Consider the following 95760-nt stretch of genomic DNA (forward strand, 5'->3'; position numbering starts at 1 on the left):
TTCGTCGAGCGCGACACCGGCGCCCGCCATTACTTCGAGGTTCCGCTCGCGCGCGCCTGGGAGATCTACCAGCAGGCCATCCAGCAGGTCTCCGGCCTCGCCCGCACCGCCCGCGGCCCGAGCATGAGTGCCAGCCCCGGCAAGGTCGAGATCCAGGGCGTCACCGAGATCGCCGGCGAGAAGGTCTTCGTGCTGCGCTTCATCCAGGGCCGCAACCCCGACTGGGTGCAACGCCCGTTCTTCGCCCGGTTCGACGAAAAGGCCACCTGGCTCGACCAGCTCGCGCCCGCCTTCGGCGAGGCGAAATGGTTCTGGCAGGACGAATACGAGGCGATCCGCGCGGAAAGGCTCGTCGGCTGAGGGCGGGGCGGCGCTTCGTCAGCGTCCGACTCGCGACTCGCTTGGCTCCAGGCGCTCCCGGAAGCGCGGTGGTTTTGCAGGAACGACGTGCGTGCGAGGGTGGCGCTGGAACGGGCGCGCGCGCCGCATGGCTCACTCCGCGCGCAAGGCCTCGACCGCGTCGAGCCGTGCCGCCCTGCGTGCGGGCAGGACCCCGGCGGCGAGCCCGACCACGATGGCGACCCCCTCGGCGGCGAGCGCGTATCGCCAGGGCGTGGCCACCGGCATCGCCGGCACCAGCAGCCCGACCAGCTGGGCAAGGCCTGCGCCGACGAGCAGGCCGAGCAGGCCGCCGATGCCCGCCAGCACCACCGCCTCGCCGAGGAAGAGCGCGAGGATGGTGCGCCGACGTGCGCCCAGGGCCACCAGCAGGCCGATCTCTCCGGTGCGCTCGGTGACCGCGATGCTCATGATGGTGACGATGCCCACTCCGCCCACCAGCAGCGAGATCGCCCCGAGCGCACCCACCGCCGCGGTGAGCAGATCGAGGATGTTCGACAGCGTCGCCAGCATGTCCTCCTGCGTCAGCACGGTGAAGTCCTCGCGTCCGTGGCGCGCGATCATCCGCTTCTTCACCGCCTCCGCCACGCGCGCGGCGGGGGCCTCGGGGTCGTAGGTCAACGCGATCTCCATGAGGCCGTCGCGCTGGTACAGCGCCATGCCGCGCACCACCGGGATGTAGGCGGCGTCGTCCAGATCGATACCGAGGAACTGCCCCTTCTCTTCCATGACGCCGACCACGCGGAAGCGCTCGGCACCGATCTCGACGTGCTCGCCGAGCGCGATGGTGCTGCCGAAGAGCTCGCGTGCGAGCTTGGGGCCCAGCACCACGAAGGCGCGCGCGCTCGCCGCCTCGTCGGGCGGCAGGAACTGCCCCACGCGCACCCGCATCGAGTACACCTCCTGCATCTGCGGTCCCACGCCGAGCACGGTGCTGCGCCGCACCCGGCCTTGCGCGCGCACCTCGGCGTTGCCGCTCACCGAACCGGTGACGTGGCGCACATGGGGCAGGCGGGCGAGCGCGTCCGCGTCGTCCAGGGTGAGGTCGCGCGCGGTGGACGGCAGGCCGGGCGGGCCGCCGCGTGCGCCCTGGCGGCCCGGGTGGAGGTTGATCACGTTGGTGCCGAACTGGCCGAACTCGGCGAGCACGAAGCGGTGCAGACCCTCGCCGATCGAGGTGAGCAGGATCACCGCGGCGATGCCCACGCCGATGCCGAGCAGGGTCAGGAGGCTGCGCAGCCGATGCGCGGTGATCGCACGCAGGGCGAGGTGGAGGGCGTCACGCCAGCGCATCGCCGCTACCGCTTCGACAAGGCCTGCACCGCATCGAGCCGGGCGGCGCGGCGCGCGGGCAGCACGCCGAACAGCACCCCGGTGCCGAGCGCGGTGGCGAGCGCGGCGATCACCGCCCAGTCGGGCGGCCACGCCGGCAGCTGCGGGAAAGCCAGGCGCACGCCCCAGGCGCCGGCGTGGCCGAGCGCGAAGCCGGCGAGCGCGCCGGCGACGGAGAGCAGCGCGGCCTCGGCGAGGAAGGCGGCGCGGATGGTGCCGGCGCGCGCGCCGAGCGCCTTGAGCAGGCCGATTTCGGCGGTGCGCTGGGTGACCGCGACCAGCATCACGTTCATCACCAGGATGCCCGCGACTGCCAGGCTGATCGCGGCGATGCCGGCCACGCCCAGGGTGAGCGCGCCGAGGATGCGGTCGAAGGTGCCGAGAACGGCGTCCTGGGTGATCACGGTGAAGTCGAGCTCGTCGTCGCGGCGCGCGCGCAGGCGCTCCTCGATCTGGCGCTGCGTCGCGGGCAAGGCCTCGCGCCCGCGCGCCTCGACGAAGATGCGGAACAGCCCGCTGGTGTCGAACATCGCCTGCGCGGTCGCCACCGGCACCAGCACCAGCTCGTCGGTGGTCATGCCCAGCCCGCGCCCGGACGGCGTGAGCACGCCGATCACGCGCAGCCGGGTGTCGCCGACACGGATCATGCGGCCCACCGCGCTCTGTCCGGGGAAGAGTTCGCTGCGCAGTGCGTCGCCGATCACCGCCACCGCCGAGGCGCGGTTGAAGTCCTCGCGCGGCAGGAAGCCGCCGTGGCCGATCTTCAGACCGCGCAGCTCGAGGAAGTCGGCGCTGGTGCCGACGACCGTGACCTCGCGCAGCCGGCCGCCGACGGCGATCTCGGAGTTGCCCACCGCGAGCGGCGCCACGCGCTGCACCAGCGGCAAGCGCAACAGCGCGGCGGCGTCGGCGTTGGTGAGCTCGCGCGGCGTGCTGCTGACGAAGCTGCCCGCGTTGACGCCACCGGTCTCGGTGCGTCCGGGCAGCACGATCAGCAGGCTGGCACCGAGCGCGGAGAACTCGTTCACCACGTAGCGCCGCGCGCCGTCGCCGAGCGCGGTGAGTACCACCACCGCGGCGACGCCGATCGACATCGCCAGCATCATCAACGCGGCGCGCAGCGGCCACGCGGTGGCGGCGCGGGTGGCGAAGCGCAGGGTGTCGGCGGGGCTCATGGGGGCGGTGCGGCGGTGCGCAGGTCCTGACGGATCGCGCCGTCCTCCATCAGGATGCGGCGGTGTGCGCGCTCGCCCATCGAAGGGTCGTGGGTGACGACGATCAGCGTGGTGCCGGCGGCGTTGAGCGCCTCGAGCAGCGCGGTGACCTCGTGGCCGGTGGCGCGGTCGAGGTTGCCGGTGGGCTCGTCGGCGAGCAGCATCGCCGGCCGCATGATGGTGGCACGCGCGATCGCGACGCGCTGGCGCTGGCCGCCGGAGAGTTCGTCGGGGCGGTGCCGGGCGCGCCCCTCGAGGCCGAAGTCCTGCAAGGCCTGCGCGATGCGAGCAGCGCGCTCGGCGACGGGGATGCCGGCGAGCACCAGCGGCAGGCCGATGTTCTCGGCCGCGCTGAGGCGGGGGACGAGGTGGAAGCTCTGGAACACGAAGCCGATGCGTGCGCTGCGCACCGCGGCCTGCTCGTCGGCCGAGAGTGTGGTGACGTCGCGGCCTTCGAGCCGGTAATGGCCGGCGTCGGGGCGGTCGAGCAGACCGAGCAGGTTGAGCAGCGTCGATTTGCCGGAACCCGACGGTCCCATGACCGCGACGTACTCGCCGGGCTCGATGCGCAGCGTGATGTCGCGCAAGGCGTGCACCTCGCTGTCGCCGAGCTTGAAGATGCGGTCGATGTGCTCGAGTTCGATCTGGGCCATGGTGTTCTGTTGCAGCTTCAATTCAGGCCGGTGTGGCTTCCGTGAGGTGGCATGAGGCACCTTTCAGCGCCCTGCATGGGGTGTCGGGCGAGCGGACAATGAAAAAAGACCTTGCCCGCTCGGCGGCGGCAATCGCGACTTGCGTCGCTCCCACAGGCGAGACGCGGCGCCTGGCGAGGCTGGCGCCGATTGGACCGGAAGCGGCGACGCTGCGACGCCCGGGAATGCGTGCGCCGACTGGCGTGCACGCGGCGACACCGCGGCGCTCGGGGAGGGATGTGGGAGCGACGCAAGTCGCGATCCGGGAGCCGGGGCGCCCACTTCGATCCAGCGCCTACCGCGCCTCTTCCGGCCGCAGCGCCACCTTCGCCCCCGCCATCACCCCCTCCCGCTCGAGCGACGTCACAATCCTCTCCCCCGCAGCCAGTCCCGACACCACCTCGGTGAACTCCCAGTTCGCCACGCCCGTCCGCAGCGTGCGTTCGACCAGCGTGTCGCCCTCGACCACCAGCACCTTGCCGCCCTCCCGCAAGGCCCCGGTCGGGACGCGCAGCACCTCCGCACGTGTCGCGAGCACGATCTCCACGTCCGTGCTGTAGCCCACCAGCATCCCGTGCGCCTCGGCCGGGTCCGCGAAATCCACATCCACCGCCACCGTGCGCGCCTGCTTCTCCACCGCGGTGATATACGGCGCGACACGGCGCACGCGGCCTTCGAAGACCTTGCCGGGGATGGCCTCGAGCGTGATGCGCACCGGCAGCCCGGGCCGGATCTTCGGTGCGTCGATTTCGTCCATCGGCGCCTTCACGTACAGGCAGGAGTCGTCGATCAGGTCGATCGCCGGCGGCATCGGCACGCCGGGCGGGGAGGGCGTCGCGTATTCGCCCAGCTCGCCGCTGATCTTGGCCACGGTGCCGGCGAAGGGCGCAACCAACACCAGGCGCTGGCGCTCGGTTTCGGTCGCGACGAGCTGGGCCTGGGCGGTGGCGATGTCGGCCTGCGCGGTGTCGCAGGCGGCGCGGCGGGCACGCGCCTCGGTGCGGGCCCTCTCCTCGGCGCTGGCGGACACGAAGCCGCGCTTCACCAGCTGCGCCTGGCGCGCGGCCTCGCGCTCGGCGTTGGCCGCCACGGCGCACGCCTCCTGCACGCGCTGGCGGGCGGTGGCGAGCTGGGCGCGCACGACCGCCGCGCGCGCGTCGAGGTCACCATGCCACAGCCGCATCAGCACCTGTCCGGCCTCGACGCGGTCGCCTTCCTCCACGCCCAGCCACTCGATCCGCCCGCCCGCGATCGTCGCCATCTTCGCGCGCTGGCAGGCCTCGACCTCGCCGGCGCGGGTGTTGGTCAGCGTGGCCTCGACCGTACCGCGGGCCACCTCGTGCACCGCCACCTCGATCGGCTGCGGGCGGGTCATCCACCAGATCCCCGCGCCCACCAGCGCCGCGACGAGTGCGAGAACGAAGAGGCGGCGGAGGGTCTTCATGAGTGGAGTGCCGGAGCGGTCAAGGTCTGGTCGCCGCGCGCGAAGGATGCGATCTCACTTCCCGCCCTTGGCCCACGAATCCTTCAGCGTCACCGTGCGGTTGAACACCGGCGCGCCGGGCTTCGAGTCCACGCGGTCGGCGACGAAGTAGCCGTGGCGCTCGAACTGGAAGCGGTCTTCGGGCCGGGCGTCCTTCAGTGCCGGCTCCAGGTAGGCGGTGATGACGCGCTTGCTGTCGGGGTTGATGTCGTCGAGGAAGTCGCGCTCGAAGTCGGGCGCGTCGCCTTCGCGGCGCTGGCCGGGATGGGGGTGGGCGAAGAGGCGGTCGTAGATGCGCACCTCGGTTTCAAAACCGTGCGCCACCGACACCCAGTGCAGGTTGCCCTTGACCTTGTAGTCGTCGGCGCCCGGCGTGCCGGACTTCGAGTCGGGCATGTACTCGGCGAGCACCGCGGTGACCTTGCCGTCGGCGTCCTTCTCGCAGCCGGTGCACTTGACGACGAAGCCGTAGCGCAGGCGCACCATGTTGCCCGGATAGAGGCGGTGGAAGCCCTTGACGGGCTCTTCCATGAAGTCCTCGCGCTCGATCCACAGCTCGCGCGAGAAGGGCATGTCGCGCTTGCCGAGCTCGGGCTCGAGCGGGTGGTTGGGTGCCTGGCACAGCTCGGAGGCGCCTTCGGCGTAGTTGGTAAGGACGAGCTTCAGCGGGTCGAGCACCGCCACGCGGCGCTGGGCGGCCTCGTTGAGATCGTCGCGCATGCACTCTTCCAGCACGCTCATGTCGATCCACGACTCGGCCTTGGACACGCCGATGCGCTCGGCGAAGCGGCGGAAGCCGGCGGCGGTGAAGCCGCGGCGGCGGGCGCCGACCAGCGTGGGCAGGCGCGGGTCGTCCCAGCCGTCGACATGGCCTTCGTTCACCAGCTGGATCAGCTTGCGCTTGGACAGCACCACGTAGGTCAGGTTGAGGCGGGCGAACTCGATCTGCTGCGGCAGCGGGCGCGGGAAGTGGCCTTCGGTGGCGAGCGCGTCGAGCAGCCAGTCGTAGAACGGGCGCTGGTCCTCGAACTCGAGCGTGCATACCGAGTGGGTGATGTTCTCGATCGCGTCCTCGATCGGATGCGCGAAGGTGTACATCGGGTACAGGTGCCAAGCGTCGCCGGTGCGATGGTGGGTGGCGTGGCGGATGCGGTAGATCGCCGGGTCGCGCAGGTTGATGTTGGGGCTCGCCATGTCGACCTTGGCGCGCAGGATGTGCGTGCCCTCGGCGAATTCGCCGGCGCGCATGCGCGCGAAGAGCTCGAGGTTCTCGTCGACGCTGCGCTCGCGGTACGGGCTGTTCTTGCCCGCCTCGGTCAGGGTGCCGCGGTTGACGCGCATCTCCTCGGCCGACTGCGAATCGACATAGGCCTTGCCGGCCTTGATCAGGCTGATGGCGCAGGCGTACATCTTGTCGAAGTAGTCCGACGCAAAGTACAGGTGCTCGCCCCACTCGAAGCCGAGCCATTGCACCGCCTCGAGGATGGCGTCGACATATTCCTGCTCTTCCTTCTCGGGGTTGGTGTCGTCGAAGCGCATGTGGCAGACGCCGCCGTAGGACTCGGCCAGGCCGAAGTTCAGGCAGATCGACTTGGCGTGGCCGTAGTGCAGGTAGCCGTTGGGCTCGGGCGGGAAGCGTGTCTCGACGCGGCCGCCCCATTTGCCGTTGCGGTTGTCCTCGTCGATGATGCTGCGGATGAAGTTGGAGACGACGGGCGCTTCGGCGGCGGGTGCGGCGGGTTTCTTTTCGGGTTTCATCGGGAAGGCAGGGGTCGGAAAGTTCGGCGGGATGGTGGGGGTTCGTGTGCAGCTGGGGCCGGACCCCGAGGCGGGCGGCGCAATGGACCGATTGTAGCCGATCGGGCGTGCGGGCTCGCCGGAGCGGGCCGGTCACGGGGTGCGGCGTTCGGGGCGCGATGCCCGCGGAGGGGTAGAATCGTGCGGCCGGTGGGCGGCAGCAGGGAGGCGGGATGGAGCACGGGCGATGAATCTGGCGGCATTCGCAGCGGTTGGGGCGGGGGCGGCGTGCGGTGCGTGGCTGCGCTGGGGATTGGGGCTGTGGCTCAACCCGGTGTTCGCGCTCGTCCCGCTCGGCACCCTGATGGCGAACCTGCTGGGCGGTTTCCTCATGGGCGTAGTGCTCGCGGCGGTGCAGGCCTGGCCGACGATGTCGCCGGCGCTCAAGCTCCTGCTCACCACCGGCCTGCTCGGCGGGCTGACGACCTTTTCCACCTTTTCCGCCGAGTCCTTCCACCTGTTGCAGCGCGGCGCGATCGGCTGGCTGGGTGCCCACCTGGTCGTGCATGTGGCTGGATCCGTGCTGATGACCTGGGCGGGATACGTGCTTTTCAATGCCCTGCGTGCGTGACCTGCGCCGCAAGGCGGGCGGCCGCGTCATTTTCTGTTTCACTCCGATGGGCTAGAGTGGATGAGCGTTACATCGATAATTCACGCCGTTCTGCATCCCCAGTGGCACCCCCTCAACGCAACGGAGCCCATCCAATGAAAAAAATCATCGTCACCCTTTCCGCGGTCGCGCTCGCCGTGAGCGGTCTTTCCGGCTGCGCGAACATGAACGAGACCCAGCGCGACACGGGCATGGGAGCCGCCATCGGCGCCGTGGCCGGCGGCCTCATCGGTGCCGCCACCGCGGGCGGCAACAAGGGCAAGAGCGCCGCAACCGGTGCTGCGATCGGCGCTGCACTCGGGGCGGGCGGCGGCTACCTGTGGTCGCAGAACATGCAGAAGCAGCGCGCCGAGATGGAGCAGGCGACCGCGGGCACCGGCATCGGCATCAGCCAGACGACCGACAACCAGCTCAAGGTCGACATTCCCGCGGACGTTTCCTTCGACGTGGGCCGCCACGCGATCAAGCCCAACATGCGTCCGGTGCTCGACCGTCTGGCCAGCACGCTGAACCAGCATCCGGTGACCACGGTGACCATCATCGGCCATACCGACAGCACCGGCTCGGATGCGGTGAACGATCCGCTATCGATCAACCGCGCCGCCGCCACCCGCGATTATCTGGTGCAGCGTGGCGTGTCCGCGCAGCGCATCGCGGTCGATGGGCGCGGCTCGCGCCAGCCGGTCGCCGACAACTCGACGGCCTCCGGCCGTGCGATGAACCGCCGCGTGGAGATCTTCATCGCGGAGCCGGCACAGCGCTGACCCCGGACGGGTCGGGTGAGCGCTTGCGGCGGGATTTCGCGCCGCGCCATCTCGACCGCTTCGATCGCGACTCGCGTCGCTCCCACGGGGCTCCTGGAGCCCCGTGCTCATTGCGGGGGCGGCGCAAGTGGCGACTTGTGCGTTCGATCGCTTCGGCGCGGAGGCGCGCCGAGACCGAGGCTTGCGCCGCTCCTGCAGGACACCTTTGCCCGGCTTCCGCTCCCGCTCAGCGCGCGTCCGCGGGGAGCGGCGCGAGGAGGGCGGCGATGTCGGCCTCGCCGAACTTGGCGAGCGCGTCCGCGTCCTCCGACAGCACGCTCTCGGCGAGGGCGGCCTTGCGCTCCTGCAGGGCGAGGATCTTCTCTTCGATGCTGCCCGCGCACACCAGCTTGAACACGAACACCGGCTTGTCCTGGCCGATGCGGTGGGCGCGGTCGGTGGCCTGGTTCTCGGCCGCGGGGTTCCACCACGGGTCGTAGTGGATCACGGTGTCGGCGGCGGTGAGGTTGAGGCCCACGCCGCCCGCCTTTAGGCTGATCAGGAATACCGGCACGCGCCCCTTCTGGAAGTCTTCCACCGGCACCCGGCGATCGCGGGTGTCGCCGGTCAGCGCGACCCAGCCGATCTTCGCCTTGTCGAGTTCGCCAGCGATCAGGCCGAGCATGGTGGTGAACTGCGAGAACACCAGGATGCGCCGGCCCTCGTCGATCAGCTCGGGGAGCATGTCCATGAGCAGGTGGAGCTTGGCGCGCTCCTTCACCCGCAAGGCGGCGGGCGACTTCAGCAGGCGCGGATCGCAGCACACCTGGCGCAGCTTGAGCAGCGCATCCAGGATCACGATCTGGCTGCGCGCGAAGCCCTTGCCGGCGATCTCGGCGCGCACCTTCTCGTCCATCGCCGCGCGCACCGTCTCGTAGAGGTCGCGCTGGCCGCCCTCCAGGCCGACGCTGCGCACGATGATGGTCTTGGGCGGCAGCTCGGTGGCGACGTCTTCCTTGCGCCGGCGCAGGATGAAGGGGCGCAGGCGGGCCGCGAGCAGGTCGCGGCGCACCGTGTCGCCGTGCTTCTCGATCGGCGTGCGCCAGGTCGCGGTGAAGTCCTTGTGGCTGCCGAGGAAGCCCGGCAGCAGGAAGTCGAACTGCGCCCACAGCTCGCCGAGGTGGTTCTCCAGTGGCGTCCCGGTGAGGCCCAAGCGGTGGCGGGCCTTCAGCTGGCGGATCACCTGCGCGCCCTTGCTGGCGGCGTTCTTCACCGTCTGCGCCTCGTCGAGGATCAGCAGGCTCCATTCGCGCGCCTGCAGCAGCTCGGCGTCGCGCCACAGCAGGGGGTAGGTGGTGAGGGCGATGTCGACCTTCCCGGCGCCGGCGTCGCCGGCCTCCAGCTCCTCGAAGCGCGCGTGGCGGTCGGCGCCGTGCAGGTTGAGTACCTTCAGGTCCGGGGCGAAGCGCTCGGCCTCGGCCTGCCAGTTGAACACCAGCGAGGTCGGCAGCACCACCAGCGCGGGGAGGTCGAGCCGGCCGGCCTGCTTCTCGGCGAGCAGGTGGGCGAGCGTCTGCGCGGTCTTGCCCAGACCCATGTCGTCGGCCAGGATGCCGGCGAGGTCGTGGCGTACGAGATGCTGCAGCCAGGCCAGGCCCTCGAGCTGGTAGGGGCGCAGCTCGGCGCGGAAGCCCGCCGGTGCGGCGACGGCGCGGATGCCCTCGGCGTCGCGCAGGCGCGCGGCGATCGCGGCGACCTGCTCGCGTCCGCGGCCGGGCAGGTCGAGGTCGGCCAGGCGGGTGGCGTCGAGCTTCGACAGCCGCCAGTCGTGGTCGGGGCGGTCGAAGAGGTCGACCAGCGCGCGCACCAGCGGCTTGATGCGCGCCGCGCCGATGCGCAGGCGGCCGAGGGTCTCGTCCTCCAGGATCACCGCCTCGTGGTCGTCGATGTCGTCCAGGCGGCCGGACAGCCAGCGCGGATCGTGCGCGAACAGGCCGGCGAGCAGCGGCGCCAGCGGCAGCGCCTTGCCCTCGATCTCGACGCCTGGCGACAGGCCCAGCCAGCCGTCCTCATGCTCGTCGATGTCGAGCATGAGGTGGTCGATGTCGATCGCGTGGTGGCGGAAGTCGCTCGGGAAGGCCACCTCCCAGCCCTCCGCGCGCAGCGCCGGCACGGTCTCCGCCATGAAGTCGGGCCAGGCCGCCTCGCTCGCCAGCCCGAGCGCATCGGTCGGGAGGCTGCCGAAGCTCGTCTGCACCGCGCCGGGCGGGATGCGCGCGAAGCCGGCCGCGGCGAGGCGCTGTGCGGCGGCGCGCTCGGCCTCCTGGTCCCGCGTCAGGCGCGCGCTGCGTCCGTCGGGCAGGGGGTGGAAGAGGCGGGCGTCGCCGGCCTCGATGGTGACCGTGCCGTAGCGGAAGGCGAGCAGGGCGAAGTCGAACTGGTAGGTGCCGTGGGGTGCGTACTGGCGAAAGCGCGCGTGGTAGGCGGGGCGCGTTTCCAGGCGCAGCACCGGCACCGGCGAGCCGCCGAGCTCGATCGGTGGCTCGCCGCGCAGCGTGGGCGCGGGGAGGGCGGGGGCCACCTCGGCCAGGGTCTCGGCGACCAGCTCGGATTCGGCCTGGGTGAGCGGCGGCAGCCAGAGCAGGCGCTGCACCAGCTCTGCGGGCACCTGCAGCGTGAGCGGGCCACCCTCGGCCCGGGCGGTGTCGATGTACCAGGGTGGCAGCAGCGGCAGCACGCGGTCGGCGGCCGGTTCCACCCGCAGCGCCGGGGCGCGCAGGCCGTCGGGGGTGATCGTCCAGTCGGGGGTGCCGGCGCGCGCCTCGCCCAGGCCCAGCACCGGGCCGGCGAGACTGCCGAAATGCGCGCGGCCGCTGGCGAGCAGCCGGCTCATCAGTTCGTCGCTGTGGCGCCCCTCGAGCGGCAGGCCGTCGCTCGCGTCGATGTGGCCGCGCGGGCGGTGCGCCCACAGCAGGCGCAGCAGGTCGAGGTCGGTGTCGTCGACGAAGGCGGGCGGCGCCTGCAGCGCGCGCTCGATGTTGCTCCAGCGCTCGTGCTGGCGGATCTCGCCGTGCTGGTCGAGGCGCACCTTGTGGCAGCTGACGCTGAAGTCGCCGCCGTACAGGCTGGGCTCGACGACATAGCGCAGCGCGTAGCTGACCGAAGCCGGCTTGCGCTTGCGCGCGCCGCCCTTCGCCAGGCTGTCCGCGGCCTCGCGAAAACCCTTCACCCAGGCCAGCACCTGCTCGCGCGGGCGGTCGGGGCGGCGGCGCTGGTGCAGCCACACCAGCATCATCGCCGCCACGTGCTTGCAGCCGTAGCCCATCGGGCAGGTGCATGAGCTGGTCAGGATCGAGGCGCCGTCTTCAAGGCCGAACGCATCTTCCACCTCGGCCTCGACGGTGTAGGGCGTGCGCTGGCGACCCTTGACCAGGGCCGAGACCGTGTCGCCCTCGACGGACAGCGCGCTGACCCGGCTCACGTAGCCCAGGCCCTTGGCCACGGTCTCCACGCCGAGCGCGGCGATCAGGTCGTCCTGGGTGAAGTGGTCGAGCGGGGTCATGGGCGGATCGGCGCGCGGACAAAACCTAAAAGTCTACACGTTCCTGCGCACGCAAGGTGCAGGCGGGAAATTCCATGGCTTCTCTGAGGAGCGTTATCGAACGTTCGGAAATCGAACGCCCATATCGATTCCGGTCGGCATGACGCCGCACTCCATTGTGCTGCGATGCGGCAAGTTGCGGCCTTGTGTGCTCGAAGAACCTGGGTTGGGTGCGTGTTGCACTGCATGGTTCTCAATGTGGCATGGCGGTTGCAAAGGGAGCTTCGGTGCCCGTTGCACCAGACGTTCATCCAACCAGAAGGAACGGAGACAACCATGCAAGTACAGACCGCAGCACGCGTACAGGTGATGGGCATCGATGCCGGCGGCACGATGACCGACACCTTCTTCGTGCGCGACGACGGCCGCTTCGTCGTCGGCAAGGCGCAGAGCAATCCGGCGGACGAATCGCTCGCCATCTTCAACTCCTCGCAGGACGCGCTCGCCCACTGGGGGCGCGACGTCGACGAGGTCTACCCTGAGCTGGCGACCTGCGTCTATTCCGGCACCGCGATGCTCAACCGCATCCTGAGCCGCAAGGGCCTCGACGTCGGCCTGATCTGCAACCGCGGCTTCGAGCAGATCCACTCCATGGGCCGCGCGCTGCAGAGCTACCTGGGCTACGCGCTGGAGGACCGCATCCACCTCAACACCCACCGCTACGACGAGCCGCTGGTGCCGGTGTCGCGCACCCGCGGCGTCACCGAGCGCACCGACGTGCAGGGCAAGGTCGTCATCCCGCTGCGCGAGGACGAGGTGCGCACGGCCACCCGCGAGCTGGTGGAGGCCGGCTCCCAGGCCATCGTGATCTGCCTGCTGCAGTCCCACAAGAACGAGGCCAGCGAGCAGCGCGCCCGCGACGTGGTCCGCGAGGAGCTCGACCAGCTCGGGGTGGATATCCCGATCTTCGCGTCGGTGGATTACTACCCCTCGCGCAAGGAAAGCCACCGGATGAACACCACCATCCTCGAGGCCTACGGCGCCGAGCCGTCCCGCGAGACCCTGAAGAAGGTCAGCGACCGCTTCAAGAAGCACGGCGCCAAGTTCGACCTGCGGGTGATGGCCACCCACGGCGGCACCATCAGCTGGAAGGCCAAGGAGCTCGCCCGCACCATCGTCTCCGGCCCGATCGGCGGCGTGATCGGCTCCAAGCTGCTGGGCGAGGCCCTGGGCGACGAGAACATCGCCTGCTCCGACATCGGCGGCACCAGCTTCGACGTGGCGCTCATCACCAAGGGCAACTTCGCGATCAAGTCCGACCCGGACATGGCCCGCCTGGTACTGTCGCTGCCGCTGGTGGCGATGGACTCGGTGGGCGCCGGCGCCGGCAGTTTCGTGCGCCTCGATCCGTACAGCAAGTCGATCAAGCTCGGCCCCGACTCGGCCGGCTACCGCGTGGGCACCTGCTGGCCGGAGAGCGGGCTGGACACCGTCACGGTGTCCGACTGCCACGTGGTGCTCGGCTACCTCAACCCGGACAACTTCCTGGGCGGCGCCATCAAGCTCGACGTGGAGCGCGCCCGCCAGCACATCAAGGCCCAGATCGCCGACCCGCTGCACCTGTCGGTGGAAGATGCCGCCGCCGGCGTGATCGAACTGCTCGACCTGACCCTCTCCGAATACCTGCGCGCCAACATCAGCGCCAAGGGCTACAACCCCGCCGAGTTCACCTGTTTCTCCTACGGCGGCGCCGGCCCGGTGCACACCTACGGCTACACCGAGGGCGTCGGCTTCAAGGACGTGGTGGTGCCGGCCTGGGCGGCGGGCTTCTCGGCCTTCGGCTGCGCCTGCGCCGATTTCGAGTACCGCTACGACAAGTCGGTGGACCTGGGCGTCGCCCAGCACGCGCCGGACGAAGCCAAGGCCGCAGCCTGCGCGACCCTGCAGGATGCGTGGTCGGAGTTGGCGGTAAAGGTGATCGACGAGTTCGTGCTCAACGGCTACAAGCCCGAGGACGTGATCCTGATCCCCGGCTACAAGATGCAGTACATGGGCCAGCTCAACGACCTGGAGATCGTCTCGCCGGTGGGCACCGCCGCCACCGCCGCCGACTGGAACCAGATCGTCGATGCCTTCGAGACCACCTACGGCCGGGTCTACGCGAGCTCCGCCCGCTCGCCCGAGCTGGGCTTCTCGATCACCGGCGCGATCCTGCGCGGCATGGTCGTCACCCAGAAGCCGGTGCTGCCGGAAGACCCGGACGCCGGCCCCACCCCGCCGAAGGAAGCCTACCTGGGCACCCGCCCCTTCTACCGCCACAAGCAGTGGGTCGATGCGGCGCTCTGGAAGATGGAAGGCCTGAAGGCCGGCAACCACATCGTCGGCCCCGCGATCATCGAATCCGACGCCACCACCTTCGTCGTCCCGGACGGCTTCGAGACCACGGTGGACAAGCACCGCCTGTTCCACCTGAAAGAAGTTCGCTAAGCCGACCCCGCACAAGGAGACATCACCATGAACATGATGAACAACAAGGAACTCGGCTTTGCCGACCTGCTGAAAAACGGCCAGACGCTGAAGCAATTCCGCGACGGCATCATCGAGCGCACCCAGGCCAGCGGCCACTACAACGGGCTCGAGAAGCTCGCCTTCCGCGACAGCGACCCGATCGGCTACGAGAAGCTCTTCTCCAAGCTGCGCGGCGGCCTGGTGCATGCCCGCGAGACGGCCAAGAAGATCGCCGCCAGCCCCATCGTCGAGCAGGAAGGCGAGCTGTGCTTCACGCTCTACAACGCGGTCGGCGACTGCGTGCTCACCTCCACCGGCATCATCATCCACGTGGGCACGATGGGCGCGGCGATCAAGTACATGATCGAGAACAACTGGGAAGCCAACCCCGGCATCAACCCGGGTGACATGTTCACCAACAACGACTGCTCGATCGGCAACGTGCATCCGTGCGACATCGCCACCATCGTGCCGATCTTCTGGGAAGGCCGGCTGATCGGCTGGGTCGGCGGCGTGACCCACGTGATCGACACCGGCGCGGTGACGCCGGGCTCCATGTCCACCGGCCAGACCCAGCGCTTCGGCGACGGCTACATGATCACCTGCCGCAAGACCGGCATCAACGACGAGCCGCTGCGCGACTGGCTGCACGAATCCCAACGCTCGGTGCGCACGCCCAAGTACTGGATCCTCGACGAAAAGACCCGAATCGCCGGCTGCCACATGATCCGCGACCTCGTGGAGGAAGTGATCCGCGCCGACGGCATCGAGGCCTACGAGAAGTTCGCCTACGAAGTCATCGAGGAAGGCCGTCGCGGCCTGATGAACCGCATCAAGGCGATGACGCTGCCGGGCAAGTACCGCAAGGTGTCGTTCGTCGATGTGCCGTACAAGCACGAAGACGTGCAAGTGTCTTCCGCCTTCGCCAAGCTCGACTCGATCATGCACTCGCCGTGCGAAATGACGATCAAGCCGGACGGCAAGTGGCGCCTCGACTTCGAAGGCGCGAGCCGCTGGGGCTGGCATACCTTCAACGCGCACCAGGTGGCCTTCACGTCGGGCATCTGGGTGATGATGTGCCAGACCCTGGTGCCGACCCAGCGCATCAACGACGGTGCCTACTACGCGACCGAGTTCCGCCTGCCCAAGGGCACGTGGTGCAACCCGGACGACCGTCGCACCGGTCACGCCTACGCGTGGCACTTCCTCGTGTCCGGGTGGGCGGCGCTGTGGCGCGGTCTCTCGCAGTCCTACTTCAGCCGCGGCTATCTGGAGGAGGTGAACGCCGGCAACGCCAACACCTCGAACTGGCTGCAGGGTGGCGGCATCAACCAGGACGGCGAGATCCACGCGGTGAACAGCTTCGAAGCCTCGAGCTGCGGCACCGGAGCGTGCGCGGTGAAGGACGGCCTGAACCACGCCGCGGCGATCTGGAACCCGGAAGGCGACATGGGCGACATTGAGATCTGGGAGATGGCCGAGCCGCTCCTGTATCTGGGCCGCAACGTCAAGGCCAACTCCGGGGGCTACGGCAAGTACCGCGGTGGCTGCGGCTTCGAGACGCTGCGCATGGTGTGGAACGCCCAGGACTGGACGATGTTCTTCATGGGCAACGGCTTCATGAACAGCGACTGGGGAATGATGGGTGGCTATCCGTCGGCGACCGGCTATCGCTTCGAGGCGCACAAGACGGGTCTGGAGCAACGCATTGCGATCGGCGACTCGCTGCCGCTGGGCGGTGACCTCGATCCGACGCGTCCGGACTACGAGCGCCACATCGACGCGACGGCCGTGGTCAAGCGCGACAAGCAGTGCATGACCACCGAGGACTGCTACGACAACCACGACCTGTACCTGAACTACCTGCGCGGCGGCCCGGGCTTCGGGGATCCGATCGATCGCGAGCCGAAGGCGATCGAGAACGACCTGAACCAGAAGTTCCTGCTGCCGGAGTACGCGCAGAAGGTCTATGGCGCGGTGTTCACGCAGGACGCGAAGGGCGTGTTCGCGGTGGATGTCGCGAAGACCGCCGCACGCCGTGCCGAGATGCGCAAGGAGCGGCTCGCCCGCGCGCTGCCGACGCGCGAGTGGATGAAGGAGGAGCGCGAACGCATCATCAACAAGCACGCGGCGGTGCAGGTGCAGCACATGTTCGCGACGAGCTTCGCGTTGTCGGAGAAGTTCACGAAGGAGTTCAAGGCCTTCTGGAGCCTGCCGGCCGACTGGCAGCTGCTGGAGACCGAACTCAACGTCCCGACCTACGGCTCCAAGCACCGCATGGACCTGTCGCTGCTGCCCGACGTCACGACCGTCGTCCAGGTCGAAGAGTAATCACCGAATCGAGGAGTTGGAAAATGTCTACCTACACCAATGAACAGGTCGCCCACCTCGTCGAAGGCTCGCTCGACTGGGAAACCACCTTCCGCATGCTGTCGATGCCCAAGGACAACAGCCGCTTCGAGCAGTACCTGAAGGCGCTGCAGGCCAAGGTCAGCTTCAAGGACAAGATCGTTCTGCCGCTCGGGCCGCATCTCTACATCGTGCAATCGGCCAAGACCAAGCAGTGGGTCACCCAGTGCGACTGCGGCCACGTGTTCGGCGACTATCGCGAAAACTGGAAGCTGCACGCCGCCATCTACGTGCGCGACACCGAGGAAGCGATGACTGAGGTGTACCCGAAGCTGATGGCGCCGGACACGCAGTGGCAGGTTTATCGCGAGTACTACTGCCCCAGCTGCGGCACGATGCACGACGTCGAGGCGCCCACGCCGTGGTACCCGGTGATCCATGACTTCGAGCCCGACATCGAGGCCTTCTACAAGGACTGGGTCGGTCTGCCGGTGCCGGAGCGCGCCGACTGAGGCGGGCTTCTCCCCCGGGCCGTGGGGTGCCACGGCCCGCTGTTCAACCCCCGGCTCCGGTCCGGGGGCCTTTTTGCGGAGACGACAAGATGATGAAGGCGCTCGTCCATCAGGGACCTGGCCGCATGGCATGGAAAGGCAGGGCCGGCGCCGCGCGCGCGCAGGCGATCGAGTTCATTGTGGAGGCGGCCTGAGCCGCAGGAGGGGACAGACATGTCGGAACACGTCCTCGCCAGCGGCTGCCGCTGGGAAGACACCGGGCTCGCCCGCTTCATCCGTGATTACGGCCACGTCGATCTCGCCGGCCTGCAGGCCTGCGCCACCGAGGAGCCGGAGCGCTTCTGGGCCGAGGTCGCCGAGGCGCTCGCGCTGCGCTGGACGCGGCCCTACCGCCGGGTGCTCGAGCGCAGCGCCGGGCCGGCGTGGCCGCGCTGGTTCGTCGGCGGTGAGCTCGATCTGTACGACAACCTGATCGGTCGCGTCGCGCGCGAAGACCCCGAGCGCCTGGCGCTGTCGTGGGAGGGTGACGACGGAAGCACGCGGCGCTACCGCTACGTCGAACTCGATGAGGAGGCGCGCCGGCTCGCCACCGGGCTCGCCGAGCTGGGTATCGGGCGCGGCGACCGGGTCGCGATCTACCTGCCGATGGTGCCGGAGACGGCGGTCGTGCTGCTCGCCTGCGCCCGCCTCGGCGCCATCGCCATGCCGCTGTTCTCGGGATACGGGGCCGACGCGGTGGCGAGCCGGTTGCAGGATGCGGGCGCGAAGCTGCTCGTATGCGCCGACGCCTACCTGCGTCGCGGCCGGCGCGTCGACATGCTCGCCGAGGCGCGGCTTGCGGCCGCGCGCAGTGCCGCGGTCGCGCAGGTGCTGGTAGTGGCACGCGACGGCGGTGTGCAGCCCGCCTCGGCGGACGGTGGCGCCCGCGGCAACGAGATCGATTACCGGCAACTCGTGGCGCGCAGCGCGCCCCAGGCCGGCGCCGCGCCGCATGCAGCCGATGCACCGCTGATGATCCTGTACACCTCGGGCACCACCGGGCGACCGAAGGGCGTGCTCCACACCCACGCCGGCTTTCCGCTGAAGGCGGCGCAGGACATGATGATGGCCTTCGACGTGAGGGCCGGCGAGCGCATCGGCTGGATCACCGACATGGGCTGGATGATGGGGCCCTGGCTGGTCTTTGGCGCGCTGCTGCGCGGGGCGGCACTGATGCTGTTCGAGGGCACGCCCGACCATCCGCGGCCCGATCGCCTGTGGCAACTCGTCGCGCGCCACCGCCTCACCCACCTCGGGCTGTCGCCGACGCTCGCCCGCCTGCTGATGGGCGAGGGCGAGGCGGGGCTGCCGGCAGCAGGCGCGCTCGCCAGCCTGCGCGTGTTCGGCTCCACCGGCGAGCCGTGGAACGAGGCGCCCTGGCGCTGGCTGTTCGAGCGCGTCGGCGAGGGGCGCCGGCCGATCATCAACTACTCGGGCGGCACCGAGATCGGCGGCGGCATCCTCGCCTGCTTCCCCGGCCTGCCGCAGAAGCCTTGCGGCTTTGCCGGGCCGATTCCGGGCATGGCGGCCGACGTGGTCGACGCCGGCGGGCGCAGCCTGCGCGCCGGCCCGGCTGCTGACCGCGGCGCGGGCACGCAGGTCGGCGAGCTCGTGCTGCGGGCGCCGTGGCCGGGCATGGCCGCAGGCTTCTGGCAGGACGACGCACGCTACCTCGACACCTACTGGTCGCGCTTTGCGGGCATCTGGGTGCATGGCGACTGGGTGCGGGTGGATGCCGACGGCCACTGGTTCATCGAGGGGCGCAGCGACGACACGCTCAAGATCGCCGGCAAGCGCGTCGGTCCGGCCGAGTACGAGTCGGTACTGGTCGGCCATCCGCTGGTCAGGGAGGCGGTCGCGATCGGCGTGCCCGACGCGGTGAAGGGGGAGGCGGCGGTGTGCTTCGTGACGCTGGCCGCCGCCGCTGGAGACCTGACCCCCGAGGCCTGGGCGGAGCGCGAGCGCGTGTTGCGCGCGCATGTCGCCGAGCGCCTCGGCAAGGCGCTGGCGCCGGCACGGGTGCATTGCACGGCGGCGCTGCCGCGCACGCGCAACGGCAAGATCCTGCGCCGCCTGGTGCGCGCCGCCTACCTCGGCGGCCCCCTGGGCGACCTCAGCGCGCTGGAGGATCCCGCCGCGCTGGAAGCCATCCGCGCCTGCGCGGAGCCGGCTGGGGCCGTCGCCTGAATCATCGGCTGAACCGTCCGCTTTTCGTACGCCGTCCGTACGGCGGCCGTACGAAAACCGGACGGTCGTCGGCTGGGCGCTCGTCCGTCCGTGCGCATGCGCCGGCTCGGGCAGACCGCGATGCCCCCGCAGGGCCCGAGACTGCCGGCTGCGGCGATCGTCTTGCCGACCCGCTGAGGGCAGTGGGGTTTTTGGCATTCCCTTTGCTATGCTTCAAGTCGAGGTGCGATGAGGCCGCCGCGGTCGGGCAAGGTCTCGCGCCGGATTGTCGCCTCATCCGTGGCGACAGCAGCACACCGGAACCGATGCGGCAGAACTGACAGGGGCTCGACCCTCCGGTCGCACACAGCGACCCGCCGTGTCGCGTTTCGCGAGGAGGAGACACTTGAACGCATCCCACACGCCCGACGGGCAGATGTTTTCCGATCCCGGCAATGATGCTGCGGTCATGGCCGCATGGGAGCGCTTCCTCGATGGCGGAGGAGGTGCGTCCGATGCGCTGCGCGGCCTGATCGACGGCTCATGGCAGCGCTGCCAGGAGCTCAATGTCGACCCCGACAAGCGCCGCGCACCGCCGCCGGTGGCCGAGGCCACGCTGGCGTCAATGAAGCTGCGCCATAGCGAACTGTTGGAGGCGAGCGCGCCCGTCATGGCCTGTGCGCGCGATTTTCTCGCCGAAACCGGCACGGTGATGGCGCTGGCCGATACCAGCTCGACGATCCTGACGATGGAAGGCGATAACCCCACGCTGGGCTCGGCCGAATCCATCCACCTGCTGCCCGGCGTGTCCTGGAGCGAGCGCATCTGCGGCACCAATGCCATCGGCACCGCGCTGGCGGTGGGCCAGCCAGTGCAGATCCATTCCGCCGAGCACTTCTGCGCCGGCATCAAGCGCTGGACCTGCTCGGCCACCATGATCCGCCATCCGCACGACGGCGAGATCCTCGGCGTGGTGGATGTGTCCGGCCTGTCGGAAACCTACAGCCGCCAGAGCCTGGCGCTGGTGGTCACCACTGCGAGCCGCATCGAGAACCGGCTGACCATGCTCGAGATGGAACGTCGCTACCGCCTGCTCGAGGCGGCGCTGCCGTACTGGAGCGGAGGCGCCGACGGCATCGTGCTGTTCGACCGCCGCGGCTATCCGATCAAGGCCAACGAGAACGCGCAGGCCGCAATTGCAGCATTCGGCGCCGATCTCGATCTTGCCGCGCCACGCCGCATCGCGGCGCTCGCCCTGGATGACGAGGGGCAGCCCCTGCCGCCCTGGCTGCGTGCCGACTGGCTGGTGCCGGTGAGCAGCCGCGGTGAGCGCCTGGGCACGCTGCTGATCGTGCCCTTGCCGCGGCTCGACCGTGCGCGGGCAGGCGAGCCGGTGCGTGACCTGGCTGGCGCGCCAGCGGTCGCGCCAGGCCTGCGCTCGGCCGAGGTGCCGGCCGGCTTCGCCTCGATCGTCACCGCGGATGCGGGCCTGTGCGACGCGCTGCGCAAGGCCGACCAGCTCGCGCGTTCGCGCGTACCGGTGCTGCTGCTGGGCGAAACCGGCGTCGGCAAGGAGGAGTTCGCGCAGGGCATCCACAAGGCCAGCCCTTTTCACGACGGCCCCTACGTGGCGTTGAACTGCGGTGGCCTGTCGCGCGAGCTGCTGGCGAGCGAGCTGTTCGGCTATGTCGAGGGCGCGTTCACCGGTGCGCGCAAGGGCGGCCTGGTGGGCAAGATCGAGGCTGCGGACGGCGGCACGCTGTTCCTCGACGAGATCGGCGAGATGCCGCTCGACCTGCAGCCGCACCTGCTTCGCGTGCTGGAGCAGGGCGAGATCTATCGGCTGGGCGAGAACACGCCGCGCAAGGTCAATTTCCGCCTGATCGCGGCCACTCACCGCGACCTGCGGCAGGAGGTGGCGGCCGGCCGCTTCCGCATGGATTTCTACTACCGCGTCGCGGTCACCTCGATCCGCATCCCGTCGCTGCGCGAGCGTCGCGGCGACGTGCGCCTGCTCGCCGCGCACTTTGTCGAGTTGTTCCGCGAGCGCCATGGCCTTGGCCCGCGCCGGTTCGACGATGCGCTGCTGGCGACCTTGGATGCCTACGCCTGGCCGGGCAACGTGCGCGAACTGCGCAACGTGATCGAGAGCATGGTGCTGATGGGCGAGGGGGAATGCCTGGGCCTCGAGGCCCTGCCGCCCGAGCTGGCGATGGAGCAGGGCGTGCCAGCGCCAGGGCTGGCGCAGGCTGTCGGCGCCCCGCCTGCCGTACGCAGCATCGCCACCGGCGAGGCGGAACTGATCCGCTGCGCCATCGCTGCCACCCGGGGCAACCTGACACAGGCCGCGCGCGAACTCGATATCGCCAAGAGCACGCTGTACCAGAAGGTGAAGCAGTACGGTCTGGAATCCGACGTCAGCCGGGTCCGGGGCGGCTAGCAGGCTGCGCGCCAGGGGCGGTCGGGTGTCCCGACCACTCCCTGGCGCATTCGGCGCTGCGCGCTCAGTCCGGCTTGATCGCCACCTTCAGCACGCCGTCACGCTGGTTGGCGAACAGCTCGTAGGCGGCAACGATGTCGTCGAGCTTGTACGTGTGCGTCACCAGCACGCCGAGGTCGACCCGGTTGGATGCGACCACGTTCATCAGCCGGCGCATGCGCTCCTTGCCGCCCGGGCACAGCGCGGTGTTGATGCGGTGGTCGCCCAGGCCGGCGGCGAAGGCCGACATGGGAATCGTCAGGTCGGACGAATACACCCCGAGGCTGGACAAGGTGCCGCCGGGTTTGAGCACGCGCAGCGCCGATTCGAAGGTGGCCTGGGTGCCAAGCGCCTCGATGGCGGAATCGGCGCCGCGTCCGCCGGTGAGCTTCATGATTTCGCTGACGACGTCGCAGTTGCGGAAGTTCAGCGTCACGTCGGCGCCCATGACTTTCGAGATGCCGAGCCGGTGGTCGTTGCCATCGACTGCGATCACCGTCGTCGCGCCCATCAGCCGCGCACCGGCGGTGGCGCACAGGCCGATCGGCCCCTGGGCAAACACCACCACGGTGTCGCCGAGCTTGATGTTGGCGTTCTCGGCGCCCTTGAAGCCGGTCGACATGATGTCCGGGCACATCAGCACCTGCTCGTCGCTGAGACCGTCGGGAATCGGCGCAAGGTTGGCCTGGGCATCCGGAACCAGCACGTATTCGGCCTGGGTGCCGTCGATCAGGTTGCCGAAGCGCCAGCCCGCAGTGGCCTTGTAGCCGTGGCCACCGCAGTGGCCGGACGGGATCAGGTAGCTGCCGTCCTGCGAGGCGGCGCCGTCCTGCGCGGCATAGGAATTGAAGTTGGGGCAGATCGCGCCGGCGATGACGCGCTGGCCTTCCTGGTAGCCCTGCACCGCGCTGCCGAGCTTTTCGATCACGCCGACCGGCTCGTGGCCGATGGTGAGGCCCGGCACGACCGGGTATTCGCCTTTCAGGATGTGGACGTCGGTGCCGCAGATCGTGGTCGTGGTGATGCGGATCAGGGCGTCGTTGGGGCCGATATCGGGAATCGGCTTGTCGACCAGTTCGATACGGCCGGGAGCGACGAACACCGTCGCTTTCATCATGGCAGTCATGAGGCGTCTCCTGATAAGGGAAGGTGAGTCCGCGCGATCGGGCGCGGACGGCCAGGACGACTATGGACCAGGATGACGCGGGCGATCTTGATCTGGATCAAACCTTGAGCGCGGGAGGGCCGTGCGCCGGGCGCGGGCCCTCCCGTACCTCAGGTCAGACGTTGCGGTACACCTCGGCTCCGCTCTTCACGAACTCCACCGACTTCACCTCCATGCCCTTCTTCAGCGCCTGTTGCTCGTCGATGCCCTGCTGCGCGGCGAAGTCGCGCACGTCCTGGGTGATCTTCATCGAGCAGAAGTGCGGGCCGCACATCGAGCAGAAGTGCGCCACCTTGGCCGAATCCTTGGGCAGGGTCTCGTCGTGGAATTCCTTCGCCTTGTCCGGGTCGAGGCCGAGGTTGAACTGGTCTTCCCAGCGGAACTCGAAGCGCGCCTTGGAGAGCGCGTTGTCGCGGATCTGCGCGCCCGGGTGGCCCTTGGCGAGGTCGGCGGCGTGCGCGGCGAGCTTGTAGGTGATGATCCCTTCCTTGACGTCCTGCTTGTTGGGCAGGCCCAGGTGCTCCTTGGGCGTCACGTAGCACAGCATCGCGGTGCCGTACCAGCCGATGGTGGCCGCGCCGATGCCGCTGGTGATGTGGTCGTAGCCCGGGGCGATGTCGGTGGTGAGCGGCCCCAGGGTGTAGAAGGGTGCTTCCTTGCACCACTCGAGCTGCAGGTCCATGTTCTCCTTGATGAGCTGCAGCGGCACGTGGCCGGGGCCCTCGATCATGACCTGCACGTCGTGCTTCCAGGCGATGGAGGTGAGCTCGCCCAGGGTCTTGAGTTCGCCCAGCTGCGCCTCGTCGTTGGCATCGTAGATCGAGCCCGGGCGCAGGCCGTCGCCGAGGCTGAAGGCCACGTCGTAGGCCTTCATGATTTCGCAGATGTCCTCGAAGTGGGTGTAGAGGAAACTTTCCTTGTGGTGCGCCAGGCACCACTTGGCCATGATCGAGCCGCCGCGCGAGACGATGCCGGTCATGCGGTTGGCGGTGAGCGGCACGTAGCGCAGCAGCACGCCGGCGTGGATGGTGAAGTAGTCCACGCCCTGCTCGGCCTGCTCGATCAGGGTGTCGCGGAAGATCTCCCAGGTCAGGTCCTCGGCGCGGCCATTGACCTTCTCCAGCGCCTGGTAGATCGGCACCGTGCCGATCGGCACCGGGCTATTGCGGATGATCCACTCGCGGGTCTCGTGGATGTTCTTGCCGGTGGACAGATCCATCACCGTGTCGCCGCCCCAGCGGATCGCCCAGGTCATCTTGTCGACTTCCTCGGCGATCGAGGAGGTGACCGCCGAGTTGCCGATGTTGGCGTTGATCTTGGTGAGGAAGTTGCGGCCGATGATCATCGGCTCGCTTTCCGGGTGGTTGATGTTGTTGGGGATGATGGCGCGCCCGCGGGCGATCTCGTCGCGCACGAACTCGGGGGTGATCGTCGCCGGCAGGCTGGCGCCGAAGTTCTGGCCCGGGTGCTGGCGCAGCATCATGTCGGCCATCTTCTGGCCCTTGGGCCCGGTGGCGCGCAGCGAGGCGATGTACTGCTCGCGGTTGAGGTTCTCGCGGAGGGCGATGAACTCCATCTCGGGGGTGATGATGCCGCGCCGGGCGTAGTGCATCTGGGTCACGTTCATGCCCGGCTTGGCGCGGCGCGGCGCGCGGTGCAGGCCGGGGAAGCGCAACTCGTCCAGGCTCTTGTCGGCGGCACGCTGGCGGCCGAATTCGGACGACAGGCCGGGCAGCACCTCGGTGTCGCCGCGCTCCTCGATCCACTGCTGGCGCAGCGCGGGCAGGCCGGAGCGGATGTCGATCCTGGCCGCGGGGTCGGAGTAGGGGCCGGAACAGTCGTAGACGAAGATCGGCGGGTTCTGCTCGGCGCCGAAGGAGGCCGGCGTGTCGGACTGGGTGATCTCGCGCATCGGCACGCGGATGTCGGGGCGCGAGCCTTCGACGTGGATCTTGCGCGAGTTGGGCAGCGGGGCGATCGCGGCTGCGTCCACATGGGCTGTGGCGGCGATGAATTTTTCGGTGGCGTTCATGCTGTGTCTCCGGGGGATCGGTGTGTTTATGTGGTGACGGGTGGATGCCGGGCTGCGCGTCGGGCAGCCTGCGGGAAGGTTTAGGACGTCGGCCGCGGCTGGCGCCACAGCGCATGGAAGTGATGGACCGGGCCGTGGCCGCGGCCCACCGCGAGCTCGCCCGCATGTGCGATTGCGCCGAGCAGCCATTGGCGGGCATGGCGCACCGCGGTTTCGACCGGACGGAACTGGCCTTCGGCCTGCGGCAGCAGCGCGGCGACCGCGGAGCTGAGCGTGCACCCGGTGCCGTGGGTGTTCTTGGTCTCGATCCGCGGCGCGGGCAGTTCGACCATGCGGTCGCCGTCGAACAGCAGGTCGACCAGGTCGTTGCCGGGCAGATGGCCGCCCTTGAGCAGCACCCAGCGCTCGGACGACAGCGGCAGCAACGCGCGCAGGCGCTCGGCGGCGCGATACATCTCCTTGACCGTGTCGGGTGCGCGCCGCTCGAGCAGCACGCCGGCCTCGGGCAGGTTGGGGGTGATCAGGAAGGCCTGCGGGAAGAGCGCCTCGCGCAGCGCCGAGATCGCGCTCTTCGCCAGCAGGCTGTCGCCGCTCTTGGCCACCATGACGGGGTCGAGCACCACCCTGGCCGCCTGCCAGTGCGCCAGGCGCTCGGCCACCGTGGTGGTGACCTCGGCGCTGCCGAGCATGCCGATCTTGGTGGCGTGGATGGCGACGTCCTCGAACAGGGTGTCGATCTGCAGGCGCAGGAAGTCGGTGGGCGGCACATGCACGCCGGTGACGGTGCGGGTGTTCTGCGCGGTAAGTGCGGCGACCACGCCGCAGCCGTAGGCGCCGAGCGCGGAAAAGGTCTTGAGGTCGGCGAACACGCCGGCGCCGCCGGACGGGTCGACGCCGGCGATGGACACCACGTTCGGGATGCGGGAAGCCGTCCCGGACGATGCGGACGGCGCGCTGCCGGGGGCAGCGGAGCTTGCGGACGAACTCATGAACGACGTTTCCCTACGCCGGTGCGAGCCGGATCAGGTTCCAAGGGTGTTTCTCAGCCCGTGCGCGGCGGGCACCCCTAACGAGAGCGTGGGAAGATACTGTATGCACTTTCGCGTGGCAAGCCGCTCAAGATCCCGCCCTCGCGGTCGTTTAGCAGGATGGAACGCCATCCCATGCCGACGCCGATGAAAAACCCGCGCCCTCTCCTCCTTGCCGTGCTGCTCGCCCATGTCGCCGGCGCGGTCTGCGCCGCCGACTGGCAGCTCGTGTTGAGCGACCGCGATCGCCGCATCGAGATCGATCGCGCGAGCATCCTCCGCTCGGACGCCGGCACCAAGATCTCCTGGGGGCGGGTGGTGCTGACCTCGGAGGAGGCGCGGCGCTCCGGCTATGCCATGATCAAGGCGCTCAACCGCTACGACTGCCGCAACCGCAGCTTCGCCACGGTCAAGCGGGTGTATGTCGATGCCGACGACAACATCGTGCGCGAGGAGCCGGTGGCGGCCGAGGCGCCGATCGCGGTGGCGCGCAACACGGTGGACGAGCGCATGTGGCGCGAGGTGTGCGATCCGCCCTCGGCGGTCGAGCTGCAGAAGATGGCGGCCGAGGCGGCCCGGATCGCGAGCGCGCAGCCGGCGGCGGTGGCGGCCCCTGGGGGCGCCGCAGCGCCCGCGGCTGCGGCGGTTTCGACGCCCCCTGCCGCGGCCGCCGCCACGGCCGTGCAGTCGCCTGCGGCGAAGCCCGCGGAGTCTGCGCGCGCGCAGTCCGGCAGCGTGCGCCAGCCGAGCGCGGAGTCCGTCTCCGCCGAGGTGGTGCGTACCGGTGCCGGCGGTGAGCAGCCCGCCGCGGCGCCCCCCGCCTTCGAGACCCACGTCGAGATCCCGGCCAAGTTCCTGCCTGGCGGTCAGGGCGCCGCGGCGCCCGAGTCCTCTCGCAAGTCCATTCTGCCGCCGCTGCCCAAGTTGTCGGCGACGGCCGAGCCCGAGGCGAAGACCGCGCCGGCCCCCAAGCCGCCGGTGCGCGAACAGCCGCCTGCGCAGGGGCGCGCTGCGCCCGCTCCGCAGGCGGCTGTGCCGGCCCGCCAGGCGGCGCCAGCGCCGGAGCGGCCGGTCGCGCCGGAGCGCGCGGGCGCACGCGAGAAGGCGTCCCCGGCCAGGGCCGCGTCCGCCGTGCCGGCAAGACCGACGCCGCCGCGCCCGCGTCCCGCCGGTCCGGAACGCGTCGCCGCAGCGCAGCCGGCATCGCCGGACGCGACTCCCGCGCCGCCCGAGCGCGCCGCGTCGGCCCGCGAGGAGGCCTTGCGCGCGGCCGGCATCGAGCTCACCCGCCTCGGCCCGGGGGTGCCGGAGTGGAGCTACGAGGGCGAGCGCGGTCCGCAGCACTGGGGCCGCATGCGCCCCGAGTGGCGGCTCTGCGAGGAGGGCACGCGGCAGTCTCCGATCGACCTGCGCGACGGCATCGCGGTCGATCTCGCGCCGGTGCGCTTCGACTACCGTCGCACCGGCTTCCGCATCCGCGATACCGGCAACACCTTGCAGGTCGAGGTTGGCGAGGGCATGGGCATCACCGTGCGTGGGGTGCGTTACGCGCTCGAGCGCCTCACCCTGCACCGCCCCTCGCAGGATCGCGTCGGCGGCATGGCGCACGACATGGCGATCTACCTGCAGCATCGCGCCGATGACGGCCGCATGGCGATCGTCTCGCTGCTGCTGTCGGCGGGCGGCGACGCCAGCCCGGCGCTGCAGACCTTGTGGAACAACCTGCCGCTCGATCGCGGGCGCGAGTTCGTTCCCGACGCCGTGCTCGACCTGCCGGCGCTGGTGCCGGCCGACCCGGGCCACTACCTCTACACCGGCTCGTTGCCGATGCCGCCGTGTACCGAGGACGTGCTGTGGGTGGTGATGAAGCAGCCGGTGACGATCTCCGCGGACCAGCTCGACGTCTTCGCCCGCCTGTACCCGCGCAACGGCCGGCCGATCCAGCCGACCAACGGCCGGCCGCTGCTCGAGTCGCGCTGAGCGTCGTCCGACCGCGAAGAGCCCCATTTGCGCACTTCAGGATTCCCGGAGGCCGGATCGGGTGGCGGGAACGACCCGCGATGGGCAAGGTCCGCGCGCCGGCGGGGCGTCGGCGATCATGGCCACACGGGCGAGGCGCTACACTAGCGGCCTCGCCTCGCGTCCGCGGGTTGTCGGCAGGGGCGCTCCCGATCGCCACGAGATTTCCATGCGTTTCCGCACCCTCCCGACGCTGCTGGCCGGCCTGTTCGTGCTGGCCGCCTGTTCCGCGCCCGCACCCCATACCCCGCCGCCGCCCGCGGTCCTCGTTCGCAGCTTCGCTGCCGCCAATGCACCCCCGTCCGTGCAGGTCTATGCCGGCGAGGTGAGGGCGCGCGTCGAGTCCGACCTGGGATTTCGCATCGGCGGCAAGCTGGTCGAGCGCCTCGTCGATGTCGGCGCCGAGGTTGCCGCCGGCACGCCACTGGCGCTGCTCGACGCGCAGGACGTGCGCCTGGCGCTGGCTTCGGCGCAGGCCGCGGCCGCGGCCGCCGAGTCCGACCTCGCGCTTGCGCGCACGGAATTCGCCCGCGCACGCGAGCTGCAGGCGCGCAACTTCGTCTCGTCCTCGCTTCTCGACGCCCGTCGCACCGCGCTGCAGGCCGCCGAGGCGCGCCTTCGCCAGGCGCGCGCGCAGGCCGAGGTCGCCGCCAACCAGGCCGGCTACGCCCGCCTCGAGGCGCCCGCCGCCGGCGTGGTCACCGCGGTGCTCGCCGAGCCGGGACAGGTGGTCGGGGCGGGCCAGGCGGTGCTGCGCCTCGCCCGCCCCGACGAGCGCGAGGTGCTGATCCACGTGCCCGAGGGGCGCACCGGGCGCATCGCGCCGGGCAGCGCCGCGCAGGTGCGCCCATGGGCGGCACCCGAGCGCGCATACGCCGGCCGCGTGCGCGAGGTCGCGCCGGCGGCCGACGCCGCCACCCGCACCCACGCGGTGCGGGTTGCGGTGCCGGGGGCCGACGCCACGCTCGCGCTCGGCGCCAGCGCGAGCGTGGCCTTCGCCGCGGCGGATGGCGAGGCCGGCGGCGTGCTGCTGCCGCTGCCCGCGGTGACGCGACAACCCGGCCAGGCCGATGCCGGCACGGTGTGGGTGGTGGGCGAGGACGACGCCGTGCGGCCGCTCGCGGTCGAGCTCGGCGCCTGGCGCGAGGACGGCGTCGTGGTGCGCGCCGGCCTGCCGGCGCAGGCCCGTGTCGTGGTGGCCGGGGTGTACAAGCTGATCGAGGGCATGCGCGTGCGTGCCGTCGAGGAAGGCGCGCCGGTGCTGCTGGACGTGCGGCGATGAGCATGAAGGGCGAGGGGCCGATCGGCAGCGGGCGCTTCAACCTGTCCGAATGGGGGCTGACCCACCGCTCCCTGGTGCTGTACTTCCTGATCGTGTGCACGCTGAGCGGGATGTTCGCCTACACCCGGCTCGGCCAGTCCGAGGATCCGCCCTTCACCTTCAAGGTCATGGTGGTGCGCGCCGAGTGGCCGGGGGCGAGTGCGCGCGAGGTCGAACAGCAGGTCACCGACAAGATCGAGAAGAAGCTGCAGGAGATCGCCCAGGCCGACATCATCCGCAGCTACTCCAAGCCGGGCGAGGCGATGGTCTTCTTCGTGGCGAAGGACTCCACGCGCGCGCGCGACATCCCCGACATCTGGTACCAGGCGCGCAAGAAGATCGGCGACATCGCCCACACCTTCCCGACCGGCGTGCGCGGACCGTATTTCAACGACGAGTTCGGCGACACTTACGGGAATGTCTTCGCCCTGCTCGGCGAGGGCGTGAGCCACGCCGAGCTCGAGCGCCACGCCGAGGCGATCCGCGGCGAGCTGCTGCGCGTGAAGGACGTCGCCAAGGTGAGCTTCTTCGCCGAGCAGCCGCAGCGCGTCTTCGTGGAGATCTCCAACACGCGCCTCGCCACCCTGGGCGTGCGCCTGGACGACATCGTCGGCGCGCTCGCCCGGCAGAACGCGGAGACCGGCGCCGGCTTCTTCGAGACCGGGGATGAGCGCATCTGGCTGCGGCCGTCGGGGCAGTTCGAGGACCTCGACGCGATTCGCGCCACCGTGATCCGCGCCGGCGGGCGCAGCCTGCGCCTGGGCGACATCGCCGAGGTGCGCCGCGGCTACGCCGACCCGCCGGCCGAGCGCCTGCGCTTCATGGGGCAGGAGGCGCTCGGCATCGGTGTGTCGATGCGCAGCGGCGGCGACATCGTCGCGCTTGGCCGCCAGCTCGACGCGGCGGTGGAGAAGATCGTCGCGCAGTTGCCCGTCGGCATCCGCCTCGAGCGCGTGGCCGACCAGCCGCGTGCGGTCACGCGGGCGGTCGACGAGTTCGTCAAGGTGCTCGCCGAGGCGGTGCTCATCGTGATGGCGGTGAGCCTGCTGTCGCTCGGCTTCCGCACCGGCGTGGTGGTGTTGGTGATCATCCCGGTGGTGCTGGCGATCACCTTCATGTTCATGCACCTGTTCGACATCGGCCTGCACAAGATCTCGCTCGGGGCGTTGATCATCGCGCTCGGCTTGTTGGTGGACGACGCGATCATCGCCGTCGAGATGATGGCGAGCAAGATGGAGCAGGGCTGGGGCCGGGTGCGGGCGGCGAGCTACGCGTGGACCTCGACCGCGATGCCGATGCTCTCGGGCACGCTGGTGACGGCAGCGGGTTTCCTGCCGGTGGCGCTGGCGGCGTCCTCGGTGGGCGAGTTCACGCGCTCGATCTTCCAGGTCACGGTGACCGCGCTGCTGGTGTCGTGGATCGCCGCGGTGCTCTTCGTGCCCTATCTGGGCTACTACCTGCTGCCCGACTTCAGCAAGCGCGCCGGGCAGCCCTCGCGGCTGGCGCGCGTGGTCGGAAGGGTCTGGCCGGCGCTGGGGCGGCGGATGGCGGAGCGCGACCTCCATGCCCACGAGCAGCACGACGAGTTCGCGATCTACCACACGCCCTTCTACAACCGGCTGCGGGCGCTGGTGAACGCCTGCGTGCGCTGGCGCTGGGGGGTGATCCTGCTCACCGTGGCGATCTTCGTCGGCGCGCTGTTCGTGTTCGCCCGCTTCGTGCCGCAGCAGTTCTTCCCCGACTCGACGCGGCCCGAGCTGCTGGTCGACCTGCGCCTGGCCGAGGGTGCGTCGCACCACGCCACCGAGGTCGCGGTGAAGCGGCTGGAGGCCTTCCTCGACAGGCAGGAGGGCATCGAGAACTACGTGGCCTGGGTGGGCACCGGCAGCCCGCGCTTCTACCTGCCGCTCGACCAGCAACTCGCGCAGACCAACTTCGCCCAGCTCGTGATCCTCACCGCCGGCCTGGCCGAGCGCGAGGCGCTGCGCGCGAAACTGATCCACCTCTTCGAGGACGAGCCCTGGCCGCTGCGCGGCATCGTCGTCCGGCTGGAGAACGGGCCGCCGGTGGGCTTTCCGGTGCAGTACCGGGTGAGCGGGCCGGATCTGGCCGAGCTGCACCGGCGTGCGCAGGCGGTGGCCGAGGCGATGCGCGCCAATCCGCACCTTTCCAATGTGCATATGGACTGGGTGGAGCCGTCCAAGGTGGTGCGGGTGGCGATCGACCAGGACAAGGCGCGCCTGCTCGGCGTCTCCACCCAGGACCTCTCCAGTCTGCTCGCCACCTCGCTGCAGGGCATGACCGCAACCCAGTTCCGCGAGGGCAACAAGACCATCGCGCTGGTGCTGCGCGGTGCGGAGAGCGAGCGCGCGCACCTGTCGCAGCTGCCCGACCTCGCCCTGCCGGTGGGCGGCGGGCGCAGCGTGCCCTTGGCGCAGGTGGCGCGCCTCGAGCACGACTTCGAGCCGGGGGTGATCTGGCGGCGCAACCGCATCCCCACCGTGACCGTGCGCGCCTCGCTCTACGACGGCACCCAGCCCGCGGTGGTGGTGGGCCAGCTCGCGCCGCGCATGGCCGAGCTCTCCGCGCAGCTGCCGCTCGGCTACCGGCTCGAGGTCGGCGGCGCGGTCGAGGAGAGCGCCAAGGGCAGCGGCTCGGTGGGCGCCGGCATGCCGATCTTCGTGCTCACCGTGCTCACTGTGCTGATGCTGCAGCTGAAGAGCTTCTCGCGCACCATCATCGTCGTGCTCACCGCACCGCTCGGCCTGATCGGTGTCGCCGCCTTCCTGCTCGCCTTCGGCAAGCCCTTCGGCTTCGTCGCCCTGCTCGGCACGATCGCGCTGTCGGGCATGATCATGCGCAACTCGGTGATCCTGGTGGACCAGATCCGCCAGGACGTCGAGGCCGGGCGCATGCAGTGGGAGGCCATCGTCGAGTCCGCGGTGCGGCGCTTCCGCCCGATCATGCTCACCGCCGCGGCGGCCATCCTGGCCATGGTGCCCTTGTCGCGCAGCACCTTCTTCGGGCCGATGGCGGTGGCGATCATGGGCGGGCTGACCGTCGCCACGGTGCTCACCATCCTCTTCCTGCCCGCGCTCTATGCCGCCTGGTACCGTGTCAAGCCGGCGGACGAGGAGCGCGCGGCGGCGGATCGCAGCGCAGCAACTGCGCTAGAATGACGAGGTTTTGCCTTCATGGATAACGCTATCCATTAGCGTGTGCTAATATTTCGCCGGGAGCCCCTGATGAACTTCGAGAAAGCGCGCTTCAACATGGTCGAGCAGCAGATCCGCCCCTGGGAGGTGCTGGATCAGGACGTGCTCGACCTCCTGATGACGGTCAAGCGCGAGGAATTCGTTCCCGCCGCGCATCGCGAGCTGGCCTTCGCCGACGTCGAGATCCCGATCGGCTGTGGCCAGGTCATGCTCAAGCCGGTGATCGAAGGCAAGATCCTGCAGGCGCTGCGTGTCACCAAGTCCGACACCGTGCTCGAGATCGGCGCCGGCTCGGGCTGGTTCGCCGCGCTGCTGGCGGCGCGTGCCGAGTGGGTGCGCACCATGGAGATCGAGCCCGAGCTGGTGAAGCTGGCGAGCGCCAACCTCGAGCGCAACGGCGTGCACAACGTGGTCGTGGTCGACGGCGACGGTGTGCAGGGATGGTCTGGCCGCGCGCCCTACGACGTGATCGTCGTTTCCGGCGGGCTGCCCTTCGTGCCGCAGTCGCTGCTCGAGCAGCTCAAGGTGGGTGGTCGCCTGTTCGCCTTCGTCGGCGAGGCGCCGGTCATGAAGGCGCGCCTGATCACCTGTGAGGGCGAAGGCCGCTTCCGTACCGAGGACGTGTTCGAGACCGTGGTGCCCATGCTCAAGAACGCGCCCCAGCGCGAAGCCTTCAGCTTCTGAGGCGACGATGCTGCAGATCACGCCGACCATGCTCGCCGAGCGCCTGCAAGACGCGCGACGGCCTGCACCCCTGCTGCTCGACGTGCGCGAGCCGTGGGAGGTGCAGATCTGCCAGATCCCCGGCTCGGTGACGATGCCGATGGGCAGCGTCCCGGCGCGTTACGCGGAGCTGGAACGCGACCGCGAGACGGTGGTCATCTGCCATCACGGCGGACGCAGCTGGCAGGTCGCGATGTTCCTCGAGCGCCAGGGCTTCTCCAACGTGGCCAACCTGTCCGGCGGCGTCGCCGGCTGGGCGAACGAGGTCGATCGCAACATGCCGCAGTATTGAGCGCGGCGCAGCAGCAGCGGAGAGCACGATGAAGCGAGTCCTGGCAGTTCTGGTGGCGGGCCTGTTTGCGGGGGGCGCCGCGGCGGCCGACCTGATGCAGGTGTACCAGGACGCGCTCGCCAACGACGCCAAGTTCTCCGCCGCGCGCGCCCAGCTCGAGGCCGGGCAGGAGAAGGTGGTGCAGGGCCGCGCCGGGCTGCTGCCGCAGGTGGGCATGGACGCCAACACCACCCGGAACGACGCCAAGCTCAAGCCGGTCGGGGCCTCGCCCCGTGAAGGCAGCTACAACAGCAACGGCTACGGCGTGCAGCTTACCCAGCCGCTGTTCCGCTGGCAGAACTGGGTGCAGTTCAAGCAGGGTGAGCTGCAGACTGCGCTCGCCGAGACCCAGTTCGGCATTGCACGCCAGGATCTCGTGCTGCGCGTCGCCGAGGCCTACTTCAACGTGCTCAACGCCCAGGACGCGCTCGCCGCGGTGACGCAGCTGCGCACCGCGGCCGGCGAGCAGCTCGAGCTGGCGAAGACCAGCTTCGAGGTCGGCACGGTGACGATCACCGACGTGCATGAGGCGCAGTCGCGCTTCGACCTCGCCTCGGCGCAGGAGATCGCGGCGCAGAACCTGCTCGAGGTCGCGCGCCAGACCTTGGCGCAGATCATCGGCAAACAACCCGAGGCGCTGGCCGGCCTGCGCGAAGGCGTCGCGCTGCAGCGCCCGCAACCCGAGAACATCGTCGACTGGGTGGCCGCGGCCGAATCCGGCGGCTTCGGCGTGCAGGCCCAGCAGCTGGTGCGCGAGATCGCCGTGCGCGAAGTCGAACGCGCCCGCGCTGGCCATCTGCCTACGGTCGATGTCGTCGCCCGGCACGGTGTCAACAACGACCTGCAACTCTCGGCCGGACGCAATGAAGTGAGCAGTGTCGGCCTGCAGCTCAACGTGCCCTTGTTTGCGGGCGGCCGGGTGTCCTCGGTGTCGCGCGAGGCCGCTGCGCTGCGCATGAAGGCCGACGCCGATCTCGAGGACGCCCGCCGCAGCGCCGCGCTCGCCGCACGCCAGTCCTGGCTGGGCGTGACCAGCGGCATGGCGCAGGTGAAGGCGCTCGAGGCCGCGCGCGTCTCGTCCACCTCGGCGCTCGACGCCAACAAGCTCGGCTACGAGGTCGGCGTGCGCATCAACATCGACGTGTTGAACGCCCAGACCCAGCTCGCCGACACCTTGCAGAAGCTCGCTCGTGCGCGCTACGACACCCTGCTCGCGCAGTTGCGCCTGAAGGCCGCCGCCGGCACCCTGGGCGAGGACGACGTGCGCGCGATCAACGCACTGCTCGCGCCCTGAACGTCCCGGCACGGCTCACGCCTCACTCCTCGCAGCCAGCGCCGTGAGCAGCGCAACGCTGCGCGCGGTCGCGCCTTGGTGCGTGGTCGCGAAGGCGCGCCCCGCGGCGGCGATCTGCGCGCGCCGCGCCGGGTCGGCGACCAGCGCCAGCGCCTCGCGCATGCCGGCCTCCGCATCCCGCGCGCGCACCGCGGCACCGGCGCGCTCGGCGTCCTCGGCCACCGCCTGGAAATTGAAGGTGTGCGGGCCGATCACCACCGCGGTGCCGACCGCGCAGGCCTCGATCAGGTTCTGCCCGCCGAAGGCCAGCCAGCTGCCGCCGATCAGGGCGACGTCGGCGGCGGCGTAGTAGGCGAACATCTCGCCCATCGAGTCGCCGAGCAGCACGCGCGTGTCCGCACGCACCGCGTCGTCCGCGCTGCGCCGCTGCAGCGCGAGGCCGCGCGCGCGGGCGAGCGCGGCGACCTCGTCGAAGCGCTGCGGGTGGCGCGGCACCAGCAGCAGCAAGGCCGCGGGCGGCGCCAGGCGGGCGAAGGCGTCGAGCAGCAGGGCCTCCTCTCCCTCGCGGGTGCTCGCGGCGAGCAGCACCGGGCGCGCGCCGATGCGTTCGCGCAGGCTGCGGCCGAGCGCCAGCAGCGGCGCCGGCGGGGCGATGTCGAACTTGAGGTTGCCGGTGACCGTGACTCGGCGCGCGCCGAGTTGGGCGAGGCGGGCGGCGTCGGCGGCGGTCTGCGCGCCGATCGCCGCGAGTGCCTTCAGGGTGAGCGCGGTAAGCGCGGGCAGGCGGGCGTAGCGACGCGCCGAGCGCTCCGACAGACGGGCGTTGGCGAGCATCACCGGAATGCGGCGGCGTCGGCAGGCGGCGAGGAGGTTGGGCCACAGCTCGGTCTCCATCACCACTCCGAACAGCGGGCGGAAGTGGCGCAGGAAGGCGTGGGCGAAGCAGCCGAGGTCGTAGGGCAGGTAGGCGCGCAGCACACGCGGCTCGTCGCGGAAGAGGGTTTTCGAGGTGTCGCGACCGGTCGGCGTCATGTGGGTGAGCAGCACCGAGTGCTCCGGCCATTCGGCGAGCAGGGCGCGCACCAGCGGTTCGGCGGCGCGGGTCTCGCCCACGGAGACCGCGTGCACCCAGATCACCCCCACCGGCGCGCGCGTCCGGTAGCGCCCGAAGCGCTCGCCGACGTGGCGCAGATAGGCGGGCTGGTGGCGCGCCCGCCAGGCCAGGCGCAGCAGCACCAGGGGCAGGGCGAGGATCCACAGCAAGGTGTAGGGCAGGCGGGTCAGCATCGGGTGGAAGGGCAGGACGACCGCCGCAGTATAAGCAAGGACGCCGGCCGCGGTCCTGCGCGCGATGAAGGAAACCGTTCACACTGTGCGCTGGCGTGGGCATGCGATAATTTGTCCAATCCATCGCCCAGCCAATTTCCTCCATGAAGATCCTCGTCACCGGCGCTGCCGGTTTTATCGGCATGCACACCACGCTGCGCCTGCTCGCGCGCGGCGACGAGGTGGTCGGCCTCGACAACCTGAACGACTACTACGACCCCACCCTCAAGGAGGCGCGCCTTGCCCGGCTGCAGCCGCACGCGGGCTTCCGCTTCGTGAAGATGGACGTGGCCGACCGCGCCGGCATGGAGGCCTTGTTCACCGCCGAGAAGTTCGACCGCGTCATCCACCTCGCCGCCCAGGCCGGGGTGCGCTATTCGCTGCAGAACCCGCACGCCTATGTCGACAGCAACCTGGTCGGGTTCATGAACATCCTCGAGGGCTGCCGCCACGCGAAGGTGCAGCACCTGGTCTATGCGTCGAGCTCCAGCGTGTATGGCGGCAACACGAAGATGCCGTTCTCGGAGAGCGACAGCGTCGACCACCCGGTGAGCATCTACGCGGCGACCAAGAAGGCCAACGAGCTGATGGCGCACACCTATAGCCACCTCTACGGCCTGCCCACCACCGGGCTGCGCTTCTTCACCGTGTATGGCCCCTGGGGCCGCCCGGACATGGCGCTGTTCCTGTTCACCAAGGCGATCCTGGAAGGGCGTCCGATCGATGTCTTCAACCACGGCCGCATGCGGCGCGACTTCACCTATGTCGACGACATCGTCGAGGGGGTGATCCGCACCCTTGACCGCATCGCCGAACCCGATCCCGCCTTCGATCCGATGCAGCCGAACCCGGGCACCGGCAGCGCACCCTACCGTGTGTTCAATATCGGCAACCATGACCCGGTCGAACTGATGGAGTTCGTCGCCGCGATCGAGGATGCGCTCGGCACCACCGCGCAGAAGAACTTCCTGCCGCTGCAGGACGGCGACGTCCCGGCCACCTACGCCGACACCGCCGCGCTGAACGCCTGGACCGGCTTCGCCCCGGCGACCAGCGTGCGCGAGGGCGTCGGCCGCTTCATCGCCTGGTACCGGGAGTACTACCGGGTCTGATCCGCCCGGGGCGGCCCGGCGCGACGGCCGCCCCCGATCTACAACCTTCCATGCGCTGCGGCCCGCCGGCCGGCAGCGGCAGGAATCGATGGCCAACTACGCAATCGGCGACATCCAGGGCTGCTACGCCCCGCTGGACCGCATGCTCGACCGCATCGCCTTCGATCCCGCGGTCGACCGGCTGTGGATCGTCGGCGACCTCGTCAATCGGGGACCCGAATCCCTGCGTGTGCTGCGTTTCCTGCGCGGGCTGGGCGATGCTGCGAGCATCGTGCTCGGCAACCACGACCTCTACCTGCTGATGGTCGCCGCCGGCTACAAGCGGCGGGACAGCGACGACACGCTGTTCCAGGTGCTCGAGGCGGACGACCGCGACGAGTTGCTGGAGTGGCTGAGCTTCCAGCCCCTGATGCGGGTCCATGGCGACCACGTGCTGGTGCATGCCGGCCTCTTGCCCGGGTGGACGGTGACGCGCGCGCAGGCGCTCGCCGCCGAGGTGGGTGCGGTGCTGGCCGGGCCGAAGTCGCGCGAGTTCCTGCTCCACCTCGCGGGCAACCGCCCGGATCGCTGGTCGGACGGGCTCAAGGGCTGGGACCGTCTGCGCGTGATCGTCAATGCCATGACGCGGCTGCGCTTCTGTACCGCGCAGGGGCGCATGGACCTGAGTGCCAAGGGCGCGCCGCACAAGGCGCCGTCGGGCATGCTGCCGTGGTTCCGCGTGCCCGACCGTTTCAGCCGTACCCATACGATCGTCTGCGGGCACTGGTCGGCGCTCGGCTTCTACCGCGAGCCGGGGCTGATCGCGCTCGATTCGGGCTGCGTGTGGGGCGGCAAGCTGACCGCGCTGCGCATCGAGGACGACGCGGTGTTCCAGGTCCCGGGCTGAGCCTGCGGCGGTGGTCTCAGGTCTGCGCGTCGAGCGCGATGCCGATGGCGGTGGCGATCTCGCCGCGCGTGCGTGCAGCCAGCGTGCGCCGGTCCGCTCCGTCGGCGGTGGCGATCGGCGCCGCCACCGTGATGCGCGCGATCGTGCGCGGCGCGGCGATGATGTTGGCGATGCACTCGCCCAGGCTGAGCTCGCCATCGTAGGCGGGCGCGCGGCTGAAGCGGTCGTCCGGCGTGCGGTATTGCAGCGCGAGGGGCTGCACCGGATGGCCGCAGGCGATCGCCGGCTGCAGCAGCGCGGCGTGGAAGTGCAGCAGGGTCGCGCCGTCGGTGGTCGTGCCCTCGGGGAAGATGGCGACGTTGCACCCGGCGTCGAGCAGCGCGGCGGTTTCCTCGTTGATGATGCGGGCGTGGCCACGGCTGCCGCGACGCAGGAAGATGGTGTCGTTCTTCGCCGCCAGCCAGCCGATCACCGGCCAGGCGCGTACCTCGGACTTGGAGACGAAGGCGGCGGGGGCGAGCGCGTTGATCGCGAAGATGTCCACCCAGGAGACGTGGTTGGCAACCAGCATGCAACCGGGTGCGATTGCCTCGCCGCGGTGCTCGAGGCGCATCCCGAGCACCCGCAGCAGCCCCTGAGACCAGCGCTGGCGCAGGGCCTCGCGAGTGTCGCGACCGGTGAGCGGATAGATCGTCGCGATCGTCAGCACCCCCTGCAGTAGGTGCAGGGCGAGCCGGGTCCAGCGCGTCGCGCGCAGCAGCCCACCAGCGCGCGCCTCGCTCGCCGCGGCCGCGCGGGTGGCTGCTCCGGACGCGGAGGCTGGTGGCGCGGTGCCGGCACCGGCATGCATGGCGCGATCCTGCACGAGGTCGGGGTGGCGGGGGGCGTTCAGTCCTTGCGTCCCATGAAGTGGCGGGCGTAGCGCCCATCCACGCGGCCGATCGGCATCAGGATGGGCAGATCCGCGGTGTTGAAGTCGGGGTCCCATGCCGGCTCGCCGCAGACCCAGGCTCCCGCGCGCAGGTAGCCCTTGATCAGCGGTGGCGCCTCGGCGTCGAGGTCGCCGCGCAGGCTCGAGAGCGGCAGCGGGCAGCGCGGAAAGACGTGGTACTCGAGCGGGGCGAGGTGTTTTTCGCGCAGACGATTATACAGGCTGGCCGCGGCGTGCCCGCCGTCGGCCATGCTTACCGAGGCGCAGCCGATCAGGTATTCGTAGCCGTTCTCCTGCATGTAGCGCGCGAGCCCCGACCACAGCAGCGCGATCACCGCGCCGCTGCGGTAGTCGGCGTCGATGCAAGAGCGCCCGATCTCCACCAGCTGGCCGCGCAGGTGCTGCAGGCGGGTGAGGTCGAATTCGTTCTCGGAGTAGTAGCCGCCCACCCGGCGTGCGGCGGAGGGCGACAGGATGCGATAGGTGCCGACGATGCGGCCGGCATCCTCGTCGCGCACGATCAGGTGCTCGCAGAAGGGATCGTAGAGGTCGCGGTCGACGCCCGGACTGCGTGTGGGCAGGCGGGCCCCCATCTCCTCGGCGAAGACCCGGTAGCGCAGCTTCTGCGCCTCGAGGATCTCGGTCTCGCTGCTGGCGAGGCCGACGTGCAGGTTGCGCGTCTTGCGCGCGGCGGTTTGCTGGCGGGGCTGGAGGTGCTGGAGCATGGCCTGTGTCCGTCCTGTTGGGTGCGGACCATTCTCGAAACCCGTCGTTGCGACGCGGTGACGTGCTGGTTACGATGCGATGACGCACATCCGGCCCCAGGAGAACTTCGCATGCAGTGCACGACCCCGCCCGACCACGACCCCGACTGCGTGTTCTGCCGCATCGCGCGCGGCGAACTGCCGTCGTCCAAGGTGTATGAGGACGCCGACACGCTCGCCATCATGGACATCCAGTCGGTCAATCCCGGCCACATGCTGGTGCTGGTCAAGCCGCACCGCGCGAACATCTACGCGCTCGACGACACCCTCGCCGGCGCGGCCTTCCGCACTGCGGCGCGGGTCGCCCGCGTGGCGAAGAAGGTGACCGGCTGCGAGGGAGTGACGCTGCTCCAGGCCAACGAGAAGGCGGGGGCGCAGACCGTGTTCCACTTCCATCTCCACGTGCTGCCGCGCTGGGAAGGCGACGGCATGGCGCTGGCCTGGCCGGTGAAGAACCCGCCGCGCGAGGCGCTCGAGGCGATGGCGGCGAAGCTGCGCGAGGCGCTCGCCGGTCAGGACTGAAGACCTGGCCGCGGCTCCGGCGGCGGCAGGGGAAGGCGGAGGGGCCGCGTATAATCCGGCTTTCGCCCACCCTCCGCCTGCCTGCCTTCCATGTCCATCCTCGTCTGCGGATCGGTCGCCTACGACTCGATCATGGTCTTCCACGACCGCTTCCGGAATCACATCCTCCCCGAGCAGATCCATATCCTCAACGTCTCCTTCCTGGTGCCCGACCTGCGCCGGGAGTTCGGCGGCTGTGCCGGCAACATCGCCTACGGGCTCAAGCTGCTCGGCAGCGATCCGCTGATCGTCGCCACCGTGGGCGAGGACGCAGGTCCCTACCGTGCGCGCCTGCGCGCGCTCGGGCTGCGCGAGGACTTCGTGCGCGAGGTGCCGGGCACCTTCACCGCGCAGGCCTTCATCACCACCGACCTCGACGACAACCAGATCACCGCCTTCCATCCGGGGGCGATGTTCCACTCGCACCTGAACGACGTGCGCACCGCGACCGATGCGACACTGGGCATCGTCTCGCCCGACGGCGCCGACGGCATGCTGCGCCACGCCGACGGCTTCGCCGCGGCCGGGGTGCCCTTCGTGTTCGACCCGGGCCAGGCCCTGCCCATCCTTGGTAGCGAAGCGTTACTGAAATGCCTGCAACAGGCGCGCTACTGTACGGTCAATGACTACGAGGCCCGGTTGATGTGCGAGAAGACCGGGCGCAGCGAAGCGGAGCTCGCCCGCGAGGTGGAGGCGCTGGTGGTGACCTTGGGAGCGGAAGGTTCGCGCGTGCATTGGCGCGGCGAGGTGTTCGAGGTGCCGGCGGTGAGGGCGGACGCGATCGTCGACCCGACCGGTTGCGGCGACGCCTACCGTGCCGGCCTGCTGCACGGTATCGCCGCGGGCTGGGACCTGCGCAGGAGCGCGCGCCTGGCCGCGGTCATGGGCGCGCTCAAGATCGCCCAGCGTGGCGGACAGAACTACGCGCCTTCGCGTGCAGACGTCGGGGCGCGTTATCGCGAGGCTTTCGGAGAGGATCTATGGTGAATCGAAGCGGGATGAAGTGGCGCGCCCTGGCCGGCGCGATGATCGCGGCGCTGGCGGTGGGCGGCTGTGCCCAGGGACTTGGGGGTGGCACGTATGCGCGCACCGAGGCGCGGCGCGCGATGACGGTGCAGTTCGGCACCATCGAGGCGGTACGCGCGGTGCAGCTCGAGGGAACGAAGACGCCGATCGGCTCGGTCGCGGGCGCGGCCATCGGCGGTATCGCCGGCAACACGGTCGGCGGCGGACGTGGCCAGGCCGTGGCCACCGTCATCGGCGCGGTGGCCGGCGGGCTTGCCGGCTCTGCGGTGGAGGAAGGCGCGACCCGGCAAGCGGGCGTGGAAGTCACCGTGCGTCTGGACAATGACCAGTTTCTCGCCGTGGTGCAGGCCGACGAGGGCGAAGGCTTCCGCCCCGGTGAGCGCGTCCGCGTGCTGCGCGACGCCGGCACCACCCGCGTCTCGCGCTGAGAAGGATGCCGGGCGCGAGCCCGGCGCATGCGGGGTCGAGCGCGCTCGCTCCCGCTCCTCACCCCTGATGCCTTACGCCTCACTCCTCACGGATAGAATGCATAGATCCGGTATCCCGTCGGTGCCAGCGCCGGTGCGGCGAAGGGAATGCGCAACTCGATCGCGCTGCGTGCCATGAAGGCTTCGTGCGGCTGGCTCGGTGGCAGCCAGTCGGTGGATGGCAGCACGCGGCGCGAGATCGGGTTGTCGCCGGCGTCGGTGAGGGTGAGTTCCAGATGCGGCCACTGCTGCGGATAGTCCGCGCGGTTGTTGAGCGTGGCTTGCAGCAGGTAGTAGCCGGGCCGCCCGGGTTCGGCCTGCAGGTCGGAAGCCTCGATCGCGATGTGTTCCGCATCGCGCGGATAGGGCACGCCGCAGCCGAAGCGCGCGCAGGCCTCGCTCAGGACGGGGCGCAGGCCGGGGAGGGCGCGCGCCAGCTCCATGCGATACAGATAGGTGGCCTGCGCCGCGAGCAGCGCGGACAAGCTGGCCGCGAGCAGCACCATGAGCGCGCGCACGAGCGGGTGGGTTTCCTTGCGCGGGCGTCCGTAGTTGGCGTCGAGGCGGGCGAGGTCGGGCTCGTGAGGCGAGGCGGGTCGCTCATCCTCGTGCGCAGGGATGGAGGCGGGTTCCGGTGCGGCCCGCGCGGATTCGCGCACGGGGGTGGAGAGCCCGGGGATTGCGGTGGCCGGATCGTCGTCGAAGGGCGGCGGTGGCGTGTAGGAGATCGTCGGTGCGAAGGGCCCGGGCGCGGCGAGGTCCCTGCCGCGAGCAGGCGTTCCGCCCTCGTCCTCGTCGATCGGCAGGCCTCGCCGGGCGCTGCGCAAGACTTCCGGAAAGGGCTGGGCCGCTGCGGCGCCCTCGTCGAAGGCGGGGGCCGTGCCGGTCTGCCCGTCGTCCATCGCGGTGCCGCGCAGCGCGGGCTTGTGCGCGGGCGCGAGCCAGTCCTCGTAGTCGTCGAGACCCGGCTCGGGCAGCGGCGCCCGGATCGGCGGCGAGGGGGCAACCTCGGGGATGTCGAAGTCGAGCAGCGGATCGGGGCGTGCTTCATACACCGGTCTCGCCGCGGGGGGTGGGGGCGCCGCTGTGGTCGCGGCGCCGTCGTCGCGAACCTCGACCGTGTGCTCGAGCGCGTTGAAGGGGTGGAAGCAATGCCCGCAGCGGACCTCGCCGCCCCGTGCGTGAAGCTGCTCCGGGCGCAGCCGGAACACCGTCTGGCAGGCGGGGCAGCGGGTGATCATCATGGCCCGGGGCGCCGTCCCTCGAGGCGGATCCAGCCTTCGTGCGCCGCGCCCACGTGCAGTGCGATGTGCGGTGCCCAGGCCTCCACGACCTGCGCGGCCTGGGTCTCGAGCACGCCCGACAGCGCCACCCGGCCGCCCGGAGCGACCCGCGCCGAAATCGCCGGGGCGAGCACGCACAGCGGGTTGGTGAGGATGTTGGCGACGACCAGATCGAAGGTGTCGCCGACCGGCACGGCAGAGTGCTGCAGGCGCACGGCCGCGTGGTTGCGCGCGGCGTTGTCGCGCGCGGCCTCGACCGCCTTCTCGTCGATGTCGATGCCGAGCACCGCGCCGGCGCCGAGCTTGGCCGCGGCGATGCCGAGGATGCCCGAGCCGCAGCCGTAGTCGAGCACGCTGCAGCCGGGCGTGACCACCTCGCACAGCCACTCCAGGCAGAGCCGGGTGGTGGGGTGGGAGCCGGTGCCGAAGGCCATGCCGGGGTCGAGCTCGATGTTGATCGCGTCGGCGTCGGGCGCCTCGTGCCAGGACGGCACGATCCACAGCCGGTCGGTGATGCGGATGGGATCGAACTGGCTCTGGGTGAGCTGCACCCAGTTCTGCTCGGCTACCGTCTCGGTGGAGAACGGGGGGACGGCGTCGAAACCCGCCGCGCGAGCGGCTTCGGCGAGCATCGCGCCGAGCTCGGCCGGATCGGCCGCACCGTCGAACAGCGCGATCACCCGGCTGTGGTCCCACAGCGCGGTGGGCAGGTGGCCGGGCTCGCCGAACTGCGGGCGCTCCGCCTCGGTGCCGGCGTCGGCGTCCTCGATCGAGACAGAGAGCGCGCCGGCCTCCATCAGTGCGTCGGAGAGCGCCTCGGCCTTGTCGGCCTCGGCCTGCAGGGTCACCGAGATCCACATCGCGCGTCAGTCCTGCACTTCGTTGCGGTGGGTGAGCTTGTGCTCGAGGTAATGGATGCTGGTGCAGCCCTCGTTGAAGCGCGGGTCGAGCATCAGGGTCTGGTGCAGCGGGATGTTGGTCTTGATGCCCTCGACCATCATCTCGGAGAGCGCGATGCGCATGCGACGGATCGCCTGCTCGCGAGTGTCGCCGTATGCGATCAGCTTGCCGATCATCGAGTCGTAGTGGGGCGGCACGGTGTAGCCGTTGTAAACGTGCGAATCGACCCGGATCCCCGGCCCACCTGGCGTGTGCCAGTTGGTGATGCGACCGGGCGAGGGCGTGAACTTGAACGGATCCTCGGCGTTGATCCGGCACTCGATCGCGTGGCCGCGGAACTCGATGTCGCGCTGACGGAACCAGAGCTTCTCGCCGGCGGCGATGCGGATTTGCGCCTGCACGATGTCGATGCCGGTGATCAGCTCGGTCACCGGATGCTCCACCTGCACCCGCGTGTTCATCTCGATGAAGTAGAACTCGCCGTTCTCGTAGAGGAACTCGAAGGTGCCGGCGCCACGGTAGCCGATCTTGCGGCAGGCTTCCGCGCAACGTTCGCCGACCTTGGCGATCGTCTTGCGGTCGATGCCGGGGGCCGGCGCTTCCTCGATCACCTTCTGGTGGCGGCGCTGCATGGAGCAGTCGCGTTCGCCGAGATAGACGGCGTTGCCGTGCTGGTCGGCAAGGATCTGGATCTCGACGTGGCGCGGGTTCTCGAGGAACTTCTCCATGTATACGACGGGGTTGCCGAAGGCCGCCTGGGCCTCGGCGCGGGTGGTGGTGACGGCGTTGAGCAGCGCGGCCTCGGTGTGCACCACGCGCATGCCGCGCCCGCCGCCGCCGCCGGCGGCCTTGATGATCACCGGGTAGCCGACCGCGCGTGCGATCTTGACGATCTCCTTCGGATCCTCGGGCAGTGCGCCGTCCGAACCCGGCACGCAGGGCACGCCGGCGGCCTTCATCGCATCCTTGGCAGAGACCTTGTCGCCCATCAGGCGGATGGTCTCGGGGCGTGGGCCGATGAAGACGAAGCCCGACTGCTCGACGCGCTCGCCGAAGTCGGCGTTCTCGGAGAGGAAGCCGTAGCCGGGGTGGATGGCCTCGGCGTCGGTGACCTCGGCGGCGGAGATGATGGCCGGCACGTTGAGGTAGCTCTGCGCAGAGGGCGGCGGGCCGATGCAAACGGACTCGTCGGCCAGTCGCACGTACTTGGCGTGGGTGTCGGCCTCGGAGTGGACCGCGACCGTCTTGATGCCGAGTTCGCGGCAGGCGCGCAGGATGCGCAGGGCGATTTCCCCGCGGTTGGCGATCAGGATCTTCTCGAACATGGCGGACTCAGCCGATCACGAACAGGGGCTGGCCGTATTCGACGGGCTCACCGTTCTCGACCAGGATGGCCTTGACGACGCCGCTGGCGTCGGCCTCGATCTCGTTCATCAGCTTCATCGCCTCGATGATGCACAGGCGGTCGCCGGTGGCGATCTTCTGGCCGAGTTCGACCAGCGGCTTCGCGCCCGGGGCCCCGGCGCGATAGAAGGTCCCGACCATGGGCGACTTGACCACGTGACCGTCGGGCAACTCGTCTTCTGCATCGGTCAGGGCGGGGGAGGCGACGACGGCCGCCGGTGCGGCTGCGGGTGCGGGGGGGACCTGGGCATAGTAGGTTGCCGGAGGTGCGCTGGTGTGCTTGGCGATGCGTACCTTTTCCTCGCCTTCGGTCACCTCGAGCTCCGAGATGCCGGACTCCTGGACGAGATCGATGAGTTTCTTGAGCTTGCGCAGATCCATGGTGTTCTCCGGACGGGACCGCGATCGCCTCGACGGGCGCCACGATCGGGATGATTCAGTGTTCGGGTTTCGCGCACACGCCGAGGCCGCCGCGGTCGGGCGGCGGACTGGTGCGGAAACGTTTCGTGCTGAGGGGGCCGCGCGCGAACTCGCTCGGCCGGGATGGCTCGCCACCACGGGCGGAATGCGTGCAAGCGACCTCGTGAAGCACCGCCCCGTCATGCCGGGGGGCTGGCCCGAGCGCCCGGTGAAGATGGGTCGTCAAGCATTTTGAGCGCTTCATGGATGCAAGTTTGCCGTAAATCGCGGCAAATTGTCCACTTTGGGTTGTGATCTGGACTTGCGTGGAGGGTGCCTGGGACCCGGCGCCGTGCGCGGATTCTGCGCTCGTGCGCCGTGGGCTGCAAGCCGCGGAGGGCGTCCGGCATGGCGGGGCGGGCAAACCTCAGGGAGCGTGCGACCCCGTGTCGCGTGTGCTCTCCACCGCCGCGGCGACCAGGGCCTCGACCTGGGCGAGGCGGGCGCGATCCTGGCCGCGGCGCGGGCTGCGCTCGGCGGCCGAGGGATAGATCGACACCTTCACCGGCACGTCGTCCCAGTCGAAGCTGAGGATGGCCTCGGGCGTATGCGGTGCGGGGCGGCGCGGCTCGCGGTGCTCGTAGGCGAAGTCCTGGTTGAGGAAGAAGATCTCGACGTCCTTGGTGCTCTCGGGGAAGAGTTCGATCTCGAGTTCCGAGTAGCGCCCGGCGGTGCCGTCGAGGGCTCCGCCGGTGAGGTAGGGGCGAAAGTCGGCGAGCAGGCGCATGACCTCGATCGCCGCGCTGCGCATCTCGAGCAGGCGCTGCGGCTGCTCCTCGTCCTGGTAGATCGCAAGCCAGGCGCGCAGCTCGGCCTCGACCTCGTTGTTGTTGGGCAGGGCGTCGGCGTCGGTGGCGCCGAGCTGTTTCGCAGCCTTGCGCTTGGCGAAGCCGAAGTCGCTGATGCCGTCCTCGGCCATCATGCGTGCGGCGAGCGCGGCGATCTCGCGCCGCAGGCCGCCGCTGCGTGATACGTGGGCGTGTGAGGGCATGGTGGGCCTCGGGTAGAATGCGCGCCCATTGTAATACACCCCCGGTTGCGGCCGGATGAAGGCTTAGCGGAGCGCGAACCCCCATGCACATCCATATCCTCGGCATCTGCGGCACCTTCATGGGCGGCGTCGCGCTGCTCGCGCGCGCCGCCGGCCACACCGTCACCGGCTGCGACGCCAACGTCTACCCGCCGATGAGCACGCAGCTCGAGGAGCAGGGCATCGGGCTGATCGAGGGCTACGACACCAGCCAGCTCGACCTCGAGCCCGACATGTACGTCGTCGGCAACGCGGTGTCGCGCGGCAATCCGCTCCTCGAGGCGATCCTCGACCGCGGCCTGCCCTACGTGTCCGGGCCGCAGTGGCTGGCCGAGCACGTGCTCGCCGGGCGCTGGGTGCTGGCGGTCGCCGGCACCCACGGCAAGACCACCACGACCTCGCTGCTCGCCTGGATGCTGGAGGATGCGGGTTTGTCGCCATCCTTCCTGGTGGGCGGCGTGCCGCAGAACTTCGGCGTGTCCGCGCGCCTGACCGAGTCGCCCTTCTTCGTGATCGAGGCCGACGAGTACGACACCGCGTTCTGCGACAAGCGCTCGAAGTTCGTGCATTACCGGCCGCGCACCGCGATCCTCAACAATCTCGAGTTCGACCACGCCGACATCTTCGCCGACCTCGGCGCGATCGAGACCCAGTTCCACCATCTGGTGCGCACCATCCCGGCGAGCGGCCGCATCGTCGCCAACGCCCACGAGGACAGCCTGAAGCGCGTCATCGAGCGTGGCTGCTGGTCGGAGCTGGAATGGTTCGGCGGCGACGGCCGATGGACGGTGGGCACCGGGGCGGACGAGGCCGAGGCGGTGTTCCGCCTCGATGGCGTCGAGCAGGGCCGGGTGCGCATGGCGCTCGCCGGCAGCCACAACCGCGACAACGCGCTCGCCGCGATCGCCGCCGCGCGCCACGTCGGCGTCACGCCCGCGCAGGCGATCGCCAGCCTCGGGCGTTTCGCCGGCATCAAGCGCCGGCTGGAACTGCGCGGGACGGTAAGAGGTGTGAGCGTCTATGACGACTTCGCCCACCACCCGACCGCGATCGCGCTCACCGTCGGCGGCCTGCGCCGGCGCGAACCGCAGGGTCGCATCCTGGCGGTGCTCGAGCCGCGCTCGAACACCATGAAGCTGGGCGTCATGAAGGCGCAGTTGCCGGCCAGCCTCGCCGAAGCCGATCTGGTGTTCTGCCATGCGCACGGGCTGGACTGGGATGCCGCCGCGGCGCTCGCCCCGCTGGGCGCACGCGCGCGTACCTACGATCGCCTGGATGCGCTGGTCGCCGCCGTGGTTGCGGCGGCACAGCCCGGCGACCACGTGCTGGTGATGAGCAACGGCGGCTTCGGCGGCGTGCACCAGAAGCTGCTCGACGCGCTCGGAGCGTAAGTCGCATCCCTGGAAGCGCGTTCGGAAGGACGCCGCCGCCAGGGATGCCGGTCGGGGGCGCTCAGTTACGGCGCGCGCCGGTCGGGTTGTCGAGGCGGCGGGCTTCCTCGTCGCTGATGTATTCGAACACCCGCACGACCTTGCGCACGCCTTGGCTGGTGCGCGCCACCTCGGCGGCGGCGTCGGCCTCGCTGCGGGGGACGATGCCGAGCAGGAAGACGACGTTGGCCTCGGTCACCACCTTGACGTTGTGGGCCGAGACGGCCCCGGAGTCGATCATGCGCGCCTTCACATTGGAGGTGATCAAGGTGTCGTTGCCGCGCGCGGTGAGGCTGGAGTTGGGCGCGATGGCGACTTCGTTGATCACGCCGCGCACATTCTCGACGCCGGCCACGATGCCATCGAGCTGGCCGCGCACGGTCTCGTTGGGCGCTTCGCCGGTGAGCAGCACGTTGCGGTTGTAGGAGGTGACGTTGACATGCACGCTGTCGCCGAGGCGCTCGCGGATGCGCGCCGCCACCTTCCATTCGATCCCTTCGTCCTCGACATAGGTGCCGCTGGTGCGACGGTCGGAGACCATCGCCGCACCCGCGCCGACACCGGTGGCGACGACCGGGAAGCAGCCCTGCAGCAAGGGCAGTGCGATGGCTGCGGAAAGGCCCAGGAGGAGGGTGCGCCGGCTGGACTTCGCCGGTCTGTCGGCGTGTTGGGGTCGGGTCATCAGTCTTCCACTCCGAGTAAGAGGCAGTCGATACCGTCGCACAGGCAGTGCAGGATCAGCAAGTGGATTTCCCGGATGCGGGCAATCCGCTCGGCGGGTGCGCAGAGCAGGATGTCGGCCGGGCCGAGCGTCTCGGCGGTGCGCCCGCCGCCGGCGCCGGTGAGGGCGATCACTCGCATGTCGCGCTCATGGGCGGCGCGGATGGCGTCGAGCACGCGCGCCGAATCGGGGTTGGCGGACAGGGTCAGCAGGATGTCGCCGGGCTGCCCGAAGGCGGCGATCTGACGGGCGAACAAGGCTTGGGTATCGGGGTCGCCGGCGATCGGGGCGAGGCTGGAGCTGTCGGCGCTCAGCGCCATCGCGGCGAGCGCCGGGCGTTCGAGCTCGAAGCCATTGACCAGCTGAGCGGCGAAACGGCGCGCGTCGCCGGCCGAACCGCTGCTGCCGCACACTAGCACCTTGCCGCTGTCGAGCAGGCTGGCGGTGATCAGCTCGACCGCGCCGGCGATCGGCGCGGCAAGCAGCTCGAGCGCCTCGAGCGAGGCGCGCATGTTGTCTTCGAACTGGTGCGAGATGCGGTCGATCAGGTTCATGCGGCAAGCGGCGTCTGCGGGGCGCCAGAGTCTAGCACGCGCTATCAGCCGGCATCGAAGGCCCCCGGGAGCCAGATGATGCGCGCCGGGTCGAGCGCGTCGAGCAGCACCGCGTCGAAGCGGCAGGCTGCGTCGCGAAAGCGCCGCCCGGCGCCGCCCAGCCACCACTGCGCGGCGATCAGCACGCGGCGCTGCTTGGCCGCGGTGATGCTCTCGGCGGCGCCGCCGAAGCGGTTGTTGCGGCGCAGGCGCACCTCGACGAAGACGACGTGGCTGCGGTCGAGGCAGACCAGGTCGACCTCGCCGCCGCGGCAGCGCACGTTGCGCGCGATCACGCGCAGGCCGTGTGCGGCAAGGTGTTCGGCGGCGAGCGCCTCGGCAGCGGCGCCGCGCGCTTGCGCCGGCGTCGGGCGTGCGCCGATACTGTCCGCCCCCGCGTGCGCGCCCCGGGCGTCCTCGCCCGCGCTGCGCGTCCAGCCTCCGGATCTCCCGCCCATGACCGTCTCCGCTCCCTTGCCCGATCGTCCGCTCTCCAGTACGCCGTCATTGTATGTGGTGGCGACGCCGCTCGGGAACTTGCATGACATCACGCTGCGCGCGCTCGCCGTGCTCGCCGCGGTGGACGTGGTCGCGGCCGAGGATACGCGCCACAGCCAGCGCCTGCTCGATGCGCACGGTATCCGCGCGCGCATGTTCGCGGCGCACCAGCACAACGAGCACGAGGCCGCCGGGGTGATCGTCGCCGAGCTCGCTGCCGGCCGCCAGGTCGCGCTGATCACCGACGCCGGCACGCCGGCGGTGTCGGACCCGGGCGCCCGCCTGGTCGCACGGGTGCGCGCCGCGGGGCATCCGGTGGTGCCGTTGCCCGGGCCGTGCGCGGCGGTGGCGGCCCTGTCGGTATCGGGCTTCGCCGAGGGGGGCTTCCGCTTCGTCGGTTTCCTGCCGGCGAAGGCCGGTGCGCGCGCGGCGGCGCTGCGCGAACTCGCCGACGAGCGCGCCGCGATGGTGTTCCACGAGGCGCCGCACCGCATCGTCGAGTGCGTCGCCGACATGGAGCAGGTCCTCGGTGGCGCACGCGAGCTGCTGATCGCACGCGAGATGACCAAGCTCCACGAGCAGATCGTGCGCATGCCGCTGGCGCAGACCGCCGCCTGGTTCGCCGCCGACACCAACCGCCTGCGCGGCGAGTTCGTGCTTGTGGTGGAAGGCGCGCCGGCCGGCGAGGTGGTGGATGCGCGGGCGCGCCGGGTGCTCGATCTGCTGCTCGCCGAGCTGCCGGTGAAGGGGGCGGCGCGGCTTGCGGCCGAGATCACCGGGGCGCCGCGCAAGGGCTTGTACGCGCTCGCGCTCGAGCGCAAGAGCGAGGATTCGCCGCAGGCGTGACGCATGCACGCCCGCGTCGGCCGTGCGCACCGCCGAAGCGCCTATAATCGGCGGGTCACACGAGGAACGCCCCGATGCAATCGATTACCCTGATCCGCCCCGACGACTGGCACCTGCATGTGCGCGACGACGCCGCGCTCGACGCGGTGGTGCCGCACACCGCCGCCCGCTTCGGCCGGGCGCTGATCATGCCCAACCTGAAGCCGCCGGTCACCACCACCGCGCAGGCGCTCGCCTACCGCGAGCGCATCCTCGCCGCGGCGCGCGGGTCGAGGTTCGAGCCGCTGATGAGCCTCTACCTCACCGACAACCTGTCGCCGGACGAGATCGACCGCGCCCGCGCGAGCGGCCACGTGGTCGCCTGCAAGCTCTATCCGGCGGGCGCGACCACGAACTCCGACGCCGGCGTCACCGCGATCGACAAGATCTATGCGGTACTCGAACGCATGGAGAAGCTCGGCATGGTGCTGTGCGTGCATGGCGAGGCCACCGGGGCGGAGGTTGACGTGTTCGACCGCGAGCGCGTCTTCGTCGAGCGCACGCTGTCGCCGCTGGTGCGGCGTTTCCCGGGGCTCAAGGTGGTGTTCGAGCACATCACCACCGCGGAGGCGGCGCAGTTCGTGCGCGCAGCGGGCTCGCACGTGGCCGCCACGGTCACCGCCCACCACTTGCTGCTCAACCGCAACGCGATCTTCGCCGGCGGCATCCGCCCGCACCACTACTGCCTGCCGGTCCTCAAGCGCGAGAGCCACCGCGAGGCGCTGATCGCCGCGGTCACCTCGGGCAACGCGCGCTTTTTCCTTGGCACCGACTCCGCGCCGCATGCGCGCAGCACCAAGGAAAACGCCTGCGGCTGCGCAGGCTGCTACACCGCGCACGCGGGCATCGAGCTCTACGCCGAGGTCTTCGACGCCGCCGGCGCGCTCGATCGCCTCGAGGCCTTCGCCAGCCTCAACGGCCCGGCCTTCTACGGCCTGGCGCCGAGCAGCGACACCATCACGCTGCGGCGCGAGCCCTGGAGCGTGCCGGCGAGCTACCCCTACCTGGGCGAAGATCCGCTGGTGCCCTTGCGCGCCGGCGAGCAGGTGGGCTGGAAGCTGGTGGAAGGGGCCTGAGATGGGTGTCCGCATGCTTGAGACGGGCGCCCGGGATGCGGGCGCGCCCATGTCGATCCGGCGCGGCGTCCGCGGCGGCGCCGGGCGCGCGCTGCGCCGCGGTCTCGCTGCCGTCGGTCTGCTCGCCGTGCTGGCGGGTTGCGAGAACAGCGCCACCGCCTACATGATCGAAGGCAACCAGCACGCGCTGATCCTGGTGCGCGAGCAGAAGTTCTTCTGGGATGACGAGTTGCGTCAGGCGATGGTGGTGTCGCGCCTGCCCGCCTGTCAGAAGCGCATCCGCATCCATCCGGGCTCGGCGACCCTCGTCGAGATGAAGATCTACGCCGCCGGAGACGGCCTGTGGGCGCTGCACCAGGGCGCGCGTTGGTATCTCGCCGGTACCGAGGAGTGCCGCGTGCAGGACTGGGACAATCCGGGTGACCGCCCGCCCGGAGCCCTCGTCGGCAGCTTCGTCCTCAAGGACGGCGCGCCCGCCTTCGTACCCGCGCCCGCCGCCAAATAAGCCGGGCGACGCCCTGCCGGCACGCGTATAATCCGGGCCGGAAGTCCGCCAGGCAGTCGCTGCGCACCTCGTCGTGCGTGGAGGAAAGTCCGGGCCCCGCAGAGCAGGATGCCGGCTAACGGCCGGGCGCCGTGAGGCGACGGAAAGTGCAACAGAGAGCAGACCGCCGATGGCCCGGACTTCGCTGCCGCAAGGCAGCAGAGTCCATTTTGAAGAGCTTGCTCTTCAATGGGTACAGGTAAGGGTGAAACGGTGCCGCGGCTTGCGCGAGCAAGCTGAGGGTCGGTGCGCAAGCATCGGCAGGTAAGAGCTCACCGCAGGACTGGCAACAGGACTGGCACGGCAAACCCCATCCGGGGCAAGGCCAAATAGGGGAGCATCGGCGTGGCTCGCGTCGCTCCCGGGTAGGCTGCTAGAGCGCCACGGCGACGTGGCGCCCAGAGGAATGACTGCCCGATGTCACCGGTCCGCCGGTGGCGTTCGACAGAACCCGGCTTATCGGCGGACTTCCCACTTCTTCCCCTGTTTCCGCCCGCGCATGCCCCCTCTGCGAGCGGAAGGCAGCAGCGTTCTCCCCCATCCGCTCGGAATCCGCCAGTGCGAGCAGGCCGGATTGCACCGGCATTCCCACTTTTTCCCACTGCGCCCTTTGCGCGGCCCGATTTCGCGTGCCGCGCGAACGTCCATGCGCATCTCCCTTGATTTTTCAGGATTTATCCGTGTCTTGGCGCAGAGCGGTAAGTCATTGTGCAACAAAGGGATTCCGATCTTGCAGCCTTGACCCGGTATGGCCTTTCCTCTAAAGTGGGTTCAAGTGGAAAAAAGTGGGGAAAAGTGTCGTTCCGATGCTTTCCCGAAGCCGTCAGGGGGTTCGATGTTCCAGGGAGCGGTGGCGCTCAATCTCGATGCGAAGGGACGCCTTGCGATTCCCGCGCGGCATCGTGATGCCCTGGCCGTCGACAACGGCCAGGTGGTGCTGACCGCCCATCCGCACGGCTGCTGCCTCGTCTATCCCGTCCCCGCCTGGAATCCGATCCGCGACCACGTGCTGCGCGCACCGAGCCTGGATCCGCAGGCGGCGATGCTCAAGCGCCTGCTCGTGGGCTTCGCCCAGGAAGAGACGCTCGACGCCGCCGGTCGCGTGCTGGTGGCGCCCTCCCTGCGCAAGTTCGCCGCGCTCGAGAAGCAGGTTTGGCTGGTCGGCCAAGGTGCGCACTTCGAGCTGTGGTCCGACGAGCGCTGGGAGAAGCAGCAGCAGGCGATGCTGGAACTGGTCAATACCGGCCTGCCGCCCGGGTTCGAGAGCCTCGCGCTGTGAACCTCGCCGATGCCCACGTCAGCGTCCTCCTCTCCGAAGCGGTCGACGCGCTTGCGATCCGGGCCGACGGCTTCTACGTCGACGGAACCTTCGGGCGCGGCGGCCACAGTCGCGCGGTGCTCCAACGCCTCGGACCGCAGGGGCGGTTGATCGCCTTCGACCGTGATCCGCTGGCGATCGCTGCCGGGCAGGGGGTGGGCGACGCCCGGCTGACGCTCGTGCACTCGGCGTTCAGCGCGCTCGACGACGAGCTCGCGCGCCTGGGCGTGCAGGCGGTGGATGGAGTGCTGCTGGACCTCGGGGTGTCTTCGCCCCAGCTGGACGACGCTGCGCGCGGGATGAGCTTTCGCTTCGACGCCCCCCTCGACATGCGCATGGATACGAGCCGCGGGCAGACCGTGGCGGAGTGGCTGGCGGAGGCGTCCGTCGGCCAGATCACGGAGGTCATCAGGGAATATGGAGAGGAACGGTTTGCTCATGCGATTGCAAAGGCGATTGCAAATGCTCGGGCAGGGGGGGCTGTCGCAACCACTGGACAACTTGCCGCGCTCGTGGAAAAGGCGGTCCGCACGCGCGAGCCGGGGCAGCACCCGGCGACACGCACCTTCCAGGCTCTTCGGATTTTCATCAATCAGGAACTCGAGGAGCTGAGCCGCGTGCTGCCCGTCTGCGTGTCCCGGCTGCGGCCGGGTGGGCGCCTGGCGGTGATCAGCTTCCATTCGCTCGAGGATCGCATCGTGAAGCGCTTCATGCGTGACGAGTCGCGTCCGCCGGTGCTGCCGCGCCGGCTGCCGGTCAGGGCGGCGGATCTGCCCGCGCCGCGCCTGCAGCTCGTCGGCAAGGCGATGCGCCCGAGCGAGGCCGAGGTCGCGGCCAACCCGCGCGCGCGCAGCGCGGTGCTGCGCGTGGCCGAGCGCACGGAGGCGCCCTGATGGTGCGCATCGACGCCGTCCTCGTCGCCCTCGCCGTCGCCAGCGCGCTCGGCGTCGTCGCCTCCCAGCACCAGGCGCGCCGCCTCCATGGCGAGTACGAGCGCGAGCAGGCGCGCGCGCAGGCGCTCGAGGTCGAGTGGGGCCAGCTCCAGCTCGAGCAGAGTACCTGGGCGACGCACGGTCGCATCGAGAAGCTCGCCCGCGACCGCCTTCACATGCAGTTGCCGCCCGAAGGGCAGGTGCTGGTCGTGGAGCCTCAATCATGAAAAAGCAACGTGCCGTCACCTTCAATCACAACCCGCTGCTCAAGCGCGAGTTGCCGGCCTGGCGGCCGCGCATCATCATGCTCGCACTGATGGGTTGTTCGCTCGCACTGGTCGGACGTGCGCTCTACCTGCAGGGGGTCAATAACGACTTCCTCCAGGCCAAGGGCGAGTCGCGCTATGCGCGCGTGCTCGAGGTCCCCGCCACCCGCGGCCGCATCACCGACCGCCACGGCGACATCCTCGCGGTGAGCACGCCGGTGCGCGCGGTCTGGGCCCTGCCCGCCGATGCCCGGCTGGAGCCGGCGCAGGTGCGCGAGCTCGCGCGCCTGCTCGAGATGAACGTCGGCGAGCTCAACGCCAGGCTCGCCGCGGGGCGCGACTTCGTCTACCTCAAGCGCCAGGTGCCGCCGGAGGTGGCGCAGGCCGTCGCCGACCTCCGCCTGCCCGGCATCCACCAGGAAAAGGAATACCGTCGCTACTACCCGGGTGGCGAGGTGATGGCGCACATCCTCGGCTTCACCGATCTGGAAGATCGCGGCCAGGAGGGGATCGAGCTCGCCTTCGACAAGCGCCTGTCGGGCCGTGCCGGCGCGCGCCGGGTGATCAAGGACCGCCGCGGCCAGATCGTCGAGGACGTCGAGGCGATCCGTCCGCCACGCGATGGCGACGAGGTGGCGCTGTCGATCGACGGCAAGATCCAGTATCTCGCCTGGTCCGCCCTGCGCGAGGCGATGGAAGAGCACAAGCCCAAGGCCGCGGCTGCGGTGGTGCTCGACGTGCGCACCGGCGAGGTGCTCGCCCTGGTCAATGCGCCGACCTTCAACCCGAACAATCGCGCCAACCTCACCGGCGCGCAACTGCGCAACCGCGTCTTCACCGACGCCTTCGAGCCCGGCTCGGTGATGAAGCCCTTCATCGCCGCGCTCGCGCTCGAGCGCGGCAAGGTCAAACTCAATACCCCGATCGATACCGGCAACGGCCGCATGACGATCGGCACCGCGACCATCTCCGACACCAAGCGCCACGGCGTCATCACCATGGCGCAGGTGGTGCAGAAGTCCTCCAACATCGGCACCGTGAAGATGGCGCAGCAGCTCGGCGCAGAGGAAATGTGGCACCTCTTCGACCAGCTCGGCTTCGGCACCCCGCTCAACCTCGGCTTCCCCGGCGAGACTTCCGGGCGGCTGCGTCCCGCCAAGACCTGGCGGCCGATCGAGCAGGCGACGATGTCTTACGGGCACGGCATCTCGACGAGCCTGATCCAGATGGCGCGTGCCTACCTCGTGTTCGCGCGCGAGGGCGAGCTGGTGCCGCTGTCGCTGACCCGGGTGGACGGCACGCCGAGTTCCGGGCGCCGCGTGTTCTCGGCCGACACCGCGCGCCAGATGCGCACCGTTCTGGCGATGGCGGCGGGTCCCGGCGGCACCGCGATCCGCGCCCAGGTGCCCGGCTACACGGTGGCGGGCAAGACCGGTACCGCGCACAAGCTCGAGGATGGCCGCTATGCGCGCAAGTACATCTCGTCTTTCGTCGGCTTCGCCCCGGCGAGCGATCCGCGCATCGTGGTCGCGGTGATGGTGGACGAGCCTTCCGCAGGCCAGCACTACGGCGGCACGGTCGCCGCGCCGGTGTTCTCGCGCATCACCGAAGGCACGCTGCGCACGCTCGGCGTCGCCCCCGACATGCCCTTGACCCCGCTCCAGCTCGCTCGCCGCGGCGGCGACGAGGCAGCGAGCGAAGGCAGCAGCCGGGAGAGCATGTGAGCGCCATGCAAGCCCTCGCGGTGCTCGATCGACTGCGTGCGCTCGGCGTCCACGCCGACGACATCACCGCCGATTCGCGCAAGGCCGGCCCGGGTTGCGTGTTCGCGGCCTGGCCCGGCCAGCGCACCGATGGCCGCCGCTTCCTCGCCGATGCAGTCGTGCATGGCGCCGCCGCGCTGTTGTGGGAGGATGGCGACGGATTCTGCGCGCCCGCGCTCGCGGTGCCCGGTTTCGGCGTGCGTGGCCTGCGCGAGCTCGCCGGGCACCTTGCCCACGAACTCCACGGCCGGCCTTCGCAGTCGCTTTGGCTAGCCGGCGTCACCGGCACCAACGGCAAGACCACCGTCTCGCAGATGCTCGCGCGTGCGCTCGGCGAACTCGGCGAGCGCTGCGGCATCGTCGGTACGCTCGGCTGCGGGTTCCCCGACGCCCTCGAGGAAGGGCTCAACACCACGCCCGACGCGCTCGAATTGCAGCGCTGGTTTGCGCGCTTCCGCAACCAGGGGGCGGTGGCCGCGGCGATGGAGGTGTCTTCGATCGGGCTCGACCAGGGGCGGGTCAATGGTGCGCAGTTCGACGTCGCGATCTTCACCAACCTGAGTCGCGACCACCTCGATTACCACGGCACCATGGAAGCCTACGCCGCGGCCAAGGCGCGCCTGTTCGAGCGCCCGGAGCTGTCGGCCTGCGTGATCAACATCGACGATCCCTGGGGCCTGGCGCTGGCGCGCCGGCTCGTCGTCGAGGGGCGCGCGGTGATCGCATGCACCCTCTACGCCGCCAACGCCGACGCGGTGCCCGGCGCGCGCGTGCTGCGCGCCGATCGCCTGCAGGCGGCGCCCGCAGGACTGCGCTTCACCCTCGTCTGGGAGGGGCGGGAGGCCGAGATCGGCGTGCGCATGGTGGCGCACTTCAACGTCTCCAACCTGATCGCGGTTGCGGGCGCGCTGCTGGCGCGCGGCATCGCCTTCGACGAGCTGCCGCCGGTGCTCGGTCGGCTGGCGCCGCCGCAGGGGCGCATGCAGCTCGTCGGCGGGGTGTGCGAGCCGCTCGTGGTGATCGACTACGCGCATTCGCCCGATGCCCTCGCCAAGGTGCTCGAAGCCTTGCGCGGCACGGTGCATAGCCGCCGCGGCCGCCTGGTGTGCGTGTTCGGCTGCGGCGGCGACCGCGACCCGGGCAAGCGCCCGATGATGGGCGAGATCGCCAGCGCGATCGCCGATCGCGTAGTGATCACCAGCGACAACCCGCGTTCGGAGGATCCGCAGCGCATCGTCGAGGCCATTGCCGCCGGCGCCGGCGCCGCGGCCGAATGCGTGGTCGACCGCGCGCAGGCGATCACCCGCGCGGTGGGCGAGGCGCGGGCCGACGACGTCGTGCTGATCGCAGGCAAGGGCCACGAGCCGTACCAGGAAATCCTCGGCCAGCGCCTGCCTTTTTCGGACCTGGAGCAGGCGAAGCGCGCGCTCGCCGCCTGGCATGCAAGGGAGAATGGCCGATGATGAGCCTGCACGACGCCACGCGCGCACTCGCCTGCCATGGTGCGCGGGCGACCGGGGAAGGGCGCTTCGACAGCGTCGGTACCGATACCCGCGCGCTCGCGCCCGGGCAGCTCTTCGTCGCCCTGCGCGGCGAGCGCTTCGACGGCCACGACTTCGTCGCCGATGCGGCGAAGGCGGGCGCCGCCGCGGCCATGGTCGATGCCGCCTGGAGCGCCGGCAAGGCCGATGCCGGCCTGCCCCTGCTGGTGGTGGACGACACGCGGCGTGCGCTCGGCACGCTCGCGGCGGCTTGGCGGGCGCGTTTCGCGCTGCCCCTGATCGGCGTCACCGGCAGCAACGGCAAGACCACGGTGAAGGAGATGTGTGCCGCGATCCTGCGCGTGCAGGCGAGCCGCGACGGCTTCGGCGAGGAGTCGGTGCTCGCTACGCGCGGCAACCTGAACAACGACATCGGCATGCCGCTCACGCTGCTCGAACTGCGCGACTTCCATCGCGCCGCGGTGATCGAGATGGGGATGAACCATCCCGGCGAGATCGGCTACCTGAGCGCGCTCGCCCAGCCCACGGTGGCCCTGGTGAACAACGCCCAGCGCGCCCACCTCCAGGGCATGGGCTCGGTCGACGAGGTCGCGCGCGAGAAGGGCGCGATCTACGAAGGCCTGGGCGGGGCAGGCGTGGCGGTGATCAACGCCGACGATCCGCACGCCGGCTACTGGCGTTCGCTCAACGCCGGGCGGCCGATTGTGACATTCGGTATCGACCATCCGGCGGACGTGTCCGCGCGGTGTACCCTGCGCGGCCTCGGCTCGCGGCTCGAACTCGACATCCCGCAAGGGAAGATCGATTTCGCCTTGCAGGTGCCGGGTCTGCACAACGTGCGCAACGCGCTCGGCGCGGCGGCGGCCTGCCTCGCGGCAGGGGTTCCGCTCGAGGCGGTGGCCGAGGGACTGGCGGGTTTCGCCGGCACCCGCGGTCGCCTGCAACGCCGTGCCGGGCCGCGGGGCGCGCTGATCCTGGACGATTCGTACAACGCCAATCCGGATTCGGTACGCGTCGGCATCGACGTGCTCGCCGCCATGCCGGGCCATACCTGGCTGGTGCTCGGCGACATGGGCGAGGTCGGCGAGACCAGCGCCCAGGTTCACGACGAGGTCGGTGGCTATGCGAAGAGCAAGGGCATCGACGGCCTCTTCGCGCTCGGCGAGATGAGCGCGGTGGCGGCGCACAACTTCGGCGAGGGCGCGCGCCATTTCACTTCGGTGGAGGCGCTGGTCAAGGCGCTCGTGCCGCGCCTGGATGCGGACTCGGTGGTGCTGGTGAAGGGCTCGCGCTTCATGCGCATGGAAAGGGTGGCGGATGCGCTTGCGGCAGTGCACAATCCGGCCCCTTCAACGGAAACCGGCTCCTGACATGTTGTTGGAACTCGCTCTCTGGCTCGGCCAGGACATTCGTGGCTTCAACGTCTTCGGCTACATCACGCTGCGGACGGTGCTCGCCGCTCTCACCGCACTGGCGATCTCGCTGATCGCCGGCCCCGCCGTCATCCGCTGGCTCGCGGCCAAGAAGATCGGCCAGGCCGTGCGCGACGACGGCCCCAAGTCGCACCTCACCAAGGCCGGCACGCCCACGATGGGCGGCGCGCTGATCCTGATCGCGATCGGCGTCACCATCCTGTTGTGGGGCGACCTGAAGAACGCCTACGTGTGGGTGACCCTGCTGGTGACCCTGGGTTTCGGCGCCGTGGGCTGGGTGGATGACTGGCGCAAGGTCGTGCATCGCGATCCGAAGGGGCTGGCGAGCCGCTGGAAATACCTGTGGACCTCGGCGATCGCGCTCGCCGCGGCGATCTATCTCGGAGTCACCGCAGACACCCCGGCCGAAACCGAACTGATCGTGCCCTTCTTCAAGGCGATTGCGTACCCGCTGGGCATCTTCGGTTTCATCGCGCTGACCTACTTCGTCATCAACGGCACCAGCCACGCGGTGAACCTCACCGACGGCCTCGACGGCCTGGCGATCATGCCGACGGTGATGGTGGCTGCGGCACTGGCGATCTTCGCCTATGTCGCCGGTCACGTCGGCTTCTCGAAGTACCTCGGCGTGCCCTATGTGGCGGGCGCGGGCGAACTGGCGGTGTTCTGCGGCGCGATCTGCGGCGCGGGCTTGGGCTTCCTGTGGTTCAACGCCTACCCGGCGGAGGTCTTCATGGGCGACGTCGGCGCGCTCGCGCTCGGTGCCGCGCTCGGCACGATCGCGGTGATCGTGCGCCAGGAGATCGTGCTCTTCATCATGGGCGGCCTGTTCGTCGCCGAGACGCTGTCGGTGATGGTGCAGGTGCTGTACTTCAAGGCCACCGGCGGCAAGCGCATCTTCCGCATGGCGCCGCTGCACCACCATTACGAACTGGGTGGCTGGAAGGAGACCCAGGTCGTGGTCCGCTTCTGGATCATCACCATCATGCTGGTGCTGTTCGGGCTGTCGACGCTGAAGCTGCGATGAGCGCACTCACCGGAAAACACGTCCTCGTCCTCGGGCTCGGCGAATCGGGCCTGGCCATGGCGCGCTGGTGCGCCCTGCGCGGGGCGCGCGTGCGCGTGGCCGACAGCCGCGCCGTCCCGCCCGGGGTCGACGCGCTGAAGGCGGACGCGCCGCTGGCCGAGATCTTCCTGGGCAGCTTCGGCGACGAGGTGCTCGACGGGGTCGATCTGGTCGCGCTCAGCCCCGGGCTCGACCCGCGCGTCGGGGTCGCCGCGCAGGCGCGTCGGCGCGGCCTGCCGCTCACCGGCGAGATGAGCCTGCTCGCGCAGGCGCTCGACGAGCTCGGCGTGCGCGCGCAGACGCGCATCCTCGCCATCACCGGCACCAACGGCAAGACCACCACGACCGCGCTCACCGCGGCGCTGGCGCAGTCGGTCGGCATCGACGCGGTCGCCGCCGGCAACATCAGCCCGGCGGCGCTCGACGTGCTGATGGAGCGCCTGGAGATCGGCGCCGCGCTGCCCGCGTGCTGGGTGCTGGAACTCTCCAGCTTCCAGATCGAGACCATGCGGGGCCTGGACGCCGAGGCGGCAACCGTACTCAACGTCACCGACGACCACCTCGACCGCTACGCCGACCTCGAGGAATATGCCGCCACCAAGGCGGCGATCTTCCAGGGCGAGGGCGTGCAGGTGCTCGCTCGCGAGGACGCGCGCGTGGCGGCCATGGCGCTGCCCGGCCGGCGCACGATCCGCTTCGGCACCGCGGCGCCGGCGAGCGACGCCGACTACGGTCTGGCCGACCTCGACGGCCGCGCCTGGCTGGTGCGCGGCGGTGAGCGTCTGCTCGCACTCGCCGATCTGCCGCTCGCCGGCCGCCACAACGCTGCCAACGCGCTCGCCGCGCTTGCGCTCTGCGAGGGTGGCCTGGGGATCGCGCCGCAGGCGCTGATCCCCGGGCTGAAGGCCTTCCGCGGCCTGCCGCACCGCGTCGAGCTGGTCGCCGAGCGCGCCGACGGCGTGCGCTTCTACGACGACTCCAAGGGCACCAACGTCGGCGCCACGGTGGCTGCGCTCGCCGGCATGGACTGCCCGGTGGTGCTGATCGCCGGCGGTGACGGCAAGGGCCAGGACTTCTCGCCGCTCGCCCCGGTACTCGCCGGCAAGGCGCGCGCGCTGCTGCTGATCGGTCGCGACGCCGACCGCATCGAGCAGGCGGTGGCGGGATGCGGCGTGGCGATCGAGCGCGCGCCCGACCTCGATGCCGCGGTGGCGCGCGCCAATGCCTGGGCGCAGGCGGGTGACGCGGTCCTGCTCTCGCCCGCCTGCGCCAGCCTCGACATGTTCCGCAACTACGCCCACCGCGCCGAGGTGTTCGTCGCTGCGGTGCGTCGCCTGCCCGGAGTGAAGCCGCGATGAAGTTCGCCAGCACCCTCACCGGCCTGCTCCAGCGCGAAGGTGGCGCGGCCGATCCGGCGCGCGCGGCGAGCGGGCGCCTCGGGCGCCAGGGGGCGCCGGCGCGCGAACTCGACCTGCTGTTGATCTGGGCTGCGGTCGGCCTGCTGCTGCTCGGTCTGGTCATGGTGTATTCGGCATCGATCGCGATCGCCGAGGGCAGCCGCTTCACGGCCTACCAGTCGCACTATTTCCTCCTGCGCCATGCAGTCTTCCTTGCTGTCGGCATCGGCCTCGGCCTGATGGCCTTCCAGCTGCCGATGGCGCGCTGGCAGCAGCTCGCCCCGGCGCTCTTCGTCGCCGGGGTGGTATTGCTCGTGGTGGTGCTCATCCCGGGCATCGGTCGCGAGGTCAATGGCGCACAGCGCTGGCTCTCGCTCGGGCCGGTGAACCTGCAGCCCTCCGAGCTCATGAAGATCTTCGCGGCGCTCTATGCCGCCGACTACACGGTGCGCAAGCTCGACGTCATGGGCAGCTTCGTGAAGGGCTTCGTGCCGATGATGGCGGTGATCCTGCTCGTCGGCTTCCTGCTGCTGCGCGAGCCCGACTTCGGCGCCTTCGTCGTGATCACCACGATCGCCTTCGGCGTGCTCTTCCTCGGCGGCGTGAACGTGCGCGTGTTCGTGCTCCTCGCGGTGGTGGCGGTGATCGGCTTCGTGATCCTGATCTGGACCTCGCCCTACCGCCGCGATCGCATCTTCGGCTTCATGGACCCCTGGCAGGACGCCTACGGCAAGGGCTACCAGCTCTCCCATTCGCTGATCGCCTTCGGGCGCGGCGAGTGGTTCGGCGTCGGCCTCGGCGGCAGCGTCGAGAAGCTCTTCTACCTGCCCGAGGCGCACACCGACTTCCTGCTCGCCGTGATCGCCGAGGAACTCGGCTTCGCCGGCGTGCTGACCGTGGTGGCGCTGTTCGCGCTGGTGGTGCACCGCGCCTTCATCATCGGGCGCGAGGCGATCAAGCTCGAGCGCTACTTCGCGGGCCTGGTCGCCCAGGGCATCGGCTTGTGGATCGGCATCCAGTCCTTCATCAACATGGGTGTGAACATGGGGCTGCTGCCCACCAAGGGCCTGACCCTGCCGCTGATGAGCTTCGGCGGCTCGGGCATCGTCGCCAACTGCGTCGCGCTCGCCATCCTGCTCCGGGTGGACTGGGAGAACCGCCAGCTCCTGCGTGGGGGGCGTGCATGAAGACGCTGATGGTGATGGCCGGCGGCACCGGCGGCCACATCTTCCCGGGCATCGCGGTGGCCGAGGAGCTGCGTGCCCGGGGTTGGCGCATCGTCTGGATGGGCAACCCCGAGGGCATGGAGGCGCGCATCGTGCCGCCGCGCGGCTACGACACCGCCTGGGTGCGCTTCGGTGCGCTGCGCGGCAAGGGCCTGCTGCGCAAGCTGCTGCTGCCGGTGACCCTGCTCTCCGGCTTCTGGCAGGCGCTGCGCGAGATCCGCCGCGTCCGCCCCGACGTGGTGCTGGGCATGGGGGGCTACATCACCTTTCCGGGCGGCATGATGGCCGCGCTGCTCGGGCGTCCGCTCGTGCTGCACGAGCAGAACTCGGTCGCCGGCCTGGCCAACCGTGTGCTCGCGCGCGTGGCCGACCGCGTGCTGAGCGGCTTCCCCGAGGTGCTGGAACAGGCCGAGTGGATGGGCAACCCGGTGCGCGCCGAGATCGCCGCGGTACTGCCGCCGGCCGAACGCATGGCCGGACGCTCGGGCCCGCTGCGCGTGCTGGTGGTGGGTGGCAGCCTGGGCGCCGCGGTGCTCAACGAGACCGTGCCGCAGGCGCTGCTGCGCCTTCCCGCCGAGCAGCGCCCGGTGGTGGTGCATCAGGCTGGCGAACGCCAGATCGAGGCCTTGCGCGCGGCGTACGCGCGCGCCCAGGTCGACGGCGAGCTGCGCCCCTTCATCGACGACATGGCGGCGGCCTACGCCGACGCCGACCTGGTGATCTGCCGCGCCGGCGCGCTCACCGTGGCCGAGCTCGCCGCGGCCGGGGTGGCCAGCCTCTTGGTGCCCTTCCCCTACGCGGTGGACGACCACCAGACCGGCAACGCGCGCTTCCTCGCCGACCGCGGCGGCGCCTATCTGCTGCCGCAATCCGAACTAACGCCCGACCGCCTGGCGGGCATCCTGTCCAGTCTTGACCGCGGCCGCCTGCTGCACATGGCCGAGAACGCGCGCGCGCTCGCGAAGCCGCTCGCGGCCGTCGCGGTGGCGCACGTGTGCGCCGAGCTGGGCGGTGGAGAACAAGCATGAAGCACAAGGTCAGGAACATCCACTTTGTCGGCATCGGCGGCGCGGGCATGAGCGGCATCGCCGAGGTCCTCGCCAACCAGGGTTATCGCGTCAGCGGTTCGGACCTTGGCGACAACGCCGCCACCCGCCGCCTGCACAAGATGGGCGCGCACGTGGTGCGCGGGCATGACGCGGCCAACGTCGCCGACGCCGACGTGGTGGTGGTGTCGACCGCGGTGAAGGCCGACAACCCGGAGGTGGTCGCGGCGCGCGAGCGCCACATCCCTGTGGTGCCGCGCGCGCAGATGCTCGCTGAGCTGATGCGCTTCAAGCACGGTATCGCGATCGCCGGCACCCACGGCAAGACCACCACCACCTCGCTGGTGGCGAGCATCCTCGCCGAGGGCGGCATCGACCCCACCTTCGTGATCGGCGGGCGCCTCAACGCCGCCGGCGCCAACGCGCGCCTCGGCACGGGCGACTACCTGGTGGCCGAGGCGGACGAGTCCGACGCCTCCTTCCTGCTGCTCAACCCGGTGATCTCGGTGGTCACGAACATCGACGCCGACCACATGGACACCTACGGCCACGACTTCGGCCGGGTCAAGCAGGCCTTCGTCGACTTCCTCCACCGCCTGCCCTTCTACGGCGTGGCGGTGCTGTGCGAGGACGACCCCAACGTGCGCGAGATCATCCCGCAGGTGGCCAAGCAGATTGTGCGCTACGGCTTCTCGGAGACCGCCAACATCCGCGCCGAGAACGTGCGCGCCGAGGGCGGGCGCATGCGGTTCGACTGCGTGCGGGTCAACGGCACGACCTCGCGCCTGTCGATCGAGCTCAACCTGCCCGGCCTGCACAACGTGCTCAACGCGCTCGCCGCGATCGCGGTGGCCACCGAGGTGCAGGTGCCGGACGCGGCGATCGTCAAGGCGCTCGCCGAGTTCAACGGCGTCGGCCGGCGCTTCCAGCGCTACGGCGAGGTCGCGCTGCACGACCAGGACGGCGATGAGGCCGGCCGCTTCACGCTGGTCGACGACTACGGCCACCACCCGGTGGAGATGGCGGCGACCATCGCCGCGGCACGCGGCGCCTTCCCCGGCCGCCGCCTGGTGCTGGCCTTCCAGCCCCATCGCTACACGCGCACACGCGATTGCTTCGAGGACTTCGTCAAGGTGCTGTCGACCGTGGATGCGCTGCTGCTGGCCGAGGTCTATGCCGCCGGCGAGACCCCGATCGTCGCCGCCGACGGCCGCTCGCTCGCGCGCGCGATCCGCGTCGCCGGCACGGTCGAGCCCGTCTTCGTCGAGGAGATCGCCGACATGCCGCGCATGATCCTGTCCGCCGCGCGCGACGGCGACGTCGTCATCACCATGGGAGCGGGCAGCATCGGCGCGGTGCCGGGCAAGCTCGCCAGCATCGAGGAAGCAGCGTGAAGGCCCGGTTCGGAAAGGTTGCGGTGCTGTTCGGCGGTTCGTCTGCCGAGCGCGAGGTTTCGCTGATGTCGGGCGCTGCGGTGCTCGCCGCGCTGCAGGCCGCGGGGGTGGATGCGCACGCCTTCGATCCCGCGGAGCGCGACCTGCACGTCCTCAAGGAAGAGGGCTTCGAGCGCGCCTTCATCGCCCTCCATGGGCGCGGTGGCGAGGACGGCACGGTGCAGGGCGCGCTCGAGCTGATGGGCATCCCCTATACCGGCAGCGGCGTGATGGCCTCCGCGCTGTCGATGGACAAGTGGCGCACCAAGATGGTGTGGCTGTCCGCCGGCCTGCCGACGCCGCGCTACGCGATCCTGGAGCACGACTCCGACTGGGACGCGGTGGTGGCCGAACTCGGCCTGCCGATCTTCGTCAAGCCGGTGCACGAGGGCTCGAGCATGGGCGCGACCAAGGTGGTCGAGGCGGGCCAGCTGCGCGCCGCGTGGGAGCTCGCGGCGCGCTACGACCGCCTGGTGATCGCCGAGGAGTTCATCTGCGGCGCCGAGCTCACCGCCCCCTTCCTCGAGGACCGCGCGCTGCCGCTGGTGCGCATCGTCGCCCCCGGCGGCAACTACGACTACCAGCACAAGTACTTCACCGACGACACGCGCTACGACTGCCCCAGCGGCCTGCCCGCCGCGCAGGAGGCGGAGCTGCAGGCGATGGTGATGAAGTGCGCGCGCGTGCTCGGCTGCCGCGGCTGGGGCCGCGCCGACCTCATCCTCACCGAGGACGGCCGCCCCTACCTGCTCGAGATGAACACTTCTCCCGGCATGACCGGCCACTCGCTGGTGCCGATGTCGGCGCGCGTGGCGGGGCTGGACTTCACCGCGCTGTGCCTCGAGATCCTGCAGGGAGCCCGCCTTGGCTGAAGCCGGCATCCGTCCCGCGTCGATCCGCTCCGCCCGCCGTCCGGCGGCGGGCGGAGCGGCGCGCGCGGGTGCGGAGCGCGGCCTGTGGCATCGGCCCGCGTTGCTCAACCTGATCTCCGACCTGCTCACCCTGGGTGCGGCGGTGGCGCTCGGCTGGGCGCTGGTGATCTGGTTCGTGTCGCGGCCGCTGTTCCCGCTGCGCGAGCTGGTGGTGCTCACCGACCCCGGCCAGGTCACCGTCGAACAGCTCGACTACGCCGCCCGCCTCGCGGTGCAGGGCAACTTCTTCACCGTCGACCTCGACGGCGTGAAGGAAACTTTCGAGAAGCTGCCCTGGGTGCGCAAGGCCGAGGTGCGCCGGCGCTGGCCCGACGCGCTCGAGCTGCGCCTGGAAGAACACGAGGCGGTGGCCTACTGGACGGTGTCCGAGAGCGGCGAGGCGCGCCTGGTCAACCGCCAGGGCGAGGTTTTCGTCGCCGCTTCCAACGCCGACATGCCCCAGTTCGACGGCCCGCAGGGGTCGGCGGGCTGGCTGCTCGCACGCCATGCCGAGTTCTCCAGCATGCTGCAGCCGCTCGGCGTGCGCCTGGTCGGGCTGGCCTTGTCGGCGCGCGAGGCCTGGCAGCTGCAGCTCGATAACGGCATGACCATCGTGCTCGGGCGCGAGCAGGACAAGTCTCCGCTGATGGAACGGCTGCGCCGCTTCATCGCGGTGTGGCCGCGCGTTCACGAACAGATCGACATCGACATCAAGACCGCGGACCTGCGCTATGCGGGCGGGTTCGCACTGACCCCGGCCGACGCCTCGGTGCTCCACCAGCCCGTCGCGCCCGCCGCCCGGAAAGGCAGGAAATGAGCAAGCAATACAACGAACTGATCGTCGGCCTGGACATCGGCACCGCCAAGGTCACCTGCATGGTCGCCGAGGTGAAGCCCGACGGGCGACTCAACGTCGTCGGCCTCGGCACCCAGTCCACCAACGGCCTCAAGCGCGGCGTGGTGGTGAACATCGAGGCCACGGTGGACGCGATCTCGCGCGTGGTGCAGGAGGTCGAGCTGATGGCCGACTGCAAGATCCACGAGGTCTACACCGGGCTGGCCGGCAGCCACATCAAGAGCTTCAACTCCAGCGGCACGGTCGCGATCAAGGAGAAGGAGGTCTCGCCGCTCGACGTCGAGCGCGTGATCGAGGTCGCGCGCGCGATGCCGATCCCGGCCGAGCAGCAGATCCTGCATATCCTGACCCAGGAGTTCATCATCGACGGCCAGGGCGGCGTGCGCGAGCCGATCGGCATGAGCGGGGTGCGGCTCGAGGTCAAGGTGCACATCGTCACCGGCGCGGTGTCGGCGGCGCAGAACGTGATCAAGTGCGTGCGCCGCTGCGGGCTGGAGGTCATGGATCTGAGCCTGCAGCCGCTCGCCTCCAGCCACGCCGTGCTGACCGAGGACGAGAAGGAACTCGGCGTGTGCATGGTCGATATCGGCGGCGGAACGACCGACATCGCCGTGTTCACCCAGGGCGCGATCCGCCATACCGCGGTGATCCCGGTCGCCGGCGACCAGATCACCAACGACATCGCCATGGCGCTGCGCACGCCCACCGCCGAGGCGGAGGAGATCAAGATCCGCCATGGCGTGGCGATGCACCACATGGCCGACCCCGAGGAGATGATCGAGGTCCCGGGCGTGGGCGATCGCCCGCCGCGCAAGCTCTCGCGCCAGGCACTCGCCGACGTGATCGAGCCGCGCGTCTCCGAGCTCTTCGAGCTGGTGCAGGCCGAACTGCGCCGCAGCGGCTACGAGGAGCTGCTGTCCTCGGGCATCGTGCTGACCGGGGGCTCGGCGGTGATGCGCGGCATGGCCGAGCTCGCCGAGGACGTCTTCCACATGCCCGCGCGCGTGGGCGCGCCGCAGTACGACGGCGGCCTTGCCGACGTGGTCTGCCAGCCGCGCTACGCCACCGCGATGGGCCTGGTCATGGAGGGCGCCGTGCAGCGTCGCAGGGGGCTGCAGGCGCGCGACACGCGCAGCGTGAAACAGTTTTTCGGGCGCATGAAGGCCTGGTTCGAACGCAATTTCTGAACGGGTTTTCGGGCGGTTTTCATTTTGGATGTGGGCCGATCACCATCGCTTATTTAGTAGTAAACTCCCGGCCGAATTACTAGATGCAGGCCGGCTGGCGATCGGTGCCGCGCGGGGCAGTCAATTCAGGAGGCGAGGCTAATGTTTGAAATCGTTGAGAAGGAAGCCACCGGTACGGTGATCAAGGTGGTCGGCGTCGGCGGTGCGGGCGGCAACGCGGTCGACCACATGATCCGCGAGGGCGTGAAGGGAGTGCATTTCATCTCCGCCAACACCGACGCGCAGGCGCTCAAGCGCTGCCTCGCCCCGGTCAAGGTCCAGCTCGGCATCACCGGCCTGGGTGCCGGCTCCAAGCCGGAGGCGGGTCGCGCCGCCGCGCAGGAGTCGCGCGATGCCATCTCCGCCGCGCTCGAGGGTGCGCACATGGTGTTCATCACCGGCGGCATGGGTGGCGGTACCGGCACCGGTGCGGCACCGGTGGTGGCCGAGATCGCCAAGGAGATGGGTCTCCTGACCGTCGCCGTGGTGACCAAGCCGTTCGATTTCGAGAACCGCATCCGCGTCGCCGAGAGCGGCATCGAGGAACTCACCCGCCACGTCGACTCGCTGATCGTCGTGCTCAACGACAAGCTGCTCGAGGTCTTCGGCGACGACGCCGGCTTTGAGGAGTGCTTCCGCTCGGCCGACAACGTGCTGCGCTCGGCCGTGGGCGGCATCGCCGAGATCATCAACGTGCCCGGCCTGGTCAACGTCGACTTCCAGGACGTCCGCACCGCGATGGCCGAGATGGGCCGCGCGATGATGGGCTCGGCCGAGGCCGCCGGCATGGACCGCGCACGCATCGCCGCCGAGCAGGCCGCGGTGTCGCCGCTGCTCGAGGGCACCGAGCTCTCCGGCGCGCGCTGCGTGCTGATCAACATCACCGCGAGCAAGTCGCTGAAGATGTCCGAAGTGCGCGACGCGGTGAAGACCGTGCAGGCCTTCGCCGCGCCCGAAGCCTTCGTCAAGTACGGCACCGTGTTCGACGACACCATGGAAGACCGCATCCGCATCACCGTGGTGGCCACCGGACTCGGCGCGCCGCGCGCCGCGCGCCAGCCGGTGATGCAGGTGGTGCAGGGCACCGGCACCTACGGCCCGGCCATGGGTGGCGCGGTCGACGTGACCAATCTCGACGTGCCGGCGGTGATGCGCAGCGGTCGCCGCACCACCGTCGAGGCGATGAGCACCAGCGGTGTGGGCACCTACGACATCCCGGCCTTCCTGCGCCGCCAGGCGGACTGACCTCCGCCCGGGTGGCCGCCGCCGCGGCGGCCACGAACCGGAACCCCCGCACGGGCCGTCGCCTCCGGCCCGTGCGGGGGTTCCGCCGTTTACCGGCTGGCGTCGGGCGCGCAACATCCGCTTGCGCAATAGCCCGGATGCATCGGCGCGATCGCCGGGGGGCTGCGGGGGTGCATGTTAAAATCGCGCATCGAAGAGGAAAAAGACCATGATCCGGCAGCGCACCCTGAAATCCGTCGTCACGGCGACCGGCGTCGGCTTGCACGGCGGTCGCAAGGTGACCCTGACCCTGCGGCCGGCGGCGCCCGACACCGGCATCGTCTTCCACCGCGTCGACCTCGACCCGCCCCTGACCCTTCCTGCCGATCCCTATGCAGTGTGCGACACGCGCATGTGCTCCGGGCTGGAGCAGGGCGGGCACAAGGTCGGAACGGTCGAGCACCTGATGTCGGCGCTGGCCGGGCTGGGCATCGACAACCTGCATGTGGACGTCGATGCGCCCGAGATCCCGATCCTCGATGGCAGCTCCGCCCCCTTCGTGTTCCTGCTCCAGTCGGCCGGCATCGAGGAGCAGAGGGCGGCGAAGAAGTTCCTGCGCGTGAAGAAGGCGGTCGAGTACGTGGAGGGCGACAAGTGGGTCCGGCTCGAACCCTACGATGGCTTCCGCCTGGCGTTCTCGATCGTGTTCAACCATCCCGCGATCGACAGCACCTCGACCCGGGTCGAGGTCGATTTCGCCCGTGACTCCTACATACGCGACGTCGCGCGCGCGCGCACCTTCGGCTTCATGCAGGACGTCGAGTTCATGCAGGCCAACGGGCTGGCGCTCGGCGGCAGCCTGGAGAATGCGATCGTGATGGACGAGTACCGCGTGCTCAATGCCGAGGGCCTGCGCTACGCCGACGAGTTCGTCAAACACAAGGTGCTGGACGCGATCGGCGACCTCTACCTGTGCGGCCACCCCTTGCTCGCGTCGTATTCGGCGCACAAGGCCGGCCATGCGCTCAACAACCAGATCCTGCGCGTGCTGCTCGAGGAGAAGGAGGCCTGGGAACTGGTGAGCTTCGACCAGGAGGCCGCGACCCCGCCCGCGGTCTCGCACCAGTTCGCGCCGCTCGTAGCCCTCGCATGAACGGGCGCTTCGTGTCCGGTCGTATCCCGGTGAGCGCACGCGCCGCGCCTGGCCTCGATCCCGGCTGCATGCGTGCCGCCGCTGCGGGCGAGGACGTCGACGCGCGCCGTCGAGGGGCGTACGCATGCTGATCATGCGCCTGCTGCTGTTGCTCGCGGTGCTGTCGATCGGTGGCTCGGCGATCCTGTGGCTGCTCACCGGCAACCCGCGCTACAAGGCGTGGGCATGGAAGGCCTTGCGCGCCACCTTGGTGATGCTGTTCGTGCTGTTCGCGCTGTTCGCCATCGAGCGCGTGCTCGCCCCGGTCGCCTGACTTCCGCGGGGGGCGGCGCGGACCGGAGCGCCGATATCGCGACTCGCGTCGCTCCTACGGGGCGGTGCGGACCGCAGCGCCGCGATCGCGACTTGCGGCGCTCCTACGCGGGGTCTGCGAGGGCGTCGCGGTTCTCGTAGGAGCGACGCAAGTCGCGATCCCTCCGTTCGGCGACCGGCGTGCGCCTCTTCAGGCGCGCCGGATCAGGCGTTCGATGGAGGCGCGCAGCGGCGAGTCGACGGGCAGGCTGTCGGCGAAGTCGTGCAGCTCGGCCTTCGCGGCCTCCGAGATCTGTCGCTGCGGAGCGTGGCGTTCGGGAGCCGTCTGCTCGGGCGTGCCGACCTTGACCTTGATCGACTGTACCGGATGTCCGCCATGCTGCAGGCGCTCCAGCAGGCTGGGCAGGATCTGGCGCACTCGCACCGCCGCCGCGCCGCCGCGTGCGGCCACGACCAGGCTGCCTTCCTTGAGGTTCGCGACCCGGCACTGGCCCTGCAGCTGTGGCGGAAGCATGCCGTCGAGCACCGCCTGCAGCCGGTTCAGGCGCGCGGCATGGTCTTGCAGGCGGGCGAGGGCGTCGCCGCCGAGAAAGCGTGAGAGCAGCCGGGTCATGGATGCGTGCGAGAACCGTCACGGGGAGCCTGGGTGCGCCATGATAAACTCCCGCCTTTGCCGAATCGACGTCGACCCAAAAACATGATCTCCGGCCTGCTCAAGAAAATCTTCGGTAGTCGCAACGACCGCCTCGTCCGCCAGTACATGCACACCGTGCGCAAGATCAACGCCTTCGAGGCGGAGATCTCCGCACTGTCCGACGAGGCGCTGCGCGGCAAGACGGCCGAGTTCCGGCAGCGCGTGGCCGACGGAGAGTCGCTCGACGCACTGCTGCCCGAAGCCTTCGCCGTGGTGCGCGAGGCCGGCAAGCGGGTGCATGGCATGCGCCACTTCGACGTCCAGCTCGTCGGCGGCATGGTGCTGCACCACGGCAAGATCGCCGAGATGCGCACCGGCGAGGGCAAGACCCTGGTCGCCACGCTGCCCGCCTACCTCAACGCGCTGTCGGGCAAGGGCGTCCATGTGATCACGGTGAACGACTACCTCGCCAGCCGCGACGCCGAGTGGATGGGGCGCATCTACGGCTTCCTCGGGCTCACCACCGGCTGCAACCTGTCGCGCATGTCGCACGACCAGAAGCAGGCCGCCTACGCCGCCGACATCACCTACGGCACCAACAACGAGTTCGGCTTCGACTACCTGCGCGACAACATGGTGTATGCGGTCGGCGAGCGCGTGCAGCGCGCGCTCGCCTTCGCGATCGTGGACGAGGTCGACTCCATCCTGATCGACGAGGCGCGCACGCCGCTGATCATCTCCGGCCAGGCCGAGGACCACACCGATCTCTACCTGAAGATGAACCAGGTCGCGCCGATGCTCAAGCGCCAGGAAGGCGGCCTCGACGACAAGGACGAGGTCATCGAGGCGGGCGACTACACGGTCGACCTCAAGGCGCACCAGGTGCTGCTCACCGAGGCGGGCCACGAGACCGCCGAGCAGATTCTCGTGCGCATGGGCCTGCTCGCCGAGGGCGGCGGCCTCTACGATCCCGGCAACATCCTGCTGGTGCATCACCTCTACGCGGCGCTGCGTGCCCACGCCCTCTACCACCGCGATCAGCAGTACGTGGTGCAGAACGGCGAGGTCGTCATCGTCGACGAATTCACCGGCCGCCTGATGCCTGGCCGGCGCTGGTCCGACGGCCTGCACCAGGCGGTCGAGGCCAAGGAAGGCGTGCGCATCCAGGCCGAGAACCAGACCCTGGCCTCGATCACCTTCCAGAACTACTTCCGCATGTACGGCAAGCTTGCGGGCATGACCGGCACGGCCGACACCGAGGCCTTCGAATTCCAGCAGATCTATGGGCTCGAGACCGTGGTGATCCCGACCAATCGCCCGACCCGGCGCAGGGACGAGAACGACAAGGTCTACCGCACCGCGAGCGAGAAGTGGAACGCGGTCATCGAGGACATCCGTGCCTGCGTCGAGCGCGGCCAGCCGGTGCTGGTCGGCACGACCTCGATCGAGACCAACGAATTCCTTTCCGGCGTGCTCAAGAAGGCGAAGATCGAGCACCAGGTGCTCAACGCCAAGCAGCACGACAGCGAGGCGCAGATCGTCGCGCAGGCCGGCCGGCCCGGCATGGTCACGATCGCGACCAACATGGCCGGCCGTGGCACCGACATCGTCCTCGGCGGCAACATCGAGAAGCCGGTCGCCGCGGTGCGCGACGACGCCACGCTCGACCCCGCGCAGCGCGAGACCAGGATCGCCGCCCTGCGCGAGGCCTGGCAGAAGGTGCATGACGAGGTGATCGCCGCCGGCGGCCTGCACATCATCGGCACCGAGCGCCACGAGTCGCGCCGCATCGACAACCAGCTGCGCGGCCGCTCCGGGCGCCAGGGCGACCCGGGCTCGAGCCGCTTCTTCCTCTCGCTCGAAGATCCGCTGATGAAGATCTTCGCCGGCGAGCGCCTGAACGCGATCATGGTCCGCCTGAAGATGCCCGAGGGCGAGGCGATCGAGCACGCGATGGTGACGCGCTCGCTGGAGTCGGCGCAGCGCAAGGTCGAGCAGCGCAACTTCGACATCCGCAAGCAGCTGCTCGAGTACGACGACGTCGCCAACGACCAGCGCAAGGTGATCTACCAGCAGCGCAACGAGCTGCTCGAGAGCGAGGACATCTCCGACACCGTGCGCGCGATGCGCCAGGGCGTGCTGCACGACATCTTCCGCCGCTACGTGCCGGTCGACAGTGTCGAGGAGCAATGGGAGCTGCCCGCGCTCGAGCAGGCGCTGCTCGCCGAGTGCCAGCTCAAGCTGGCGGTGGCCGCGTGGGTGACGGCCGAGCCCAGCCTGGACGACGAGGCCATCCTCGAGCGCGTGGTGCAGGCCGGCGAGGAGGCCTACGCCGCCAAGACCGCGATGGTCGACCCGGCGGCCTGGCACCAGTTCGAGCGCAACGTGATGCTGCAGAGCCTCGACACCCACTGGCGCGAGCACCTCGCGGCGCTCGACCACCTGCGCCAGGGCATCCACCTGCGCGGCTATGCGCAGAAGAACCCCAAGCAGGAATACAAGCGCGAGGCCTTCGAGCTCTTCGAGAGCCTGCTCGACGCCGTGCGCACCGACGTCACCAAGATCCTGATGACGGTACAGATCCGCACCGAGGCGCAGCTCGAGGAAGCCGAGACGCCGCAGCAGGTCGAGAACGTGCAGTACCAGCACGCCGACTACGACGAGGCGCTCGGCGGTGGCGCCGAGCAGGCGGGCGCGCAGCCGGCCACTGCCGGGCCCAAGGTCGGCCGCAACGACCCCTGCCCCTGCGGCTCGGGCAAGAAATACAAGCACTGCCACGGCAAACTGAACTGATCCTTCCGTCCCGGAGAACCGCATGGCCGTCAATCTCGCCACCCCGAACCCTGCCGAACTGCTGCCCGTGAAGGGCGTGCGCCTCGGCGTGACCGAAGCCGGCATCCGCAAGGCCAACCGGCGCGACCTCACCGTGATCGAGCTGTCCGAGGGCAGCCGCGTCGCCGGCGTGTTCACGCAGAACCGCTTCTGCGCGGCGCCGGTGCAGGTGTGCCGCCAGCATCTGACGGGCGGGGCGATCCGCGCGCTGCTCATCAACACCGGTGTCGCCAACGCCGGCACCGGCGAGCCGGGCCTGGCCAACGCCAATGCCTGCTGCGCCGCGCTGGCGCGCGAACTGGGCATCGAGGCGGGTCAGGTGCTGCCGTTCTCGACCGGCGTGATCCTGGAGCCGCTGCCGGTCGACCGCCTGGTCGCCGGGCTGCCCGGAGCGGTCGCAGACCTGCGTGCCGACGGCTGGTTCGACGCCGCGCACGCGATCATGACCACCGACACCCTCGCCAAGGCGGTGTCGCGTCAGGTCCGCATCGGCGAGCGCACGGTCACCCTCACCGGCATCAGCAAGGGCGCAGGCATGATCAGGCCCAACATGGCCACCATGCTCGGCTTCCTCGCCTGCGACGCGGCGATCGCGCAGGACCTGCTCGATGACTTGGTGCGCGAGGCGGCCGACCTGTCCTTCAACAGCATCACCGTCGATGGCGACACCTCGACCAACGATTCCTTCATCCTCATCGCCACCGGCGCCGCCGGCAATGCCGAGATCGCCGACGTCGACAGCGAGGACTACCGCGCCCTGCGCGCGGCGGTGATCGAGGTCGCGGTCGGGCTCGCGCAGGCGATCGTGCGCGATGGCGAGGGCGCGACCAAGTTCATGACGATCGCGGTCGAGGGCGGCCGCGACCGCGAGGAATGCCGCAAGGTGGGCTATGCGGTGGCGCACTCGCCCCTGGTCAAGACCGCCTTTTTCGCCTCCGACCCCAACCTCGGCCGCATCCTCGCGGCGATCGGCTATGCCGGCATCGACGACCTCGACGTCGCCAAGCTGCGCGTGTGGCTGGGCAACCCCGAGGAGTCGGTGCTGGTCGCCGAGCACGGCGGTCGTGCGGCGAGCTACCTCGAGGAGGCGGGCTCGCGCATCATGAAGCACGCCGAGCTCACGGTGCGCATCGCGCTCGCCCGCGGCGACGCCGCCGCCACGGTGTGGACCTGCGACTTCTCCTACGACTACGTGAAGATCAACGCCGACTACCGCAGCTGAGCGCCTTCCGGCGTGCGCCACGGCCCCGGCAGCCACTCGGCGCCGGGGCCGTGTCATGTCATGCAGGGCGGGCGGCGACCGTGTGCTGGCATGCGTGACGTGGTTCACCCAAGGCGGCGCACGTATCTTGTCGGCGCCCCCGGAATGGGCAGAATGCAGGCTGGATGGTGCGCTCAGTTCGCCATGGAGCCGTAGGAATCGCTTTGTCATGCAGGATCCGTATACCAGTCGCTACCCGCGCACGCGGGGTCTGGCTTCGCACGCGGGGCCCCTCGTCCTGCTTGGCCTGCTCGCGCTCGACGCGCGTGCGGAATGGGGCGACCCGGACCCGTTCTTCAGCGAGATTCCGATGGTGCTGACCGCATCGCGCCTGGCGCAGTCGCCGCTCGACGCGCCTGCGCCGGTGACCGTGATCGATCGCGAGATGATCGTCGCCTCGGGTTTCAACGAGATCCACGACCTTCTGCGCCTGGCGCCCGGCTTCCTCGTGGCCGACCATCCCGATGGTCCCCCCACGGTGGCGACCCACGGCCTGGGCGACGCCCATGCGCGCCGCATCAAGGTGATGGTGGACGGGCGCACCGTCAACAGCCCGCTGTGGGGCAACGTGATCTGGGACAACCTGCCCTTGCGGGTGGACGATGTCGAGCGCATCGAGGTGGTGCGCGGCCCCAACGGTGCGGCCTATGGCGTCAATGCCTTCCAGGGGGTGGTCAACATCATCACGAGGGCGCCCTCCACCGAGAGCGGGCGGGCGTTCGTCGTGCGCACTGGAAAGAACGGTTTCCGTGATTACGGCGTGCGCCTGAACGGGGCTGGCGGAAGCGCCTTCGACTGGCGCCTCTCCGCCTCGCGGCGCGAGCTGACGACGTTCGAACCGCACTTTCGGGAACGGCTCGGGGACTGGCACTCTTCCGAGTCGCTCACCCGCAACACCGCCCACTTCAGCGCAGTGCTGCAGTTGTCCGCAGCCGAAGAGCTCGGCCTCCAGGTTGGCGTCAGCGAGGGCGACAGCAAGCGCGGCGCCCAGGCCTACCTCGACTATCCGCCCCACACCGAGGAGGACCGCGCGCTTCACCTGCAATTCGGCTGGCGGCGCCACATCGACGCGGAATCCGTGCTGAGCGTGCAGTATTTCCACCAGGGCGAGCGTGCCGGCGGGAGCTGGCCGGTGATCCAGGCGCAAGGCACGACGACCGCGAGCTTCCCGACCAGCCGGGCCAGCGAGGCGAGGCGGCACGATCTCGAGCTGCAATACGACACCCGGCTCGGCCGGCGTCTCACCGGCATGCTCGGTATCGGGCTGCGCAGCGAGCATGCGCGCTCGCTACACCTGTTCGGCACCACACGGTGGCTGGATTCGACCCATGGGCAGGTCTTCGGCAGCCTCACGTGGAACCCGCTCGATCCGCTCAAGATCGATCTCGGCGGCACGCTCGAGCACCATGACTACAGCGGCAGGCTGTTCTCGCCCCGCCTTGCGTTCAACTACGCCCTCGACGAGGACTCGGCCCTGCGCCTGTCCACCGGGACGGCGTACCGCGCCCCCAGCCTGATGGAGTCGCGAGCCTTCCAGACCGACCGCGAGGGCGACACGATCCGGCGTATCGGCTTCCGTGTCTTCGACCCGCTGCAGAGCGAGCGCATGCGCTTCGTCGATCTGGGCTATGTCGCGCAGCTGCGTTCGTTCGGACTCGGCTTCGATGCGCGTGTCTTTCGCGAGTACTACCGGCGTTTCATCGACGACAAGAGCTGCGTGTTCGGAGAGTGCCCGCGCCCCGAGCCGGCCGACTATGTTCCGATCGACCCCGGCAAGAAGAGCTTCTATTTCCTCAACGTCGACGACTTCCGCATGACCGGTGCGGAATTCACCCTCGACTGGCGCAAGCCGGGCTGGGGCAGGGCGGTACTGTCCCAGGCCTTCATCCGCATCGACCATGGCGAGCCCTACAGCGACCGCGACATCCCGAACAGCGCACCGCATGCGACCACCTCGCTGCTGCTGATCAAGGACTTCCCCGGACGCTGGCAGGCGAGCCTGGGCTACTACCACAACGGCCTGTACTACTGGATGAACGGCGGCGACATCGTGCCGCGCACCGATCGCTTCGACCTGCGCGTCGCGCGCCGCTTCGGTCCGCCCGGTTCGGACAACGAGGTCTCGCTCACCGCGCTGAGCCTGAAGGGGCGCTACGCGGACTTCCACGAGGACAAGTTCCGCCACGAGCCGGACCTCTATCTCGGCGTGCGTATCGGATGGTGACGGCGCGCATGCGAGCCTGCCTGTCGTGTCTCCTCCCCGGCGGCCTGCGCGTCGCAGCGGCGCTCGCCATGCTCGCGCTGCTGCCTGTGCTCGGCCTGTCCGTTGCGCACGCGATGGAGGTGGCGGTGCTGGTTTCCGAGCCGGGGGGGCGCGGTCAGCGCTTCGTCGAGGCGCTCGATGCCGCGCTCGCGCCCGGGGTGCATCGGCTGGCAGGCGCGGGGCTCGCCGGCGGGGAGGCAGATACGGCGCTGCTCGGCCGCGCCGATCTCGTACTCGCGGTCGGCCACGCGGCGGCGGAGCGTGCCCTGCGGGATTCCTCGCGGCCGGTGCTGGCCGTGCTCGTCGGCCTGCGCGACCTGGATCGCCTCAAGCGGGCGCATCCCGCGCGGGATCTCGGCGCGGTGGTGCTCGACCAGCCGCTCGAACGTCATCTCCGTCTCGTGCGCGCGGTCCTGCCCGACGCGAAGCGCGTCGGCGTGCTGCTCGGACCGGACAGCGTCGTGCAACTGCCCGGCCTCCAGCATGCAGCGGACGCGCTGCGCTTGCAGGCCGACGTCCATGAGGTGCGCGAGGTGGCGGACCTCGTGCCGGCGCTCGATCACCTGCTCTTTGCCGGCGACGCCCTGCTGCCCCTGCCCGACGGCCTTGTCTCGGGGCCGGCCGCGGCGCGCACGATCCTGCTCACCAGTTACCGCCACCGCCGGCCGGTGTTCGCCCACTCGGCCGCCTATGTCACCGCGGGTGCGCTCGCCGCGGTGTTCAGCACGCCAGAGCACGTCGCGGTGGATGTCGCGGACCTGCTGGCGGCAGCCAAGGAGCCTGCGGCCCTGGTGCGCAAGATCCACTCGCCGCGCCGCTTCGATGTCGCGGTCAATCGCGCGGTGGCGCGGGCGCTGGGGCTCGTGGTCGCGGACGAGCAGGTGTTGCGCGAGCGGATTGCCGACGGAGGGGCGCAATGATCGCCGCGCTTTCCCGTTACTCGCTGCGGCGACAGATGCTTTTGGTGCTCGGCCTGCCGAGCGTCGTGTTCGTGCTCTGCATCGCCGCGCTCTTCGCTTACCAGAGCAGTCGCGCGCTCGACCAGGCCCTGCTCGAACGCGGCCGTGCCATGGTGCGCTTCCTCGCGCCGGCGGCTGAATATGTGCTCGTGTCGGGCAACCGCGAAGCGCTCGGCGCGCTGATGGCGCGGGTGCAGGTCCAGCCCGACGTGGTCGGCGTCGGGTTCTACGATGCGGGCGGCGACGCGCTGGCGACGCTGGGAGAGGGGGTGTCGCCACGGCTGGCCGCGCCGTCGCGCGCCGAGGGGGACGAGATCCGTGTCGACCTCGCGGACGGTGCGATCGGCTTCGAGGCGCCGGTGGTGGCGGTGCCCGCGACGGTGGACGACTATGCGGAGGATTCGTCGTCGAAGACGGCGCCGGTCGTCGGCCACGTCCGCGTGGTGCTCGGCACCGCGCGTCTGGATGCCGAGAAGCGCGGGGTCTTCCTGACCGTGAGCCTGTTGGTGCTGGGCGTGCTCGCGACGGCGATGGCAATCGCGGTGCGTCTGGCCGGATCGGTCGGCGAGCCGGTCGCTGCCCTGGTGGATGCGGTCGGGCGCATGGCCGACGGCGACCTCGCGGCGCGCGTACCGGCGCGTGCGCGCAACGGCGAGTTGAAGGCGCTCGAAGCGGGATTCAACGCCATGGCCGAGGCGATCGCCGAGAACCAGCGCACGCTGCAGGCCCGCATCGACGAGGCCACCGTGCAACTGGCCTGGCAGGCCCGCCACGACCCGCTGACGGGGCTCGCCAACCGGCGCGCCTTCGAGGAGCGCATCGAGCAGGCGGTGCGTGCGCACCGGCGCTCGGGCGACCAGATCACCCTCTTCTATATCGACCTCGATCACTTCAAGGTGGTCAATGACAGCTGCGGCCATGCTGCGGGAGACCGGCTGCTGAGCGAGCTCGGTGCCCTGCTCAAGGGTCGCCTGCGCTCCGAGGACGAAGTGTTCCGCATCGGTGGCGACGAGTTCGCCGCGATCTTGCGCGGTTGTGGCCGCGAGGACGCGCGCCGCATCGCCGAGGGGCTGTGCGCGGCGATCGCCGCGCATGCGTTCGAGTCCGACGGCAGGGCCTTCCGCGTCGGCGCCAGCATCGGGCTCGCGCGCATGGACCCGGACCTGCAGGAGGCCGACGCGCTGATGATCGCCGCCGACCAGGCGTGCTACGCCGCCAAGCACGGCGGCCGTGGTCACGTGGTGGAGTATCCGCTGCCATTCGTCGCCCCGGGGAGCGCGCGCCCGGGCTAGCAGCTGGGCACGATCGTCCGCCGTGACCGGCAGCGCGCTCAGTGCAGCGCTTTCGGCACCGCCAGCATGAAGGCCGGAATCTCGGCCTCGAACTCGTGGCCGTCGTCCGCGCGCATGCGGTAGCTGCCCTGCATCGTCCCCACCGGCGTGGCGAGCACGCAGCCGCTGGTGTAGCGGAAGGCCTGGCCGGGGCCGAGCACCGGCTGCTCGCCGACCACGCCCTGGCCGTGGACTTCCTGCATCTTGCCGTTGCCGTCGGTGATCACCCAGTGGCGCGCGAGCAGCTGGGCGCGCACCTCGCCGGTGTTGAGGACGGTGATGTGGTAGGCGAACACGAAGTGCTCGTCCTGCGGGCGCGACTGGTCGGCGACGTATTCGGCGACCGCGGTCACCTGGACGCGGTAAGGCGTGGTCTCGCTCATCGTCTTTTGTTCTCGGTGGGGAAGAGGGGCAGGCGTTAAAATAGCAGTTTTTCCCGGAAGCTCCCGCCATGTCGAACGCCGCCCCGTCCCCGCTCACCGCCCTGTCTCCGCTCGATGGTCGCTACCATGGCAAGGTCGCCGGCCTGCGCGAACACTTTTCGGAGCACGGCCTGATTCGCAACCGCGTGCGCGTCGAGGTCGAATGGCTGAAGGCACTCGCCGCCGAGCCGGCACTGGCCGAGATTGCCCCGTTCTCGCCGGCCACGGTGGTGGAGCTCGACGCCGTGGTGGCGCAGTTCTCGACCGACGACGGCGAAGCGGTGAAGGCGATCGAGGCCACCACCAACCACGACGTCAAGGCCATGGAGTACTGGCTCAAGAAGCGCCTCGGCCACAACGCCGAGGTGATGAAGGTGTCCGAGTTCATCCACTTCGCCTGCACCTCCGAAGACATCAACAACACCTCGCACGCGCTGATGCTGGCCGAAGGCCGCGACCGTGTGCTGCTGCCGGCGCTCGACGCGGTGATCGCCCGGTTCCGCGAGTTGGCCCACGCGCTCGCCGACCTGCCGATGCTGTCGCGCACCCACGGCCAGCCCGCCAGCCCGACCACGCTCGGCAAGGAGATGGCCAACATCGCGGCGCGCCTGATGCGGGCGCGCGCAGCCATCGCCGGCGTGGCGATGACCGCCAAGTTCAACGGCGCGGTCGGCAACTACAACGCCCACCTGTCGGCTTGGCCGCAATTCGACTGGGAGGGCTTCAACCGCCGCTTCATCGAGTCCCTGGGGCTGACCTTCAACGAATACACCATCCAGATCGAGCCGCACGACGCCATGGCCGAGCTCTTCGACGCCATCGCGCGCGCCAACACCATGCTGATCGACGCCTGCCGCGACATCTGGATGTACATCTCGCTCGGCTACTTCAAGCAGAAGCTCAAGGAAGGCGAGGTCGGCTCCTCGACCATGCCGCACAAGGTCAACCCGATCGACTTCGAGAATGCCGAGGGCAACTTCGGCCTCGCCAACGCGGTGCTCAAGCACTTCTCCGAGAAGCTGCCGATCTCGCGCATGCAGCGCGACCTCACCGACTCGACCGTGCTGCGCAACATGGGCGTGGGCTTCGGCCACACGGTGCTCGCACTCGACAGTTGCCTGCGCGGCCTGGGCAAGCTCGAGGCCGAGCCCACGCGCCTGGCGGCGGACCTGGATGACTGCTGGGAGGTGCTCGCCGAGCCGGTGCAGACCGTGATGCGCCGCTATGGCATCGCCAACCCCTACGAGCAGCTCAAGGCCATGACGCGCGGCAAGGGCATCACCCGCGAGGCGCTGCAGGAATTCATCCGCACCCTGGCCATCCCCGCCGAGGCGCGTGACCACCTGCTGGCGATGACGCCGGCGAGCTACGTCGGCAAGGCGGCGGAGCTCGCCCGCCGCATCTGAGCGTCGCCCGAATCCGCCGGCCGCGCGCCGGCGCCCATCCCGACGCCACCCTTGCGGTGGCGTTTTCAATCCAGGAGAAACCCTATGGCCTTCGCCGACAACCTCAAGACCCTGCCCGGCGTGTCTCACCTCGCCGCGTTGAATCTGATCGACGCCGCCGACGCGGTCGTCGCCACCATCGAGAACAAGCCCGGCCAGGCCGGCTCGCTGGCGGTCTACAACCACCTCGCCCAGCTCTACGGCGCGATCAGCCCCGAGGCGGCGAAGAAGGGGCTGGAGCTCTATGCCGAGCACACCGAGGATGCCCGCGCCAACCCCGGCAAGCATCCCAACATCGACCGCCTGATCGGGCTGATCGAGCGTGGGGAAACGCTGCGGGTGAAGCAGGTGTTCGCGGTGTGAGGTTCTGCATGGTGTGATCGCCTGCGCGGCGGCGGTTCAGCCGCGGGGGCGGCGACGCAAACTCGTCGCTGCGCTCCTCGGGCATGCGTCGCCTTGTTTCCCCCGCGACGCCCTCCACCTCGGCGCTCCTGAAGTTGGCGCCCGCCGCCCCGAGCCCCGACCCGCAGCCTTGCGTTCGGGGGTGTCGCAGGCTGGCGTTTTCCAGTTGCGCCGCGTTCGCAGGGACGGAGGCGTTGCCGAGGCGCTGATTCCCACAGGCAAGAAAAAAGCGCCGCGCGGGCGCCTTTTCCGGTCGGGAAGCGCGGAGCAGCCTCAGACCACCGCCTCTTCCTTCTCCTTCTTCGGCTTGATGAACTGCTCGCGCGACACGCCCAGCCACATCACCAGCGGGCTCGCCACCAGCACCGAGGAGTAGATGCCGAAGCAGATGCCGATCGTCAGCGCGAGCGAGAAGTAGTACAGCGTCTCGCCGCCGAAGACGAGCATCGACAGTACCATCACCTGCGTGCTGCCGTGGGTGATCACGGTGCGCGAGATGGTGCTCGTGATCGCGTGGTCCAGCACCTGCGGCGTGGTCATGTTGCGCTTCTTCTTGAAGGTCTCGCGCACGCGGTCGAACACCACCACGGACTCGTTCACCGAGTAGCCCAGCACCGCCAGCACCGCCGCCAGCACCGGGAGCGAGAACTCCCACTGGAAGAAGGCGAAGAAGCCCAGGATGATGATGACGTCGTGCAGGTTGGCGATGATCGCCGACACCGCGAAGCGCCACTCGAAGCGCAGCGCCAAGTAGATCATGATGCCGACGATCACCAGCAGCAGCGCCATCGAGCCGTCGGCGGCGAGCTCCTTGCCGACCTGCGGGCCGACGAATTCCACCCGGCGCAGCTCGGGGGCGGGGCCGCCGACCTGCTGCAGCGTGTTCATCACCGTCTCGGACACGCGCGATGTCTCCAGGTCCTCGCGGTTGGGCAGGCGGATCAGCAGGTCGCGTGCGCTGCCGAAGTTCTGCACCTGCGCGTCGGGGTAGCCGCTGCCCGCCAGCGCCTCGCGAATCGGCTCGAGCTGCGGTGCCTGGGCGTAGCTGACCTCGACCAAGGTGCCGCCGGTGAACTCCACCGACAGGTGCAGGCCGCGGGTGAGGAGGAAGAAGACCGCCAGCGCGAAGGTGAGCAACGAGATGACGTTGAACACCAGCGCGTGGCGCATGAAGGGGATGTCTTTCTTGATGCGGAAGAATTCCATGGTCGTGTTTCCTGTGCGTTCGTCCGCTTATTTCGTATCCGGCTTCCACACCTGGCCGATCGACAGGCTTTCGACCTTGCGGCGACGGCCGTAGATGAAATTGATCAGCATCCGCGACACCAGGATCGCGCTGAACATCGAGGTCAGGATGCCCAGGCAGTGCACCACCGCGAAGCCGCGCACCGGACCGGAGCCGAACACCAGCAGCGCGATGCCCGCGATCAGCGTGGTGATGTTGGAGTCGAGGATGGTGTCCCAGGCGCGGTCGTAACCGGCCGCGATGGCCGCCTGCGGGCTGGCGCCGTTGCGCAGTTCCTCGCGGATGCGCTCGTTGATCAGCACGTTGGAGTCGATCGCCATGCCCAGGGTCAGCGCCATCGCGGCGATGCCGGGCAGGGTCAGCGTGGCCTGCAGCAGCGACAGCAGCGCCACCAGCAGCAGCAGGTTGGCGGCGAGCGCGATCGACGAAACGAGGCCCACCAGCAGGTAGTAGCCGCACATGAACACGACGATGGCGAGGAAGCCCCACAGCGTCGAGTTGAAGCCCTTCGCGATGTTCTCCGCGCCCAGGCTGGGGCCGACGGTGCGCTCCTCGATGATCTCCATCGGCGCCGCCAGCGAGCCGGCGCGCAGCAGCAGCGCGACGTCGTTGGCCTCGACGGTGCTCATGCGACCGGAGATCTGCACGCGCCCGCCGCCGATCTCGCTGCGGATCACCGGCGCGGTCACGACCTCGCCCTTGCCCTTCTCGAACAGCAGGATGGCCATGCGCTTGCCGACGCTCTCGCGCGTGACGTCGCGGAAGATGCGCGCGCCTGCGGCATCGAGCGTGAGGTGTACCGCGGGTTCGTTGGTCTGGCCGTCGAAGCCGGGCTGGGCGTCGGTGAGGCGGTCTCCGGTGAGCACGACCTGCTTCTTGACCAGCAGCGGCGAGCCGCCACGCTCGTTGTAGAGCTCCGTGCCGAAGGGTACGCTGCCGGCGAGCGCCTGCTCGATCGCGCCCGGGGTGTCGTCCACCATGCGCACTTCCAGCGTGGCGGTGCGGCCGAGGATGTCCTTGGCCTTGGCCACGTCCTGCACGCCGGGCAGCTGCACCACGATGCGCTCGGCACCCTGCTGCTGGATCACCGGCTCGGCGACGCCGAGCTCGTTGATGCGGTTGTGCAGCGTGGTGATGTTCTGCTTGATCGCGAAGTCGCGCATGGTCTGCTGCGCCTGCGGCGTCAGCGTGGCGACCAGCTTGAGGTCGTCGGCGGCATCGTCGCGCTCGACGAGCTGCAGGTCGGTGGTGCTGTCGAGGATCGCGCGCCGGCCCGCCTCGCGCTGGGCGGCGTCGCGGAAGCGGATCACCACGGTGTTGCCTTCGCGGGTGATGCCGGCGTGGCGCACGCTCTTGTCGCGCATCAGGGTGCGCAGGTCGCCGGTGGTCGAATCGAGGCGCTTGACCAGCGCACCCGGCATGTCGACCTCGAGCAGGAAGTGCACCCCGCCGCGCAGGTCGAGGCCGAGATACATCGGCAGCGCCTGGATCGAGGTGAGCCAGCTCGGCGAGGCCGACAGCAGGTTGAGCGCGACCACGTAGGACGGGTCGGCGGCGTCGGGGTTGAAGGTCTGCTCGATGACGTCCTTGGCGCGCAGCTGGGTCTCGGTGTCCTTGAAGCGGGCACGTACGCTGGTGGCGTCGGAGAAGATGCCGGTGTTCTCGATGCCGGCCGCCTTGAGCGCACCGGCGATGCGGTCGGTGGTGGCCGCGGTGTCGAGCTTGAGCGTGGCCTTGGCGCTGGACACCTGCACCGCCGGCACCTCGCCGTAGAAGTTGGGCAGGGTGTAGATCAGGCCCCAGAGCAGCACGAGGCCGATCAGGAGGTTCTTCCAGAGGGGATAGCGGTTCATCGTCGGCGGGAATTTGGGTGGAGCGGGGCCCGACGGGAGGCGTCGGGCTGCGCCTGCCGGGCGCCTGGCCGCACCCGTGGGGGCGGCGACGGATTGCAGGGGCCGGCCATGGGCCCGCGGCGGCGGCGCGGTCGAGCCGCCCGCCACCGCGCCGGGAGGGTCAGATCGCCTTCAGCGTGCCCTTGGGCAGCACGGTGGCGACGGCCTGTTTCTGCGCGGCGACCACGGTGTTGGGGGCGACTTCGATCTGCACGAAGCTGTCGCCGACTTCGACGACGCGGCCGGCGATGCCGCCGCCGGTGACGACTTCGTCACCCTTGGCGAGCGCCTCGACCATGGCCTTGTGTTCCTTCGCGCGCTTCATCTGCGGGCGGATCATCAGGAACCACAGCACCACGAACATCAGGATCAGCGGCAGCAGGCCCATCAGGCCTCCGGTGGGGTCGGCGGCGCCAGCGGCCTGGGCGTAGGCATTGGAAATCAGCACGTTGAAACTCCGGTTGGAAGAAAAACGATGAAGTATAGCAGCAGCCGGGACGGGGCCCGGGAGGGGTGAGACGGCCCGCGCGGCGAAGGGTTCAGCCCGTGCCGGTGGCGCGCTCGCCGCGGAAGCGCTGTACGTAGGGCGCGAACTCGCCGGCCGCGATCGCGGCGCGCAGCTCGGCTGTAAGCGTCTGGTAGTAGCGCAGGTTGTGCACCGTGTTGAGCATGCTGCCGAGGATCTCGCCGGTGCGGTGCAGGTGGTGCAGGTAGGCGCGGCTGAAGTTGCGGCAGGTGTAGCAGTCGCAGCTTGGGTCGAGCGGGCGGGTGTCGGCCTTGTGCACCGCGTTCTTGATCTTGATGTCGCCGTAGCGGGTGAACAGCCAGCCGTTGCGGGCGTTGCGGGTGGGCATCACGCAGTCGAACATGTCGATGCCGGCGGCGACGCCCGCGACGATGTCCTCGGGCGTGCCCACGCCCATCAGGTAGCGCGGCTTGCCCTGCGGCAGGCGCGGCGCAGTGTGGGCGAGGATGCGCGCCATGTCGTCCTTGGGTTCGCCCACCGACAGGCCGCCGATGGCGAAGCCGTGGAAGCCGATGTCTTCGAGTGCGGCCTGCGACTCGTCGCGCAGGTCCTCGTACATGCCGCCCTGGACGATGCCGAAGAGGGCGTTCTTGTTCTCGAGGCGATCGAACTCGTCGCGCGAGCGCTTCGCCCAGCGCTGCGACAGGCGCATCGACTTGGCCGCCTCGTCGCGAGTGGCGGGGTAGGGCGTGCATTCGTCGAAGATCATCACGATGTCCGAGTTCAGCACGCTCTGGATCTGCATCGAGATCTCGGGCGTCAGGAAGAGTTTCGCGCCGTCGATCGGGCTGGCGAACTTCACGCCTTCCTCGCTGATCTTGCGCAGCGCGCCCAGGCTGAAGACCTGGAAGCCACCCGAGTCGGTGAGGATGGGCTTGTCCCAGGCCATGAAGCGATGCAGGCCCTGGTGCGCGGAGATGATGTCCAGCCCCGGGCGCAGCCACAGGTGGAAGGTGTTGCCCAGGCAGATCTGCGCGCCGATGTCGGAGAGCATGGCCGGCGTCATCGCCTTGACCGTGCCATAGGTGCCGACCGGCATGAAGACCGGGGTCTCGACCACGCCGTGGGCGAGGGTGAGGCGTCCGCGGCGGGCGCCGCCGTCGGTGGTGAGGAGTTCAAACTGCATCGTCGTTCTTGTCGTTCTCGGATTCGTTGCGGCGGGTGATGAACATCGCGTCGCCGTAGCTGAAGAAGCGGTAGCGCTGCTCGACCGCATGCGCATAGGCGCGGCGGATGCTGTCCATGCCGGCGAAGGCCGACACCAGCATCATCAGGGTGGATCTGGGCAAGTGGAAGTTGGTGACCAGCGCATCCACCACCTGGAAGCGGAAGCCGGGCAGGATGAAGATCTCGGTCTCGCCGCTGCCGGCTTCGAGCGCGCCCTCCTGCGCCGCGGCCTCGAGCGCGCGCATGCTGGTGGTGCCGACCGCGATCACGCGCCCGCCGGCGGCGCGGGTGGCGGCGATGGCGTCCACCGTCTCCTGCGGGATCACGTAGCGCTCGCGGTGCATGCGGTGCTCGCCGAGATCGTCGACGCGCACCGGCTGGAAGGTGCCGGCGCCCACGTGCAGGGTGAGCCAGGCGCACTGGGCGCCGCGCGCGGCGATGCGCGCGAGCAGCGCGTCGTCGAAGTGCAGGCCGGCGGTGGGCGCGGCGACCGAGCCGGGCGCGCGTGCATAGACCGTCTGGTAACGGGACTCGTCGGCCTCGCCTGCGGCGCGCTGGATGTAGGGCGGCAGCGGCAGCTTGCCGTGGCGCTCGAGCAGCGCAAGGAGGTCTTCGTCGGGCGGAAAGCGCAGGTGGAAGAACTCGCCCACGCGGCCGAGCACCTCGACCTCGAACGCGTCCGCCAGGCGCAGCCGGCTGCCGGTCTTCGGCGACTTGCTCGCCCGCACCTGGGCGAGCGCCTCGTGCGGGCCGACCGGCCGCTCGATCAGCACCTCGACCTGGCCGCCGCTGTCCTTGACGCCGTGCAGACGGGCATGGATGACGCGGGTGTCGTTGAACACCAGCAGATCGCCGGGATTCACGCGCTCCGCAAGGGCGGAAAACACCGCGTCGGTGAGCCGCGGCGTGGCGCCCTCCTGCGGCTCCAGCACGAGCAGGCGGCTGGCGCTGCGCTCGGCCAGCGGTGCCTGGGCGATCAGCTCGGGAGGCAGGGTGTAGTCGAAGTCGGCGAGGGTGAGGGACATCGTGTTGTGTTCGGTGGAGATTGTTCTGGTCCGGAGCGGCTGACGGCTCGCTTGCCGCCCCGCCTCGTGTTCGGGGATAATGCGCGTCCCGTGCCGGGATGGCGGAATCGGTAGACGCAGCGGACTCAAAATCCGCCGCCGCAAGGTGTGTGGGTTCGAGTCCCACTCTCGGCACCAGTTTTCGGCTCCGCCGGTCGGCATCGACCGCCGGCGGCTCTTCGATGAACGCGGCGTTCGACCCCGCCCGTCGAGTAGTCGTTCGCGACGGAGTCCTCCGCTCGCTTTTCCTCTTCCTGCGTTCCGGCTGCCTGCCTTCTTGCTGAGGGAGCGCGCTTGCCAGCGTTGCCGGTCGCCGTCCGTTCCCGGCCCGCGATTCTGTAGCGCCCCGGGGCGAAAATCAAATCAGGCGAAGTTCTGCTTCGCGTGCGCGCCCTCGCTGATCGCGCGCACCGCGGGGTGGGTCAGTCTGCGCTCCACCGAGATCGCGTAGTAGGTTTCGGTGACGCCCTTCGCGTCCCCCAGATGCACCAGCCCGCCCTGGCGGCAGAGCTGCTCGCCGACCAGCGAAGCGCTCGGGAAGATGCCCGCGCCGGCCTCGGCGAAGGCGCGCATCAGCGCGCTGTCGTCGAATTCGCCGACGATGCGCGGGCGCAGCCCGGCGGCCTCGATCCAGCGCAGCAGCGGCCCGCGCACGCTCGCCTCCACCCCGGGCAGCAGCAGCGGTGCGCCGTCGAGGCGGGCGGGGAAGTCGCCGGCAAGGCGGGCGGCGAGCGCGGGCGCGGCGTAGAAGCCGATGGTCGATTCGCCGAGCGCGTGGCTGAAACCGCGCACGTCCATGGCGGGCGGCAGCGGGCTGTCGGCGAGCACCACGTCGAGCTTGTGGATCGCGAGTTCGCCGAGCAGGGCGTCGAACTTGCCCTCCCGGCAGACGATGCGCATCGGCTCGGGGAGATCCATCGAGGGTGCCAGCAGCAACCACGCGATCGCCTTCGGCACCACGTCGGCGATGCCCACCCGGAAAGGCACCGCGCGCCCCGTCGCGCGGCTCTGCAGCGCTTCCTCGAGCTCGTTGCCGAGGCGGAAGATCTCCTCGGCGTAGTCCAGCACCATGCGCCCGGTCTCGGTCAGCACCAGGCCGCGGCCCTGGCGCTTGAACAGGTTTACGCCGAGATCGGTCTCCAGGGTGGCGATCTGGCCGGACAGGGTCTGCGGCGCCAGGCCGGAACGTTCCGCCGCGCGCACGATCCCACCCGCGCGGGCCACGGTCCAGAAATGATGGAGCTGCTTGTAGTTCAGCATGGGGCGCCTCCGGCGTGCGCACTTCAATACTTCGGAAAAATCGGATTCAAATTCTGCTGAACCGAGATTCTATCGAACAGTCTGAGCGGTAGTATCCACCGGAGCACAGGGCCCGATGGATCCGTGCAACGAAAACGAAGGAGACTGGACATGCGTATCGATCTGCATTGCGACGGTGTGGAGACCGCCCCCGGCCTGCGCGACTACGTGGCGCAGCGGATGCGTGCTTCGATTGGCCGCTTCCGCGACCACATCCAGTGGGCGCGCGTGAAGGTCGCCGATGTGAATGGTGTGGAGGGTGGCGCCGACAAGCGTTGCGTGGTTCAGCTGCGCCTGCGCAACCTCCCCGATGTGGTTTTCGCCATCACTCAGCTCGACGTGCGCGCGGCGGTGGACGAGGCCGCCGACCGGGTCGCCCGCGTGCTCGCCCAGCGCGTGCGCCGCCACCAGCGCGGGCCGGCGATGGCCGCGATCCCGGCATGATTTTCTCGTAGTTCCTGCAGCAAACCCCCGGTCGTCCGCCCGTTCGGCGCCGGTTCCAAAACAAATCGACGATCCCACTGGAGGACCTCCACCATGGAAAACCGCATCAGTACCCTGGGCCGGGCCGAAGCCTCGGTCCTGCAGACCAACAAGGTCATCCGCAACACCTACATGCTGCTGTCGCTCACGCTGGCCTTCTCGGCGCTGACCGCCGGCCTGTCGATGGCGATGGGCGCGCCGCGCCTGGGCATCCTGATCACGCTGGCCGGCTACTTCGGCCTGCTCTTCGCCACTACCAAGTTCCGCGACAGCAGCCTGGGCATCGTGTTCGTGTTCGCGCTGACCGGCTTCATGGGCTTCACCCTCGGCCCGATCATCTCGTCCTACCTCGCCCTGCCCAATGGCGGCTCGATCGTGATGCAGGCGATGGCCGGCACCGCGGCGATCTTCCTTGGCCTGTCGGCCTACGCGGTGACCACCAAGAAGGACTTCTCCTTCATGGGCGGCTTCCTGATGGTCGGCATCCTGGTGGCCTTCCTTGCCGGCCTGGGCGCGATCTTCTTCGAGATCCCGGCGCTGTCGCTGACCGTCTCGGCTGCCTTCGTGATGCTGATGTCGGGCCTCATCCTGTACGAGACCAGCAACATCATCCACGGCGGCGAGACCAACTACATCATGGCCACGGTGTCGCTGTTCGTGTCGATCTTCAACCTCTTCACCAGCCTGCTGCACCTGCTGGGGTTCGCCAACAACGACTGACCCGGAGCGCCCGCCACGGCGGGCGCCTTCCGGAATGGGGCGGTGGCCGCGAGGCGCCGCCCCATTCTTTTGCGCGCGAGCACGGGTTTTGCGCTGCAGCACGCGCGCCGCGCGCGGCCGGGCGGCTGGCGTTACAATGGCGCACATTTTTGACTGGGACAGCCCGGGATGAAGACCACCTTTCTTGATTTCGAAACGGCGATCTCCGAACTCGAGGAAAAGATCGACCAGCTGCGCTTCGTCCAGGACGATCCGGCGGTCGACATCTCCGACGAGATCAAGCGGCTCGAGGCCAAGAGCCAGTCGCTGACCAAGGACCTCTACGCCAAGCTCAGCCCCTGGCAGATCGCCCAGGTCGCGCGCCACCCGCAGCGCCCCTACACGCTGGACTACGCCAGCCTGATGTTCACCGACTTCCACGAGCTGCACGGCGACCGCAACTACGCCGACGACAAGGCCATCGTAGGCGGGCTGGCGCGCTTCAACGGCCAGGCCTGCGTGGTGATCGGTCATCAGAAGGGTCGCGACACCAAGGAAAAGATCGCGCGCAACTTCGGCATGCCGCGCCCCGAGGGCTACCGCAAGGCGATGCGCCTGATGAAGATGGCGGAGAAGTTCGCGCTGCCGGTGTTCACCTTCGTCGACACGCCGGGGGCCTATCCCGGCATCGGCGCCGAGGAGCGCGGCCAGTCCGAGGCGATCGGGCACAGCATCTACCTGATGTCCGAGCTCAAGACCCCGATCATCAGCACCATCATCGGCGAAGGCGGCTCGGGCGGCGCGCTCGCGATCGCGGTCGCCGACCGCGTGCTGATGCTGCAATACTCGACCTACTCGGTGATCTCGCCCGAAGGTTGCGCCTCGATCCTGTGGAAGAGCGCGGAGAAGGCCGCCGACGCGGCCGAGACCATGGGCATCACCGCGGCGCGCCTGAAGTCGCTCGACCTGGTCGACAAGGTGGTCGACGAGCCGATCGGCGGCGCCCACCGCGACCACCGTGCGATGGCCGCCACGCTCAAGCGCGCGCTCGCCGACGCGCTGCGCGAGCTCGAGGCGCTGTCGCCCTCCGAGCTCGTCGAGCAGCGCTACCAGAAGCTGATGAGCTACGGCCGCTACAAGGAAAAGGCGGCCTGAGGCCTTCTCGCCGCTCGAGCCCGGTCGGGCGCGCGCTGCTGCGCCTGCGCTCGCGACTCCATCGATGAGGACCCCGCCCGCCGACGTGCTGCCCGAATCCGCCGCCGCGGTCCTCGCGGCTGCCGGTGTCGGCGCCGGCAGTCGCGTGTGCTGCGCGCTCTCCGGCGGAGTCGATTCGGTGGTGCTGTTCGAGCTCCTGCGCCGCCTGCAGCCGCGCTTCGGCTTCAGCCTGCGCGCCGCCCACGTCGACCACGGCCTCAGCCCGAATGCCGCCGCCTGGGCGCGCGCCTGCGCCGAGCGCTGCTTGGCCGCGGACGTTCACCTGCAAGTCTTCCGCGTCGAAGTCGAGCGCGCCCACGCCGACGGCCTCGAGGGCCGCCGCGCGCGCCGCGCGCCACACCGCGCTCGCCCAAGTGGACTGCGACTGGCTCGCCTTCGGCCATCACGAGGACGACCAGGCCGAGACCCTGCTGTTCCGCCTGCTGCGCGGCACGGGCGTGCGCGGGGCGGCGGCGATGCGCGCGGTGGAGCCGGGCGGGGCAGGGCGGGTGGGGCGGCTGCGCCCGCTGCTCGGGGTGCGCCGCGCGCAGCTGCTCGAGTGGGCGGGCGCGCACGGACTCGGTTGGGTGGAGGACGAGAGCAACGCCGAGCTGCGCTTCACCCGCAACGCCCTCCGCCATCGTCTGCTGCCGGTGGCCGAAGGCCTCTTCCCGGCGGCGGTGCCGAACCTGGCGCGCGCTGCCGCGCATTTCGCCGAGGCCGACGCGCTGCTCGGCGAACTCGCCGCGATCGATGCCGCGGCCTGCGGCGCGCCCGTGCTGTGCCGCGCGGACTTGCTCGCCCTGACGCCGGCGCGCCAGGCCAACCTGCTGCGCTGGCTGCTGCTCGGGTCCGGTGCGCCCTTGCCCGGCGCGGCGCCGCTCGGCGAAGCCCTGCGCCAGCTGCGCGCGTGCGAACCCGCCCACCCCCTGCGTCTGCCGCTCGGCGCCTGGGTGTGCTGCGCCTACCGCGATCGTGTGTGGCTGGAGCCGGCGCAGCCGCCCGCTCCGCAGGCGCTGCACTGGCAGGGCGAGGCGGCGATGCACTGGGGCGGGGATGAAGTACGCCTCGTGGCGTCGATCGGCGCCGGACTGGGCAGGGGCTGCCTCGAAGATGCCGGCGAGGTCCTGCTCGGGCCCCGGCGCGAGGGTCTGCGCATGCGACTGCACCCCGCGCGGCCGCGGCGCGAGCTGCGCAAGCTCTGCCAGGAGGCCGCGATTCCCGCGTGGCTGCGCGACCGCCTGCCGGTGCTGTGGGTGGACGGCGAGCCCGCGTGGGTGGGCGGCATCGGCGTGGCGGCGGAGTTCGCCTGCGCGCCGGGGGCAGCGGGGCTCGTGCCGGAGTGGCGACCGGGCGGCGTCACCCCCGCGCCGCCACCCTGAGCGCTGAACGGTGGCGCCCGCGCTCAGGTGCGCAGCGTGGTCAGCAGCTGTGCCAGCTCGACCGCCGAGCGCACCTCCATCTTCTCGAAGATGCGCGAGCGGTGCGCCTCCACGGTGCGCATCGAGATCGACAGGTCGTCGGCGATCACCTTGTTGTACTTGCCTTCGAGGATCAGCTCCATGACCTCGCGCTCGCGCTGGGTGAGCGTGGCCAGGCGTGCCTCGATGGTCTCGCGGCTGGCGGCGGCGCGCAGGCGCTCGTCGTCGGTGGCGAGCGCCTTCTCGACAAGGTCGACGAGATCGTGGTCGTTGAAGGGCTTCTCGATGAAGTGGAAGGCGCCCTTTTTGAGCGCCGCCACCGCCATCGGCACGTCGCCGTGGCCGGTGATGAAGATCACCGGCAGCTGGCAGCCGCGCGCGAGCAGCTCGTCGAAGCACTCCAGCCCGCTCATGCCCTGCATGCGGATGTCGAGCACGATGCAGCCGCGCCAGTCGCCGCGCCAGTCGGCGAGGAAGGCCTCGGCCGAGGCCCAGCTCCGGCAGGGTACGCCGCGCGTCTTGAACAGCCATTCGAGGGCGTCGCGGATGGCTTCGTCGTCGTCGATGATGTGCGTGCAGGCGGGATTCATTCGAACTCGGCGTCCACCGGGAGGGAAAGGGTGAAGATGGTACCGCCGCCCGGCCGCGATTCGAAGGCCAGGCGGCCGCGGTGCAGCTCGGCGATCGAGCGGCAGATGTTGAGTCCCATGCCCATGCCCTCCTGCTTGGTGGTGAAGAAGGGCTCGAACAGCCGCGCGGCGGTTTCGGCGGGAATGCCTGCGCCGCGGTCGGCGACGGTGACGGTGACGAAGCGGCCCTCGCGTGCGGTGTGCACGGCGACGACGCGCTCGGCTGGCGGGGTGTCGCGCATCGAGTCCATCGCGTTGCGCACCAGGTTGACGACGATCTGCTCGATCATCACCGCGTCCGCCGGCACCTGCGGCAGGCCGTCGGCGAGCTCGCTGCGGATCCGCATGCCGCGCTTGCGCGCGTCGGCCTCGATCAGGCCGATGGCGTCGCGGATCACCGCGGCGAGGTCGAGCGCCTCGCGCTTGGGTTCGGAGCGGCGCACGAAATCGTGCACCCGGCGGATGATCTCGCCGGCGCGCTGGGCCTGGCGGGCGATGCGCTGGTGCACGTCGAGCAGCTCGCTGCGGTCGAGCGGCGCCTCGTCCTGCAGGCGGTTGATGCAGCCCGTGGTGTAGCTTGCGATCGCCGCGAGCGGCTGGTTGAGCTCGTGCGCGAGCGTGGACGCCATCTCGCCCATG

At 69.9% G+C, this 95760-nt stretch carries 81 protein-coding genes, 1 tRNA gene, 1 other RNA gene, 1 pseudogene and 1 riboswitch (1 of these 85 running past the window's edge); of the genes and pseudogenes, 54 read left to right on the forward strand and 30 right to left on the reverse strand.

From position 1 onward, the window contains the following. Positions 1–360 carry the 3' portion of a KamA family radical SAM protein gene (locus tag PO78_RS08465; protein WP_197068751.1) on the forward strand. Its footprint begins 1095 nt before the window's first position, so 360 of the gene's 1455 nt are visible here — the last part of the coding sequence; its start codon lies off the left edge, out of view; the stop codon is at positions 358–360. Between the two features lie 132 nt (positions 361–492). Here the strand turns inward: PO78_RS08465 and PO78_RS08470 are convergent, their stop codons facing one another. From PO78_RS08470 to PO78_RS08490, 5 genes are all read right to left on the reverse strand, one after another. Continuing rightward, a complete protein-coding gene (locus PO78_RS08470) occupies positions 493–1692 on the reverse strand; it encodes an ABC transporter permease (protein ID WP_004327454.1) in 1200 nt (399 codons plus the stop codon). A 5-nt stretch (positions 1693–1697) separates the two neighbouring features. Next, positions 1698–2906, reverse strand: coding sequence for an ABC transporter permease (locus tag PO78_RS08475; protein WP_043743180.1), 1209 nt, complete (start codon positions 2904–2906; stop codon positions 1698–1700). Then, on the reverse strand, positions 2903–3598 hold the full coding sequence (locus PO78_RS08480; protein WP_012585969.1) for an ABC transporter ATP-binding protein: 696 nt from the start codon (positions 3596–3598) through the stop codon (positions 2903–2905). Before PO78_RS08480 ends, PO78_RS08475 begins: the two co-directional genes overlap by 4 nt. Positions 3599–3932: 334 nt before the next feature. Then, the gene (locus PO78_RS08485) at positions 3933–5081 is read right to left on the reverse strand and encodes an efflux RND transporter periplasmic adaptor subunit (protein ID WP_043743181.1); all 1149 of its coding nucleotides are present in this window, start codon (positions 5079–5081) and stop codon (positions 3933–3935) included. A gap of 54 nt (positions 5082–5135) precedes the next feature. Continuing rightward, positions 5136–6878 (reverse strand): glutamine--tRNA ligase/YqeY domain fusion protein, encoded by a 1743-nt coding sequence (locus tag PO78_RS08490; RefSeq protein ID WP_004325397.1) that lies wholly within the window; start codon positions 6876–6878, stop codon positions 5136–5138. A 226-nt stretch (positions 6879–7104) separates the two neighbouring features. On the opposite strand from PO78_RS08490, the gene crcB reads away from it, so the two are divergent. Both crcB and PO78_RS08500 read left to right on the forward strand, forming a co-directional pair. After that, complete coding sequence (crcB, locus tag PO78_RS08495; RefSeq protein ID WP_012585966.1) at positions 7105–7488, forward strand: fluoride efflux transporter CrcB; 384 nt, start codon at positions 7105–7107, stop codon at positions 7486–7488. Between the two features lie 134 nt (positions 7489–7622). After that, a complete protein-coding gene (locus PO78_RS08500) occupies positions 7623–8291 on the forward strand; it encodes an OmpA family protein (protein WP_004325393.1) in 669 nt (222 codons plus the stop codon). Between the two features lie 226 nt (positions 8292–8517). Here PO78_RS08500 and PO78_RS08505 read toward each other — a convergent pair whose 3' ends face one another. Continuing rightward, the gene (locus PO78_RS08505; RefSeq protein ID WP_043743183.1) at positions 8518–11832 is read right to left on the reverse strand and encodes a DEAD/DEAH box helicase; all 3315 of its coding nucleotides are present in this window, start codon (positions 11830–11832) and stop codon (positions 8518–8520) included. A gap of 315 nt (positions 11833–12147) precedes the next feature. Here PO78_RS08505 and PO78_RS08510 point away from each other — a divergent pair, with 315 nt between their 5' ends. From PO78_RS08510 to PO78_RS08530, 5 genes are all read left to right on the forward strand, one after another. Further along, positions 12148–14298, forward strand: coding sequence for a hydantoinase/oxoprolinase family protein (locus tag PO78_RS08510; protein WP_043743185.1), 2151 nt, complete (start codon positions 12148–12150; stop codon positions 14296–14298). Positions 14299–14325: 27 nt separating this feature from the next. Beyond that, entirely contained in the window at positions 14326–16650 is a 2325-nt protein-coding gene (locus PO78_RS08515; protein WP_043743187.1) for a hydantoinase B/oxoprolinase family protein, read from the forward strand. Between the two features lie 23 nt (positions 16651–16673). Continuing rightward, positions 16674–17180 (forward strand): acetone carboxylase subunit gamma, encoded by a 507-nt coding sequence (locus PO78_RS08520; protein WP_043743188.1) that lies wholly within the window; start codon positions 16674–16676, stop codon positions 17178–17180. 213 nt (positions 17181–17393) lie between these two features. Beyond that, positions 17394–19406, forward strand: a complete 2013-nt coding sequence (locus PO78_RS08525; protein ID WP_043743190.1) for an AMP-binding protein — start codon at positions 17394–17396, stop codon at positions 19404–19406. A gap of 385 nt (positions 19407–19791) precedes the next feature. Next, the gene (locus PO78_RS08530) at positions 19792–21825 is read left to right on the forward strand and encodes a sigma-54-dependent Fis family transcriptional regulator (protein WP_231570651.1); all 2034 of its coding nucleotides are present in this window, start codon (positions 19792–19794) and stop codon (positions 21823–21825) included. 64 nt (positions 21826–21889) lie between these two features. On the opposite strand, the gene PO78_RS08535 is transcribed toward PO78_RS08530, so the two are convergent. From PO78_RS08535 to thiD, 3 genes are all read right to left on the reverse strand, one after another. After that, the gene (locus tag PO78_RS08535) at positions 21890–22990 is read right to left on the reverse strand and encodes an NAD(P)-dependent alcohol dehydrogenase (protein ID WP_043743192.1); all 1101 of its coding nucleotides are present in this window, start codon (positions 22988–22990) and stop codon (positions 21890–21892) included. A 154-nt stretch (positions 22991–23144) separates the two neighbouring features. Next, positions 23145–25061: a phosphomethylpyrimidine synthase ThiC gene (gene thiC, locus PO78_RS08540; RefSeq protein WP_043743194.1), complete on the reverse strand. Its 1917-nt coding sequence runs from the start codon at positions 25059–25061 to the stop codon at positions 23145–23147. An 80-nt stretch (positions 25062–25141) separates the two neighbouring features. Next, complete coding sequence (gene thiD / locus PO78_RS08545; protein WP_043743196.1) at positions 25142–26050, reverse strand: bifunctional hydroxymethylpyrimidine kinase/phosphomethylpyrimidine kinase; 909 nt, start codon at positions 26048–26050, stop codon at positions 25142–25144. Further along, positions 26044–26139, reverse strand: a riboswitch (TPP riboswitch). It overlaps the preceding gene by 7 nt. Before the next feature lie 97 nt (positions 26140–26236). On the opposite strand from thiD, the gene PO78_RS23350 reads away from it, so the two are divergent. The 6 genes from PO78_RS23350 to PO78_RS08575 all read left to right on the forward strand — a co-directional run bounded on the left by PO78_RS23350 (position 26237) and on the right by PO78_RS08575 (position 34992). Further along, the gene (locus PO78_RS23350) at positions 26237–28069 is read left to right on the forward strand and encodes a carbonic anhydrase (RefSeq protein ID WP_231570652.1); all 1833 of its coding nucleotides are present in this window, start codon (positions 26237–26239) and stop codon (positions 28067–28069) included. 208 nt (positions 28070–28277) lie between these two features. Then, positions 28278–29390 carry an efflux RND transporter periplasmic adaptor subunit gene (locus PO78_RS08555; RefSeq protein WP_043743198.1) on the forward strand — a complete coding sequence of 371 codons (1113 nt, stop codon included), beginning with the start codon at positions 28278–28280 and terminating at the stop codon, positions 29388–29390. Further along, complete coding sequence (locus PO78_RS08560) at positions 29387–32608, forward strand: efflux RND transporter permease subunit (RefSeq protein ID WP_043743200.1); 3222 nt, start codon at positions 29387–29389, stop codon at positions 32606–32608. The genes PO78_RS08555 and PO78_RS08560 overlap by 4 nt, the downstream gene beginning before the upstream one ends. Positions 32609–32674: 66 nt before the next feature. After that, positions 32675–33328, forward strand: a complete 654-nt coding sequence (locus PO78_RS08565) for a protein-L-isoaspartate O-methyltransferase family protein (protein ID WP_004325265.1) — start codon at positions 32675–32677, stop codon at positions 33326–33328. Positions 33329–33335: 7 nt separating this feature from the next. Next, complete coding sequence (locus tag PO78_RS08570) at positions 33336–33659, forward strand: rhodanese-like domain-containing protein (protein WP_004325263.1); 324 nt, start codon at positions 33336–33338, stop codon at positions 33657–33659. A gap of 28 nt (positions 33660–33687) precedes the next feature. Next, positions 33688–34992, forward strand: coding sequence for a TolC family outer membrane protein (locus PO78_RS08575; RefSeq protein ID WP_043743202.1), 1305 nt, complete (start codon positions 33688–33690; stop codon positions 34990–34992). 15 nt (positions 34993–35007) lie between these two features. On the opposite strand, the gene waaA is transcribed toward PO78_RS08575, so the two are convergent. Continuing rightward, positions 35008–36279, reverse strand: a complete 1272-nt coding sequence (gene waaA, locus PO78_RS08580) for a lipid IV(A) 3-deoxy-D-manno-octulosonic acid transferase (protein ID WP_043743203.1) — start codon at positions 36277–36279, stop codon at positions 35008–35010. A gap of 143 nt (positions 36280–36422) precedes the next feature. Between waaA and PO78_RS08585 the strand changes: the two genes are divergently transcribed. Further along, a complete protein-coding gene (locus tag PO78_RS08585; protein WP_043743205.1) occupies positions 36423–37430 on the forward strand; it encodes an NAD-dependent epimerase in 1008 nt (335 codons plus the stop codon). A gap of 88 nt (positions 37431–37518) precedes the next feature. Next, entirely contained in the window at positions 37519–38316 is a 798-nt protein-coding gene (locus PO78_RS08590; RefSeq protein ID WP_004304272.1) for a symmetrical bis(5'-nucleosyl)-tetraphosphatase, read from the forward strand. Positions 38317–38332: 16 nt separating this feature from the next. Here PO78_RS08590 and PO78_RS08595 read toward each other — a convergent pair whose 3' ends face one another. Further along, complete coding sequence (locus tag PO78_RS08595; RefSeq protein WP_043743208.1) at positions 38333–39166, reverse strand: lysophospholipid acyltransferase family protein; 834 nt, start codon at positions 39164–39166, stop codon at positions 38333–38335. Positions 39167–39204: 38 nt separating this feature from the next. Beyond that, positions 39205–39972: a GNAT family N-acetyltransferase gene (locus PO78_RS08600; RefSeq protein WP_004304275.1), complete on the reverse strand. Its 768-nt coding sequence runs from the start codon at positions 39970–39972 to the stop codon at positions 39205–39207. Positions 39973–40083: 111 nt separating this feature from the next. Between PO78_RS08600 and PO78_RS08605 the strand changes: the two genes are divergently transcribed. The 3 genes from PO78_RS08605 to PO78_RS08615 all read left to right on the forward strand — a co-directional run bounded on the left by PO78_RS08605 (position 40084) and on the right by PO78_RS08615 (position 42026). Beyond that, entirely contained in the window at positions 40084–40533 is a 450-nt protein-coding gene (locus PO78_RS08605) for an HIT family protein (protein ID WP_043743209.1), read from the forward strand. Between the two features lie 90 nt (positions 40534–40623). After that, a complete protein-coding gene (locus tag PO78_RS08610) occupies positions 40624–41559 on the forward strand; it encodes a carbohydrate kinase family protein (RefSeq protein ID WP_043743212.1) in 936 nt (311 codons plus the stop codon). Then, positions 41553–42026, forward strand: a complete 474-nt coding sequence (locus PO78_RS08615; RefSeq protein ID WP_012585951.1) for a glycine zipper 2TM domain-containing protein — start codon at positions 41553–41555, stop codon at positions 42024–42026. The genes PO78_RS08610 and PO78_RS08615 overlap by 7 nt, the downstream gene beginning before the upstream one ends. Before the next feature lie 86 nt (positions 42027–42112). Here the strand turns inward: PO78_RS08615 and PO78_RS08620 are convergent, their stop codons facing one another. From PO78_RS08620 to PO78_RS08640, 5 genes are all read right to left on the reverse strand, one after another. Next, a complete protein-coding gene (locus tag PO78_RS08620; protein ID WP_043743214.1) occupies positions 42113–43309 on the reverse strand; it encodes a DUF3426 domain-containing protein in 1197 nt (398 codons plus the stop codon). Next, positions 43306–44208: a 50S ribosomal protein L11 methyltransferase gene (gene prmA / locus PO78_RS08625; RefSeq protein WP_004304285.1), complete on the reverse strand. Its 903-nt coding sequence runs from the start codon at positions 44206–44208 to the stop codon at positions 43306–43308. The genes PO78_RS08620 and prmA overlap by 4 nt, the downstream gene beginning before the upstream one ends. 6 nt (positions 44209–44214) lie before the next feature. Further along, positions 44215–45573 carry an acetyl-CoA carboxylase biotin carboxylase subunit gene (accC, locus tag PO78_RS08630; RefSeq protein WP_004304287.1) on the reverse strand — a complete coding sequence of 453 codons (1359 nt, stop codon included), beginning with the start codon at positions 45571–45573 and terminating at the stop codon, positions 44215–44217. A gap of 7 nt (positions 45574–45580) precedes the next feature. Continuing rightward, positions 45581–46033, reverse strand: a complete 453-nt coding sequence (gene accB / locus PO78_RS08635; RefSeq protein ID WP_004304289.1) for an acetyl-CoA carboxylase biotin carboxyl carrier protein — start codon at positions 46031–46033, stop codon at positions 45581–45583. A 445-nt stretch (positions 46034–46478) separates the two neighbouring features. After that, positions 46479–47102 carry a hypothetical protein gene (locus tag PO78_RS08640; protein ID WP_004304292.1) on the reverse strand — a complete coding sequence of 208 codons (624 nt, stop codon included), beginning with the start codon at positions 47100–47102 and terminating at the stop codon, positions 46479–46481. 83 nt (positions 47103–47185) lie between these two features. Here PO78_RS08640 and mpl point away from each other — a divergent pair, with 83 nt between their 5' ends. Beyond that, positions 47186–48532, forward strand: coding sequence for a UDP-N-acetylmuramate:L-alanyl-gamma-D-glutamyl-meso-diaminopimelate ligase (gene mpl, locus PO78_RS08645; RefSeq protein ID WP_043743216.1), 1347 nt, complete (start codon positions 47186–47188; stop codon positions 48530–48532). Positions 48533–48593: 61 nt separating this feature from the next. Here mpl and PO78_RS08650 read toward each other — a convergent pair whose 3' ends face one another. The 3 genes from PO78_RS08650 to PO78_RS08660 are packed head-to-tail and all read right to left on the reverse strand — an operon-like array spanning position 48594 to position 50343. Then, positions 48594–49253, reverse strand: coding sequence for a BON domain-containing protein (locus PO78_RS08650; RefSeq protein WP_043743217.1), 660 nt, complete (start codon positions 49251–49253; stop codon positions 48594–48596). Continuing rightward, positions 49253–49846, reverse strand: a complete 594-nt coding sequence (locus tag PO78_RS08655) for an SIS domain-containing protein (protein WP_004304296.1) — start codon at positions 49844–49846, stop codon at positions 49253–49255. The genes PO78_RS08650 and PO78_RS08655 overlap by 1 nt, the downstream gene beginning before the upstream one ends. A 44-nt stretch (positions 49847–49890) precedes the next feature. Further along, positions 49891–50343: a YraN family protein gene (locus PO78_RS08660; RefSeq protein WP_004304297.1), complete on the reverse strand. Its 453-nt coding sequence runs from the start codon at positions 50341–50343 to the stop codon at positions 49891–49893. On the opposite strand from PO78_RS08660, the gene rsmI reads away from it, so the two are divergent. The 21 genes from rsmI to PO78_RS08760 all read left to right on the forward strand — a co-directional run bounded on the left by rsmI (position 50342) and on the right by PO78_RS08760 (position 71953). Beyond that, positions 50342–51229 (forward strand): 16S rRNA (cytidine(1402)-2'-O)-methyltransferase, encoded by an 888-nt coding sequence (gene rsmI / locus PO78_RS08665; protein WP_052484390.1) that lies wholly within the window; start codon positions 50342–50344, stop codon positions 51227–51229. The two genes, PO78_RS08660 and rsmI, sit on opposite strands and share 2 nt — an antisense overlap. Before the next feature lie 74 nt (positions 51230–51303). Beyond that, complete coding sequence (pyrC, locus tag PO78_RS08670; RefSeq protein WP_004304301.1) at positions 51304–52344, forward strand: dihydroorotase; 1041 nt, start codon at positions 51304–51306, stop codon at positions 52342–52344. Positions 52345–52393: 49 nt separating this feature from the next. Then, positions 52394–52849 carry a hypothetical protein gene (locus PO78_RS08675; RefSeq protein ID WP_231570653.1) on the forward strand — a complete coding sequence of 152 codons (456 nt, stop codon included), beginning with the start codon at positions 52394–52396 and terminating at the stop codon, positions 52847–52849. Positions 52850–52889: 40 nt separating this feature from the next. Further along, positions 52890–53363: RNase P RNA component class A (gene rnpB, locus PO78_RS21875), an RNA gene on the forward strand. A gap of 360 nt (positions 53364–53723) precedes the next feature. Next, positions 53724–54167, forward strand: coding sequence for a division/cell wall cluster transcriptional repressor MraZ (gene mraZ / locus PO78_RS08680; protein ID WP_004304305.1), 444 nt, complete (start codon positions 53724–53726; stop codon positions 54165–54167). Then, positions 54164–55099: a 16S rRNA (cytosine(1402)-N(4))-methyltransferase RsmH gene (rsmH, locus tag PO78_RS08685; protein WP_012585949.1), complete on the forward strand. Its 936-nt coding sequence runs from the start codon at positions 54164–54166 to the stop codon at positions 55097–55099. Before mraZ ends, rsmH begins: the two co-directional genes overlap by 4 nt. Next, positions 55099–55365, forward strand: a complete 267-nt coding sequence (gene ftsL / locus PO78_RS08690) for a cell division protein FtsL (protein WP_004304309.1) — start codon at positions 55099–55101, stop codon at positions 55363–55365. Before rsmH ends, ftsL begins: the two co-directional genes overlap by 1 nt. Beyond that, positions 55362–57128, forward strand: coding sequence for a peptidoglycan D,D-transpeptidase FtsI family protein (locus tag PO78_RS08695; RefSeq protein WP_004304310.1), 1767 nt, complete (start codon positions 55362–55364; stop codon positions 57126–57128). The genes ftsL and PO78_RS08695 overlap by 4 nt, the downstream gene beginning before the upstream one ends. Before the next feature lie 5 nt (positions 57129–57133). Continuing rightward, positions 57134–58630, forward strand: coding sequence for a UDP-N-acetylmuramoyl-L-alanyl-D-glutamate--2,6-diaminopimelate ligase (locus PO78_RS08700; RefSeq protein WP_012585948.1), 1497 nt, complete (start codon positions 57134–57136; stop codon positions 58628–58630). Beyond that, positions 58627–60039, forward strand: coding sequence for a UDP-N-acetylmuramoyl-tripeptide--D-alanyl-D-alanine ligase (locus PO78_RS08705; protein WP_043743225.1), 1413 nt, complete (start codon positions 58627–58629; stop codon positions 60037–60039). The genes PO78_RS08700 and PO78_RS08705 overlap by 4 nt, the downstream gene beginning before the upstream one ends. Position 60040: 1 nt before the next feature. Further along, positions 60041–61129, forward strand: coding sequence for a phospho-N-acetylmuramoyl-pentapeptide-transferase (mraY, locus tag PO78_RS08710; RefSeq protein WP_043743227.1), 1089 nt, complete (start codon positions 60041–60043; stop codon positions 61127–61129). After that, positions 61126–62526 (forward strand): UDP-N-acetylmuramoyl-L-alanine--D-glutamate ligase, encoded by a 1401-nt coding sequence (gene murD, locus PO78_RS08715; RefSeq protein ID WP_043743229.1) that lies wholly within the window; start codon positions 61126–61128, stop codon positions 62524–62526. Before mraY ends, murD begins: the two co-directional genes overlap by 4 nt. Further along, positions 62523–63752 (forward strand): putative lipid II flippase FtsW, encoded by a 1230-nt coding sequence (gene ftsW / locus PO78_RS08720; RefSeq protein ID WP_004304320.1) that lies wholly within the window; start codon positions 62523–62525, stop codon positions 63750–63752. Before murD ends, ftsW begins: the two co-directional genes overlap by 4 nt. After that, the gene (gene murG, locus PO78_RS08725; RefSeq protein ID WP_004304321.1) at positions 63749–64819 is read left to right on the forward strand and encodes an undecaprenyldiphospho-muramoylpentapeptide beta-N-acetylglucosaminyltransferase; all 1071 of its coding nucleotides are present in this window, start codon (positions 63749–63751) and stop codon (positions 64817–64819) included. The genes ftsW and murG overlap by 4 nt, the downstream gene beginning before the upstream one ends. After that, the gene (murC, locus tag PO78_RS08730) at positions 64816–66231 is read left to right on the forward strand and encodes a UDP-N-acetylmuramate--L-alanine ligase (RefSeq protein ID WP_004304323.1); all 1416 of its coding nucleotides are present in this window, start codon (positions 64816–64818) and stop codon (positions 66229–66231) included. Before murG ends, murC begins: the two co-directional genes overlap by 4 nt. After that, positions 66228–67142 carry a D-alanine--D-alanine ligase gene (locus tag PO78_RS08735; protein ID WP_004304325.1) on the forward strand — a complete coding sequence of 305 codons (915 nt, stop codon included), beginning with the start codon at positions 66228–66230 and terminating at the stop codon, positions 67140–67142. Before murC ends, PO78_RS08735 begins: the two co-directional genes overlap by 4 nt. Next, positions 67135–67998 (forward strand): cell division protein FtsQ/DivIB, encoded by an 864-nt coding sequence (locus PO78_RS08740; RefSeq protein ID WP_012585945.1) that lies wholly within the window; start codon positions 67135–67137, stop codon positions 67996–67998. The genes PO78_RS08735 and PO78_RS08740 overlap by 8 nt, the downstream gene beginning before the upstream one ends. Further along, positions 67995–69224, forward strand: coding sequence for a cell division protein FtsA (ftsA, locus tag PO78_RS08745; protein WP_004306272.1), 1230 nt, complete (start codon positions 67995–67997; stop codon positions 69222–69224). The genes PO78_RS08740 and ftsA overlap by 4 nt, the downstream gene beginning before the upstream one ends. 141 nt (positions 69225–69365) lie before the next feature. Then, positions 69366–70508 carry a cell division protein FtsZ gene (ftsZ, locus tag PO78_RS08750; RefSeq protein WP_004306274.1) on the forward strand — a complete coding sequence of 381 codons (1143 nt, stop codon included), beginning with the start codon at positions 69366–69368 and terminating at the stop codon, positions 70506–70508. 208 nt (positions 70509–70716) lie between these two features. Then, complete coding sequence (gene lpxC, locus PO78_RS08755; RefSeq protein ID WP_012585944.1) at positions 70717–71640, forward strand: UDP-3-O-acyl-N-acetylglucosamine deacetylase; 924 nt, start codon at positions 70717–70719, stop codon at positions 71638–71640. A gap of 124 nt (positions 71641–71764) precedes the next feature. Further along, positions 71765–71953, forward strand: coding sequence for a hypothetical protein (locus tag PO78_RS08760; protein WP_004306278.1), 189 nt, complete (start codon positions 71765–71767; stop codon positions 71951–71953). Positions 71954–72142: 189 nt separating this feature from the next. Here PO78_RS08760 and PO78_RS08765 read toward each other — a convergent pair whose 3' ends face one another. Continuing rightward, the gene (locus tag PO78_RS08765; RefSeq protein ID WP_004306279.1) at positions 72143–72565 is read right to left on the reverse strand and encodes a DciA family protein; all 423 of its coding nucleotides are present in this window, start codon (positions 72563–72565) and stop codon (positions 72143–72145) included. Between the two features lie 84 nt (positions 72566–72649). On the opposite strand from PO78_RS08765, the gene secA reads away from it, so the two are divergent. The 5 genes from secA (at position 72650) to PO78_RS08790 (ending at position 81193) form a co-directional block, all read left to right on the forward strand. Further along, positions 72650–75379: a preprotein translocase subunit SecA gene (gene secA, locus PO78_RS08770; RefSeq protein ID WP_012585942.1), complete on the forward strand. Its 2730-nt coding sequence runs from the start codon at positions 72650–72652 to the stop codon at positions 75377–75379. Between the two features lie 22 nt (positions 75380–75401). After that, positions 75402–76640: a bifunctional glutamate N-acetyltransferase/amino-acid acetyltransferase ArgJ gene (gene argJ, locus PO78_RS08775; protein WP_004306284.1), complete on the forward strand. Its 1239-nt coding sequence runs from the start codon at positions 75402–75404 to the stop codon at positions 76638–76640. Positions 76641–76848: 208 nt separating this feature from the next. Further along, positions 76849–78903 (forward strand): TonB-dependent receptor plug domain-containing protein, encoded by a 2055-nt coding sequence (locus PO78_RS08780; RefSeq protein WP_012585941.1) that lies wholly within the window; start codon positions 76849–76851, stop codon positions 78901–78903. Positions 78904–78971: 68 nt separating this feature from the next. Continuing rightward, entirely contained in the window at positions 78972–79862 is an 891-nt protein-coding gene (locus tag PO78_RS08785; RefSeq protein WP_231570654.1) for an ABC transporter substrate-binding protein, read from the forward strand. After that, positions 79859–81193 (forward strand): diguanylate cyclase, encoded by a 1335-nt coding sequence (locus PO78_RS08790; RefSeq protein ID WP_004306289.1) that lies wholly within the window; start codon positions 79859–79861, stop codon positions 81191–81193. Before PO78_RS08785 ends, PO78_RS08790 begins: the two co-directional genes overlap by 4 nt. 38 nt (positions 81194–81231) lie before the next feature. On the opposite strand, the gene apaG is transcribed toward PO78_RS08790, so the two are convergent. Next, a complete protein-coding gene (gene apaG, locus PO78_RS08795; RefSeq protein ID WP_004306290.1) occupies positions 81232–81615 on the reverse strand; it encodes a Co2+/Mg2+ efflux protein ApaG in 384 nt (127 codons plus the stop codon). Between the two features lie 68 nt (positions 81616–81683). Here apaG and purB point away from each other — a divergent pair, with 68 nt between their 5' ends. After that, positions 81684–83060 (forward strand): adenylosuccinate lyase, encoded by a 1377-nt coding sequence (purB, locus tag PO78_RS08800; protein ID WP_004306292.1) that lies wholly within the window; start codon positions 81684–81686, stop codon positions 83058–83060. Positions 83061–83144: 84 nt separating this feature from the next. Beyond that, positions 83145–83462, forward strand: coding sequence for a DUF2322 family protein (locus PO78_RS08805; protein WP_004306294.1), 318 nt, complete (start codon positions 83145–83147; stop codon positions 83460–83462). A gap of 312 nt (positions 83463–83774) precedes the next feature. Here the strand turns inward: PO78_RS08805 and secF are convergent, their stop codons facing one another. From secF to queA, 5 genes are all read right to left on the reverse strand, one after another. After that, complete coding sequence (gene secF / locus PO78_RS08810) at positions 83775–84707, reverse strand: protein translocase subunit SecF (RefSeq protein ID WP_043743233.1); 933 nt, start codon at positions 84705–84707, stop codon at positions 83775–83777. A gap of 27 nt (positions 84708–84734) precedes the next feature. Next, positions 84735–86600, reverse strand: coding sequence for a protein translocase subunit SecD (gene secD / locus PO78_RS08815; RefSeq protein ID WP_004306298.1), 1866 nt, complete (start codon positions 86598–86600; stop codon positions 84735–84737). 160 nt (positions 86601–86760) lie between these two features. Then, positions 86761–87087, reverse strand: a complete 327-nt coding sequence (yajC, locus tag PO78_RS08820) for a preprotein translocase subunit YajC (RefSeq protein WP_004306300.1) — start codon at positions 87085–87087, stop codon at positions 86761–86763. A 91-nt stretch (positions 87088–87178) separates the two neighbouring features. Further along, positions 87179–88291 carry a tRNA guanosine(34) transglycosylase Tgt gene (gene tgt, locus PO78_RS08825; protein WP_004306301.1) on the reverse strand — a complete coding sequence of 371 codons (1113 nt, stop codon included), beginning with the start codon at positions 88289–88291 and terminating at the stop codon, positions 87179–87181. Further along, positions 88281–89357, reverse strand: coding sequence for a tRNA preQ1(34) S-adenosylmethionine ribosyltransferase-isomerase QueA (gene queA / locus PO78_RS08830; RefSeq protein WP_043743235.1), 1077 nt, complete (start codon positions 89355–89357; stop codon positions 88281–88283). Before queA ends, tgt begins: the two co-directional genes overlap by 11 nt. 92 nt (positions 89358–89449) lie before the next feature. On the opposite strand from queA, the gene PO78_RS08835 reads away from it, so the two are divergent. Next, positions 89450–89534 (forward strand) — tRNA-Leu (locus tag PO78_RS08835). Positions 89535–89759: 225 nt separating this feature from the next. On the opposite strand, the gene nhaR is transcribed toward PO78_RS08835, so the two are convergent. Further along, positions 89760–90656, reverse strand: coding sequence for a transcriptional activator NhaR (gene nhaR, locus PO78_RS08840; protein WP_004306305.1), 897 nt, complete (start codon positions 90654–90656; stop codon positions 89760–89762). 150 nt (positions 90657–90806) lie between these two features. On the opposite strand from nhaR, the gene PO78_RS08845 reads away from it, so the two are divergent. The 5 genes and pseudogenes from PO78_RS08845 to tilS (PO78_RS23620) all read left to right on the forward strand — a co-directional run bounded on the left by PO78_RS08845 (position 90807) and on the right by tilS (PO78_RS23620) (position 94453). Beyond that, the gene (locus tag PO78_RS08845; RefSeq protein ID WP_043743237.1) at positions 90807–91139 is read left to right on the forward strand and encodes an HPF/RaiA family ribosome-associated protein; all 333 of its coding nucleotides are present in this window, start codon (positions 90807–90809) and stop codon (positions 91137–91139) included. A 93-nt stretch (positions 91140–91232) separates the two neighbouring features. Beyond that, positions 91233–91898 (forward strand): Bax inhibitor-1/YccA family protein, encoded by a 666-nt coding sequence (locus PO78_RS08850; protein WP_004306308.1) that lies wholly within the window; start codon positions 91233–91235, stop codon positions 91896–91898. A gap of 168 nt (positions 91899–92066) precedes the next feature. Then, positions 92067–93032: an acetyl-CoA carboxylase carboxyltransferase subunit alpha gene (locus PO78_RS08855; RefSeq protein ID WP_043743239.1), complete on the forward strand. Its 966-nt coding sequence runs from the start codon at positions 92067–92069 to the stop codon at positions 93030–93032. Positions 93033–93096: 64 nt separating this feature from the next. Beyond that, positions 93097–93994, forward strand: a pseudogene (gene tilS / locus PO78_RS23615) (tRNA lysidine(34) synthetase TilS); the annotation flags it as partial. 54 nt (positions 93995–94048) lie between these two features. Then, a complete protein-coding gene (gene tilS, locus PO78_RS23620; RefSeq protein ID WP_443080471.1) occupies positions 94049–94453 on the forward strand; it encodes a tRNA lysidine(34) synthetase TilS in 405 nt (134 codons plus the stop codon). Positions 94454–94476: 23 nt separating this feature from the next. Here the strand turns inward: tilS (PO78_RS23620) and PO78_RS08865 are convergent, their stop codons facing one another. Then, positions 94477–95082, reverse strand: a complete 606-nt coding sequence (locus PO78_RS08865; protein ID WP_004321707.1) for a response regulator transcription factor — start codon at positions 95080–95082, stop codon at positions 94477–94479. Further along, positions 95079–95760: sensor histidine kinase (locus tag PO78_RS08870; RefSeq protein ID WP_043743241.1), on the reverse strand; the 682-nt coding region annotated here is incomplete at its 5' end. The genes PO78_RS08865 and PO78_RS08870, both read right to left, overlap by 4 nt.

Source organism: Thauera sp. SWB20 (genome assembly GCF_000831325.1).
GTDB lineage: Bacteria > Pseudomonadota > Gammaproteobacteria > Burkholderiales > Rhodocyclaceae > Thauera > Thauera aminoaromatica.

Coding starts and splice junctions, on each gene's coding strand:
- PO78_RS08470 (WP_004327454.1), bottom strand. CDS start 1,692: ATGCGCTGGCGTGACGCCCTCCACCTCGCCCTGCGTGCGATCACCGCG.
- PO78_RS08475 (WP_043743180.1), bottom strand. CDS start 2,906: ATGAGCCCCGCCGACACCCTGCGCTTCGCCACCCGCGCCGCCACCGCG.
- PO78_RS08480 (WP_012585969.1), bottom strand. CDS start 3,598: ATGGCCCAGATCGAACTCGAGCACATCGACCGCATCTTCAAGCTCGGC.
- PO78_RS08485 (WP_043743181.1), bottom strand. CDS start 5,081: ATGAAGACCCTCCGCCGCCTCTTCGTTCTCGCACTCGTCGCGGCGCTG.
- PO78_RS08490 (WP_004325397.1), bottom strand. CDS start 6,878: ATGAAACCCGAAAAGAAACCCGCCGCACCCGCCGCCGAAGCGCCCGTC.
- crcB (WP_012585966.1), top strand. CDS start 7,105: ATGAATCTGGCGGCATTCGCAGCGGTTGGGGCGGGGGCGGCGTGCGGT.
- PO78_RS08500 (WP_004325393.1), top strand. CDS start 7,623: ATGAAAAAAATCATCGTCACCCTTTCCGCGGTCGCGCTCGCCGTGAGC.
- PO78_RS08505 (WP_043743183.1), bottom strand. CDS start 11,832: ATGACCCCGCTCGACCACTTCACCCAGGACGACCTGATCGCCGCGCTC.
- PO78_RS08510 (WP_043743185.1), top strand. CDS start 12,148: ATGCAAGTACAGACCGCAGCACGCGTACAGGTGATGGGCATCGATGCC.
- PO78_RS08515 (WP_043743187.1), top strand. CDS start 14,326: ATGAACATGATGAACAACAAGGAACTCGGCTTTGCCGACCTGCTGAAA.
- PO78_RS08520 (WP_043743188.1), top strand. CDS start 16,674: ATGTCTACCTACACCAATGAACAGGTCGCCCACCTCGTCGAAGGCTCG.
- PO78_RS08525 (WP_043743190.1), top strand. CDS start 17,394: ATGTCGGAACACGTCCTCGCCAGCGGCTGCCGCTGGGAAGACACCGGG.
- PO78_RS08535 (WP_043743192.1), bottom strand. CDS start 22,990: ATGACTGCCATGATGAAAGCGACGGTGTTCGTCGCTCCCGGCCGTATC.
- thiC (WP_043743194.1), bottom strand. CDS start 25,061: ATGAACGCCACCGAAAAATTCATCGCCGCCACAGCCCATGTGGACGCA.
- thiD (WP_043743196.1), bottom strand. CDS start 26,050: ATGAGTTCGTCCGCAAGCTCCGCTGCCCCCGGCAGCGCGCCGTCCGCA.
- PO78_RS23350 (WP_231570652.1), top strand. CDS start 26,237: ATGAAAAACCCGCGCCCTCTCCTCCTTGCCGTGCTGCTCGCCCATGTC.
- PO78_RS08555 (WP_043743198.1), top strand. CDS start 28,278: ATGCGTTTCCGCACCCTCCCGACGCTGCTGGCCGGCCTGTTCGTGCTG.
- PO78_RS08560 (WP_043743200.1), top strand. CDS start 29,387: ATGAGCATGAAGGGCGAGGGGCCGATCGGCAGCGGGCGCTTCAACCTG.
- PO78_RS08565 (WP_004325265.1), top strand. CDS start 32,675: ATGAACTTCGAGAAAGCGCGCTTCAACATGGTCGAGCAGCAGATCCGC.
- PO78_RS08570 (WP_004325263.1), top strand. CDS start 33,336: ATGCTGCAGATCACGCCGACCATGCTCGCCGAGCGCCTGCAAGACGCG.
- PO78_RS08575 (WP_043743202.1), top strand. CDS start 33,688: ATGAAGCGAGTCCTGGCAGTTCTGGTGGCGGGCCTGTTTGCGGGGGGC.
- waaA (WP_043743203.1), bottom strand. CDS start 36,279: ATGCTGACCCGCCTGCCCTACACCTTGCTGTGGATCCTCGCCCTGCCC.
- PO78_RS08585 (WP_043743205.1), top strand. CDS start 36,423: ATGAAGATCCTCGTCACCGGCGCTGCCGGTTTTATCGGCATGCACACC.
- PO78_RS08590 (WP_004304272.1), top strand. CDS start 37,519: ATGGCCAACTACGCAATCGGCGACATCCAGGGCTGCTACGCCCCGCTG.
- PO78_RS08595 (WP_043743208.1), bottom strand. CDS start 39,166: ATGCATGCCGGTGCCGGCACCGCGCCACCAGCCTCCGCGTCCGGAGCA.
- PO78_RS08600 (WP_004304275.1), bottom strand. CDS start 39,972: ATGCTCCAGCACCTCCAGCCCCGCCAGCAAACCGCCGCGCGCAAGACG.
- PO78_RS08605 (WP_043743209.1), top strand. CDS start 40,084: ATGCAGTGCACGACCCCGCCCGACCACGACCCCGACTGCGTGTTCTGC.
- PO78_RS08610 (WP_043743212.1), top strand. CDS start 40,624: ATGTCCATCCTCGTCTGCGGATCGGTCGCCTACGACTCGATCATGGTC.
- PO78_RS08615 (WP_012585951.1), top strand. CDS start 41,553: ATGGTGAATCGAAGCGGGATGAAGTGGCGCGCCCTGGCCGGCGCGATG.
- PO78_RS08620 (WP_043743214.1), bottom strand. CDS start 43,309: ATGATGATCACCCGCTGCCCCGCCTGCCAGACGGTGTTCCGGCTGCGC.
- prmA (WP_004304285.1), bottom strand. CDS start 44,208: ATGTGGATCTCGGTGACCCTGCAGGCCGAGGCCGACAAGGCCGAGGCG.
- accC (WP_004304287.1), bottom strand. CDS start 45,573: ATGTTCGAGAAGATCCTGATCGCCAACCGCGGGGAAATCGCCCTGCGC.
- accB (WP_004304289.1), bottom strand. CDS start 46,033: ATGGATCTGCGCAAGCTCAAGAAACTCATCGATCTCGTCCAGGAGTCC.
- PO78_RS08640 (WP_004304292.1), bottom strand. CDS start 47,102: ATGCCCTCACACGCCCACGTATCACGCAGCGGCGGCCTGCGGCGCGAG.
- mpl (WP_043743216.1), top strand. CDS start 47,186: ATGCACATCCATATCCTCGGCATCTGCGGCACCTTCATGGGCGGCGTC.
- PO78_RS08650 (WP_043743217.1), bottom strand. CDS start 49,253: ATGACCCGACCCCAACACGCCGACAGACCGGCGAAGTCCAGCCGGCGC.
- PO78_RS08655 (WP_004304296.1), bottom strand. CDS start 49,846: ATGAACCTGATCGACCGCATCTCGCACCAGTTCGAAGACAACATGCGC.
- rsmI (WP_052484390.1), top strand. CDS start 50,342: ATGACCGTCTCCGCTCCCTTGCCCGATCGTCCGCTCTCCAGTACGCCG.
- PO78_RS08660 (WP_004304297.1), bottom strand. CDS start 50,343: ATGGGCGGGAGATCCGGAGGCTGGACGCGCAGCGCGGGCGAGGACGCC.
- pyrC (WP_004304301.1), top strand. CDS start 51,304: ATGCAATCGATTACCCTGATCCGCCCCGACGACTGGCACCTGCATGTG.
- PO78_RS08675 (WP_231570653.1), top strand. CDS start 52,394: ATGTCGATCCGGCGCGGCGTCCGCGGCGGCGCCGGGCGCGCGCTGCGC.
- mraZ (WP_004304305.1), top strand. CDS start 53,724: ATGTTCCAGGGAGCGGTGGCGCTCAATCTCGATGCGAAGGGACGCCTT.
- ftsL (WP_004304309.1), top strand. CDS start 55,099: ATGGTGCGCATCGACGCCGTCCTCGTCGCCCTCGCCGTCGCCAGCGCG.
- PO78_RS08695 (WP_004304310.1), top strand. CDS start 55,362: ATGAAAAAGCAACGTGCCGTCACCTTCAATCACAACCCGCTGCTCAAG.
- PO78_RS08700 (WP_012585948.1), top strand. CDS start 57,134: ATGCAAGCCCTCGCGGTGCTCGATCGACTGCGTGCGCTCGGCGTCCAC.
- PO78_RS08705 (WP_043743225.1), top strand. CDS start 58,627: ATGATGAGCCTGCACGACGCCACGCGCGCACTCGCCTGCCATGGTGCG.
- mraY (WP_043743227.1), top strand. CDS start 60,041: ATGTTGTTGGAACTCGCTCTCTGGCTCGGCCAGGACATTCGTGGCTTC.
- murD (WP_043743229.1), top strand. CDS start 61,126: ATGAGCGCACTCACCGGAAAACACGTCCTCGTCCTCGGGCTCGGCGAA.
- ftsW (WP_004304320.1), top strand. CDS start 62,523: ATGAAGTTCGCCAGCACCCTCACCGGCCTGCTCCAGCGCGAAGGTGGC.
- murG (WP_004304321.1), top strand. CDS start 63,749: ATGAAGACGCTGATGGTGATGGCCGGCGGCACCGGCGGCCACATCTTC.
- murC (WP_004304323.1), top strand. CDS start 64,816: ATGAAGCACAAGGTCAGGAACATCCACTTTGTCGGCATCGGCGGCGCG.
- ftsA (WP_004306272.1), top strand. CDS start 67,995: ATGAGCAAGCAATACAACGAACTGATCGTCGGCCTGGACATCGGCACC.
- ftsZ (WP_004306274.1), top strand. CDS start 69,366: ATGTTTGAAATCGTTGAGAAGGAAGCCACCGGTACGGTGATCAAGGTG.
- lpxC (WP_012585944.1), top strand. CDS start 70,717: ATGATCCGGCAGCGCACCCTGAAATCCGTCGTCACGGCGACCGGCGTC.
- PO78_RS08760 (WP_004306278.1), top strand. CDS start 71,765: ATGCTGATCATGCGCCTGCTGCTGTTGCTCGCGGTGCTGTCGATCGGT.
- PO78_RS08765 (WP_004306279.1), bottom strand. CDS start 72,565: ATGACCCGGCTGCTCTCACGCTTTCTCGGCGGCGACGCCCTCGCCCGC.
- secA (WP_012585942.1), top strand. CDS start 72,650: ATGATCTCCGGCCTGCTCAAGAAAATCTTCGGTAGTCGCAACGACCGC.
- argJ (WP_004306284.1), top strand. CDS start 75,402: ATGGCCGTCAATCTCGCCACCCCGAACCCTGCCGAACTGCTGCCCGTG.
- PO78_RS08780 (WP_012585941.1), top strand. CDS start 76,849: ATGCAGGATCCGTATACCAGTCGCTACCCGCGCACGCGGGGTCTGGCT.
- PO78_RS08785 (WP_231570654.1), top strand. CDS start 78,972: ATGCTCGCGCTGCTGCCTGTGCTCGGCCTGTCCGTTGCGCACGCGATG.
- PO78_RS08790 (WP_004306289.1), top strand. CDS start 79,859: ATGATCGCCGCGCTTTCCCGTTACTCGCTGCGGCGACAGATGCTTTTG.
- apaG (WP_004306290.1), bottom strand. CDS start 81,615: ATGAGCGAGACCACGCCTTACCGCGTCCAGGTGACCGCGGTCGCCGAA.
- purB (WP_004306292.1), top strand. CDS start 81,684: ATGTCGAACGCCGCCCCGTCCCCGCTCACCGCCCTGTCTCCGCTCGAT.
- PO78_RS08805 (WP_004306294.1), top strand. CDS start 83,145: ATGGCCTTCGCCGACAACCTCAAGACCCTGCCCGGCGTGTCTCACCTC.
- secF (WP_043743233.1), bottom strand. CDS start 84,707: ATGGAATTCTTCCGCATCAAGAAAGACATCCCCTTCATGCGCCACGCG.
- secD (WP_004306298.1), bottom strand. CDS start 86,600: ATGAACCGCTATCCCCTCTGGAAGAACCTCCTGATCGGCCTCGTGCTG.
- tgt (WP_004306301.1), bottom strand. CDS start 88,291: ATGCAGTTTGAACTCCTCACCACCGACGGCGGCGCCCGCCGCGGACGC.
- queA (WP_043743235.1), bottom strand. CDS start 89,357: ATGTCCCTCACCCTCGCCGACTTCGACTACACCCTGCCTCCCGAGCTG.
- nhaR (WP_004306305.1), bottom strand. CDS start 90,656: ATGCTGAACTACAAGCAGCTCCATCATTTCTGGACCGTGGCCCGCGCG.
- PO78_RS08845 (WP_043743237.1), top strand. CDS start 90,807: ATGCGTATCGATCTGCATTGCGACGGTGTGGAGACCGCCCCCGGCCTG.
- PO78_RS08850 (WP_004306308.1), top strand. CDS start 91,233: ATGGAAAACCGCATCAGTACCCTGGGCCGGGCCGAAGCCTCGGTCCTG.
- PO78_RS08855 (WP_043743239.1), top strand. CDS start 92,067: ATGAAGACCACCTTTCTTGATTTCGAAACGGCGATCTCCGAACTCGAG.
- PO78_RS08865 (WP_004321707.1), bottom strand. CDS start 95,082: ATGAATCCCGCCTGCACGCACATCATCGACGACGACGAAGCCATCCGC.